Source organism: Streptomyces sp. NPDC000348 (genome assembly GCF_042898795.1).
Lineage (GTDB): Bacteria > Actinomycetota > Actinomycetes > Streptomycetales > Streptomycetaceae > Streptomyces.
The window spans coordinates 56,735-171,296 of record NZ_JBIAZD010000006.1; the positions used below are offsets into that span (position 1 = coordinate 56,735).

Genomic DNA, 114,562 nt, shown 5'->3' on the forward strand with positions numbered 1-114,562 from the left:
GAGCAGGGTGTCGACGAGGTTGCAGGTCGCCGTCCAGTACAGGGGCAGTCCGCGGCCGACGCGTTCGGCCAGGCGCAGGGACTCGCGCAGTGACGCCTCCGCCGCCTCCAGCCGGCCCCGCCTGCGGTGGCCGAGTCCCACGTAGGCGTGGGCCAGGGCCAGGTGGCCGCCGCTCCAGCCCGCCGTGTCGTAGGCGTGCAGGGCCTCGTTGTAGAGGCTTTCGGCGCGGTCGAGGCGGTCGGTGTAGGCGTAGGCGTCGGCCAGCATCAGCAGCAGCTCGACGCCCCACTCGGAGTCGGTCCAGCCGAGACCGGGGGCGAGGCGGCCGTTGACGAGGGCGCGGTCGCAGATCTCGACGATCTCCTCGGCGTTCTCGCCGCGCATCATGGCGTCGAAGCCGCGCACGATGAGCAGCGCGCGTTCGGAGTTGTCCCGGCCGGTGCAGGTGGCGGCGAGTTCGGCCAGCCGTTCGGAGCGGTCGGGGGAGGCGGCCTCGCCGGCGTGGATGCCCTCCCACATGAACTGCACGGTCCGCAGCCGCATCTGCGCGGGGCCGGGTTCCAGCCGGGCGGCCTCCGCCTCGACGGTGCGGACGGCCTCCTCCATCTGGTTGTTGTGCAGCAGTGCCTGGGAGAGGCGGACCACCGCGTCCACCCGCCGGTCGCCGTCGAGGCCGGGCATGCCGAGGGCGGCCCGCAGCTGGCCGATGGTGCGGGCGGGCGCGGTGAGGAAGGTGGCGCAACCCAGTTCGTAGAGGACCTGCGCGTGCACCTCGGGGCGGGGCGGTTCCTCCAGGGCGCGTTCCAGACAGCGGCGGGCGGCGTCCGGGGCGCCGACGGCGAGGTGTTCGCGGGCGGCCTCGCGCAGCTGCCAGACGAGTTCCTGGTCGTCGTCCGGGTGCACCTCGAGGAGGTGGCGGGCCGCCGCGGCGGCGCCGCGTCCGGAGTCGGTGACGATCCGGGCGGCTATGCCGTGCATGGCGCGGCGCAGCGCGTCGGGGATGGAGTTGTAGACGGCGGTGGCGATCAGGGGGTGGACGAACTCGAAGTCGGCGGGGGCGGTGCGGCCCGTGGTGGACGGGTCGGGGGCGGTGAGGATGCGGGCGCTGCGCAGGAGTTCGGCGCAGCGGGCGGCGTCGTCGGCGTCCAGGGTGGCGAGCCGGGCCACCAGGTCGACGGTGATGTCGTTGCCGAGGATGGCGGCGGCCCAGGCGAACCGGGTGGCGTCTATGCCGAGTTGTTCCAGGCGGGCGACGAGTCCGCCGCCGCGGGCGGAGCGGTTCAGGTCGCGCAGTTCGCCGGCGTGGGCCTCGACGGGGTCGATCTCGCTGTCCTGGACCTTGGCGAGGAGTTCGACGGTCTCGTAGGGGTTGCCGCCGGTCACGGCCCAGACCTCGCGGCAGAACGCGGCGTCGGCGTTCTCGCCCAGGGTGGCGCGGGTGAGTCCGGCCGTGGCCTCCGGGGTGAGGGCGCTGAGGGTGGTGACGGGCCGGCCGGCGGCGACGGCGTCCAGGTGCCGGGCGCTCACTCCGGAGATCTCGCCGGGCCGGCGGGCGACCACGACGAGGACGGACAGGTCCGCCAGGCGTTCGGCGAAGGAGGCGAGCCAGTGCAGGGTCTCCTGGTCGGCCCAGTGCGCGTCGTCGATCAGCAGGACCAGCGGCCAGTCCCGGCGCGCCAGCCGGCGCACGGCGGCGACCAGCCCCTCGCACACGCCCTGCGGGTCGGCGTGCCGCTCACCGGGGTCGGCTATGCCGAGGGCGGGGCCGGCGATGTCGTACCAGTCGCCGAGGTACTCGCGTGCCTCCTCCGGCAGCATCGACACCAGCGCGGGCTGGAGGAGCTGGCGCACGACGTTGAAGGGGACGGAGCCCAAGGTCTCGCCGCCGCGGGCCGACCACACCGTGCAGCCGCGCTGTTCGGCGATGCGGCGGGTCTCGGCCAGCAGTGCGGTCTTGCCGAGTCCGGCCTCGCCCCGGAGCACCAGCAGGCTGCCCGGTGAGGAGCGGTCCGCGCACAAGGTGTCCACGGCCCGTGCGATCGCGGCGACTTCCTCGTCGCGCTCCCACAGAGCGGCCGAGGGGACGGCCGGGGGCCGTACCTCCGTCATCCCGCTACCTCCCCGAGTCGCCCGAATGACGTACAGACCTCGAGCGTAGTCCTCCTGCCCTCCGAGCGGTGCCCGCTCGCGCCACGTGTTGCCGTGACGGGTGACACGGTCGCGGGGAGTCGACCCGCGCCACCCCTCACCAGGGGTCCTGATGGTCAACTGCTGTCAAGGGGAGGGGAGATGGAAATCGCCGGGCGGTCCGCGCGGGAGTGTGACGGGGCTCTCTCATCCGGCTTTCACCGAGGCCTCATACGGTGGGGGCATGACGCAGGTGACTCCTCCCGGGTGGTACCCCGACCCCGGGCAGACGAATGAGGGGCCGGCCACCGAGCGCTGGTGGGACGGCAAGGCCTGGACGGAGCAGGTCCGTCCGGTGGCGCCGGCCGCCGCCTGGGGTCCCCCGGCGCCGAGCGGCGCGGGCGGGCCGGCGTATCCGGCCTACCCGGCGTATCCCGCTCCGGCGCCGCCCGGGCGGGGACGGCGGGTGCGCAACGGGATAGCCGTGGCGGTGGCCGCCGCCGTCCTGGCGAGCATCGGTGTGGGTGTGTACGCGCTGGCGGACGACGGCGGGGACGGCGGCGCCGCGGCCTCGCAGGGGCCGGGCGGACGGGACGGCGGGCCGTTCGGCGACCCGGACGGACGGGACGGGGGCTCCGGCGGGTCGGGCGGGGACTCCGGTGGTTCCGGCGGCGAGGAGCCCGCGCCGGACGGGTCCGAGGCGCCGCGGGTGGAGAGCGGGTCGGTGACCGACGGACTGAGCGGGATCAGCCTGCCCATCCCGGACGGCTGGTACGGCCAGGAGCTCCAGGTGGGCGCCTCGGTGACGTCGGAGGACTCGTACGACTGCCCCGGCGACACCTCCAAGACCTGCACCAAGGGCGGTGCGTACTCGGCGCCGGCCCTGGCGTTCGGCATCAAGGGCTCCACCGCCGAGGAGGTCGCCAAGGCGGACATCTCCGCCAACGCCGAGGAGAGCTACGGCGGTGAGGCCTACGGGAAGATCACCTCGCACGACGTCCTCGCGTCCAGGGCCGTGACCGTGGCCGGGCAGAAGGGCTATCTGGTGCGCTGGAAGGCGGTGACCAGCAAGGGCTCCGACGGGTACGTCCAGTCGCTGGCCTTCCCGTCCCCCGCGCAGCCGCAGCAGATCGTCGTGGTCCGCTTCGGGGTGGACACCGATCAGAAGCAGGCCGTGCTCGACGAGATCACCGAGGGCATCGAGGTGTCGTCGGGCGGCGGCAACGGCCAGGACGTCTGACACCCGCACCGTGACGGCCGGGTGGGGCACCCCTCCGCTCAAGAGGTGTCCCACCCGGCCGGGGTGGGCGCCGCCCCCGTCCCCACGGTGCGGCGCGGTCAGGCCGCCGTACGGTCATCCCGTCGACGGCGGCCTGCGTCTCATGCGAGGCCGAGGGCCGGCAGTACGGCGGCCTCCACGAACCGGAGCAGATAGTCCGGGTCCGCGTTGCGGCCCTCCAGGATGGGCCGGACCCGCAGCACGCCGAAGATCTGCGCCGGGACGTACTCCAGGGCCGGGTTCCCGGCGGCGACCTCCCCGCGCTCGACGCCGCGCCGCAGGATCTCCTCCAGCGCACTGATCTCCGGGTCGACCAGTGCCTCGCGCAGCGCCTGCGCCAGTTCCCGGTCCTGGATGACCGCGTGTCCGAGCGCCTGGAGCAGCGTGGTGTCCTTCGACGACCACTCCCCCGCGCACCGTGCCGCCTCGCGCAGGTCCCCGGCGAGGGTGCCGGTGTCGATGCGGGCGAACCGCGCCTGCCGGCTGGAGCGCAGGGCGGCGGCGACGAACTGTGGCTTGGTCCGCCACTGCCGGTACAGCGTGGACTTGCTGCACCGCGTGCTGGCGGCGACGCCCTCCATGGTGACGGCGTCGTAGCCGCACTCGCGGATCTGGTCCAGCACGGCGTCGAAGAACTCCCGCTCACGCTCCGGCGTGATCTTGGAGCGGCGCGAGGCTCCGACCGGCCCGGGGCGGTCCGCGTCCTGCGACGTCATCGGCTCGGCTCCTTGTCCCTCGAGTGAGGCGTGCGTCATCGGGACACCAGTGTACCGGTACACGACCGTATCGGTACACTGGCGTATCGGTACGAACCCGTATCGATGAGAGTCGGTACCCGCGCGCACCGTCTGCACCACGACAGAAAGGGCCGGGGGATGAATGGCCGCAGGGAGCCTGGACCGGCGGGGTCCGACGCGTCGGCACGCCCGCCGCTCGTCCGTGAACTCCTGCTGGTGGCGGGGCTCTTCCTCGTCTACAAGCTCGGCCGGCGGATGGCGACCGGCCACACCGGCGAGGCGTTCCGCAACGGCCGCGAGGTGTGGGACCTGGAGCGCGCGCTCCACCTGCCCGGCGAGGGCGCGGTGCAGTCCCCGCTGCTGCACGGCGACGGGCTCGCGCACCTCGCGAACACCTATTACGCGGTCGTCCACTTCCCGGCCACCGCCGCCTTCCTGGTCTGGCTGTACCTGCGCCGCCCGGCCCACTACGTCTGGGCGCGCCGGATCCTGGCGGCGGTCACCGCCGCCGCGCTGGTGCTGCACCTGGCGTTCCCGCTCGCCCCGCCGCGGATGCTCGCCGCCACGGGCCTGGTGGACACCGCGCGGGTGTACGGACCGTCGGTGTACGGCCCGCCGGGGACCGACCGGCTGTCGAACCAGTTCGCGGCGATGCCCTCGCTGCACTTCGGGTGGGCGCTGATGGTGGCGGTCGGCCTGGTCGTCGCCACGCGCGCGTGGTGGCGGTGGCTGTGGCTGCTGCACCCGCTGGTGACGCTGCTGGTCGTCGTGGGGACGGCGAACCACTTCTGGCTGGACGCGCTGGTGGCGGCGGCGCTGCTGGGTCTCGCGCTCGTGGTGCTGCGCCTGCCGCGGCACACGGGGGCGGGGGCGGGACGGATCCGGGCCCGTCACCTGCCGGCGCGGGACCGGGCGCTCGCGGGGGCGGGCCGATGAGCGCCGTCGTCGTGGCCGTGCTGCTGTCCCTCGTCTCCGCCGTCGCCTACGCCGCCGCGGCGGTGGCCCAGGAACGGCTGGCCTCCCGCTCCTTCGGCGCCGGTACGCTGCGGCTGCTGGCCGACGGCGCCTGGTGGGGGGCGGTCGCGCTGAACGCCTCGGCCGCACTGCTCCACGTGGTGGCGCTCACGTACGGCCCGCTCACCGTGGTCCAGCCGCTCGGCGCCCTCACCCTGGTCGCGGCGGTGCCCCTGGGGGCGCGGCTCGCGGGGCGGCCGGTGAGCGCGGCCGAGTGGCGGGGCACGGCGCTCACCCTCGCCGGTCTGGCGGCCGTGCTGGTGACGGCGTCCGGACCGGCGCCCGACGACGTGCTGAGCGTGCCCGAGGCGCTGGCCGTCGCGGTCGGTACGGCGTCCCTGATCGGCCTGCTGTCGTGGCCGGGGTCCCGGCCCGGTCTGCGGCACGCGACCGCGTCGGGCGCCGCCTCCGGGGTGGCCTCGGCGCTCACCCAGACCGTGACGGTCGCGGCGACGGACCGGTCCGGCCCGCTGCCCGGCGTCCAGGTGGCCGTGGTGGCGCTGCTGGTGGCCGCCTTCGCGGCCGGCGGGCTGCTGCTGTCCCAGACCGCCTACCGGGGCGGTCTGGGCGCCCCGCTCGCGGTGGTCACCCTGACGAACCCGCTGGCGGCCGCGGTGATCGGCCTTTCCCTGCTCGGCGAACGCCTCCGCGGCGGCCCGGCGGGCATCCTGCTCGCCCTGACCGGCGCGGGGCTCGCCTCCTGGGGTGTGCTCCTGCTCAGCCGGGCGGCGCCCCGCCCGGCGGGGGCACCCGTGGCCCCGCCGGCACCGGTCGCCCCCGTGCCCCCGACCCGCGTGAGCCCTCCCGCCGTGCCGCAGCGGAGCCCTGTGGAGGACCGCCCGGCCGCCGCCTGAGGGGCGCGGTGACGTGGTCGCATCCTCCGGACGGCGTGTCAGTCCGTGACGATCGCCGGGTCGCTGACGCCCGGCCGGCCGTTCTCGACGTGTCCCGCGAAGCGGCGCAGGTACGCCGGCTCGGCCGGGGAGGTGACCGTCAGGTCGTACCAGCGGTGGCTCGTGCGCAGGCCGACGGTGCGGTGCACGGTGGCGCCGGGGCGGACGGTGACGGTCGTGGGGCGGCCTCCGTATCCGTTCGCCAGCCGCAGCCGGGCCGTGCCGGGCCCCTCGTTGACGAACGTCAGCCGGACGTCGTCGCCGGTGTGGCGGGCGGTGACCTCGCAGCCCGCGGTCCCGTTCGGTCCCCGGAAGACACGGAGGAACCCGTTCGGGCCGTGCACGGTCAGGTCGTACGAGCCCTCGGAGTACGCGGAGTTCCAGGTGTCCGAGATCTCCTTGCCGGCCTCGGTCGTGTAGGTCCAGGGGCCGTCGGCGCGGTTGCCGGACGTGACGAGGAAGGCTGCGCCCGCCCGGGCGCCGGAGGCGAAGGTGAGCGTGAACTTCCCGGTCGCCGGGTCGGCGGAACCGTCCACCGCCGGGGCGTACTTCAGTGGGCGGGCCGGGCGCAGCCCGCGCTCCTGGCGGGGCATGCCGGCGTCGGCCGGGGGCGTGGGCCGGTAGTCGGGGTGACGGTCGCGGTCCTGCGGCTCGTAGGCGTCGGTGTCCGGCAGGCGGGCCGGCCGGCTGTCCTTGCGGGAGAAGTCGAAGGCGGAGGTCAGATCGCCGCAGATCGCCCGCCGCCACGGCGAGATGCCCGGCTCGCGCACTCCGAAGCGGCGCTCCATGAACCGGATGACCGAGGTGTGGTCGAACGTCTCCGAGCAGACGTAACCGCCCTTGCTCCACGGTGAGACGACCAGCATCGGCACGCGCGGGCCGAGCCCGTAGAAGCCCTCGCGGTGGGTCGCGCTGCCCTCGAAGACGTCCAGGGAGACGTCGACGGTGGACCGGCCCTGCGCGGCCGACTTCGGCGGCAGCGGCGGCACCACGTGGTCGAAGAAGCCGTCGTTCTCGTCGTACGTGATGAACAGGGCGGTCCTCGCCCAGACGGCCGGGTCGGAGGTGAGCGCGTCCAGGACCTGGGAGATGTACCAGGCGCCGTAGTTGGACGGCCAGTTGGAGTGCTCGGAGAAGGCCTCGGGGGCGGCGATCCAGGAGATCTGCGGCAGCCGGCCGGCCTTGACGTCGGCGCGGAGCCGGTCGAAGTAACCGTCGCCGTTCTTGACGTCGGTGCCGGTGCGGGCCTTGTCGTACCAGGGGTCGCCGGGCTGGGCGTCGCGGTACGTGTTGAAGTACAGCAGGGAGTTGTCGCCGTAGTTGCCGCGGTAGGCGTCGGAGATCCAGCCCCAGTGGCCGGCCGCGTCCAGGCCGTCGCCGATGTCCTGGTAGATCTTCCAGGAGATCCCGGCCTCCTCCAGACGCTCGGGGTACGTCGTCCAGTCGTAGCCGAGTTCGTCGTTGCCGAGGACCGGGCCGCCGCCCTCGCCGTCGTTGCCGGTGTGGCCCGACCACAGGTAGTAGCGGTTGGGGTCGGTGGAGCCGATGAAGGAGCAGTGGTAGGCGTCGCAGACGGTGAAGGTGTCGGCGAGCGCGTAGTGGAAGGGGATGTCCTCGCGGGTCAGGTACGCCATGGTGGTGGTGCCCTTGGCGGGCAGCCAGCGGTCGTACTTGCCGTTGTGGTACGCGTCCTGGCCGTCGGACCAGCCGTGCGGCAGCCCTTCCAGGAACCGCATGCCGAGGTCGTCGGCCTCCGGGCGGAAGGGCAGGATCTCCGTGCCGTCGCTCTTGGTCTGGTGCCACACCGACTTGCCGCTGTCGAGCCGGACCGGGTGCGGGTCGCCGAAGCCGCGGACGCCGCGCAGCCTGCCGAAGTAGTGGTCGAAGGAGCGGTTCTCCTGCATGAGGACGACGATGTGCTCGACGTCCTCGATCGACCCCGAGCGGTGGTGGGCCGGGAGCGCGGCGGCCCGCTCGATGCTCGCGGACAGCGCGCTGAACGCCGTGGTGGCGCCCGCGAGTTGGAGGAATCGACGCCGGTTGACTTCGGGCATGGACGGGGGCCTCTCGTGCGGTGCCGGATGCTGAGGGGGTGCGCGCGAGAGGAGTGTTCCAGGAGCATCGAACGTCGGGGAAGGGCGTGGTGGCGCCGGCGTGAAGGTCGTCGGTACGCGGGGGGCGGCGGCGTGTCGTGGAGCGTCCCGGGTCACCATGCGGACCCGGCCGGTTCCGGGGACCGGCCGTGCCAGTGGTCCCGGCGCAGCGCCGCCTCGGTGCCGGCGAGGTACACGGCCGTGGCGAGCCACTGGGCCGCGTACCGGTCGGGATCGCCCGCGTCGAGGCGGCCGAAGGCGTCGCGGGTGCGGTCGGCGGCCACCGCGCCGAGCGCGGCGGCCAGGGCCGCGCCGGTGACGAATCCGGCGCGGCGCAGCGCGGCGGCGTGGTCGCGCAGGTCGTCGCCGCGCGCGGGTTCGGCGGCGGCCCGGCGTCCCCCGGCGACGGCCAGTTCGACCAGCCGGCGGACGTGCCGCAGCGGTGGGTCGGCCACGGGACCGGCGGGGACCGGTCCGGGCGGAGGGGGCGGGGCCGCCGGGAAGTGGTCGTCCCGGAGGCGGTCGTAGCCGAGGTCGGCGCGGCCCTGCCAGTCGTCCGGCAGGCGCAGGGTCGCCTCCGTGCCGGGCAGCGGGGCGACAGCGAGCGGGCGGAGGGCCGTGACCCGGTCGGGGTCGGGGCGTCCGACGACCCGGAACCGCAGCCCGGGGTGCTCGCCCAGGCGCCGCAGGTTCGCGGTGTGGGCGAGGGCGGGATGGCGGTGCGCGGGGGCCAGCCGGACCGGTCCGTCTCCCCGTCCCGGCAGTACGCGGACCAGCAGGTCCTCGCCGTCGGTGGCCGCGACCTCCACGTCGCGGACGGTCAGTGCTCCGGTGCGCCCGGATCCGCCGGGATCCGGCGGGGCCCAGGGCCGTCCGGCGGCGAAGGTGGCGCGGACGCCCGGTTCCGGCAGCAGGCGGCCGTCCGGGTCGACGACCGCCCCGGTGAGGATCAGGCCGCCGCGGGAGACCCGGAAGTGGTCGCTCAGGAAGGACCGGACGGCGACGTGGGCGGTACCGGCCCGGCGGGCGCGGACGGGGCCGCCGGGCTTGACATCGGGAAGCGTGTACCCGTGGCCGTCGTCGTCGACGAGGTGGGTGACCACCCCGCCGAGGCCGTCCGGCCCGATCACCGGTTCGCGGCAGACGCCGTACAGCCGCAGCGGACCGTCGGGGCGGTGGTGGCGGCGGGCGGCGCCGATGAGCTCCGGGTCGGGGTCCGCGGACCTCAGGCGGTGGGTGACGAGGAGGAGTTCGCGCAGGGCGTCGGCCAGGGCGGCGAGGGCGCGGGGACCGTGCGGGTCACGCTCGGCGCGCAGGTGGCGCACGACGTCCAGGGCGGCGGCCTCCGCACGGTGGAGACCCGTGAGGCGAGCGGTGTGGGCGGCGCGCAGCAGCTCCGCCTGGAGGACCGCTCCGGCCCCGGCGGTGCCGGCGGACAGCACGGCTGCCGCCGCCGTCCAGAGCCCGGAGGCCGCCCGTGCCCGCTCGGCGGAGGGGGCACGGACGGACCGGCGCCCCGGGCCGGCGGGCGGCTCCGTCCCGGCGCCGGGACGACCGGGGGCGGCCCGGCGACCGTTGTCAGCGGGACGGCCGGGGGCGGCCCGGCGATCCGGGTCGGTACGACGGCCGGCATCGGCGCCCCGGTCCTGACCCGGGCCCGCGTCCCGGGCCCGCCCAGTGGACCGGACCGGAACCGCCGGACGGGCCACGTCAGCCGCAGGCGTCGTATCGGCGGCCGGGCCCGGACCCGGCGTCCGACCCGCACCCGCGGGCCGGGCCCGGTCCGCCGGGCCGTCCGCGTCGGGCGCGGGCGTCGCGTCGGGCGCGGGCGTCGTGTCGGGCGCGGGTGTCGTGTCGGGCGCGGGTGTCGTATCGGGCGCGGGTGTCGTATCGGCGGCCGGGCAGGCGCCCAGGACCGCCGCCAGGTGCAGGCAGCGCGGGGCCAGGAGGCAGGTGCAGTGGACCTGACCGGGGTCGGTGACGGTGCCGGACGGGCCGGGGGCCAGGGTCACTTGGGCGTCCTCGCCGCAGCGGACGCGGACGGTGCCGTCCTCGGTGGTGACCGGTGTGCCGGCCAGGGCCCCGACGGCCGCGTCCAGTCTGCCGCGGAGCCGTGTGGTGAGGCTCTCCACCGCGGAGGCGAACACCTCCGGTGCGACGGGTGGGAGTGAACGGCTCATCGGGTCGCTCCGCGGAGGCGCTCGCCCACCCAGCGGGCGAGCGCGAGGGGACTGAGGGCGGCCACCGGCATTCCGGCCGCGACGAGTTGCCGCGCGACCGGTACCGAGTAGCGGGGGGTTCCGTCGTCGTTCAGGGCGGCGCAGCCCAGCAGGTGGACACCGGAGGAGACCAGGGACCCGACCTCGGTCAGCAGGCCGTCGACCGCGCCGCCCTCCTCGAAGTCGCTGACGACCACCATCAGGGTGCGGTGCGGCACCGTCACCAGGGTGCGGGCGTGCGCGAGACCGGCCGCGATGCGGGTGCCGCCGCCGACCTCCACCTCGAGCAGCAGGGAGAGCGGGTCGTCGATCAGGTCGGTGAGGTCGACGACCCGTGTGCTGAAGGTGAGGAAGTGGGCGGAGAGCATGGGTGCGCCGCCGAGCACGGCGGCGGTCAGCGCCGACCAGACGACCGAGGACTCCATGGACGCGGACACGTCGACGACGAGGATCAGCCGCCAGTCGCTCTGCTTGGCGGCGCGGGTCCTGAAGACCGGCCGCTCGGGGACGATCCGGACGGTGCCGTCCTCCAGGCGGCGGCTGTGGACGAGGTTGGCCCGCAGGGTACGGGGCAGGTCGAGCCGGCCGCCGGGGCGCCGGGAGGGGCGCGGGGTGGTGAGGCCGGTCAGCGCGGGGCGCAGCCGGGCGGCGAGTTCCCGGGCGAGTTCCTCGATCAGCCGTTTGACCAGCGGCCGGAGGCGGGCGATCCGCTGTTCGGGCATTCCCCCGGCGAGCGACAGTACGGCGGACAGCAGCTCCACGGAAGGGCGTACCGAGTCCGGGTCGAGGTGGTCGATCACATCCGTACGGCCCCTGGCCGCGGCGCGTCCCAGGACCTCCTCCCGGATGTCCGCGCCGAAGAGCGCTTCGAGGTCCTCGGCCCAGTGCCGGGCAGTGGGGTAGCCGGGGCCCTGGCCGGCGGTGAGGTCGTCCGGACCGCCGTCGGCCGGATCCGCGTCCTCCGCCCCGTCCGCGTCGCCGCCCGCGTCGCCGTCCCCCGTCGGCCCGTCCCGCCCGAACAGTTCGTCGAGGGCCCGGGCGTAGGGCAGCAGCTCCGGGGGGAGTTTCGCCGTGTCGCGGCCGAGCAGCAGCCGCCAGCGGTCGGCGGGGCCGAGGCGCGGGGTCCCGGGCTCCGTGCCACGGGCGGGCCGTGGACCGTTCACCGCGGACGTCCCCTTGCCCGGGACGGGACCGCCCGCGACGGGATCACCCAGCACGGGCCCGTCCGGGGCCGGACCGGCCGGGGCCGGGCCCTCGAGAGCCGAACCGGCCACGACCGGACCGCCCCCGACAGGACCGTCCGGCGCGAGCCCGTCCAGAGCCGGACCGGCCGGGGCAGGGCCGACCGGGGGTGAAGGGACCGCCAGGTCCGCCAGGCCCAGGTCCCTGAGCAGGGCCAGTCCTTCCTGGTCGGCCCCGGCCCAGCGGCCGGCCGTCTCGGCGGGCGTGGTGAGCCGGAGGTCGGGCCGGGCGCCGAGACGGTCGGTCACGGCCGTCAGCAGTCGCCCGCGTCCGTCCGGGGTGAGCGCCCGGAAACCGCCGCGCAGCGCGGGAAGCCGGTCGAGGAAGCCCCGGTCGTCCAGGGTCTCGACGCGCTCCAGCAGCGGGTCGAGGGAGGCGGGCAGGGACGCGATCAGCGGTCCGGCGGCGACGAGCAGGCCGGTGAGCCGGCGCTCCAGCCGGTGCCGGGTCTCCGGTGCCGTCGCCGAGTCGATCCAGCCGGCGAGTCTCCTGCCCAGCAGTTCCGAGCCGTCGAGGTCGAGCAGTACCCGGGCGGCCAGGGCCGCTCCCTGGACGAGCGGGGAGCCGGTGCGCGCGAGCGCGTACAACTCGCCGTCCAGGCGCAGGCCGAGCCGTTCCTCGCCGCTGCGGACGGCCAGGGTCACGAGGGCGACGGCGTCCTCCGTCCCGTCGCTGCCGGCCAGCCCGGGCAGGGCGCGGACGGCGGCTTCCAGCAGGATGCCGCGGAGCGCCGCCGCCCGGAGGCGCGTCCGCTCGGTCGTACCGGGCAGGTGCTCCCTGCGTATCGACTCCAGCAGATCCATGCACCGCAGCAGTTCGGGAAGCGTGGCCGCCGCGGGCAGGACCCGTGCGGCCTGCGTGAGGCAGTCGCCGACCAGGTCCGGCAGGGCGCACCGGGCCGCGGCCCCCAGCAGGTCGACGACCCGGGCCGGGGTGACTCCGCCGGACTCCGTCGCCCGGCGGTGGTTCGCGCGCAGGGTGCCCTCGGCCGCCTGGGCGGCGGTGACCCCTCTGACGCCCACCAGGTCGAGCCGGGCCGCGACCGACGGGGTCCAGGCCGCCCGCCAGCGTGTGGTGAGGGCGCTCCCCTCCCCCGCGGCGGACACCTCGACCGGCTCCGCGTAGCCCACCCCGCATTCCTTGAGGCGCTGGAGCAGGATCTCGCGCCGGGCGTCGAGGGCGGAGCGCAGCGGCGAGAGCCGGACCTCCCGGTGGCCGGCGCTGCCCGGCCCCGGCAGCCGGAGCGAGGCGAGTTCCGCCTCCACCCAGGGACCGAGACCGGACCGGGGTGTGCCGGGGGCGAGCCGGCCGCGGCCCGTGCCGACCAGCACCGTCTCCAGGACCCGGCCGGGTGGTGGTCCGCCCTGGCCCAGTACGGACGTCACCGCCTCCAGCAGTTCGCCCCGGCCGGGTGCCGGCAGGCCGCGCAGGGCGGCGAGGTCGCAGGCCAGCCGCAGGGTCTCGATCGCCTCGCCGGTGCCCGCGGTGTGGCCGGCCGCGCGGATCTCCCGGCACAGTTCGGTGAGGAGGCGGGCGGCGGCGTCGCGTATCCGGCCGGGATCGCCGCCGGCGTCGAGCACCGCCTGCTGCCAGCGCGGGTCGCGGACGCCGGCCGGGTATCCGGAGCGGGGATCCAGCAGGGCGAAGGCGTACGGCACGAGGGAGGTGACGACCGGGGAGTCCGCGCCGGCCGCCCGCCCGGCGGCCGTGGCCTCGCCCCCGTCGGTCAGTCCGGGCGCGTGGAGGGCGCCGATCACCGCCGCGACCCGGCGTTTGCCGGCTCCGGCCGCGGCGACGGTCCGGCGCATGTGTGCCTCCCGGGCGAGGTCGACGGCCGCGATGCCGCCGTGGGCCGCCCGGTCCCGGCGCACGGCCAGGCCGAAGCCGAGGGCGGCGCGGCGCACGGCGTCGGGAGCGCTGCCGGGTGCGAGCACTTCCACGGTGCGGTCCCACAGGTCGTCCGCGTCCGCCCCGGCCAGCGGGGCGGACGTCTCCGGGTCGGCCGCCGGGGCGGTCGTCCACTCCGGTGCCGTGAGGGGCAGGTCGCAGCAGACCACCTCCGCGCCCCGGTCCCGCGCCCAGCGGATCGCCGCCAGCTCCGGGGAGAAGTCGGCGAGGGGGTACAGGCGCAGCCGTCCGTCCTCGTACGCGCCGGCCAGGGCCACCGGCGCCGTGGTGCGCGGATCGGAGAGATACGGCAGCCAGGGCTGGAAGTCGGCCGGCAGTTCGACGCAGACGGCTTCGGCGCCCGCGGCGTCCAGCAGCCGGGGCACGGCGACGGCCAGTGCGGGACTGTGGTGCCGTACGCCGATCAGGTACGGCCGCGTGCGGGCCGCCAGTACGGCCACCTCTGCTCTTGCGGTCATGGGTCCAGGGGAGCGGTCCGGCGGGGACGGCCGTACGGGACGGCCGTCCCCCTTCGTGGCGGAACTCAGCGACGGCGCTTCCGCGGTCGCGGCACCTCCAGTTCCTCCAGCCGGGGTCCGTCCCCGTCCCGGACCCGCCGCCAGGCCTCGCGGTAGAGCGCGGCGACGGGCCGGAGGGGCACCACGACGCCCAGGACGGGCCCCTCACCGTCCATCAGGTCGTACATCGGCAGCTTCCACCGCTCCAGCGGCAGGTGCGGGGTGGTGGGCTGGGTCCAGCCGCCGGGCAGGAACAGGGAGCGTCCGGCCTTGGCGCGGTTGCCCTCGATGACGAGGCCGGTGGCGGCGAGTTCGGCGCGGGCGGCCCGCAGCCTGGCCGTTCCGCCGCGCCGCCTGCCCCAGCCGGTCCAGCGGGCGGTGTTGCGGTCGGTGGGGTCCGGCAGGGCGAGCAGCATCAGGTGGAGGACGGCGGCGTCCTCGCCGATGCCGTACCGCTCGGCGACCTCCGTGACGAGGTCGGGTACGGACCGGGCGGGGTCCTGCGGCCACCACGTCCCGTCCGCGTCGCGTCCGCCCGCCACCGGGTTGCCGGGATCGGCGAGCAGTTCGGCGAACCGCCGGTCGTGGACCAGACGCAGCGCCGTTTCCTGGGCGTTGGGCCGCTCGCCGGTGAACAGGGCCGTCAGATGCGGGTCGTTGCCGGTCGCGTCCAGCAGCGCGGGACGGATGGCGGGGACGGTTTCGGACCCCCCGGTGCCCAGCACGACCGCGCCGTGGCGTACGAAGTCGTCGCCGGTCTCGGTGGGTTCTCCGGCGGCCCTCCGGAACGCCTCCCAGTCGATCCGCCGGTCGACCTCGATCAGCAGGCCGGGGTGGGCCAGCCGGTCGCGCAGCGCGGTGAGCACGCCGGGCAGGGTGGCGCGGATCGGGTCGCCGGCCGGGAGACGGTGGGCGAGCCATGCGGCCAGGGCCACCGAGCCCTTCAGGACCGCCCCGTCGAAACCGGGCGTCCGCTCGGTGCTCTCCGGGCGGTAGGGGCCGATCCTCCAGGTGAGGTCCCGGGACAGCCGGGGCTCGGCGGTCACGTCGAGGAAGCCGCGCAGCGCCGCGGCCGGCGCCCAGCCCGGGGAGACCACGTCGCGGACCGCGTCGTGGAGCAGTTCCTCGGGGAGGGGCGTGCGCCGGCCGAGCCGCTCGTTCCACACCTCGGCCGCGCGGACGGCGTCGGGTCCTTCCGTCCACAGCCGGGACGGGTCGACGGGCAGCAGCGCCGCGACGACGGCCTGCCGGGCGTCCGCGTCGAGGGACCTCAGCTCGTCCTTGGCCACGCGCGCGTCGGCCGACTTCACGCCGATCGTCCTCAGCGTCGCCGAGGGCACCGCCACGCGCTCGTCGTCGATCATGGGCAGGCCGGCGACCACCAGCCGGGCCGTGGTCGGGGTGACGCCGGTGAGCCGCGCGAACTCCTCGGCGGCCGCCGGGAACCAGGGCGCCGGTCCGCGCCCGGCGAGCTCGGCGCGGAACGCCGCGGCCCAGCCGGGCGGCCGTGCCGGCTCCGCCACCAGCGGTCCCGCTGCGATCAGGGTGTACGGCGCGGGTGTCTCGAACCGGCCGGACGGGTCGTGGAAGAGCGCTCCGTAGTGCCGGCCGGTGGAGCCGCCGCCGGGGTCCCACCCCTGGAGGAAGCGGAACGTGTGCTCGGGGAAGACCAGGAACGCGCCGTCGCCGAGGTCGAGCACGGTCGCGTCCCGGTACCCCTGAATGGCGTCGGGTCCCTCGAACAGGCTCTGGTCCAGTCGCAGCCGGACCCCCCGCCAGTGCCCGGGATCCAGGTCCGTGAGCCCCTGCGCGTCGAACTCCTCGAGGTACGCGTCCAGCGCCTTCCGGTGCTCCTCCACGACGGCCTCCGAGCCGGCCCTCAGGGCCAGGATCGCCGGCAGCACGGGCAGCGCCGGGATGTGCAGGCACTCCAGGGACTCCTGCCTGGCCATGTCGAGGTGGGTCCGGCCCGTGGGAGCCGGTCCGGCCAGGCCCCGCAGGGAGCGGCCCAGCAGGGCCGGCAGGTCGTAGAGGTGGTGGTGGAAGTCGTAGAACCGGCGGCGCCGGCCGATGGTCAGGCCGACGCCGTTCAGCGCCGCCCCGAGCACGCCGTCGCCCACCTTGGGCCGTGGCTCCCGCGGGACCTCCCCGGCGATCGCGGAGTCGAGCCGGGTGAGCGCCGCGTCCAGGACGCGCTGCTGCTCGGCGGCGTACCGCACGATGCCGGTGATGCCCGCCCGCAGCGCCTCGTGGCCGACCTCCGGCAGCAGCTTCCGGACCAGTCCGGGCACCAGGTCCTGGTCGTCCCCGACCGGCTCGTCCGGGTTCCCGGCGTTCCGCGGCCGCTCCACCACGGCCCCGGTCAGCAGTGCCCTCGCGGTGTCCTCGCCGAGCCGGCGGAGCGCCGCGGAGCCCTGCGGGTCGCGGGGCCGGAGCAGGTGCCAGTGGCTCAGGGGCGGCAGCAGCGCGGTGCCCGCGCTGAAGTGCCCGTGCGTCCGGTTCTCCGGGACCTCGGCGAGCACCGTGCCGTCCGGGTCGAGCAGCCGGACGCCGTTCCAGTGCCGGATCACGGCCGACGTCCGTTCGGTGCCGGGGAACCGCAGCGCGTGCCGGGGGAACGTGTCCTTGCCGTCGTCCGGTACGACGACCGAGCGTCCGGCGAGGTCCTCGCCCCGCAGCCGGCCGTCCGGCAGCCTCGTCAGGCGCCAGCCGAGGAGCCCGTCCACGGGGGCGCACACCGGGCCCGGTACGGCGGTGGGGGCCGGCCGCAGCCAGGAGTTCTGCAGGAGGTGGTCCTCGGAGCCGGTGCCCGGTCCCCCGCCGAACCACTCCGGCGTCCCGGGCTCGCCCGCGGTGTCGCCGGCCGGGTCGTACGCGCGCCAGGTGTGCCGCCCGTCCTCGGCCCCCTCGGCGGTCCACACCCAGTACGAGGTCCCGTCGCCGATCACCTGCCGCCTCGCCGGGACGAGCGTGTCCCCCGGGCGCAGCACGCCGTGGCCGGTGGTCCGCCCGCCCCCGGGCAGCGGGAGGGAGACGAGGAGCCGGTCCGCGTCGCGTCCGCCCGCCTCGCTGTCGCTGTCGAGGTGGCCCCCGACGGGCACCGGTGACGGGTCCGGTGCGTGGCTCCAGTAGCCCTCGGTGCCGGTGGAGTACGAGTTCCACCAGACGAGCAGTTCGCCGTCCACGTAGTGACAGCTGACGCGCCACAGCCGGTCCGTCATGTCCGGCGGGAGCCGCAACTCGTGGGTGAGCACCGTGCCTTCCGCGCCGATCACCCGGACCCGGGTGCCGGTCAGGACGACGAGGTACGGCCAGGCGTCGGCGACCCGGACCTCCGGAACGCGCTTGTGCGGTTCACAGGGCGGGAGCGCCTCGTCCCAGGCGGGCCAGCCCAGTTCGTCGAGGACGCCGGTGCGCAGCGTGCGGGCGAGCGCGGGGGCGGTCCCGGTGCTCAGCGCGTCCCGTACCGCCTCCTCGGCGACCGCCAGCACCTCTCCCGGCAGCCAGCCCAGCGTGCGCAGCGCTCCGGAGTAGCCGGAGAAGGCGGGCAGTTCGGCGGTGAGGTACCTCCGGCTGACCTCGCCCACCCATTCGGCGAGCATGGGCCGCCCGCCGGGGGACTTCGCCAGGGCGAGGACGGTCTCCTTGTGGTTCGCCCGGTCGTCCTCGGGGCAGCCGAGGCGGAACGCCGGGCGGAAGCGGTGGTCGGCCTCCAGCGCGACGAGGTCGCGCCGGGTGTCGCAGGCGGCCCAGTCGGTCAGGCCGAGCTGCTGCCCGTCCTGTGGTTCCGCCACCGGTACGCGCAGCGACAGGAGCTGGTCGAGGAGGTTCACGTCGCTGACCGGGGGCGGCAACGTGCCTCCGGCGGGGTGCAGTTCGGCACGCAGCGCGTCGGCCATGCGGTCGACGAGCGGAGCGAGTTCCGGCGGGGCGAGACGTCGCTGGTCGACCCGGCACAGAGAGAAGAACCTGCGTGTCCACCCGGCCGTGCCGTCGGGGGACCGTACCTCGGCGGGCAGCGCGGGGTCGCACAGCCCGGCGGTGGCGCCGGACCTCTCCAGCAGGTCCAGCCACCGGGACAGGTCCTCGCCCTCCCACTCCTCGGGCATGAGGCCCAGCAGGGCGCCGCGGACGGCGGGCTCCCGCCGGGTCAGTTCCAGCAGGGCCTGCCGGTGCGCCTTCCACCAGCCGGGCGGTGCCTTGAGGGTGCCGGGCAGTGTCAGCATCTCGCGCAGGTGGGCGATCTCCTCCGCCCGGGCGTCCTTGCCCGCGACCGCCTTCGCCAGTTTGCGCAGTTCGGTCGCGCCCGGGCTCGACGGAGGCAGTCCGTGCGCCGCGAGCCGGACGAACAGTCCGCGCAGGTGGCGGAACGCCGTCGCGGCCGGGACCCGGGCCGGCAGTCCCTTGGCGTAGCTGCTGAGGACCTTCGTCGGCATGGCGTCGGCGAGGGCGAACTCCAGGAACACGGCGTCCATGCGCGCCTCGTCGAACGGCAGCGCGTGGGCCGTCTCGGCCTTGCGCGCGTTGACGAACATCTGGGACGCGTACGCCTTCTCGTCGGCGGCCAGGAACACCCGGCCGGCCTGCTCGTAGAAGGTCGGCAGGAAGTGCGGTACGGACCCCGCGAGCCGCTCGCCGATCGACTCGTAGGCGGCCCGGGCCCGCTTCGGGCTCGATCTGGCCTTCTGCGCCACCTTGTTCATCTCCTCGACCAGGGACATGGCGAGGTGGCCGTCCGAGGGACGGTGGACCAGCACCCAGTCGGGGAAGCCCAGGGCCCGGGGGCGGCCGAGACCGACCTCCACCGGCTCGCCCTCGGGTTCGAGGCCGAGGAAACCGGTGCGCGGGCCCCCGGTCCGCTCCTCGGTGGTGAGGCGTACGACGATCCGGCCGTCCAGGCCCGGATGGCGGTAGGCCTGGGTGTACATGGGCACGGCCCGGTCGCCCGCCCCGCCGGTGCCCGGCGGCAGCACCGCACCGGCGCGCAGCAGTTGCTCCGGGTCGGCCGGCGCGCCGTTCCGTGTCGTCGGGTGGTTCATGGGCGCGCGCCTTTCGTGAGGGGTGCGTTCCGTCGTGTCGCTCACGCGGCGCCGTCCTCGGTCACGGTGCGGCCGGCGTGCAGGGCCGCGGCCATCCGCATGCCCTCGGACCAGGCCACGGGGCCGACCCGGGTGAGCGGCAGGCTGCGGTAGCCGTCCTCGTCGCGCCAGCTCAGGCTGCCGGTCCAGGCCTTCTCCTCGGCGTAGGGGTTGCTCATGCCGACCGAGGCGGTGACGACGCGCCCGCCGTCCAGGATCCGGTCGACGGCGCTGCTGCCGGAGACCTTGTAGCCGAGGGAGGTGACACGGGAGGAGAGGTGGAACCACGAGCGGTACTCGGCGCCGGCGAACTCGCGGACCGAGTCGGCGGCCTCGTCGAGGCCGGCGGGCTTGTGCCAGGTGGCGCGGTGGATCTGCTCGACGCCCTGCGTCACCCCCAACTCGACCGCAAAGGCCCGCAGTTCCTCCAGGTCCGGAAGGAGGACGGGATGGGGCATGGTCACCGTGCGGGGGGTCAGGCGGACGGTCTCGCCGTCCAGGTCGACCACCCGCAGTTCACCCGGGACGTCCGCGTCGCGCAGGAAGCCGGTCTCGCCGGGGCCGTCACCGACGACGACGATGTCGCGCAGCGCGGACCGCCACGCCTCGTCGGGCCAGAGCCGGGCCAGCAGACCGGTCGGCACCGGCAGCGAGGACACCATCCAGGCGTCGACCTGTGCCGCGCACTCGGCCGCGTGCCGCTCCAGCCACTCGGCGAACCGCTGCAGTTCCCGCACTTCGGGGCGGTCCCGTATCTCCTCCGGCAGGGTCCTCGTCCGCCCCGCCGGTAACGCACCGGCCGGGGACTCCGCCGCGGCGGACCGGGGTCGGGCCACCACCCCGCCCTCCACCAGGGCGACTTCGTACGCGTCGCCCGCTGCCAGCCAACCCATGGGTTACTCGCCTCTCCCACCACTCGGAATCCGGCACAGCACGTCCGGCAGCGGCCCGATCGGCGTGCCTCGCTGTGACGCCGGTCGAAAGACTAGAGGCACCCACCGACAGTCCACCGTCCCCCGCTCCGGGCCGGGTCGGCGGGAAAGCCTGTTCGGACGGGCGGTGGGATTCACGCCAGATTGGGCAATGGCTGTTTCCGGCCGCGCTCCGGACGGGGCGGACCCGCCGCCCCGGCGCCTCCCGCCCGGCGCGGCACGGCCCCTCCGGCCGGCGGTGTGCCGCCGTCACCAGGGCGGCGGGGCCGCCGGGGTGGGCGGGACGGCCGGCCGTCGCGTTCCGCGCGGGCGGGCGCCGCCCGCCGGAGGGGGCGCGTCCCCGCCGTTTTCGGCCGGGCGGGCGCAACCGTCCCGCTCCCCGAAGGGCGCTGGGCACGGCGGATCGCGTCCGGTGTGGTTCGCACGAGCGTACGTGTCGTGTTCTTCCGGGACGGATCGGGGCACACGGCCCGTGGCGCGGGACGAGTGTGGTCGGCTGTGCCCGGGCGCAGCCGCTGACCAGGGGGTGGGGGAGATGGTCCGTACTGTCGTGGTGCACCACGAGGAACTGCTGCGATCGGCGTTGGTGGAACTGCTCAGATCCGACGTCGCACTGGAGGTCTCGTCCATGTGCCCCGGCGCCGACCTGCCGGACCACGAGGTGTTGCCGGCAGACGTGTGGGTCGTGGACGGCGACTGTCTGCAGGGCCCGGGGCAGGAGCGTGACGCGCCCTTCCGGGCGCGTCACGGAGACCGGCTCGTCGTCCTGACCAGCGCCAAGCGGCCGGGGATCCTCCGCCGGGCGTTCGACGGCGGTGCTCTCGGACTGGTCGACAAGAACGCCCCGGCGCGCCGGCTGATCACGGCGGTGCACACGGTCGCCAAGGGAGAACGTTTCCTCGACCAGACGCTCACGGTCGCCCTGCTGGAGGGCGCGGAGATGCCGCTGACCACCCGCGAGCTGAGCGTGCTGTCCCTCGCCTCCCAGGGGGCGCCGATGGCCGAGATAGCGGCCCGTCTGCACCTGTCCCGGGGGACCGTCCGCAACTACATGGCCACGGCGATCCGGAAGGTGGGCGCCCGCAACCGGGTCGACGCGATACGCATCGTCCAGAACGCCGGATGGACGTGACGGGCCGTGCGGTGACCCCGCTCGAGGCGGCCGGCGGCGGTCAGGGCTCCCGGTCCGGGCCGCCGTTCCAGTGGCCCGTCAGGTCACGGTAGAGCGGCGAGCGCTCCAGCAGCTCCTCGTGCGTGCCGCACACCGCCGCCGTCCCGTCCAGCACCAGCACCCGGTCGGCGCGTACGGCCGACGACAGGCGGTGCGCCACCACCAGCAGCGTTCCCGGGCGCCGCGCGAGGGCCTCCTCCGCGCGTGCCTCGGACGCCGGGTCGAGGTGGCAGGTGGCCTCGTCGAGCAGCAGCAGGGGCGCGGGGGACAGACAGGCCCGCGCGAGCGCGACGAGCTGCCGTTCCCCCGGGGACAGTTCGGCGGGCCGCACCGGTGCGTCGAGCCCGCCCAGGCGCTCGACCAGCGGCCGCAGACCGAGGGCCCCGACGGCGGCGTCGAGGTCCGCGCGGTCCACGTCCGGACGCAGGTACGCGAGGTTGTCCCCCACGGTCCCGGAGAAGACGTAGGCCTCCTGGGGCACCAGTACGCGCAGCGCGGCGAGTTCGGCGGGTGCGCGCCCGGTCACCTCCCGGCCGGCCACCCGCACCTCGCCGCCGCTCGGCGCGAGCGTCCCCGCGACCAGGCGGGTGAGCGTCGACTTGCCGATGCCGCTCGGCCCGACGACCGCGAGGCGCTCGCCCGGGGCGACGCACAGGTCGAGCGAGTCGAGGACCGGTTCCGCGCGGGCTCCGTAGGACAGGGTCACGGACCGCAGCTCCACCGCCGCGGCCGGACGTCCCCCGTGAACCGGTGACCGGGCGCCGGCGTCGGTGGCGCCGGCGGCCGGAGGGCACGCGGCCGGGTACGCGGGCTTCGGCCGCGCGTGGCGCCCGGCCACCGGTGCCGGCGCCCCCGGCCTTCCCGCACCCGGCGTCCCCGCCGCCTCCGGCTCCGGCTCCGGCTCCGGCTCCGGCTCCGGGCCGATGATCCGGTCGAGGACGACCAGCAGCCGGGCCCCCGCCGCGCCGAGCGCGGTCATCAGCGTGTGCAGGGCGGGCAGCAGCGACTGGACGAGATAGGTGAAGGCCCCCAGCAGCGCGCCCGCCGTCACCCCCCGCCCGCGCAGCCACGGCACCGCCAGCAGCAGCGCAAGAACGGGCAGATGACCCGCGACGCCGAGCGCCGCCGTGCGCACCGCCGCCCAGCCTGCCAGGACCCGGGCCGCCGCCGCGGCCCCGTCGACCAGCTCCGCCGCGCGCCGCGCCGCGCCGGGCCCGGTGCCGCAGGCCGTCAGGTCCCGCAACGCCGCCCGTGACCGGGCCGCGTGGTCGCCCAGCGCCTCGTCGGCCGCCAGGGCGCGTCGCTGGGCCGCCGCCATGGGCCGCAGCGTCACCAGGAACAGCACCAGGCCGCCCGACAGCGGTGGCAGCACCACCACGAGGAGGGCGGGGTGCAGCGACAGCAGCCCCAGCAGCGCTCCGGCGGCGGTGAAGACGAAGGACCGCAGGGTCAGGACGAGACCGGCGAAGCTGTCCCGGGCGATCTCGACCTGATTCGTCAGCCGGGAGACGGCCGCCCGGTCCGTTCCGCCGGCCCCGCCCAGGACGGCCCGGGCCAGGGACCGGTCGACCGCACGCCGCACCAGGCCGTCGCGCAGCGGCTCCGTCAGCCCGGCCAGCTGGGTGAACACGCCCCGGATCACCGGGGCGCCGAACAGTACGGCGACCAGCGCGACCGCGAGCCACAGCAGCCCACGGCGCACGTCACCCGCGAGGAACCCCCGGTCGACGGCTCGGGCGACGCCGTGTCCCACGAGGAACGCCTGCCCGGTCTCGGCCAGCGACCAGAGCGCGAGCCGCGCCAGCACCCCCCTGCGGCGGGCGAGGAAACGACGGGCGGGCGGCGTGACGCGGCGCAGCGCCCCGGACCCGTCGCCCGTGCCCCGCGCGCCCGCGTCCACGACGCGCGTCACGGCCGCGCCTCCTCGGGCTCGGGCCGGCGCGTGGCACCGGCGCCCGGTGCCCCGGCCCCGGTGCCCCCGGCGTCGAAGACCGCCCGGTAGCCGGCCGTGTCCCACAGTTCGCGATGGGGCGCGACGGCCCGCACTCCCCCGTCCTCCAGCCAGATCACCAGATCCGCCCGGGCCGCCACCGACGGGCGGTGCGCGACGACCAGTCTGGTCCCGGGCCGCACCGAGTGGCGCAGCGCCCGGTCCACCTCGTGCTCGGTGGCGGTGTCCAGGCTGGACGTCGCGTCGTCCATGATCAGCAGCCGTCCGGCGTGCGCGAACGCCCGGGCGAGCCCCAGGCGCTGGTGCTCGCCGCCCGAGAGCGGCGCCGCGGCCAGCGGGGTGTCGTAACCGCTCGGCAGCCGGCGGACGAAGCCGTCGGCGCCCGCGGCACGGCAGGCCTCCCGGACCTGCTCGGGCGTCACCCGCCGGGGACCGGCGGCGACCGCCTCGGCGACCGTGCCCTCGGCCGGCGCCGGACGCTCGAAGGCGTAGCCGACCTCGGTGCGCAGCGCCTCCCGGGTCAGCCGGTCGAGACGGACGCCGTCCAGCAGCACGTGTCCCTCGTCGGGGTCGATCAGCCGCCCCGCCACGGCGGCCAGGACGGACTTCCCCGCTCCGCTGCGGCCGACCACCGCGGCGGTGGTGCCGCCCGGCACCCGCAGACCGTCGATCCGCAGGACCTGCCTGCCGTCGCGCACCACCCGCACGCCGCGCAGTTCGAGATCGCCCGGTCCGGCCGGGGGAAGACGGCGCGTCCCGTGGGCCAGCGCGGGCATGCGCGCCAGTGCCAGGGTCCGGCTGCGTGCCTCGCGGCCGCGTACCACCGCGCCCAGTAGTGACGCGGCGCCGCCGACGCCGGCCGTCAGCTGCGCGTACCGGCACACGGCGAGCAGTTCGCCCACGCTCAGGGCGCCCGACGCGAGACGCAGGCCGCCGACGGCCGTGGCGGCCAGGACGAGCAGGGGGACCAGGACACCGCTTCGGCCCAGGGCCCGGCCGTGCAGCGCCCACATGCGCTGGCCCAGGGCGGCGAGCCGGTCCAGCGGCTCGAGCACGCGCGCCCGTTCCCGGGCGCCGGTCCCCGCGGCGGCGATCGTCGCCGCGCCCTCCAGGGCCTCCAGCAGCCGGGAGGCGATCTGTGACTGCGCGTTCTGGTAGGCGGCCACCGAGGCACCGGTGTCGCGGGCGAAGGTCCGCAGTACCAGCGCCAGGGCGGGCAGCCCGGCCAGCACGCAGACCGCCACCCACACGTCGACGGCGGCCAGCGCCGCGAGCGCGCCCACCGGCGTGACCGTCGACGCCGCCAGCGCCGCCCGGGCCGCCGGGGCGCCGCCCGCGTCGGCGGCGTTGAGGGTCAGGCGGGTCCCGACGTCCCCCGGGGTGAAGGGGCGTGCGCGGTCCGGTACGGCGCGCAGCAGACCGTCGAAGGCGCGGGAGCGGAGGGACGCCGTCCAGACGGCGTTGCAGCGGCCGGTGAACAGGGAGGTGAGGCTGTCGAGCAGCAGTTCACCGAGGAGCAGTGCGGCGCTCAGCGCCAGCCAGCGGCCCGCGGCCCCGTCGGCTCCGCCGTTTCCGTCGCGCAGGAGCAGGTCCAGTGCGCGGCCGAGGGCGAAGGGCTGGGCCACCGTCGCCGCGGCCGCTCCGACCGAGCACAGCAGCACCAGTACTTCGGGCGTGCGCCCCGGCGCCGTGCCGTCGGCCCCCTCCCGCGCCCCGCCCGCCCGCCGCGCCCGGAACCCGGTCGTCAGCACCGGCCGACCTCCTTCCGTCCGTCCACCCCGTCCGCCGCGGTCACCGCGGCCGCACGCCCGGCGCGGGGGGGGGGGGGGGGGGCGCCCCGCCCCCGCCCCCCGCCCCCCCCCCGCCCCCGCGCCCCCCGCGGGGGGGGGGCCCCCCCCGCGGGCCCCCCCCCCCCCCCGGGCGCGCCCCCCCCCCCCCCCCCCCCGGCGCCCCGGGCCGGAACCCGGGGCGCCGGAGCCGGGCGACGCGACTCACCACGCCGCCGCGGCGGTCAGCACCGGTGTCAGTTACAGGTGGTGACGCTCAGGCTGCTGTCGCCGCAGAGCAGCAGGCTCGCGCGGCTGCCGGTCTCGACGTCGCCCATGGCCTCTTCCTTGGGGGTCTCCATCGACTGCAGGTCGAACAGGTTCATGACATCTTCCCTTCGTACGGCAACGGGTTGTCTTCTTTCCTCACGACCCCCTGGGGGGCCGAGTCGTGGGGCCGCCGCGCGTGCGGCGGCGGAAGGAACGGCAGCCCGGCGGACGGGGTGCCGTGGACGGAGGCGACGGCCAGCAGGCATCCCGCCGTGCCCGTGGAGAGGTCCATGGACAGGCGCATCATCTGCTCGCCGGGGAAGGCGAGCCGGCCACGGTAGGCCATGGCGTGCCAGGACAGCGCGTCGAGCTGACGGCGGACGGCCTCCGGACCGGTGCCGGGCACCTCGGCCGTCGTGCGGGCGAGGTACAGCACCATCCCCGACACGCCCCGGTACAGGCCCGGCTGGGCGTAGAACATGGCCTGCGCCGCGGCCACGATCTCGCCCCTCGCCCGCGCGAACTCCTCGTCCTCCCGGTGCGCCAGGTAGTCGTCGAGCACCATGCCGATGCCCACGCTGCCCGCGCCCAGGTAGGGCATGGTCCGCCAGCCCTCGTCGACCTGCAGCGCGCCGCCCGCGCCGCGGACGCAGCGGGAGAGGTCCCGGCGCAGCGCGTCCCGTGCGAGGTCGAGCAGGGCGGGGTCCCGGTCGCGTTCGTGGAGCCGCAGGAAGAGCAGGGCGCGTCCCGCCGCGCCGTACAGCAGCCCCGCGCGTTCCCGGCCGGTGCCCCCGTCCCCGGCCGGCCGGCCCCGGGCGGTCAGCTCGGCGCAGCGCCGGGCCGCCGAGCGCAGGGCGGTCTCCCCGGTGGCCGCGGCCAGCGAGTCCAGGGCCAGGCCCAGTCCGGCGGTGCCGCTGTGCAGGTCCGGGGCCAGGTGGTCGAAGGGCTGGTCGAGGAGCAGCTCGGCGAGGTCGAGGGCGCGATCGCGGTGGCCGAGGTGCTCCAGCGTCCAGGCGAGGCCGGCGAGCCCGTCGTGGAAACCGAGGGGCATGCCCGACGGCGGTTGCTTGGTCCGCTCCAGCAGCCACTGCTCGCCGTCCTCGTCCCGTCCCGCCCCGCTCTCGGCCAGGGCGTACAGCACTCCCGCCGCGCCGTGGCCGAAGGCCAGTCCGCCGCCGGCCGTGGCGAACTGCGCGATGTCGCCGGGGAAGAGGCGGTCGGTACGGGACGGTGTCGCCGAGGCACGGATGGCGGCGGCCATCGAGTCCCGGCTGCGGGGCCAGTCGCCCGGCCGGACCGGCACCACCGGCCCGTCCGTCCGTCGCGCCGCCGGGGCGCCGGTGGAGGCGGCGGCGCCGCCCGTGATCTCGTCGACTGCCGCGTCCAGGAAGGCCCGGTCCACCGGGAACTGACCGGCCACCACGTCGGCGAGGTGGGCCGCCTTGCGCCGGTCCAGTGCCAGCAGGCTGGTGAGCGGGAGGAACAGCGCGAGCCGCAGACAGGCCAGCGCGTACCGGTCCACCGCGACGCCCCTCCGGTCGGACGGCGCCACGAACCCCGGGTTGGCGACGGTCTGCCGGCCAGCTTCGCCGACCGGGTGCGCCGCCTCGAAGTCCAGCAGGACGACGCTGTCGTCCTCACGGAGCATGATGTTGAACAGGTGCAGGTCGTTGAAGACCACGCCCCGGGCGTGGACCTCCTCGACGGCGCGTTCCACCCGCGCGTGGACGTCGAGGGCCCAGGCCGTGTACTCGGCCAGCCGCTCCCGGCCGGGGTCGGCCTCGATGAGCGGGTGACGGCGGGCGAAGAACGTGTTGAGCGGCTTGCCGTCGACGTACTCCAGCACCAGGAAGTGGTGCTCCCCGACCGTCAGGTGGTCGAGCACCTCGGGTGTGCAGTCGAGGCCGGACAGACGCTCCAGCGCGCGGCGCTCGCGGTGCAGCCGGGTCACGGCGTCCGCGCCGTCGGCCGCCAGCCCGGCGTGCGGACGGGCCTCCTTGAGGACGACCCGCTCCCCGGTGCGGGAGTCGCGGGCGAGGTAGACACCGCCGCCGTTGGAGAAGTGCAGCGCCGACTCGATGGCATAGGGCAGGTCGGCCACCGTCAGCGCGTCCCGGGCCCGAAGGTGCGGGTCAAGGAAGGCGGGCACCTCCACCCAGTCCGGTACGCGGAAGACGGGGCCGCGCAGATCGGGTACCAGCACCCCGTCGGGACCGGTCACGGCCGGCCGCAGCTCCCCGTGCTCGTCGTAGCAGTTGCGCCGGGTGAAACCGCCGTACCGCACGTGCACGGGGCCGTCGCCGAGCCGCAGATCGCTCAGTATGTGCGGTCCGGGTTCGCCGGCCAGCAGCTCCGACAGCTCGCCCGCGAGCCGCTCGAACCGCTCCTCGTCCGCCGGGTACACGGTGATGAACTTGCCGCTGCCCGCCCGGTCCGCGTACTTGGCGTTGCGCTGGTGCAGCAGATAGCGGCTGGGGACGAACTTGAAGGCCGTGCCGCCGGCGACGCAGTGCCGCCAGACGCGCTCGAGCACGGACTCGGCGTTGTCGAGACAGGCGGAGACGTGGATCTTCCACCCCTGGTCGGGCAGGTCGGCGTCGACCGGACGCAGGGCGAGCCAGTCCCCGCTCTCGCCCCGCTGCCATCCCGGCGGGACGGGCCACGAGGCCGCGGCGTACCGGGAGCGCCCGGTACCGGCCGCGGAGACCGTGCGGTGCGGAGCGTCGTAGAAGTACGGGTCCGCGTCGCAGTACACGGCATAGCCCTTGTTCACGCCGGCTCCTTCCCGCCGATCGCTGACGGGCATGACGCTGTCACGCGGCGTACCGTCCCGCACAGTCACCGCTGTCATCACTCCGATGTGCGGAACGCACGGGTAACTTGAAGCCCTCCCGGGCCGCTCGACGAGGCGGGACGCACGGCGGAGGCGGTGTCGCGGGCGCGCGGAAACGCCGGAGGCCGCGCGTCCGCCCCGCCTTCCGGTCAGCCGGGCTGCCGCACCGGCTCCGGCGCCTCCCCTGGTGCGTACGCCGCCCAGTCCACGATCCGTACCGCCGCGTCGGCGGCCTCCCGGCCCCGGCAGTGGGCGTGGTGCCTGCGGGCGATGCCGTCCAGGTCGAGGTGGGGGCCGAAGGCGGGGTGCGCCGCCAGCCGCCGTGCGTACGCCCACAGACGGGGACGGCCGGTGATCCGGTGCACCGCGGCGGCGTCCAGGTGGTGCCGGTGCACGGTGTCCAGTTGCACCAGCGTCACCCACACCTGCACATCGGCGAGGGTGAGTTCGCCGCCCAGCACGTGCTCCCGGGAGGAGAGCCGCCGCTCCAGTACGTCCAGCGCGCGCAGCAGGGTGGCCAGCGCGGTGTCACGGGCCGCCGGGTCCCCACCGGACCGCCCGGCGCGCTGGGCCGTTGCGGTGATGCCCTGCTCGCAGAGTCGGCCCACGGCCTCGATCGCCCCCTCGGCACCGCGCGGGTGGAGAGCGGGGCCGTGACCGCCGAACCGCCGGGCCATGTCCCGCAGGATGTCGGGGGTGTGGGTGCTGACGATCCGCCCGGTCCAGTTGTCGCTGAGGACCGGCGCCGCGGCCGGACCGGGGTATTGGTGCGAACTGGCCTCGTACAGCGGGCGCAGGGCCCGGTGTCCGCCGCCGGGTGCGTCGGGCACGGCGGGCAGCAGCGTCACCGGGAGGGTGTCGTCGAGGCCGAGCAGGCTGTGTGTGACGGCGATCTGCAGGCAGTGCGGACAGGACAGCGACAGATGAAGCCGGTAGCGGTGCGGCGCGGCGTAGTAACCGCCGCGCGTGTCACAGCCGATCCTGCTCCGGAAGGACGGCACGGCTGTCGGGGATGGGGCGGACATGCGTCTCCCTGGGGGTGCTCGGTCACGGGGATACGGGCGTACGGAGGCGACGGCACGCGGCGGCTTCGGCGCGGCCGGGTCGGCGTTGCTCGCGCGGCAGGATCAGGCGTGACCGGGGGGCCGGCCGCCGTCGCGCGGGGGACTCGCCGCACTGCACACGCGCACGAGATCGATGTGGCGGCGGGACGTCAGCAGGGGCAGCGGCCGGACGGCGACGCGGACGGCTTCGCCACCGGGGTCCAGCGCGGCACGGCCCATGATTCCCTACTAAATCACTAGGATTCCTTCAGTGGAGTGTCAGGCCGCGTCCGGGCCGCGTCAAGAGGACCGTTCGCCCCCCATCGGCACGTCTCACCACGTGAGAGGGCCCCGCCACCGGGACCGGTCGCCCGGGACGAGCGCGCGACGCGACGGACAGGACGGGCGCGGATCCTCCCCGGACCGCTCCGGGCCGGCCCCGGCAGCCCGGACATCGGTTCGCTCCGCCCCCCTCGCGGCCGTCGGGAACGGGATGCCGCACCCCTCTCCGGTACTCCGCCCCCGTGCGACCGACCCCGACCCCACCGTCCGCCGGACGGCCGTCACCGTCCTGACGGAGACGGTGCCGCCCGGCACCGGGCCGGCTCTGGCCGCCGCGCTCGCCGACACCGACGCCGACGTCCGCAAGGCCGCCGCGGTGGCACTGACGGGGCACCGTGCCGGCGAGGGCGCACGAGCGGCCCCGGCCACGGCGACGACGGACCCGGACGCGGACGTCAGGGCCTGGGCGGCCCGGGCGCTGTGACCGAACCGCTGCGACGGCGGACGGGTTCGGTCCGCCGCCGATTCACCGCTGATCCGGTTACGGAAACCCGCCGCCGGTCCTCCGGATCCGTCCGCTTGCCCGGCACCAAGGTGCGGGCAGTGGCCTCGGCTGCCGCCTCGGCGTCGTCGGCGATCACGCGGGTCGTCGCCGACTCCCGGTGTCCGCGAAGGGGACCTGGGCGCCGGGCTGCTCGGCGGTCGCGCCGCGGAACGGATGCGTCCACAGTCCCTGCGCCTGAAGCCTCGGCAGGACGCCCTCACCGAACCAGTACGCCTCCTCCAGATGCGGATAGCCGGAGAGAACGAACTCCTCGATGCCCAGGGCGGCATACTCCTTGATCCGCTCGGCGACCTCCTCGTGGCTGCCGACCAGGGCGGTCCCCGCTCCGCCGCGCACCAGGCCGATACCGGCCCAGAGGTTGGGGTGGATCTCCAGCCCGTCGCGGTCGCCGCCGTGCAGGGCGAGCATCCGCTGCTGCCCCTCGGACTCGCTGCGGGCGAGCCCGGCCTGGACCGACCGCACGGTTTCCCGGTCGAAGCCCTCCAGGAGACGGTTCGCCTCCGCCCAGGCCTGCTCGGAGGTGTCGCGGGTGATGACGTGCAGCCGGATCCCGAAGCGCAGGGTGCGGCCCTCCTTGGCCGCCAGCGCCCGGATCCAGGCGGTCTTCTCCGCGACGGCGGCCGGCGGCTCGCCCCAGGTGAGATAGACGTCGGCGTGCCGGGCGGCGATCTCCCCGGCGATGGGCGAGGAGCCGCCGAAGTACACCTCGGGGACCGGATCGGGTACGCGGGTCAGCTTCGCGTCCTCGACCCTCAGGTGCTCACCGGCCAGGTCGACGGCCTTCCCCTCCCACAACTGCCGGACGATGTCGAGGAATTCGCCGGTACGGCGGTACCGGTCGTCCTTGTCGAGGAAGTCTCCGTAAGCGCGCTGCTCGTGGCTCTCCCCGCCCGTGACCACGTTGAGCAGCAGCCGTCCGCCGGTCTGCCGCTGGAAGGTGGACGCCATCTGCGCGGCGAGTGTCGGTGAGACGAAGCCAGGGCGGAAGGCGACCAGGAACCTCAGGCGGTCGGTGTGCTGGCTGACCATGGCGGTGGTCAGCCAGGCATCCTCGCACCAGGCGCCGGTGGGGGTGAGCGCGCCGGCGAAGCCCAGGTCCTCGGCGGCGCGGGCGATCTGGCCGAGGTAGGCGACCGTGGGCGGCCGGTCCCGGCCGGACGCCGTGGCCGGGGTGCCGTGGCCGCCTCCGACGACGTGACGGCTGTCGCCGTTGGTGGGCAGGAACCAGTGGAAGGTGAGGGACACGGGTGGGCTCCGTTCAGGTCGTTCGTCAGAGGAGGCCGTGACGGGGTGGCCTGGTGCCGTTGAGCACGTAGCGGCCGATGTGCTGGACCTTCCAGCGAGCCGGGTCGTGCAGGGTGTGGGTGCGGGCGTCGCGCCAATGGCGGTGCAGGCCGAGGGAGTCGAGCGCCGATCGGGTGCCGGAGACCTCGAAGAGGGCACTGCCGACCTCTACGGCCGTCTCCGCCGCCGTCACCTTGGCGGTGGCCACCGCGATGGACGCCTCCGCGGCGGAGTCGTCGGTCAGGCCGGCGCGGGCCGCGTCCACGGACCTCGCCGCGGTGGCGAGCAGCGCGTCGGCGACCCGGACGCGGATGGCCAGTTCACCGAACCGCTGGATCAGCAGGGGGTCCTCGGCGGCGGTCGGGTGGCCTTCGCCGGCGCTCTCGAACCAGGGGCGGCTCTTGGTGCGGACGAACTCCACGGCCTCGGCCAGTGCTCCGACGGCGATCCCGGTGTCGATGGCAGCGTGCAGCAACTGAGCTACTGCTCCGTGGAGTTGGGGACCCCGGAAGGTGAGGTGGTGCGGCACGACCCGGTCGGCCGGGACGGGCACCGACTCCAGGCGGACGGTTCCGCTGGCGGTGGTGCGCTGTCCCATGCCGTCCCAGTCGTCCACGACCGTGAGGCCGGGCGCGTCGCGGGGCACGTACGCCACGTGCAGGCCGTCGTCGTCGGCGCGGGCGAGGACGGGGATCCAGTGCGCGAACAGCGCGCCGGTGGAGTAGTGCTTGACGCCGTCGAGGACGTACGACCCGTCGGGGCGCCGCGCGAGCCGCGTACGGATGTCCTGCACATGGCTGGTGCCCGCCTCGGACTGGGCGTTGCCGAGCCGCTTGCCCGCGAGCACTTCGCCGAAGAAGAACTCCTTCTGCGCCTGCGTCCCCAGCCGGCGGAGAACATTGACGTACACGAAGTGACTCTGCGGGATCTGGGCGAGGCTGGCGTCGGCCGAGGCCAGCAACCGGAAGATCCCCGCGAGTGTCTCGGTGCGCACGTCCGCGCCGCCGAACTGCGCGGGCACCGTCACGGCGAGCAGCCCGGACCCGGACAGCCGCTCCAGTTCCGCATACGGCAGCCGCCGCCGGGCGTCCCGCTCGGCGGCGTCCTTGCGGAAGTCCGCGGCCAGTTCGGCCGCGACGGCGAGGGCCTCGGCGTCGTCGGCGAGCACGGTCGCGGCACTCATCCGGTGGCCGCCAGCAGGGTCGGGCGGCCACCGAGGGCGAGCGAGAACTGGTCGGTGACCTGGGCAAGGGCCTCGGCCGGGCCCGGAGCGACGGTCAGGGTGCCGTCTTCGGCCACGGTGATGTCCTTGTCGAGCGTGAACCAGCCGGGCGTGATGTGGGAGGGTCCCATCGAGTTCAGCACGGGGCGCAGGGCGTAGTCGATGGCCAGGACGTGGGCGGTGGTGCCGCCGGTGGCCAGCGGAAGGACGGTCTTGCCCGCCAGGGCGTACTGCGGGAGCAGGTCCAGCAGCGACTTCAGCAGCCCGGAGTAGGCGGCCTTGTAGACGGGGGTGCCGATCACGACCCCGTCCGCCCGCTCGAACAGGGCGGTGGCCTCGACGATCGCCGGATGCCGGAAGTCGGCGTACAGCAGGGCCTCGGGTGGGAGCGTACGGACGTCGAAGGGGATCACTTCGTGCCCCTGGACCCTGAGTCGGTCGTCCAGGTGGCGCAGCAGCCGGGCGGTGCGGGAGGTGGCGGAGGGGCTTCCGGAGACGGACAGGACGGTGGCCATGCAAGGACCTTTCGAAGTGGTGTCGGATGCGGATGGCGGTCAGAGCCGGGCGGCGGGGGGCGCGGACCCGGCTTCCCGGGCCTCCGGTTCACGGACCAGGGGCAGCACTCGCCTGCCGAAGTGCTCGACCTCCTCCAGGTAGTGCAGGAAGCCGAGGAGGAAGAGGTCGACGCCGAGGCGCTTGTAGGCGACGATCCGCTCGGCGATCTGTTCGGGGGTGCCGATCAGGCCGGTGCGGAAGCCGTCGTTGTACTGGACGAGGTCTTCGAAGGTGGAGTCCTGCCACATCCCCTTGCCGTCGGCGGTGGACCGGCCGGCCTGCTGGACGGCGTCGCGGAAGCCGTGCACGGCCCGGGTGTCGGCCTTGGCCACGATCTCGCGGAGCGTGTCGCGGGCTGCGGTGGAGTTGCCGCCCTGGAAGATCTCCGGGTGCGGCCGCTCGGGGGTGCTCAGCGGCTTGGGCTTGAGGGAGAAGCCGCGCAACCGGTAGAAGTCACCGGCGAGTTCGGCGTGATCCTCGGTCCAGATCCTCCGCAGGGCGCGAATGAACTCCTCCGAGCGGCGGTAGCGCTCGTCGTGCTCCAGCCAGGGTTCACCGAGGGCGGTGAACTCGCTCTTGAACCAGCCGCTGACGACATTGACAGCGAACCGGCCGTTCGACAGATGGTCGGCGGTGGCGCCGAATTCGGCCAGGACACCCGGGTGACACAGGCCGGGGTGGACGGCGGCGATGACCTTCAGGCGCTGGGTGGCGAGCAGCAGGGCGAGGCTGAAGCCGGTCGACTCGTGCTGGTACTCGGCGCCGTAACTGGCCATGTAGCGAACCTGGCCGAGGGCGTAGTCGAAGCCGTTGTTCTCGCCCAGCACGGCCAGTTCGCGGTTGTAGTCGTAGCCCCAGTCGGTGCGCTGCTCGATGGTGCTGGTGACCAGACCGCCGCTGACGTTCGGCACCCAGTAGGCGAAGCGGACGGGGGCGGACCCGGGCGGTACGGTCATGGGGAGCTCCTGGCGGGAATGCGCACGCGAAAGGGCGCGTGCGGTGACAGGGAAACGTGTTCGGAGATCGGGGTTCGGGCGTCCGGGGACGACGTTCCCGGGAAAGACGGAATCACCACGGAAAACGGCCGGCGGTGGAATTCACGAAGGAAGATCGGCCCGGTGCGAGGGTTTCCCTCGGGTGCGCTCAGACCCGACAGCGACAGCAGGAGCTGGAGACACGCGCAAGGTCGACGTGGCGTCGCCGCGTGAGGTCCTGTCGCTTCATGTCACCGATCAAAGCAGTGGGGAGTCCGGCCGGTCAAGAATGCCCGGATGTGATTCCACATGCTGAGAGTCGGTATTCACGAGGTTGTGACAGGGATTCCCTTGAACGTGGCGTGCGGGGAACGGCAGCCTCCTTGCCGTGCGTACCGAACAGCTCGAATACATCGCCGCCGTCACACGGTTGGGCTCCCTGCGACGCGCCGCCGAGGAACTGCACCTCTCCCAGCCCGCACTCAGCGAGACCGTGCGCAACCTTGAGCGCGAGCTCGGCGTGGACCTGCTGGAGCGGAAGCGGTCCGGGGCGAAAATCAGCGACGAGGGCCGCGAACTGCTGCCGCACATCATGAGTGTGCTGGACGCGGTCGACCGGCTGCGCGGTGCGGCCGGTGATCAACACCGCATCAGCCGTATGGTCCGGCTCGGCACGGTCAACACGGCCACCGTCCCGCTGGTCATCCCGACCGTGCGGGAGTTCCGGGCCTCGCACCCGGTCACCCAGGTGGAGTTGGTCGGCGCGCAGCAGGGCGGGATCCATCGCGGGCTGCTGGAGGGGGCGTTCGATCTGGGGCTGGTGAACTACCTGGGGGGCGACGACATGCCGCCCGGCTTCGAGACCACCGAGTTGCTGCGCGGCCGGCCCGTGGTGTGCCTGCGCCCGGACAGTCCGCTGGCGGCCCTGGACGTGGTGGACGCGGACAGCCTCCTGGCCGAGCCGCTGGTCGTGATGCGGTCCGGTTATGTCATGCACCGCTTCGTCCACCGTCTGCTGGGCGGCCGTACGCCCTCCTTCTCCTACTCCACCGACGGCGCCGAGATGGGCAAACTGATGGTGGCCGAAGGGCTCGGGGCGACGGTACTGCCGGACTTCAGTGTCATCGGCGATCCCCTGGAACGACGGGGCACCATCACCGTACGGCCGCTCGCGGGGGACGCCACCGACGTGCTGCTGGTCCTGCAGCGCCGCAACTCCGGTTCCGTACCCCGGGCGGTACGCGACCTGCAGGAGCTGTTCGTGCGCAACGCCTGTGCCTACCGGGCCTCTTCGTGAGCCGGAGAGGCTGCCGACGCGTTCGTTGCGCTCCACAGCCATGGCCGGGGACGACTTCGGCGAGACGGAACCCGGTTGGGTGTTCAAGGCCGAGGTCCGGGGGCACGGCTGCCTGGACATCGTGACCGGCTGGTTTATTTCGGCCGGTGCCGTCGGGTACCAGCGGTCCGCTCAGGTCACGCACCCGGCCCGATCGAGCTCACGGCGGAGAACCTCACGGCCCCGGGGCCGTGGCGCTGCGGAAGGCCGCGATCCGTAGGGGCCCCTCCGCCACGTCGGACCGGCCGCGCTCAGCGCCTCGGCCTGGGGCGCCGTGGGGACGTCGTGTCCGGTGACGCAGAAGAAACCCGCCTCTTGATCTGGTGTGCTGCGGCCCGCATGTGGTTACCTGGCCCCATGACCGTGCTCGTGACCCGCCGCCACGTCGACTACGTGCGTGTCACCACCACGGGTTGTTCCGCCGCGTGCTGACGCCTCGCTCCGGCTTCTGAACAGCCTCTTTTTCCTCTTTCCCGCCGCCTCGCGCTGACCGTCGCACCCGTCCGGGGCGCGGCTCGCGGCTCTGCGGTCCCTTCACGCCTGCCCGCCTCCCCCTCCGCACAAGGGAGCACCACCATGAGCCGGCCCATCGACTCCGTCACCGCCGGTCACACCCCCGACGACGAACCCGCCGGGCCCGACACCTCGGCCTGGTCCTTCGAGACCAAGCAGATCCACGCCGGTGCCGCGCCCGACCCGACGACCGGGGCGCGGGCGACGCCGATCTACCAGACGACATCGTTCGTGTTCCGTGACACCCGGCATGCCGCCGACCTGTTCTCACTGGCCGAGCCCGGCAACATCTACACCCGCATCCACAACCCCACCCAGGACGTCTTCGAGCAGCGGATCGCCGCGCTGGAGGGCGGGGTCGCGGCGGTGGCGCTGTCCTCCGGTCAGGCGGCGGAAACCCTGGCGATCCTGACGCTGGCGAGTTCGGGTGACCACATCGTCTCCAGCGCCTCGCTGTACGGCGGCACGTACAACCTGTTCCGGCACACGCTGCCGAGGCTGGGCATCGAGGTGTCCTTCGTGGACGACCCGGACGACGCCGGGGCCTGGCGGGCGGCGATCCGGCCGAACACCAAGGCGCTGTTCGCGGAGACACTGGGCAACCCTCGCGGCAACGTCCTCGACGTGCGGGCGGTCGCGGACGTCGCGCACGGGGCGGGCGTGCCGCTGATCGTGGACAACACCGTGCCGACTCCCTATCTGCTGCGGCCGATCGAGCACGGCGCGGACATCGTCGTGCACTCGGCGACCAAGTTCCTGGGTGGTCACGGCACGGCCATCGCGGGGGTCGTGGTCGACGGCGGCACCTTCGACTTCGGGGCGCACGCCGACCGGTTCCCCGACTTCACCGAGCCCGACCCGAGCTACCACGGCCTGCGGTACTGGCCGGCGCTCGGCCCGGGCGCGTACGCCGTCAAGCTGAGGGTGCAGCTGCTGCGCGACCTCGGTCCGGCCCTCTCCCCGCACTCCGCCTTCCTGCTCCTGCAGGGCGTGGAGACGCTCAGCCTGCGCATCGAGCGGCACTCCGCGAACGCCCTGGCGCTCGCCGAGTGGCTGGAGCAGCGCGACGAGGTCGCCGCCGTCCACTACCCGGGCCTTATGTCCAGCCGCTGGTACGAGGCCGGGCAGAAGTACCTCCCGCGCGGCGCGGGCGCGATCGTCTCCTTCGAGCTGCGGGACGGCATCGAGGCCGGCAAGCGGTTCGTGGACGCCGTCGAGCTGTTCAGCCATCTCGCCAACATCGGCGACGTACGCAGTCTCATCATCCACCCGGCCTCCACCACTCACAGCCAGCTCGACGAGGAACAGCTGGCGGCCACCGGCACCTCGCCCGGCCTGGTGCGCCTCTCGATCGGCATCGAGAACCTCGCCGACCTCAAGGCGGATCTGGAGGCCGGGTTCCGCGCGGCGAAGGGCGCGTCCTGAACACCGCACTGACGCCGTCCCGGGGTCCCCTCCCGCCGGCTTCCGGCGCCTGGCGGGAGGGGGACCCGCCCGGACGACGCCAGTGGTACGAGCGGGAGAAGCCACTCGCTCTGGAGGCGGGCGGCGAACTACCCGGTGTGCGACTTGCGTTCGAGACCTGGGGGCGGCTCGCGCCGGACCGGTCCAACGCGGTGCTGGTGCTGCACGCCCTCACCGGCGACAGCCATGTGGCCGGCCCCGCCGGACCCGGTCACCCCACCCCCGGCTGGTGGGACGGCCTCATCGGCCCCGGGCGGGCGCTCGACACGGACCTCTGGTTCATCGTGGCACCGAACGTGCTCGGTGGCTGCCAGGGCAGTACCGGGCCGTCCTCTTCGGGCCCCTACGGTCGGCGCTGGGGCGGCGACTTCCCGTTCCTGACACAGCGTGACCAGGTCGCGGCCGAGGTCGGCCTGGCCGATGCGCTGGGCATCGGCCGGTGGGCCCTGGTGGTCGGCGGTTCGATGGGCGGGATGCGAGCTCTGGAATGGGCGGTGTCGCATCCCGAACGGACGGACGCGCTCCTGCTGCTCGCCACGACGGCCGCGGCGAGCGCCGAACAGATCGCATGGGCCGGCATCCAGCTGCGCGCCATCCGCTCCGACCCGCTCTGGCACGGCGGTCACTACCACGACACCGGCCGGGGCCCGCACGCCGGACTCGGCCTGGCCCGGCGGATCGCCCATGTCACGTATCGCAGCGAGCCGGAACTCCAGGTCCGCTTCGGCCGCTCGCCCCAGGGCACGGAGGACCCCTGGAGCGGCGGCCGGTATGAGGCCGAGTCCTACCTCGACCATCACGCGGCCAAGTTGACGCACCGTTTCGACGCGGGCAGTTACGTCGTACTGTCCGACGCCATGAACAGCCACGACATCGGCCGCGGGCGCGGCGGAGTGCGGGCCGCCCTGAGCCGGGTCACCGCCCGGACGCTCGTGGCCGGGGTCGGCTCCGACCGCCTCTATCCGCCCTCCCAGCAAGCGGAGCTGGCGGCGGGCATCGCCACGGCGGATCACCTACGGCTCATCGAATCCCCCTGCGGTCACGACGGTTTCCTGATCGAGGTGGAGCAGGTCGCCGCACTCGTGGGCGAGCTCGTGCACAGGGATCCCCCGGCACCGGCACCGGCACCGGAGCCAAGACATCACCGGCCACTTCCCTGACAGGTTCTCGGCCCTCGGCAGGCACCGAGAAGAAGGCGCCCCACCCGCCGGAAAGGGCAGCGCCCATGTCGCCTCGCACCCCTGACCCAGCCGTGGCGCTTCCTGATCGGACGGCACGAGGACACGACGTGCCGGCGGGCACTCGCCACCCCCGTACCCGGCGCCGCGGGACGCGGGGGTGAAGCGCGCCCCATGGCCCCAGCACCGTGCGGAGTTACCGGCCCGGGGCGGCCTCGAGGGCACCGGGAAGCGATGCGTCCGGGAGATCTCCGGCGGCCGGCAGCAGCGCGTCGCCATCGCCCGGGCGCCCGCCGCCGAGAACCCGCTCCTCAAGGACACGCTGGTGAGCAGGCCCGCCGTGGTCCACGTTGCGCGGGGACGGGCCTTCCACTCATCTCCGGCTCCACTCCTGCGCGAGCAGCTCGTACGACCTCACCCGGTCGGCGTGGTCGTGGGTGATCGTCGTGATGAGCAACTCGTCCGCTCCGGTGGCCTCCTGGAGCTGCGCCAGGCGGTCGGCCACCTGTCCCGGCGAGCCGACGAACTGCGTGTCCACGCGGTCCCGCACCAACTCCCGGTCCTCGTCGCTCCACTCGAAGGCCCGGGCCTGCTCCGGCGTCGGGTACTCGATGGCCCCCTCGGCGGTGCGGATGCTGCGGACCCAGGCCGCGTGACCGGTGGCGAGCTCCCGGGCCGTCTCCTCGTCCTCCGCCACGACCACGTCGGCCGAGACGCTGACGTACGGCTTGTCGAGGAAGTCGGAGGGCTGGAAGAGGGCCCGGTAGCCGTCCACGGCCTCCAGCACGGTGGCGGGGCTGACGTGGTAGTTCGCGGCGAACCGCAGCCCCCGCGCGCCCGCGGCCTCGGCGCTCCGGCCGCCGCTGCTGCCCAGGATCCACACCTCGACGTCGGCGCCCTCGCCCGGCACGACGTGCGCCTCGACGCCCTCCGGGGACCGGTAGGTGCCGGCCAGCAGGGCGAGGATGTCGTCGATCTGCTCGGCGTAGTCCTGCGACTCGGCACCGGGCAGCAGGAGCAGCTTGCGCTGCAGGGCGACGCGGGGTGAGCCGAGGAGGCGTTCGAAGGAGAAACGGGGCGGGATCAGCAGGCCGTTCGGGGCCCGGCCGTCCACGACGGGGGTGACGGTCGCGGGGGCTGCGGTCGGCCGTCCCGGCGGGCGGCCGCCCGAGCGGCCCAGGCCGAGGTCGAAGCGACCGGGATGCAGGGCGTCGATCAGGCCGAACTCCTCGACCGTGCTGAGCGCGGTGCGGTGGCCGAGCTGTACGGCACCGGAGCCGAGCCGGATCGTGGAGGTGGCGGAGGCGGTGAGCGCGAGGACGACCGCGGGGGACGTGCCCGCGACGCCCGGGTTGAGGTGGTGCTCGGCGAACCAGTACCGGGCGTATCCGAAGCGCTCGGCGTGCTGTGCCAGGTCGATGGAGTTGCGCAGGGCGTCGGCGGCCGTCGAGCCGGACGGTATCGGCACCAGGTCGAGGACACCGAGGGGGATGTCAGGCATGGGCGGGCTCCTTGGTGACGGGCCGTACCGGTCCCCAGGCGAAGGGCGGGTCCGGGATGTCCCGCCGTAGTACGGGGGCGACTTCGGACTGGAACAGCTCGAGGGAGGCGCGGTGCCGGGCGTCCGTCAGCCCGCTCGCGTCCGCGTGCAGGTGGAGCACCGTGTGCCCGAAGTGCTCGTGGTAGCGGTGCACCTTCTCGACGACCTGCTGCGGGCTGCCGATCAGCGCGGAACTGCGCTCCACGAAGTCCTCCAGGCTCTCGAAGACCACCGGCAGGCCGGACTGCCTCCGGAACGCCGACGTCGACTCGAAGACCGGCCGGTAGACCTCGAGCGCTTCCTGGGAGGTGCGGGTCACGAGGATCCCGGCCGTGCCGGCGCCGACCGCGATCCTCGCCGGGTCGTGGCCGTGGAACTCCCAGCGCTCGCGGTAGTACCTGATCAACTCGGCGTACGGCTCGACGGGATGGGTGACGTTCGCCGAGAACAGCGGGTCGCCGTGGCGGGCGGCCAGGTCCACCGACTCCTTGCTGGTGGCGCTGCCGTGCCAGACCCGGACCGGCTGCTGGTAGGGCCGCGGCCACACCTCGGCGTCCGTCAGCGGAGGACGGAAGCGGGTCGCCGCGGTCACCCTGTCCTGCCGCCAGATCCGCCGGAACACCTCGTAGCTCTCGGCGTTGCGGTCCCACTGGTCCTCGGGGGTGACGTGGAACAGCTCGCGCTGGGCGGCTCCGTTGCCCTTGCCGATGATCAGCTCCAGCCGGCCCTCGGAGAGGTGGTCGAGGGTGGCGTAGTCCTCGTAGGCGCGGACCGGGTCCAGGAGGCTGAGCGTGGTCACGGCGGTGAACAGCCGGATGCGCCGGGTCAGTGCCGCGATGTGGCCGAGGACGACGGTCGGCGAGGAGGAGAGGAAGGGCCGCTCGTGCCGCTCCCCCACGCCGAAGCCGTCGAAGCCGAGTTCCTCGGCGAGCAGGGCGTTGTCGAGGACCTCGCGGAAGCGGTCATGGGTCGGTTTGTGCACCCCGGTGACCGGATCCGGGCGGTGCGCGATCAGGGTGACGGCGAGGAACCTCACGACGCCGCCCGTTCGTCGCGGACGTCGCCCGGGTGGGCCAGGCCGAGGTGATCGCGCAGGGTCGGGCCCTCGTAATCCGTACGGAACACACCCCGTTCCTGCAGGAGCGGAACGACCTTGTCGGCGAACTCGTCGAGGCCGGTCGGGGTGAGGTGCGGGACGAGGATGAAGCCGTCACTGGCGTCGGCCTGCACGAACTCGTTGATGGTACGGGCGATCGTCTCCGCCGAACCGATGAAGTTCTGCCGGTTGCCCGTCTCGACGACCAGGTCGCGGATCGACCAGTTGTTCGCGGCGGCGAGTTCGCGCCACTCGCGGGCGGTGGCCAGCGGGTCCCGGTACATGCGGACCTGGGCCCGGCCCTTGGAGATGTGGTCGTCACCGACGTAGGGGTCGATGTCGGGGAGCGGCCCGTCCGGGTCGTAGGAGGACAGGTCCCGGTTCCAGACGAACTCCAGGTGCTTGAGGGCGGTGGCGCCGCTGACCTGTTGCCGGCGCACCACCTTGGCCAGTTCCTCCGCCTCGGCGTCGGTGTCGGCGAGCGTGAAGGTGGCGGCGGGCAGGACCAGCAGGTGGCCGGGGTGGCGGCCGTACTTGGCGAGGCGGTTCTTGACGTCGGTGTAGAAGGCCTGTCCCTCCTCGAGGGTGGCGTGCCGGCTGAAGATCGCGTCGGCGCTCGACGCGGCGAACTCGCGGCCTTCGTCGGAGTCACCGGCCTGGAAGATCACCGGGCGGCCCTGCGGGGAGCGGGGGACGTTGAACCGGCCGTGGATGTCGAAGTGCTGTCCGGTGTGGACGAAGGCGCCGGCCGCGGCGTCCCGCAGGAAGACGCCGGTCTCCTGGTCGGCGATGATCTCGTCGCCGTGCCAGGAGTCGAAGAGTTCGTTCGCCGTGGCCAGGAACTCCCTGGCGCGGGAGTAGCGCTCCTTCTGCGGCAGGAAGCCGCCGCGGCGGAAGTTCTCGCCGGTGAAGGCGTCCCAGGACGTCACGACGTTCCAGGCGGAGCGCCCGCCGGAGAGGTGGTCGAGGGTGGCGAACTGGCGGGCGACCTCGTAGGGCTCGTTGAAGGTGGAGTTGATGGTGCCGGTCAGGCCGAGGTGCTCGGTGACGGCGGCGAGCGCGGCGAGGACGGTGAAGGTGTCGGGACGGCCGACGACGTCCAGGTCGTAGATCTCCCCGCCCTGTTCGCGCAGCCGCAGCCCTTCGGCGAGGAACAGGAAGTCGAACTTGGCGCGTTCGGCGGTCCGCGCGAAGTGGACGAAGGAGCTGAACTCGATGTGGCTGCCGGCCCGCGGGTCGCTCCACACGGTGGTGTTGTTGACGCCGGGGAAGTGGGCGGCCAGGTGGATCTGCTTCAGCGGTTTGCTCATGGTCGTGGTCGTCCCTCCGGCTCAGGCGGTGGCGGCTGTGGCGTAGCGGTTGGCGGGGCGGGCCAGGCCCAGCAGGCCGCGCAGGGTGCCGGCCTCGTAGGCCCGGCGGAAGACGCCCCGGCGCTGCAGTTCGGGGACCAGCCCCCGGGTGATCGCCGGGAGGTCGTGGCCGGCGACGGCGGGGCGCAGCCGGAAGCCGGTCAGTCCGGCACCGTGCAACTCCTCCAGCAGGTCGGCCAGTTTGGAGGGCGTGCCGGTGAAGATGCGGGCGTCACTCGTGTACGGCTGCCCCGCGAGCGCGTCGAGCCGTTCCCGGCGTGCCCTCGCGGCGGTGGGCTCGTCGTCGAGGAGGACCACCAGGTCGCCGAAGACATGGAGGGGTTCGGCGGCTCGCCCCGCCGCGTCCTGCTCGGCGCGGATCCGGGCGACGATCGCGCGGGCCTCGTCGGCGTCGTGCGGCGTGACGTAGCCGATGTCGGCGGCGCGGGCCACGAGCCGGTACGGGACGGTGTCGTGGGCGAGGGCGGTGACGACGGGCTGGCCCTGTGGCGGGCGGGGTGTGATGGAGGGGCCCTTGACGCTGAAGTACCTGCCCTCGAAGTCGATGTGGTGCAGTTTGCCGCGGTCGATGAAGCGGCCGGTGGCGGCGTCCCGGATCTCGGCGTCGTCCTCCCAGCTGTCCCAGAGCCGGCGCACGACGTCCACGTGGTCGGCGGCCTCGTCGAAGAGGTCGGTCACCACCTCCTGGGCGGCCGGACTGTCGTAGGCCTCGATGCGCGGGACGGTACGGCGCCCGAAGTGCGCGGCCTCGTTCGGGCGGGCGGTGATCTGCACGCGCAGGCCGGCGCGTCCGGTGCTGACGTGGTCGAGGGTGGCGATCGCCTTGGAGATGTGGAACGGCTCCGTGTGGGTGGCGACCACCGTCGGCACGAGGCCTATGTGCCGGGTCAGCGGTGCCACGCGGGAGGCGATGAGGACGGCGTCGAGGCGGCCGCGGACCTGGTCGGTGCGCTCGTCCGGGTCCAGGAAGTGGGAGGACTGCGGGCCGAGGCCGTCCTCGATGGTCACGAAGTCGAGCAGGCCGCGCTCGGCCTCGGCGACCAGGCCGGCCCAGTATCCGGCGGTGAAGAGGTCGCGCGGCCGGGCCACCGGCTCGCGCCAGGAGGCGGGATGCCAGCCGGTGCCGTCCAGGGCGACGGCGAGGTGCAGGGGGGAAGGGGGTGGTGAGGACACGTGGGTGCGCCTTCCGGAAGGTCCGTGACGAGGAAGCCGGTCCTCGTACAGGGGTGGGCACGGCGGTGGAGGGACGGGTCGGGAGCGACGGAGCGCGCCGGCCGCGCGCTGGAGGTCTCCGTGCGGCCGGGAGCGGAGGTGGACGGCGCGGCGCGGGTGCGGGTGGCGCGGACGGTGTCGTCCAGGGCGTGCGTGCCCGGGCCCGTTACTGCCCGGTCCTGGGCAGGCCGGGCGGGTTGATCTCGGACTTGGTCACGGCCTCGTCGGACAGGCCCCAGCGCTCCAGCACCTTCGCGTAGGTGCCGTTGCCGATGACGTGGTCGAGGGCGTCGGCGAGCGGCTCGGCCAGTCCGCTGTCCTTCCTGGTGGTGGCCGCGATGAGGCCCTGGAGGGTGGCACCGGCGCCGGAGTAGGTGCCGACGACCTCGGTGCTGCCGGTGGTGGCCGCGTGGTGGGCGGCGGTCGGGTTGGGGCCGAGGTAGAGGTCGATCCGGCCGGACCGGAGGGCGAGGTAGGTGTCGCTGTCGTTCTGGTAGTACTTGACGTCCACCGGCTCGCGGCCGGCCTTCTCGTTCTCCTTGCTCCACTCGACGAGCAGCTTCTCCTGGTTGGTGCCGCTCTGGACGGCGACGGTCTTTCCGGCCACGTCCTCGGGCCCGTCGACCTTCAGGCCGCTGCCCTTCTTCGCCTCGAAGCCCAGGTTGTCCTTGCGGTAGGTGGCGAAGTCGTACTTCTCCTTGCGTTCCTCGGTGACGGTGATGTTGCTGAAGCCGACGTCGTACTTGCCGCTGTCGAGGCCGACGAAGATGTTCTCCCAGGAGACGGCGTGGAACTTCGGCTCGAGGCCGAGCACGTCGGCGACGAGGTGGGCGATGTCGGGCTCGACGCCGATGAGGGTCTTGTTGTCGGTGGCGTGGAAGTTCAGCGGTGCCGCGCTCCCGGAGGACTGGACGAGCTCCAGCGTTCCTCTCTCGCGGATCTCCTCCGGCACCTCGGCGGCGATGGAGCCGACCTTGCCGGTGGTGACGCGGTCCTGGTCAGGGGTCAGGTTGATCTTCGTCTTGCCGCCCGACGTGTCCGCGACCCCGGTCGTGCCGCCGTCGGAGGGGTTGCCGCACGCGGCGAGGACGAGGGCGGCGGTCAGTCCCAGCGCGGCTGCGGTGGTGCGGCGGGTGATCGAGGGGGACATGGTCGTGCTCCTTGCTGCGGAAAGGGGTGGGGGTCGGTCAGAGGACCTTGGAGAGGAAGGCGCGGGTGCGCTGGTGCCGCGGGTCGTCCAGGACGGCCGCGGGCGGGCCCTGCTCCACGACGACACCGCCGTCCATGAACACCACGGTGTCGGCGACCTCGCGGGCGAAGCCGATCTCGTGGGTCACGACGATCATGGTGGTTCCGGTGCGGGCCAGGTCCTTGATGACGTCGAGGACCTCACCGACGAGCTCCGGGTCCAGTGCCGAGGTGGGCTCGTCGAAGAGCAGCACCTTCGGTTCGAGGGCGAGTGCGCGGGCGATGGCCACGCGCTGCTGCTGGCCGCCGGAGAGCTGCCGCGGGTAGGCGTCGGCCCTGTCGGCGAGGCCGACCCGCTCCAGGAGCCGGCGGGCGGTCTCCTCGGCCTCCCTGCGCGGGCGGCGCAGCGCGGAGACGGGCGCCTCGATCAGGTTCTCCAGCACGGTCAGATGGGGGAAGAGGTTGAAGTTCTGGAAGACGAACCCGATGTGGGTGCGCTGCTTCAGAACGTCCTTCTCCTTCAGCTCGTACAGCTTGCCCCCGGCGCGGCGGTAGCCGATGAGCTCGCCGTCGATGCCGATCCAGCCGCGGTCGACCTTCTCCAGGTGGTTGATGGTGCGCAGCAGCGTGGACTTGCCGGAGCCGGACGGGCCGAGGATCACGGTGACCTCACCGGCCCGGACCTGGAGGTCCACGCCGCGCAGCACCTCCAGGGGGCCGAAGCTCTTGTGGACTTTGTGGACGTCCACCATCACGTCACTCATCGGTGGTCTCCCAGCGGCTCGAGGGGTACGACGGGCCGGTCGCGCCGGGCCGCCGCGGCCCGGATGTCGCGCACGAAGCGGCGGGCCCGCCGGACGGGGGTGGGCGGCGGGGTGCGGTCGGCGCCGCGGGCGTAGCGGCGCTCGACGTAGTACTGGGCGACCGACAGCAGGGAGGTCAGCACCACGTACCAGGCGGTGGCGACCAGCAGCAGCGGGATCACCCGGCCGTTGCGGCCGTAGATCACCTGCACCTGGTAGAAGAGCTCGCCGATGGCCATCACGTAGACCACCGAGGTGCCCTTGAGCAGACCGATGATCTCGTTGCCGGCGGTGGGCAGGATCGCGCGCATCGCCTGCGGCAGCACGATCCGGCGGATCTGCCGCAGACGGGGGATGCCCAGTGCCGCAGCGGCCTCCAGTTGTCCGTGGTCGACGGAGATCACACCACCGCGCACGATCTCGGCGGCGTAGGCGGCCTGGTGAAGCGTGAGGCCGATGACGGCCGCGCCGATGGTGCCGATGAGGCTGTTGCTGTCGACGGACCAGAACACCGGTCCGAAGGGGATGCCGACGCCCAGCCTGTCGTACAGCGCGCTCAGGTTGAACCAGAACACCAGCTGGACGATCATCGGGATCGACCGGAAGATCCAGATGTAGGTCCAGGCGACCGTCTGCAGCACCGGGCTGCGCGACAGCCGCATGAAGGCCAGGACGGTGCCCAGGAGGAAGCCCAGCACGGTGGCGTACGCGGTGAGCTGGAGGGTCACCCACACCGCCCGCACGATCGTCTCGGACAGGACGTAGTCGCGGAAGACGCCCCACTCCCAGACGGGGTTGGTGGCCAGGCCGTGGGTGAACTGGGCGACCAGCACGATCACGGCGGCGGCCGCCGCCCAGCGGGCGTAGTGGCGGACGGGGACGACCTGGAGGGATGACGGATCGTCCGGGGCGGGCGGGGCTTCGGGGCCGGTGCGCGGGGTGGCCGCACCGGGCGGCGCGGTGCCGGTGGTGGATGCCATCGTGGTGTTCCTGCTCAGCTCTTATGCGTGCTCGGGCGGGTTGATCCGCGACGTGTCGATCGCGGAGGCGGACGTGCCCCACTTCTCGAGGATCCGGCCGTATGTGCCGTCCTTGATCAGCTCGTTGACGGCGGCCTGGAAGGCCTTGGTCAGCGGGGAGCCCTTCTTGAAGGCGAAGCCGACGTCGAGGCGGTGGAACTCGCCGAGGAAGGCGGTCCGCGAGGCGGGCTGGGCCGCCTGGTGGCGCAGGCCGTTGATGGTCGACATGATCACGTCGATCCGGCCCTGCTGGAGTGCGGTGAGGGTCGCCGCGTTCTCCGAGTAGACCTTCACGTCGTACGGTTTCCTGCCCGCCTTCGCGCACACGTCCTTCTGCGCGTCGAGGGTCGTCTCGAAGGTGGTGCCGGCGCCGGTGCCGATGGTCAGCCCGCACAGCTGGGTGAGCTCGGTGACCTTCGTCTTCAGCTCGGTGTTGCCCTTCCTCACCGCGAAGCCCTGGCCGTCGTCGATGTAGGTGACGAAGTCGATGGTCTTCAGGCGCTCGGCGGTGACCCCGAAGTTGCCGGTGCCGAAGTCGTACTTGCCGCTGCCCAGGGCGGGCAGGATGGTCTCGAAGGAGGCGTCCTGCCGCTCCAGCCCGACGCCGAGCACCTTGGCCACGGCGTCGGCGAGGTCGATGTCCTGGCCCACGGGCTCCTCGTCGGTGCCGTTCGGGTAGTACGCCCCGGGCGGGAACCCGGTCGCGCTGCCGACGCGGAGCGTGCCGGCCCTGCGCACCTCGGCGGGGAGCAGGGCGGCGGCCGAGTCGACCTTGCGCACGGCGGCGACCGGGTCGTCGGTCGGCGCGGGAGAGGCCTGGGCGCCCGCCGCCGCTGTGCCGTCGGTGCCGCCGGAGCCACAGGCGGTCGACACGAGGAGCGGCAGCAGTGCGAGGGCGGCGGCGAGACGCAGGCGGGTTCTGATCCCGGGGAGGTTCACAGGTCGGGGCCTTTCAGGTGCGCGACTGGACGTCGAGGTGCTTCTCGAAGGGCAGCGGGCCGATGGTCTCCGGGTCGGCCCCGGTGTCGAAGAGCGGTGTGTAGCCGGTGGCCAGGTACAGGCCGCGGGCCTCGGGCTGGCGTGGTCCGGTGGTCAGGTGGATGCGCCGGTAACCGCGTGCGCCCGCCTCGCGTTCCAGCTCGGCGATGACGTGCCGGGCGAGGCCGCGTCTGCGGTGGGCGGAGTGGGTCCAGATCCGCTTCAGTTCGGCCGTGGTCGCGTCGTACCGGCGGAATGCGCCGCCGGCGACGGGCTCGCCGCGCTCCAGCAACAGCAGGAGCAGGCCGCCGTACGGTTCGGTGAACTCCTCGTCGGGGTAGCGGGAGATCTCGGCGTGCGCGTCCTTGCCGTAGCGCGTCGCGTACTCGTCGCCGAGTTCGCGCAGCAGGGGTCTCACGCGCGGATCGGAGACGGGGACGTGGACCACCGTCACACCGGCTGCCGGCGCGGGCGGTCGGGCCACGGAGGTCATGCGCCCACCGCCGCCGGGGCCCGCGTCCCGTGTGCCGTCCGCTCGGCGTGGCGCTCGGCGACCTCCTCGGGTGTGTCCTCCTCGTCGAAGGCGGCGCCGGAGCGGGGCGTGGTTCTGGATCCGTCGTCGGTGGCGGCGATGCCGGGGAATTCCACGGGCATGGAAGGGCCTTTCGGAGGAGACCGCACGCGGGCACGGGGAGTCACCCGGCGTGGGGGGCACGGGTGACGGCCCACCAGGCGGGTGGGTGAGTACGGGTGTGACGACGTCGAGCGTCAGGAAACGGAGCTGCGGCAGCGCGCGCGAAGGAAGAACCCGGCCCGCGACGGGGTCACCGAGGGAGGGAAGGGCCGGTCAGAGGGCCCGCTGCCGAGTCAGGCGCAACACGCGGCGGACCACACGCGACCGAAGTCGATGTGGTGGCGCGAGACCAAGCGCTGCTGGGCAGTCATGCGGACCATTGAGCAGTACATCCCGCCGTCCGTCAAGCGTCGCCCGGATGCCGGACGCCGCCACGGCCCGCCGCTCCCCGCGTTGTTGACACGTCCGCGCTGTGGGCACATACGATCGACGACGGATCGGCTCCGCCCCGCGCGGCAGCCCTTCCGGCCGCGTTGAGGGACGCGGCGAGTGTGACGACACCGGCCCCCGGCCGACCCGTGCCCGCGCAGCGCCCGCACCGTCGCGCTTCCCCACGGGGGGCACCGGACGGTCATCCACGCCTGTGATTCCCTCCCCCGGAGAGCCTCCCGATGGTCACACCTTCCGACGTCACGTCCGCCCCTGCCCAGCAGCCCCCGGACCAGGCGGGCGCCCCCGGACCCGACCTGCCGCGGATCGTGCCGCGCCGGCACGTCGGCCGGTGGGCGACCGCCGCGGCCGCGCTGCTGGTGTTCGCGATGGTGCTCAACTCGGTCGTCCGCAACCAGGCCTTCCAGTGGGACGTGGTGGGGCGGTACTTCACCACCCCCGCCGTGCTCGACGGGCTGTTGCTCACCCTGTGGCTGACCGGTGCGGTGATGGTGCTCGGTTTCCTGCTCGGCACCGTGCTCGCGGTGATGCGGCTGTCGGGCAACCCGGTCCTGCGCACACTGAGCTGGGGTTACGTGTGGATCTTCCGGTCCACGCCGCTGCTGGTGCAGCTGCTGTTCTGGTTCAACATCGGCGCTCTGTACCCGACGCTCGGCTTCGGCGTCCCGTTCGGGCCGGAGTTCGTCACCGTGAGGACGGTGAATCTGCTCGGCCCCATCCTCACCGCCGTCATCGGCCTCACCCTGCACGAGACCGCCTACGCCGCCGAGGTGGTGCGCGGCGGCATCCTCTCCGTCGACGCCGGGCAGACCGAGGCCGCCCAGGCGCTCGGACTGAGCAGGCACCGTACCCTGCGCCGGATCGTCGTTCCCCAGGCGATGCGCTCCATCGTGCCGACCGCCGGGAACATGCTGATCGGCACCCTCAAGGGCACCAGCATCGTCAGCGTGCTGGCCGTGCACGACCTGCTGTACTCGGTGCAGCTGGTCTACAACCAGACCTACCAGGTCATCCCCCTGCTGATGGTCGCGACGCTCTGGTACGTCGCGGTCACCAGCGTGCTCAGCGCGGGTCAGTACCACGTCGAGCGGTACTACGCGCGTGGCGACTCCCGCGCGCTGCCGCCCACTCCGCTGCGGCGACTGCGCGGTCGCCTGTCCGCCGCACGCGCCCGGTGGGGCGCGGCGACGTCCGCCGATGCCCGTCCCGCGATCGGCGGCGACCGGTGAGCGGCGCCTCCTCCACGATCGACGGCCCCGTGCGGCCGGCCCCGTCCCCCGCCCAGTGGGCCGCCCCGTTCTCCGGCGGGGTCCACGTCACGCGCCATGCGCCGAGCCCGTGGATCCCGACGCGCTCGCCGAACCGCACACCCTGAGCGCCACCGGGCCGGGACGGCAACGCGTCCGGGGGCGGACGACTTCTCGGAGTGTGAGACTTTCCCTATTTTCCCTATCGAATTACTAGGAAAGAATTGACGACGCCCGGCGGGGACGCGCAGCATGATGGGCATGTCCCTTGAGCGGCAACGCGCCTGACGGCCCGACACACACCCGAGGGACAACCGTCATTCATGACCACGGCACTTCCGGCCCAGGCCACTCCGAACGATCAGCCGCGCTCCGACGCGCGCCGCCTTCGCCCGGTGGGCGGCACCGCACGGACCGGCGCCGAGGACGGGCCACGGCCCGGGGACCGACCGGTCGCCGCCGCGGACCCGTCCCCCGTCCGGCGGACGGGAGGCGACCGGCGCCGGACCGTCACCGTGCGGCGCGCGGGCCGCACGGACGTGCCCGGCCGGCAGGAGAGTCCCGACGCCGCGCTCCGCGGCCGACCTCGAGGAGACCACTTCCATGGGCCTTGCCCCCGCGCCGCCCCACCCCGCCCCGCCGTCCGACCGGACCGGACCCGGCCACGCGTACTGGCTGCGTGTGGCCCGGGAGGCGGCGGACGACCTGGCCACGGACACGGTGACCAGGGAGCAGGCGGGCAGGGCCCCGTTCGACGAGGTGTCCCGGCTGCGCGAGGCGGGACTGCTGACGCTTCTGGCGCCGGCCGGGTCCCGAGGAGGCGGCGCGGACTGGTCCACGGCCTACGCGGTCGTCCGGGAGGTCGCCGCGGCCGACGGCGCGATCGGGCAGCTGCTCGGCTGTCACTACTTCCTGTCGTGGAGCGCCCGGTTCTTCGCCGCGCCCGCCCTGGCGGCACGGACGGAGGAGCGGTCCGCGGCCGAGGAGTGGTGCTGGGGCGGCGGTTTCGCCCGTCAGGAGCCTCCCCTGGTGCTGGCCGGCACCTCCCGCGGCCTGGTGCTCGGCGGCCGGCAGAGCTACACCACCGGGGTCCTGGTCGCCGACCGCCTCGCCGTGCGCGCCGTACGGGAGGACACGGGTGAACCACTCGCCGTCGTGGTGGATCCCGCCCGTCACGGCGTCCGGATCGACGGTGACGTCGACACCTTCGGCCAACGGCTCGCGGCCGGCGGCAGTGTGGAGTTCGACGACGTACCGGTCGCCGCCGACGACGTACTCGGTTCCCTCTCCGCGGACGAGGACTTCCTGTCGCCCCGGGCCGCCCTGGCATCGCCGGTCGGGCACCTCGTCTCCGTCCAGCTCCTTCTCGGCATGGCCGAGGGAGCGCTCGCCGAAGCCCGTGAGTACAGCAGGACGGGCCAGGTGCCCTGGCACCTCGCCTGGTCGGCCGGCACCCCCCACGACCCCCAGGTACTGACCACCTACGGAGAACTCACCGTCCTCACCCGCTCCGCGTCCGCACTCGCCGACCAGGCCAGGGAAGCCGTGCAGGGCGCGCTGACGCTCGGCGAGGACCTCACCTATGACGAGTACGCGGACGTCTCCGCCCTCGTGGCCATGGCCGAAGCGGCCGCCTCCAGAGCCGCGCGGGAGTCCACCGCCCGCGTCCTCGACATCATCGGCCCCCGCTCCGCCTCCGCACGGCTGGGCCTGGACCGCTTCTGGCGCAATGCCCGGACCCACACCCTGTACGAGCCCGTCGCCCAGCGGCTCCGCGACGTCGGGGACTACTTCCTCAACGGCGCCCACCCTCCGTTCGTCCTGCCCTCCTGACCCCGGGGCGGTACGTTCGGGGCCGGTCCCGCGGCCCCCGTGCCCGAGCCGGCCGGCCCCGGCCCCTCCGGCCCCCGCGGCGTGCGGCCCGGCCGAAGCCGTACGGGATAATGGGACGCATGCGGATCTCAGCCAGGGCGGACTACGCGGTACGTGCCGCGCTGCAGCTCGCCGCGTCACGGGACGACGGGCCACTGAAGGCCGAGGCCATCGCCGACGCCCAGGACATCCCGCACAAGTTCCTCGAAAGCATCCTGAACGACATGCGCCGGGGCGGTCTCGTGCTCAGCCAGCGCGGCGGCAACGGCGGCTACCGGCTGGCCAGGCCCGCCGGGTCCATCAGCATCGCCGACGTCATCCGCGCCGTGGACGGGCCGCTGGTCTCGGTGCGGGGGGTCCGCCCGCCGGACCTGTCCTACACCGGCCCCGCCGAGTCACTGCTCCCTCTGTGGATCGCGCTGCGGTCCAACGTGCGCGAGATCCTCGAGGGCGTGTCGCTCGCCGACGTCGCGTCGGCCCGGCTGCCCGACGAGGTGGCCGCGCTGACCGACGCCCCGAGGGCCTGGGTGAATCCCTGACACGCCGGGCCGTCAACCGGCGTATCCCGAAAGGCGAGACGGGCGTGTCCGCCATGTGATCACCCCCTTGGGGTGGGCGCCACCTTCTGCCACGATCCCTATCAGCCAGGTAGGAAAACTAGGAATCTGTGAGGTGGTCATGAGAACGCCCGGCCGCGCAGACCTGTCGCTCCTCCTGCTGACCTCGCGCCGCCACATCGATCTCGGCCGCACGTCCAGCGCCCTCTGTCGGTCCGTCTGAGCCCGTCCGCAGCGCGCCCTTCAGCCGGCGGCACCGCTCATCCCCGCACACCTCCGCTCCCGGACCCGCGACGGCGTTCCCGTCGCCGAGGCCCCTCGAGCGGAGTGCCGGCGCGTCGTGCCCGTGCGCTCCCGCCCCGCGCTTTCCCCGCCTCCCTGATCAGCCCTTTCCCTGAGAGGACACCTCCGTGTCTGCCGCAAGACCGCTCACCACCCTGCGCACCCTCGCCGCCGCAGCAGCGCTTCCCCTCCTGCTCACCGCCTGCGGCTACGGATCCGAAGCCGCTGACGACAGCAAGCGGACCGAGGTCGCGGCGGACGCCGAGAAGCTCTCCGCCGACGAGGTGAAGATCGGCTACTTCCCCAACCTCACGCACGCCACCGCCCTGGTGGGCGTCCAGGAGGGGCTGCTCCAGAAGGAGCTCGGCGGCACCGAGATCAAGGCCTCGACCTTCAACGCCGGCCCCTCCGAGATCGAGGCGCTCAACGCCGGGTCCATCGACATCGGCTGGATCGGCCCCTCCCCCGCCATCAACGGCTACACCAAGTCGAACGGCAAGAACCTGCGCATCATCGGCGGTTCCGCCTCCGGCGGCGTGAAGCTCGTGGTCGACCCGGACAAGATCAAGACCCTGGACGACCTCAAGGGCAAGAAGATCGCCACGCCCCAGCTCGGCAACACCCAGGACGTGGCGTTCCTCAACTGGATCGCGGAGAAGGGCTGGAAGGTCGACGCGCAGAGCGGCAAGGGCGACGTCTCCGTCGTCCGTACGGACAACAAGATCACACCGGACGCCTACAAGTCCGGCTCCGTCGACGGCGCCTGGGTGCCCGAGCCGACCGCGTCCAAGCTGGTCGCCGAGGGCGCCGAGGTGCTCCTCGACGAGGCCGACCTGTGGCCGGACAAGAAGTTCGTGATCACGAACATCATCGTGTCGCAGAAGTTCCTGAAGGAGCACCCGGACGTCGTCGAGGCCGTGCTGCGCGGTTCGGTGAAGACCAACGAGTGGATCAACGCCAACCCGGACAAGGCCAAGGCGTCCGCCAACGCGGCGCTGGAGGAGCTGTCGGGCAAGGCACTGCCCGCCGAGGTCATCGACCCGGCCTGGAAGTCGATCACCTTCCTCGACGACCCGCTGGCCTCGACCCTCGGCACCGAGGCGGACCACGCGGTCAAGGCCGGCCTGCTGGAGGAGCCCGACCTGAAGGGCATCTACGACCTCGGGCCGCTCAACAAGGTCCTCGCGGCCGAGGGCAAGGACGAGGTCGACGACGCCGGTCTCGGCGCCGAGTGACGACCACCGCACCCGAAGCGCCCCCCAGGAGATGACGACCATGGCCACGACGACGGCCACGACCGCCGAGGACGCCGGGGCGACGGCGTACGCCGCCCGGATCGAGCACGTCTCGAAGTCCTTCCCCGCGCCGGGCACGCCCGGCGGACGGCAGCTCGTCCTCGACGACATCACGCTCGATGTCGCACCCGGCGAGTTCGTCACCCTCCTGGGGGCCTCCGGCTGCGGCAAGTCCACCTTGCTCAATCTGGCCGCCGGACTCGACCTGCCCTCCGCCGGCTCGATCGGCACGGACGGCCGACCCGCCCTGATGTTCCAGGAGCACGCACTGTTCCCGTGGCTGACCGCGGGCAAGAACATCGAACTCGCGCTGAGGCTCAGGGGGACCGCCAGGTCCGAACGGCGCCAGGAGGCCGAGCGGCTGCTCGAACTCGTACGGCTGCGGGGCGCGTACGGCAAACGGGTGCACGAACTGTCGGGCGGTATGCGGCAGCGCGTCGCGCTGGCCCGGGCGCTCGCCCAGGAGAGCCGGCTGCTGCTGATGGACGAGCCGTTCGCCGCGCTGGACGCGATCACACGGGACGTCCTGCACGAGGAGCTGTCCCGCATCTGGCAGGAGACGGGGCTGTCGGTGCTGTTCGTCACGCACAACGTGCGCGAGGCCGTCCGGCTCGCGCAGCGCGTCGTCCTGCTGTCCTCCCGCCCGGGCCGGATCGCCCGGGAGTGGACGGTCGGCATTCCGCAGCCGCGCCGCATCGAGGACACCGCCGTCGCCGAACTGTCCGCCGAGATCACCGAAGAACTGCGTGGGGAGATCCGCCGCCATGGCCGGCACTGACACCGGCGCCGACGCCGGGAAGGACGGTTTCCCGGCAGCAGGGAAGCCCCGGGACCCGGACGGTCTGGCGGGACTGGAGGCCGGGCTCGACGCCCTGGACTCGGTGCGGGCCGTCCGTGCGCCACTGCGCGAGACGCTGCTGCGCAAGGTGCTGCCACCGGTCACCGCCGTCGCGCTGGTGCTGGTCGTCTGGCAGCTGCTGGTGTGGGCCGAGGTCGCCCCCGACTACAAACTGGCCTCGCCGTCCGAGGTGTGGGGCGAGGTGCGCGACGCCTGGCTCCGGGGACTGCTCCTCGACTACATCTGGACGTCCGTCTCACGCGGCCTGTTCGGCTTCCTGCTGGCGCTCGCCATCGGTACGCCACTCGGCCTGCTGGTCGCCCGGGTCCGGTTCGTCCGGGCGGCCATCGGCCCCCTCCTGTCCGGTCTGCAGTCGCTGCCGTCGGTGGCCTGGGTGCCGCCCGCCGTGATCTGGCTGGGCCTGAACGACTCGATGATGTACGCCGTGATCCTGCTCGGCGCGGTCCCGTCCATCGCCAACGGTCTCGTCGCGGGCATCGACCAGATCCCGCCGCTGTTCCTGCGCGCGGGGCGGACCCTGGGCGCGACCGGTCTGCGTGAGGCCCGGCACATCGTGATGCCGGGGGCGCTCCCCGGCTATCTGGCCGGTCTGAAACAGGGCTGGGCGTTCTCCTGGCGGTCCCTGATGGCCGCCGAGATCATCGCCACCTCGCCCGATCTCGGCGTCGGTCTCGGCCAGTTGCTGGAGAACGGCCGCACCAACAGCAGCATGCCGCAGGTGTTCCTGGCCATCCTCCTGATCCTGCTCGTCGGGATCGCCGTCGACCTGCTGCTGTTCAGTCCGCTGGAGCGGCGTGTGCTGCGCGGCTGGGGTCTGCTGGTCACCCGCTGAACACACGGCACCGGCTCCGTGGGGCATCACCCGCCGCGGAGCCGGTGCCGCGGTGTCCGGCGGGGGCGGCCCTGCCCGCACCGGTGCCGCGGAGCGCGGCCGGCGGCCCCGGGGCAGCCCGGCGGCCCGTCGAGGACGTCGTCCGCGGCCGCCCCCGGCGCGGACCGGCGCCCGGCGCCGCTCCGCCGACCGTGCCGGTGAACACCGGCGGACAGCAGGATCGTTCCGGTCGGTGTGCTGCCCGAACCGGACGGCGGCGACCCGGTCCACCGCGGTCACGGCGAGGCCGGCCCGGGCCGCGTACAGAGCGCAGGCGGGCGCCCGTCATCCCAGCGCCCGCCACCACGACAACGCAGGTCGGCGGCTCGCTCACGCCAGTACTGGGTCACACGGCAGCACTGCGGGGAAGAGCGCGGACGCTCTCGGCGGGGGCCGTCTCAGTCGGCGGAGCGGACCACTCTCAGGTGGGAGGCGGCGCGGCGGGACCCGCGGCCCCGGGGCGGGGTGCGGCGCGCCTCGCGCAGGACCAGCGTCAGCCGGGTGCAGTCCATGTCCTGGAGGGTCGGGGTCGTCTCCGCGACGATCCGGCAGTCCGTGGCGCCCCAGCGCGGGTCGGGGTGGAGCAGCGGCCGTACGGCGCCGTCGTGTTCGGCGGCCCGCTCGCCGACGGCCCGCAGCCAGTGCGGCACTCCGTGCCGGTAGGCGGCCTCCATGATGGGGTCCTGGGCGATGTCGCGGCGGATGGCCTGCAGCCCGTGGTCGTGGCCGTACCGCTCGACGACCCCGGCGAAGTGGGCCAGCATCGGCAGGCACCAGCTCGACTCGTGGTCGCCGAGCACCGTGGCCGCGTCCGGGTGGAAGAGGACGAACCGGAGGAAGTTGTCGGAGGGCAGGGCCGTGGGGTGCGGCTCGACCTCCTGGAAGAGCGCCCGGAAGGCGGTGTTGGTGAGCAACACGTCCCAGCGGTGGTCGACCACCAGGGAGGGGAAGGGGGCCGCCTCCAGGAGGACGGCGTAGTCCTGCAGATAGGCCTGGGCCTCGGGGGTCCCGGGGACGGGCCGCGGCGCCGGCCGCTGCCCTCCTGCCTGATGTGCCATCGGGAGGTCACCCCTCTTGCCTGTGCGGCCCTGACGCGGCGCCCCGATCCTGCTGCCCGCACGTGAGGCGTGTCAACTATCGTGGCATTTCATGCCGGTTGACGGCTGAAATTGGCCACAGTTGTGGCGAGACCTGGATGCGGGTTCGCGGCAACGGCTAGTCTCCGTGAAGTTCACGGCAATCGCTTGTGAGAAGCCTGTGAGAGACGTAGGAGATCTTTCGGTGACGGGTGGCTTCGAGGGTCCGGGCGCCGTGCCGACGACCGCGTTGCCGGCCGTCGTCGCCCGCGTCACCGCGCTCGCCGACCGGCTCGGCGTGGCGCACGCCGAGGTCTTCGACGTCGGCCGGCTGTCCGCCGCCTCCGGTGTCCCGGAGTGCGTGGTCAAGGCGCTGCTGAGCGGCCGGTCCGCGGGCGAGCCCGATGTGCAGGCGCGGTTCGTGCAGCGGCTGGACCTGCTGCGCCGCACCCGGCTGAAGCCGAACGGCCGCAGGTACACGCAGCAGGAGATCGCCGACGGAGCGGGCATGTCCCGGCAGCAGGCCGGCGCGCTGATCAACGGCGACCGGCGGCCGACCATGGAGCACTGCGACGCCATCCAGCGGTTCTTCCGGGTGCACGCCGGTTTCCTCACCGCCGAGGACCCCGAGGCGCTCGCGGGCGCGCTCCAGCACACCGAGCAGGAGCTGCTGCAGAAACTCGCGGACCGGGAGCGGGCGGCGGCGGTGCCGGCCGACGACCCGCTGGAGCGGCTGCTGCAGGACCACGGGGTGCGCCAGATCGCCTGGCGGGCCGCCCAGCTGCCCACCGACCAGCACCGCGACAAGGTCGCGGAGTGGCTGGACATGCTCCTGGAGGGTGTCCAGCGGCCCAAGGCCTGACCCGGGGAGAACAGTGGGCATCGGCGGGGAGACGCCCCGCCCGTGCGGCGGGTCGCCGGCGGAGCCGAGGCTTCCCGTCCCGGCGCGGCCCGCCGATCGGTACGCGGCTCCGTTCGGGGCGATGAGCGGGCGTCGCGGCCGGCCCGTGCTGTTCCGCACGGCGGTCTTCCCGCCCGGGACGGCGAGCGGGCCCTGGCTCGGCATGGCGGACCGGGACCCCGTCGTGACCGAGGAACGCACGGTGCCGGGCCACCGGTTGGTGATCCCGGGTCACGGGCCGTGGCACATGCGGGCCGGCCGCCGCGGTCGCCCTCACGTCCCGGGCGCGGAGGTGGTGACGTGCCTGCCGGGTCACGGCCCGACGAGGACGCCCTGGGGGCGACCGTCCTGCGGGTCGCCGCGCGCACCCGGTTCGACCCGGCCGAGGAGAAGGAGGCCGGGGCCTTCGGCCCGCTGCCGACCGGCGAGTGCCGGACCCGGCTCGCCGGTTCGTCGCTGCGCGGGCCGGTCCGGCGGGACCGGCCCGCGGGGCGGATCGAGGCGTCACCGGGGTGTCCGGGGCCGCAGGGCCGCTCGGGCACGCCCCGGCGCGCGTGCCCGCCGGGCGGGGGAACCGGCCCGGGGTGACCTCCGATTGTCAGTGGGGGGCGTCAAGCTGGAGGCGAATCGTCACCGACCGCGACACGGGGAGAACCGAGCGATGCCCACCGCCGTACCGACCGACCGCGAGCGCACCGCCGTCCAGGCCTACCTGCGGCTGCTGCACACGGTGCGCGCCGTCCTCGACACCCGGCCCGGCCCGCCGGGGCCTCCCGGGCCCCCGACGGTGCCGCCCTCCGTGCTCGCCGAGGCGGAGACCGCCCTGGCCCGGGCGGGCCTGTCCGGCAACGAGGAGGTGTTCTTCCGGATGGTGCGCGACTGGCACCCCGAGCCGTAGCCGGACGTGTCCCGCCTGCGGCGGCCGCCGTCCCGCTCAGGGGTGCGGGACGGCGACCGCCGTCGCGACCAGGTCTCCCCCGGTGATCCAGCGGCCGGTGAAGTGGTCGACCACACGGGTGCCCACGCGCGGGCCGGGGACGAGGAGGGTGGCCCGGAAGCCGCCGCGGGTGTGCTCGCCGGGGTCGGCGAAGAGCTCGAGGTCGGCCTCCAGGAAGTCCAGCCACTTCCCGGTGAGCGGGAACCACGCCTTGTAGACGGACTCCTTGGCGCTGAACAGCAGCCGGTCCCAGTGCACGGCGGGCAGTTCCCCGGTCAGTCCGCCGATCCGCGCCGCCTCCTGCGGCAGCGCCACGGAGGACAGGACGCCCTCGGGCAGCGGAGCATGGGGTTCCGCGTCGATGCCGAGGGACGCCAGGTCGGCGGTGCGCACCAGGGCGGCGGCGCAGTAGCCCCGGCAGTGGGTCATGCTGCCGGCCAGCCCGTCGGGCCAGACGGGGGCGCCCCGCTCACCGGGCAGCACCGGCCGCGCGGGCACGCCCAGCTTGTCCATGGCGCGGCGGGCACAGGCGCGTGCGGCGGTGAACTCCCGGCGGCGCTTGGGGACGGCGCGCTTCAGCAGCGCCTCCTCCTCGGGATACAGCGGGGCGTCGGCGCCCTCGTCGCCGTAGGCCTCGACGGCGACCACCGTGCGCGGCAGCAGTTCCTCGATCATCGCCCCTCGTCCTCCCGCGGCACGATCCGGCGCAGCCGCCCCGGCGGCTGTTCCCGCTTGCGCCATTCGCGCGGGTAGCCCACCGACACCTCCTCGAAGCGGACGCCGTCCTGCCGGGTGCTCCGGGGGATGTGCAGATGGCCGTAGACCATGGTGTGGACGGGGAACCGCCGGTGCCAGTCGTCGGTGAGCACGGTGCCGCACCACATGGCGAACTCGGGGTACCACAGGACGTCCGTCGGATGGCGGTGCAGCGGCCAGTGGTTGACCAGGACGAGCGGCAGTCCGTCCGGCACCTCGGCCAGCCGGCGTTCGGTCCAGGCGACCCGGGCCCGGCACCAGGCCTCCCGGCTCGGGTACGGATCGGGGTGCAGCAGCCGCTCGTCGGTGCAGACGACCCCGGTGCCGTGGGCGTACTCCAGTCCCTCGTCCTTGGTGGCGCACCCGGACGGCAGGAACGAGTAGTCGTACAGCAGGAACAGCGGCGCGACGACGACCGGGCCGCCGGGGCCCTCCCAGACGGGGTACGGGTCCTCGGGTGTGATCACCCCCAGGTCGCGGCACTGTTCGACCAGGTGGTCGTAGCGGGCGACGCCGCGCAGCGTGACCGGGTCGCTCGGATGGGTCCACAGCTCGTGGTTGCCGGGCACCCAGACGACCTTGGCGAACCGGCCGGCCAGGGTCTTGAGGGCCCAGCGGACGTCCTCCACGGTCTCCGCGACGTCACCGGCCACGATCAGCCAGTCGCCGTCCGACCCGGGCCGCATCCCGTCGACCAGGGCACGGTTCTCGGCGTAGCCGATGTGCAGGTCGCTGATGGCCCACAGCTGTCCGCCGCCCTCTGTCCCCGACATCACCCGTCGCTCCTCCAGCCGTCGCGCAGGCCACCACGAGATCACATCGGTGCCGCCGGAACAAGCGTGCCCCGTCATCCGTGTGTGGTACGGGAACAGCCTGCGAAGCCGTATGATCTGCCCCAACACCACCGCCGTGAAACACCCTTCCACAGGGCGGTTTGGTGACCCTCCGCACTCCTGCCCGGGCAACGGGCCACTGAGCCCTGCCCGCGAACCCCGAAAGGCGGCCTGCATGGTCTCTCGCGTACGCGTCTGGCTCAACCGCACGTACGCGGAGAACGTGTTCTTCATGGATCAGCTGCGGAGGAATCCCGACGACCGGGCCGTCGAGATCCACGCCACCCACGGCGACCCCGACTCCCCCGTGCTGGCCGCCGCCGACACTGCCGAGCCGGAGCCCGAAGGACTGTCTCCGGCGGCGTACGTCGAGTACGCGCTCGCCCAGTGCGAGCGGCGCGGCATCGACGTGTTCGTGCCCCGGCTGCACCAGGCGGCGGTCGTCGCGCACCGCGCCGAGTTCGAGGCGGTCGGTACGGCGCTGCTGGCACCGCCGCCCGAGGCGGTGGCCGTGTTCCACGACAAGGTGATCGCCTACGAGGCGGTCCAGGCGATCGGGGTGCCCGTACCGCCCTGGTGGCGGGTCCGCAGCGCGGACGAACTCGTCGCCGCCGTGGAGGAGTTGGAGGCGCGCGGGTACCGGGCCTGCTTCAAGCCCGCCTCCGGCGCGGGCGGGGTGGGCTTCCGCGTGATCACCCGCACTCCCTTCTCGCTCGCGCAGCTGAGCGGCTTCCCGAGCCCGTACGTGCCGCTCGGCCTGGTGCTGGACGCCGTACGGGAGGCCGACGAGCCGGTGGACTGGCTGGTGATGCCCCGGCTGGAGCAGCCCGAGGTGTCGGTGGACTGCCTCACCGGGACCGACAACCGGGTCCGGCTGGCGGTGGGGCGCACCAAGAACGGCCGACGCAGGGGCTTCACGCTGCACGAGCAGTGGCTGGAGCCGGCCCGGCGGATCGCGGAGGGCTTCGGACTGCACCATCTGTCCAACATCCAGTTCCGGATGCTGGGCGAGCGGCCCGTGCTCATGGACGTCAACACCCGGCCGGCGGGCGGGCTGCACCAGCTGTCGCTGTGCGGGGTGAACGTCCCGTGGGCCGCCGTGCGGCTGGCGCTCGGCGAGGACCCGGGCGAGATCACGCCGCCGTTCCTCGGCCAGGACTACACGGTGGTGTCGGGTCCGCGTCCGCTGCTGCCGGTGACGCTGCCCCAGCAGCGTGCCGACGTGCCCGCGTCCGCGCTCGGGGCCGTACCGGCTCCGGCCCCGTCCGTGGAGCCGCGGACGGCGACCGGGGCTCCCGCGTAGGAATTCTCCGGAAAATTTCCGCCGGGGGTGTATCAGGAGCCGGACCGCGTGCTCTTGATGGTGAAGGCGGCTCGGGGGAACCGCCGGGGGGGGAAGCACAAAAGAACGGGGGAACGGGGGGCTCGGGTCGGTCGGCCGCTGTCACGGGGGGCGACCGGCCGGCCCGAAGCCGTGTCCGCCCGCTATCCGAGGTAGGCGAGGCCGGGGTGGACGGCGGTGTAGCCGTCGACGAGGCGGCGGGCCACGCTCACGGAGTCGACGAGCGGATGCAGCGCGAACGCCTTGACGGCCGTCGCGCGGGAACCCGACCGGGCGGCGGCGAGCACCTCGCGCTCCACGGCCTTGACGGCGCAGACCAGACCGGTGGCGTGGTCGGGCAGCGGGTCGACGGAGACGGGGTGCGCGCCACTGGCGTCCACCAGGCAGGGGACCTCGATGACGGCGTCCCCGTCCAGCGGTGACAGGGTGCCGCGGTTGCGGACGTTGAGGATCAGGGTGGCGCGTTCGTCGCGGGCGATCGCCCGCATCAGGGCGAGCGCCACGTCCTCGTAGCCGCCGGACAGGTCCTCGGCCTCGCGTTCGCCCGCGCCGGCCGCCTCCCGGTTCTCGGCCATGTAGGTGGCCTCGCGTTCGGCGCGGGTGCGGTTCCACAGCTCCAGGGCGGGGACGCCGGGGTCGGCCACCCCGGCGTAGAACCGTGCCTGCTGGTCGTGCAGGAACGCGCCCCGGGTCCGCTTCGCCTCCCGGTAGGCGTGTACGGCCTCACGGTTGAAGTAGTAGTAGTGCAGGTACTCGTTGGGGATCGCGCCCAGGGACTGCAGCCAGTCGGCGCCGAAGAGCCTGCCCTCCTCGAAGGAGCCGAGCAGGACGGGGTCGGCGAGCAGGCGCGGCAGTTCGTCGCGGCCGGCGACCCGCAGACCGCGCACCCAGCCGAGGTGGTTGAGGCCGACGTAGTCGATCCACGCCTCCCGCGGCCGCGCGCCGAGCACCCGGGCGATGCGGCGGCCGAGGCCGACCGGTGAGTCGCAGATGCCGATGACGCGGTCGCCGAGGTGGCGGGACATGGCCTCGGTGACCAGGCCCGCGGGGTTGGTGAAGTTGATGACCCAGGCGTCGGGGGCGAGGCGGGCCACCCGCCGGGCGATGTCGACGGCGACGGGCACGGTGCGCAGACCGTAGGCGATGCCGCCCGCGCCGACCGTCTCCTGGCCGAGCACGCCCTCGGCGAGGGCGACCCGTTCGTCGTCCGCCCTGCCTCCGAGGCCGCCCACGCGGATCGCGGAGAAGACGAACCCCGCGCCGCGCAGCGCCTCGTCGAGGTCGGTGGTGACGGTCACCTCGGGCGCGTCGGGCACACCGGCGGCCTGCTCGGCCAGCACCCGGGCGATCGCGCGCAGCCGCCCGGCGTCCACGTCGTGCAGGACGACACGGGTGACCCGGCCCTCGGCGCGGTCCCCGAGCAGCGCCCCGTACACCAGCGGCACGCGGAATCCCCCGCCGCCCAGAATCGTCAGCTTCACATCCGCACCTTCCCACCACGACGCACCGGGACGACCCTACTCGCGGCGCGACCGCGCCGGGGGCACCCGCCGCCGGCCCGACCTGCGGGAGGCCGGCCGGCCACGGACGGTCGCTCCGCGCCCGACCGTCCGTTGTCCGCGCTCTCGGCCTTCGGCCACCCGCACCCGGCACCGGCGTCGACGGCCGCCGGGCCGGCATGCGGACCTCCCGGCCGGGGCGGGGGCCGGTCGCCGTCGTCCTTCCCGGCCGGCGCGGCGAGCCGCCCCGTACCTGCCCGAAGCCGCCGCGAAATCCCTCTCACCGGTGAGGACCGGGCTCCCGGCTCCTCGTGATACTGGTACGGCCCCCGCCCCGAGGAGCCGCCCATGTCCCTCCGGTCCGCCTTCGCGCCGGTCGTCGTCCGCTGGCGTACGGCGAATCCGTACGCCCTCGACACGGCGCTCGCCGCACTCGTGCTGTTCGCCGTCTCCCTGCACTGGATCTTCCCCGGCGGGGGCGACGACCGGCTGACCTGGCAGGGCTGGCTGCTCGGCGCCGCCACGGCCGTACCGCTGGTCTGGCGGCGGCGGGCGCCCTGCACGGCCGCGTGGGCCGTGTCGTTCGCCACCCCGGCGCAGGCGCTGTACCAGGCTCCCCCGCCGGACGTGATGTACGGCGGCATGGTCGTGCTGTACACCATGGCCGCCCAGGTCGGGCCCCCGCAGCGCCGGCTCATGCTCACGGGCTGGATCGTCGGGGTCGTCGTGACCATGCAGCACCAGGCGGACAAGGAGCCCTTCGAGTACGCCTTCCATCTGATGGGCCTCGTCTGCGCCTACGCCCTCGGGGTGCTCGCCCGGGTCCAGCGCGCGTACACCACCGAACTGGAGGACCGGGCCCGTCGGCTGGAACGGGAGCGGGCCGCGGACACCGCGCGGGCCCGCGCGGAGGAACGCGCCCGTATCGCCCGGGACATGCACGACATCCTGGCGCACGCCGTGAGCCTGATGGTGGTGCAGGCGGAGGCCGGACCCGTGGTGGTGCGCAAGGATCCGGAGCGCGCGGAGGCCACGTTCGACACCATCGCGACGACCGGCCGGGACGCGATGTCCCAACTACGGCGCATCCTGGGTGTGCTGAAGGAGGAGCGGCCGGACGGGGACGTCGCGCGGCGGCTGCCGCAGCCGAGCCTGGCGGCGCTGCCCGAGCTGGTCCGCCAGGTCCAGGACTCCACGGGACTGCGCACCGAACTGCGCACCACGGGCATACCCTGCCCGCTGTCCTCGGACACCGAGGTCGCCGCCTACCGTGTGGTCCAGGAAGCTCTCACCAACACCGTGAAGCACGCCCGTGCCTCCCGCGCCGTGGTGGAGCTGGACTGGGCGGAGGACCAGGTGACCCTCACGATGACGGACGACGGGCGGGGCACACCCACGCCGGTCGGCGGACACGGGCTGATCGGCATCCGGGAGCGGGCCGCCGCCTGCGGGGGCAGCGCCGAGACCGGCAGCGGTCCGGACGGCGGATTCCGGGTCGTCGTACGCCTGCCCGTGGCCGCCGACCGGCAGGGGGCCCTCGGGTGAGCATCCGGGTGGTCGTCGCCGACGACCAGGAGCTGGTGCGGGCCGGCTTCGGCATGATCCTCGACGCCCAGGACGACATCGAGGTGGTCGCCGAGGCCGGGGACGGCGAGGAGGCCGTCGCCGCGGTGCGCCGGCACGCCCCGGACGTGCTGCTGCTGGACATCCGCATGCCGGTGATGGACGGCCTGGAGGCGGCCCGCCGGGTGTGCGCGCAGTCGGTCTGCAAGGTGGTCATGCTGACCACGTTCGACCTGGACGAGTACGTGTACGAGGCGCTGTACGCGGGTGCCAGCGGCTTCCTGCTGAAGGACGTCCGCCGGGACGACCTCGTGCACGCGGTGCGGGTGGTCGCGGCGGGCGACTCGCTGCTCGCCCCCGCGGTGACCCGGCGGCTGGTCGCGGACATCGTGCGGCGCCGCCGGGAACGGGCCGCCGCCGAGGCCGCCACCCCGCAGCGGCTGGACGCGCTCACCGCCCGCGAGGTGGAGACGCTGCGGCTGCTGGCCCGGGGACTGTCCAACGCGGAGATCGCGACGACCCTGTTCGTCAGTGAGCACACCGTCAAGACCCATGTGAGCAACGTGCTGGGCAAGCTCGGTCTCAGGGACCGGGTGCAGGCGGTGATCTGCGCGTACGAGACGGGGCTGATCGTCCCCGGCTCCTCCTGAGGAGTGAGTGAGGAGGCCCTCTCCCCCGTACGGGCGAGGGCCGCAAACCACTCCCTCCGGCGATCCGCCGCACCGCCCCCGGCGCGAGTCTGAGAGGCGTCGACGAACCGTCACTCGCCGGGAGGGACCGTGCTTTCCGCACTCGCCCGGGCGGCCACCCGCCGCCCCTTGACCGTGATGCTCCTGTGGGGGCTCTTTCTGCTGCTGGGATTCGGGCTGGGGACGGGCGTGTTCGCGCGGCTCTCCGACAACGTGCCCGAAGTACCCGGAACCGAGTCGGAGTCGGCCGCCCAGTACCTGGACCGGGTGGACCCGGCGGGCGAGTCGATCACCGGCGTGGTGGCCGGCACCGCCGTCTCGGACGCGAAGCTGCGCGCCGAGGTCGAGCGGGCCGTCGCCGACGTCCGGAAGGTGGCCGGGGTCGCCGCCGTGCCCGACCCGTACACCACGCCCGGCCTGACCGCGGAGGACGGGAAGGCGCTGATCATCCCCGTCACGCTCGTGGGCGGTCTGGAGGACGACGCCGAGGAGGACACGCTCGACGCGGCGGCCGACCGGATCAGGGAGATCGACGCCCCCGACGTCCAGGTGAGCGGGGGCCCGCTGCTGGGACAGCAGCTCAGCGAGCAGGCCCAGAAGGACGTCAAGTTCGCGGAGATGGTCTCCCTGCCGGTGGTGCTGGCGCTGCTGCTCGTGGTGTTCGGCGGTCTGCGCTCGGCGCTGCTGCCGCTGGTCGTCGCGGTCAGCGGGATCGCGGGGGCCTTCCTGGCGCTGTTCCTCTTCAGTGAGGTCACGGACATCTCCGTGTACGCGATCCAGGTGACGACGATGCTGGGGCTCGGACTCGCCGTGGACTACGCCCTGCTGATGCTGATGCGTTTCCGGGAGGAGCGCCGGCACACCGAGGACGTCGTCGAGGCGGTGCACCGCACGGTCGCGGCGGCCGGGCGGACGGTGCTGTTCTCCGGGCTCACGGTGGCCGTCAGCCTGACCGGGCTGCTGGTCTTCCCGAGCGTGTTCCTGCGCAGCATGGGCCTCGCGGTCGCCGCCGTGGTCGTCATCGACATGCTGGCCGCACTCACCCTGCTGCCCGCGATGCTGGCCCGGTTCGGCGGGCGGATCACCCCGGCGAAGGACCGTCCGGGGGTCGAGGAGGGCCGGCTCTTCGCACGGATCGCCCATTTCGCGGCCCGGCGCCGGATCGCCGTCCTGGCCGTGGCCGTCCCGGTGCTGCTGGTCCTCGCGGTGCCGGTGGCCGGGATGAAGATCGCCATCGGGGATGCGCGGCAGCTGTCCACGGCCAGCGAGGCCCGGCAGCTGCACGACACCGTGGGCGACCACTTCCCGCCCGGCGCCGGGGTCACGCCGGTCACCGTCGTCGTCCGGCCCGGCACCGACGCCGCGACCGTCGAGGGGATCAGCGCGCTGTCCCCGGCCACCGCGACCCGTGAACTGCCCGGCGGTGCCACGGTGCTGGAGATCCGGCCGCCCGGCGAGGCCGACGGCAAGGAGGCGACCGACCTGGTCGAGCGGGTGCGGGAGGTACGCGGCGACGAAGCGGTCGAGGTGACCGGGCCCGCGGCCCGGCTGGTCGACTTCCGCGAGATGCTCGCCGAACGGGCGCCCTGGGCGGCCCTGACCGTCCTGGCCGGCATCTTCGTGCTGCTGTTCGCGTTCACCGGTTCCGTGCTGCTGCCGCTGCGCACCGTCGTGACGACGCTGCTCAGCCTGGGCGCCGCGCTCGGCGCGGTGGTGTGGGTCTTCCAGGACGGTCATCTGGCCGGACTGCTGGGCACCGAGGGGCTGGGGGCGCTGAGCCTCACCGCACCGCCGCTGATCATCGCGATCGCGTTCGGACTCGCCATGGACTACGAGCTGTTCATCCTGGCCCGGATGCGGGAGGCGCGGCAGCGCACCGGCGACGACGCGGAGGCCGTGGTGGACGGGCTGCGCCGCTCGGGCAGGGTGGTCACCTGCGCGGCGCTGCTGCTGGCGGTGGTCTTCGCCGCCTTCATGACGGGCGGCTTCTCGCCGATCCTGCAGATCGGCCTGGGGCTCACCCTGGCCGTCCTCATCGACGCGACCGTCGTCCAGATGCTCCTGGTCCCGGCCACCATGTCCCTCCTCGGCCGCCACGCCTGGTGGGCCCCGGCCCCGTTGCGCCGGGTCCACGACCGCTTCGGCCTCCACGAGGAGCCGGCGGAGGCACCCCGGCCGCGCGTGCCCACGGGGGTGTGAGCACCCGCCGGATCCCTTTCACGCGGTTGCCCGCGCCCTTCGTCAGGGGTGCGGGCAACCGCGTGGGGCGCCACGGCTCGTCCGCGGCCGCCGCACCACCGGCCCGGCGTCCCCCTCCCGCCCGCGCACGGTCGAACGGAGCGACGGGCACGGCGCCCGGGAGCTCCCCGGCCCCGTGCCCCTTGGCCGTTCGCGGCGCCCCTTGCACCCATTCGCGTCCATTCGGGGTGTGAACCCCCCACCCCCACAAGGACTTTCTCGGTTACACCTCTTGACGGCGCAAGCGTCGCAGAGCACATTGGCGTCACTCTGAGAGCGCTCTCATTCACGGTTCCGGGCTCTCGAACACCCCCCCGCCACAGGCATCCGCACCCGAGAGGGCATCCCCGCATGAGTGACACCTCCGGCACCCCCCGCACGCTCCGCAGACCCCGCCCGCCGCGACGGGCGCTCCTCGCCGTCGTCAGCACGCTCGCGCTCGCGGCGGGCGCCGCCACCGCGGCCGGCACGTCCGCGAGCGCCTCCGTGCCGCCTCCGCCGTCGGGCTGGACCCAGGTGTTCGCCGACGACTTCGACGGTCCCGCGGGCAGCGGTGTCAACACCTCCAACTGGCAGTACGCGACCGGCAGGGGCTATCCGGGCGGCCCCGCCAACTGGGGCACCGGTGAGATCGAGACGATGACGTCCAACGCGGACAACGTCTCCCTCGACGGCAACGGCAACCTGCGCATCACCCCGCGCCGCGACGCCTCCGGCAACTGGACCTCCGGCCGCATCGAGACCAACCGCACCGACTTCCAGCCCCCGGCCGGCGGCAAGCTCCGCGTCGAGGGCCGCATCCAGGTGCCGAACGTCACCGGCGCCGCCGCCAAGGGCTACTGGCCGGCGTTCTGGATGCTGGGCTCCCCCTACCGGGGCAACTACTGGAACTGGCCCGCCGTCGGCGAGCTGGACGTCATGGAGAACACGCAGGGCAACAACACCGTGTTCGCCACGATGCACTGCGGCACCTCACCGGGCGGCCCGTGCAACGAGACCAGCGGCATCGGCGGTTCGACCACCTGTCAGGGCACCACGTGCCAGGCCGGCTTCCACACCTACCGGATGGAGTGGGACCGCTCGACGAGCGTGGAGGAGATCCGCTTCTCCCTCGACGGCACCACCTTCCACACCGTGCGGGAGAACCAGGTCGACGCGACGACCTGGACGAACGCGACGAACCACGGCTACTTCATCATCCTGAACGTGGCGATGGGCGGCGGCTTCCCCGACGCCTTCGGCGGCGGCCCGGACGCGGGCACCCAGCCCGGACACTCGATGCTCGTCGACTACGTGCAGGTGCTGACCTCCGGGGGCGGCGGCACCACTCCCCCGCCGACCGGCAACCGTGACGCCTACGGCACCATCCAGGCCGAGTCCTACGACGGCCAGAGCGGAACGATGACGGAGACCACCTCGGACTCCGGCGGCGGCCGGAACGTGGGCGCGCTGGCAGGCGGCGACTGGCTGCAGTACAAGGGTGTCGACTTCGGCTCGAACCCGGCCCGGCAGTTCTCCGCGCGGGTGGCGAGCGGCGCCGGCGCCGGCATCAGCGGGCTGGTCGAGGTGCGCCTGGACAGCCGGAGCAACGCGCCCATCGGCAGCTTCGCCGTGGGCAACACGGGCGGCTGGCAGTCCTGGCGGACGATCCCGGCGAACATCGGCGACGTGACGGGCACCCACGACGTCCACCTGACCTTCACCAGCGGTCAGCCGTCGGACTTCGTGAACGTCAACTGGTTCACCTTCGGCCACTGATCCCACCCCCCACACCGGCCCTCCCGGCCGGGCGAGAGGGCCCCACGCGTGCGTGGGGCCCTCTTTCTCATGTCCCTGCCAGGGACTGCATGGTCATGGCGGTTCCGCGGTACCCGGCACCGCGCGAGGAGTGGTGGGCCGTCGGCACCGGGGGACGCCCCGTCGGCCGGGGGCGGGCCCGCCATCAAAAAAGATCATACTTTTAAACTTGAACACATGACGGCATCGATACCGCTTGGACCGAGAACCTCTTGAAGGGATGCGGCGCGCCACCCGCCCCGTACGGCGTCGCCCCGGCGAGGTGGCCGTCAGGGAATCACCGGCCGCCGCGCACGGTTGTCGTGACCGCGAGAAAGAAGATGAGCACAGTGAGTGAAGCGACCGCGAGGGTCCTCCCCGGTGAGCGCCGGGCGTCCACCGAGGTGAAGGACCCGGCGGACAAGGACACCCTGGATGTGGTGGCGCCGGCCGCCCCCGGCTCCGTCCGCACGGCGTCGCCGCACGGCGAGGTGGCGCGGCGGCGTGCGGACAAGGGCGCCGCGAAGTCCGGGGACGCCCGGCAGGAGCTGCTCGACGCGGTGCCGAAGTCGCTCGACAGCGAGGGAGCTGACGCGGAATGACCGACGAGACGACCGAACCGACGACGGACGCTGCGCAGGAGCGGCCGGAGGGACGGGAGAAGACCCTCGCGGCTCTCCCCGCGCCGCCGGCCGACTGGTCCAACCCGCTGCGCGACCCCCGGGACAGGCGTCTGCCCCGGGTGGCGGGCCCCTCCGGGCTGGTCATCTTCGGGGTGACCGGCGACCTGTCCCGCAAGAAGCTGATGCCGGCCGTGTACGACCTGGCCAACCGGGGCCTGCTGCCGCCGGGCTTCTCGCTGCTCGGGTTCGCCCGCCGGGACTGGGAGGACCAGGACTTCGCCCAGGTCGTGCACGACGCCGTCAAGGAGCACGCGCGCACCCCGTTCCGCGAGGAGGTCTGGCAGCAGCTGGCCGAGGGCATGCGGTTCGTCCCGGGCGACTTCGACGACGACCACGCGTTCGACCAGCTGCGCCAGGCCGTCGACGAGCTGGACGCCTCCCGGGGCACCAGCGGCAACTACGCCTTCTACCTCTCCGTACCGCCGAGGTTCTTCCCGAAGGTCGTCCAGCAGCTGAAGAAGCACGGGCTGGCCGACGCCCCCGAGGGGTCCTGGCGGCGCGCGGTGATCGAGAAGCCGTTCGGGCACGACCTGAGGTCGGCGCAGGACCTGAACGCGATCGTCCACGAGGTGTTCGACCCGGATCAGGTCTTCCGCATCGACCACTACCTGGGCAAGGAGACGGTCCAGAACATCCTGGCGCTGCGCTTCGCCAACCAGATGTTCGAACCCATCTGGAACCGGTCCTTCGTGGACCACGTGCAGATCACCATGGCCGAGGACATCGGCATCGGCGGCCGCGCGGGGTACTACGACGGCATCGGCGCCGCCCGTGACGTCATCCAGAACCACCTGCTGCAGCTGATGGCGCTCACCGCGATGGAGGAACCGGCCTCCTTCGACGCGGACGCGCTGCTGACCGAGAAGCTGAAGGTGTTCCGGGCCGTGCGGGTCCCGGACGACCTGGGCCGGCACACGGTGCGCGGACAGTACCAGGGGGCCTGGCAGGGCGGCACGAAGGTGCGCGGCTACCTGGAGGAGGAGGGCATCGACCCCTCCTCCAGGACCGACACCTACGCCGCGATCAAGCTCGGGGTGGACAACCGGCGCTGGGCGGGCGTCCCCTTCTACCTGCGCACCGGCAAGCGGCTGGGCCGCCGGGTCACCGAGATCGCGGTGGTCTTCCAGCGGGCGCCGCACTCCCCCTTCGACTCCACCGCCACCGAGGAGCTGGGACAGAACGCGGTCGTCATCCGGGTGCAGCCGGACGAGGGCATGACGGTCCGGTTCGGCTCCAAGGTGCCGGGCACGTCGATGGAGCTGAGGGACGTGACCATGGACTTCGCCTACGGCGAGTCGTTCACCGAGTCCAGCCCGGAGGCGTACGAGCGGCTCATCCTGGACGTCCTGCTGGGGGACGCCAACCTGTTCCCCCGTCATCAGGAAGTGGAGGAGTCCTGGAAGATCCTCGACCCGATCGAGGAGTACTGGGCGTCGCACGGCCGGCCGGCGCGGTACACCTCGGGCAGCTGGGGACCCGCGGAAGCCGACGAGATGCTCGCACGAGACGGACGGAGCTGGCGCAGGCCATGAAGATCGACCTGACCGACACCACGGCAAGCAAGGTCAACAAGGCGCTGGTGCAGGGCCGCCGCGCCATCGGCACACCGGCCGTGGGCATGGTCCTGACGATGGTGATCGTCACGGACGAGGAGAACGCCTACGACTCGATCAAGGCGGCCGAGGAGGCCTCGCACGAGCACCCCTCGCGCACCCTGGTCGTGATCAAGCGGCACACCCGCAACCCGCGCGAGCGCACCCGCTCCCGGCTGGACGCCGAGGTCCGGGTCGGATCGGAGGCGGGCACCGGGGAGACGGTGGTGCTGCGGACGTACGGCGAGGTGTCCGAGCACGCCGACTCGGTGGTGCTGCCACTGCTGCTGCCGGACGCGCCGGTGGTGGTGTGGTGGCCGGCGGACGCGCCCGAGAACCCGGCGAAGGACCCGCTGGGCGCGCTGGGCCAGCGCAGGATCACCGACCTGTACACGGCCGAGAACCCCATGGAGGTGCTCGAGGCCCGCAGGCGCACCTACGCGCCCGGTGACACCGATCTCGCCTGGACCAGGCTGACGCTGTGGCGCTCCATGCTGGCGGCGGCGCTGGACCAGGCGCGGGCGACGGTGACCTCGGCGACCGTGGAGGCCGAGGCCGGCAACCCGGCCGCCGAGCTGCTGGCGCGCTGGCTCCGGGCGCGGCTGCGGGTGACCGTCGACCGGGTGGTGACGGCCGGGCCCGCCGTCACGGCGGTCCGGCTGGGCACCGCGGACGGCGAGGTCGTCATCGACCGTCCCGAGGGTCCGCTGGCCACGCTGACCCTGCCGGGGCAGCCCCCGCGCCGGCTGGCGCTGAAGGTCCGTCCCACCTCCGAACTGATCGCCGAGGAGCTCAGGCGCCTCGACGCGGACGAGATGTACGCCGTCGCCCTGGGCGGCGAGGCCACCGAGGAGATCCCCGCTCATGTCTGACGCCCCCGAGCCGACCCGGCGCCCCGAGTGGGCCGCCCTGGAGAACCACCGCGCGGACGCGCTGCCGCGGCCGGACCTGCGCGAGCTGTTCGCCGGCGACCCGTCCCGCGCGCAGCGGTACGTCGTCCGTGTGGGCGATCTGCGCATCGACTACTCCAAGCACCTGGTCAACGACGAGACGCTCGCCCTGCTGCTCGAACTGGCCCGGGCCACCGACGTGTTCGGCCTGCGCGACGCCATGTTCCGGGGCGAGCGGATCAACGTCACCGAGGACCGGGCGGTGCTGCACACCGCCCTGCGCGCCCCGCGGGACGCGGTGATCGAGGTCGACGGCGAGAACGTCGTCCCGGCCGTGCACGCCGTGCTCGACAGGATGGCCGACTTCGCCGGCCGGGTCCGCTCCGGCGAGTGGACGGGCCACACCGGCAAGCGCATCCGCACCGTCGTCAACATCGGCATCGGCGGCTCCGACCTCGGCCCGGCGATGGCGTACGAGGCGCTGCGCGCCTTCACCGACCGTTCGCTGGCCTTCCGGTTCGTGTCCAACGTGGACGGCGCCGACCTGCACGAGGCCGTCCGGGACCTGGACCCGGCGGAGACTCTGTTCATCGTCGCCTCCAAGACCTTCACCACGATCGAGACGATCACCAACGCCACCTCGGCGCGGACCTGGCTGCTCGACGGACTGGGGGGCGACGAGAAGGCGGTGGCCCGGCACTTCGTCGCCCTGTCGACCAACGCCGGGAAGGTCGCGGACTTCGGCATCGACACGGCGAACATGTTCGAGTTCTGGGACTGGGTCGGCGGACGCTACTCCTACGACTCCGCGATCGGCCTCTCCCTGATGATCGCCATCGGCCCGGACCGCTTCCGGGAGATGCTCGACGGGTTCCGGATCGTCGACGAGCACTTCGTCAACGCCCCCGCCGAGGCCAACGCCCCCCTGATCATGGGCCTGCTGGGCGTCTGGTACAACAACTTCCTCGACGCCCAGTCGCACGCCGTGCTGCCGTACTCGCACTACCTGTCGAAGTTCACCGCCTATCTCCAGCAGCTGGACATGGAGTCCAACGGCAAGTCGGTGGACCGCCGGGGCCGCCCCGTCGTCTGGCAGACGGGGCCGGTGGTGTGGGGTACGCCCGGCACCAACGGACAGCACGCCTACTACCAGTTGATCCACCAGGGGACGAAGCTCGTCCCGGCCGACCTGATCGGCTTCGCCCGCCCGGTCGCCGAGCTGAGCGGTGAACTCGAGGCCCAGCACGACCTGCTGATGGCCAACCTGTTCGCGCAGGGCCAGGCCCTCGCCTTCGGCAAGAGCGCCGAGGAGGTACGGGCGGAGGGCGTGCCCGAGGAGCAGGTGCCGCACCGCACCTTCCGGGGCAACCACCCCACCACCACGATCCTGGCCACCGAGCTGACCCCCTCGGTGCTCGGTCAGCTGATCGCGCTGTACGAGCACAAGGTCTTCGTCCAGGGAGCCGTCTGGGACATCGACTCCTTCGACCAGTGGGGCGTCGAACTCGGCAAGGTGCTCGCCAAGCGCGTCGAACCCGCCCTCACCGAGGGCGCCGACGTCCCCGGCCTCGACCCGTCCACGGCCGCGCTGGTGGCCGCCTACCGCGAACGCAGGAAGTGAACTGACATGCAGATCGGTCTTGTTGGGCTCGGCAGGATGGGCGGCAACATGCGCGAGCGCCTCCGCAACGCCGGCCACACCGTCATCGGGTACGACACCAACCCCGAACTCTCCGACGTCGACCACCTGTCGGACCTGGTCGGCCGGCTCGACAGGCCGCGCGCGGTGTGGGTGATGGTGCCCGCCGGTGCCGCCACCCAACACGTCGTCGACCAGCTGTGCAGCCTGCTCAGGCCCGGCGACACGGTCGTCGACGGCGGCAACTCCCGTTGGACGGACGACGAGAAGCACGCCAGGGAGCTGGGCGCCCGGGGCATCGGATTCGTCGACGCGGGCGTCTCCGGCGGGGTGTGGGGTCTGAAGAACGGCTACGCCCTGATGGTCGGCGGCGACGAGGAGCACGTGGAGCGGCTGAAGCCGATCTTCGACGCGCTCAAGCCGGACGGCCCGTACGGCTATGTCCACGCGGGCAGGGTGGGCGCCGGGCACTTCGCGAAGATGGTCCACAACGGCATCGAGTACGCCATGATGCAGGCCTACGCCGAGGGCTGGGAGCTGCTGGAGAAGGCCGACTCGGTGGACAACGTCCGGGAGGTGTTCCGCTCCTGGCAGGAGGGCACCGTCATCCGCTCCTGGCTGCTCGACCTCGCGGTGAACGCCCTCGACGAGGACCAGCACCTGGAGCGGCTGCGCGGGTACGCCGAGGACTCGGGCGAGGGCCGCTGGACCGTGGAGGCGGCCATCGACAACGCCGTGCCGCTGCCCGCGATCACCGCCTCGCTGTTCGCTCGGTTCACCTCGCGCCAGGAGGACTCGCCGCAGATGAAGATGATCGCGGCGCTGCGCAAGCAGTTCGGCGGTCACGCCGTCGAGGCGGCGGAGAAGGCGTAACGCCGCCGGGGGATCGGCGGCCGGCGGAGCGGCCCCTCGGGCCGGTCCGCACCGGCCGCCGGTCCGCACCCGGCGCACCCCTGGGAGCGGGATGGTGCCGAGGCGCACGGGTGGTGGGTCGTGCGGCCCCCTCTTCCTTCTTCAGCACAGGGGGCCGCACGTGGTGCGGCGTCGAGTGGCGCCTTGGAACATCCATGATGAGGGATCGCGTGCAATTGCAGAGCAGAAGTGCCGTTTTTCCCTTCAAAGGGATGAACCCGTGCGCTATGAGGGCCGCGAGGCGGGTGGCGGGGAGGAGCGGAAGGTGGCGGATCTTCTTATTGTTCCGTAATCCCATGATCACATAGCGTCGAGTGCCTGTGTACGGTCATCCTGACGGTCCCTTCCTGATGGCGCTTCAGCACCGCCTGACGGAGGTCTTGTCGGTGCCGTTCGCTCACAGAAACCGAGTGCGATGTCGAGTAAGAAGGTGGTGGCCGCTGTCGTCCTGGCGGCGGCCCTCACATGGAGCACGGTGATGACCGTGCTCGGGCACGCGGCCGCCGCAGCGGTCCTGCTGCCCTCCCTGGGCCTGCTCGTGCAGCAGGTCGTCCAGGCGCTCGCGGTGTCCGACGGGCGTTCCCGTCCCGCGGACGCCGCACCGTCCTCCGCCGACGGCCCGACCGGGCGGCGGCGGGACGGTCAGGAGGCGCCGCGGTGATGCCGTCGTCCGATGCCGCCCAGCCCCCGCCCCACAGCGTCAGACGGGGCCGCCCGCCGGCCCCCATCTCCCCGGGAGCCGGCCCGCTGCACCGCGCCTGGCTCGAACCCGTCCGCAGCGTGCTCTTCACCAGCGGCCTGACCCTGGACGATCTCGTCGACCGGTCCGGCTACTCCAAGACCCGGATCAGCGAGCTCCTGCGCGGAAACGGCTACTACCCCGCCTGGGAGATCACCTTCAGCGTGATCCGTGCCCTGGGCATGCCCACGGCACCCATGTGCCGGCTGTGGACGGCCGCCGCCCGCGAGGCCCACAAGGGCCCGGAGTGGATCCGCCAGTGCATCGAGCAGGTCGCCCACGAGGCCGAAGGCCCCCCGCTGGCCTACCGGGCGTTCACCGACACCATGTCCCACCCCTACCTGGAATACGCCCGCGCCTTTCTCCTGACCGACCGGCGGGCCCGGGGCGTCGTCGCGGAAGCCAACGACATCCTGTGGCTCTCCTGGAACGAGGCCACCGCCAGCGCGAACCTCAACCGCTACGCCTGGCTCCTGCTGCGCTCCCGGGTCATGCTCCGCGCCCCCCGCCACGAAGGCCGGCCCGATCTGCGCGCCGCCGTCTTCTCCACCCGCGAGATCCGCAGCAGCCAGGACCCCGGACACATGATCGCCCTGTCCGAACTGATCGATCTCTTCGACGCCATCGGCCGCCTGCCCGACGACCAGCTGGACGTCGCCGTCCTGCACTACCTGTGCGGCATCCCCGACCAGCGCGTCCCCCACGTCCTCGGCCTGAGCCCCGCCATCGCCCACGCCGTCGACCACCACGCCCGCGCCACCGTCGAGGCCCTCCTCGACGCCCCCGACACCCGGGAGTGACCCCGCCCGTCATGTCTGCCATCGACCAGCTCCTCGCCCGCGCCCGCCTGCACCACTCCGACGTCCCCGACGACACCGTCCCCCACGACGACGGCACCTGCCCCGGCCACCTCCCGGCCGCGGCCCCGCCCGCCGGCCCCGACCACACCGACCCGGCCGCGGCCCGGCAGCTCCACACGCTGTGCGAAACCGCCGTCACCGCGGTCACCCCCGACGTCCTGGCCTTCCTCACCGACCAGGTCCCCGACCACCACAGCGCCTGGCTCCTGGGCTGCGCCCTTCACCTCGCGGGCCTCGAGGACGGCGCCCGCTTCTGGTGGCAGTACGCCGCCGGTGACGGCCACCCCCCGGCCTGCTACACCCTCTCGCTGCACCACCGCGTCCGCGGCGAACAGCACGCCGCCGCCTTCTACGCCCGGCAGACCGGCCTCGACGTCGTCCCCGAGGCCGGGGCGCCGGAACCCCTTCCCGTCGCCGGGACATGCCCGCCCACGGACATCCACTTCGACACCGGACTCCCCACCGTGCTCCGCGTCCTCAGCGAACTCGCGGCCCCGGACCAACGCCACCGGCCCCACCGCGTCGACGCCCTGACCAACTACGTCGCCGACGCCGTCACCCCTCACTACGACCGCCACCCGAACATCGAACTGCCCGTCCCCGAGCCCCGGTTCGCCGACCGGATCGACTTCCTGCTGACTACCACCCCACCGTGGAAGGCCCGCACCCGCACCCACCGCGCCACCGCCCCCGCCCTGCCCGTCCGCACGGACCACGACCGGAACGAGGACTCCCGGGCACGGCCGTCCTGCGTCCGTCGAGGCGCCGCCAAGGGCTGAGACGCACGTCGGCGCGAAGCGATGACGACGGCGCACGGAAGGAAGCTCCGTGACCGGTCGGGCCGAGACGGCGGTCACTGCCGCCGTCGTCGTTCAGGACGGGCGGGCCCTGCTCGTGCGACGGCGCGTGGCGGAAGGCGCACTCCCGTGGCGGTTCCCGGCCGGGAAGGTCGGGCCCGGGAGAGCCCCGGGGAAGCCGCAGCGCGTGAGCCCCGGGACGGGAACGGGCTCCTGGTGACCCCGCGGCACGTGCTGGGGCGACGGGTCCGCCCCGTGACGGGCCGGGAGATCCACTGCATCGCGTGCCGGCCCGTCGGCGGCGAGGCGGTCGTCGCGAGCGGGGACGACGTGGCCGGCCCGGCCCGGGCGGCGCACGACGGGATCCCGCGGTACGTGCCGTACGGACTGTTCGAACCGGTGCGGGACCACCTCGACGCGGCCCCGCCTCAGGCCTTGTGGGCCGCGTGCTGGGCGGCCAGGCGGACCGGGGCGTTGCGGGCGCCGTAGCCGCGGTGCCCGCCGTCGCGCTGGAGGAGTTCGAAGAAGACGCGGCCGACGGTGAGGGTGTAGCAGTGGCGGAGGGTGCCGTGCTCGTCGTGGTCGTAGAGGATGCCCAGGTCGCGATAGGTCTCCAGCTCGCCGTCGGCGAACTCGTGGCGGGCGGCGAGGTCGTCGTAGTAGTTCGCCGGAATCGGCAGCAGCCGGCCGCCGGCGTCGCGGAAGCGGCGGGCCGCGGCGACCACGTCGTCGGTGGCGAACGCGATGTGCTGGGCGTGCACGGTGTCGTCGGTGGGCGCGGCACCGACACCGAGGGCGATGCGGACGCTGCCGTCGGCGTTGCCGACCGCGCGGCTGCGCTGCAGGCCGTAGGGATCGGCGAGGTCCACGCTCTCGTCGGCGAGCAGCCCGAGCACGCCGCGGTGGAAGAGGGCCGCCTCGTCGAAGTGGTGCCAGGGCTGGGTGAGGGCGAGATGGTCGATGTGCCGTACGGCCGTGGCGGCGGGGGCGTGCTCCACGTCCGCGAAGTCGGAGCGCCAGCCGTCGCCGGAGGGCGGCCGGGTGCCGCAGAAGAACAGTTCCGTGCCGTCGGGCGCCGCGACCGCCTCCAGCGGGGCGTCCTCGGGGGCGCGGCGGCGCGGCAGGACGGGCGCCAGCAGGGCCTCCGCGCGGCGGGCGGCGCCGGCGGGGTCGGGTGACTCCAGCCCGACGGCCGCGAGCCGGGTGCCGTCACGCCGTACGGCCGCCCCGGTGTTGACGAGGATCCGGGCCTCGCCCTGCTGCCACAGGTCGACCGGCTTGCTGCGGTGCCGGGCGGTGCGGGCGAAGCCCAGCGCGTCGAGCAGACCGGCGAGGGGGGCCGGGTCGGGCGTGACGAGTTCGGCGAAGGCGAATCCGGTGGGGACGACGGGCGCCGGGAGTTCGGCCGCGCCCACCTCCTCCTGGAGCATCAGCAGGGAGCGGCGGGCGTCCACGGCGGTCGGTCCGGCCTCGGCCTGCCGGACGACGTCGTTGAAGACCTCCAGGGAGAGCGGCCCGTCGTAGCCGGTGCGCAGCACGTGCCGGACCAGTCCGGCGACGTCGAAGCCGCCCTGGCCGGGGAAGCAGCGGTGGTGGCGGCTCCACTGGAGCACGTCCATCGCGGGCAGCGGGGCGTCGGCGAGCTGGAGGAAGAAGATCTTCTCGCCGGGGATGTCCTCGATGCCCGCGGGGTCGCTGCCGCGCGAGAGGATGTGGAAGCTGTCCAGACAGGTTCCGAGCGCGGGGTGACCGGCCGCCTCGACGATGCGCCAGGCGTGGTCGTAGGTACTGACGTGCCGGCCCCAGGCCAGCGCCTCGTACGCCACCCGGATGCCGAAGTCGTCGGCCAGGTCGGCCAGTTCGCTCAGCTGCCGCGCCGCGAGGGCGTCGTCGTCGACGGCGGACGGGTCGACGCTGGAGCAGACGAGGACCGTGTCGGCGCCCAGTCTGCGCATCAGTTCGAACTTGTGCCGGGCGCGGCGCAGATTGCGGGCGAAGAGGTCCGCGGGCACGGCCTCGACGTCCCGCAGCGGCTGGTAGAGGTCGACGGTCAGGCCGAGGTCGGCGCAGCGGGCGCGGATCTCCTCAGGGGTGAGCGGCGCGGTGAGCAGGTCGTTCTCGAAGATCTCCACGCCGTCGAAGCCGGCCCGGGCCGCGGCCGTGAGCTTCTCGGTGAGGGAGCCGCTGAGGGAGACGGTGGCGATGGACGTGCGCACGTCGGTACCTGTTGCTTCCGTGAGGGCTTCTCGGTCTACTTCGGCGCCCCGACGGCGCCGTCGGTCAGCTCGGTGAGGTCCGCGAGCATCCGCGCGCTGTCGGGTTCCCGGCCGGTGATCAGGCGGAACGCGTCGGCGGCCTGGAAGGCGGCCATGCCGCCGCCGTCGAGGGTGGCGCAGCCCGCCGCGCGGGCGGTGCGCAGCAGCTCGGTCTCCAGCGGGCGGTAGACGACCTCGGCGACCCACAGTCCGGGGTGCAGCAGCCCGGCCGGCAGGGGCAGGCCGGGGTGGGCGGCCATGCCGGTGGGGGTGGCGTGCATCAGGCCGCCGCGGCCGTCGGCGGCGCCGAGCAGCTCCGGCAGCCGGTCCGGGGGCGCGGCGGCGGCGCGGCCCGGCCCGAAGCTCCGGTTCAGCGCGGCGGCCAGCTCGGCCGCGCGCCCGGGCAGCGCGTCCACGACGGTGACCCGTTCGGCGCCGAGGGTGAGCGCGGCGTGCGCGACGGCCGCTCCGGCGCCGCCCGCGCCGAGCTGCACGACCCGTTCCAGCGGGACGTCGGGCAGTCCGCGGGCGAAGGCGGCGGCGAAGCCGGTGACGTCCGTGTTGTGGCCGACGGCGCGTCCGCCCTCGAAGACGACGGTGTTGACCGCGCCGAGCGCCTCGGCCCGCGGGTCGAGGGCGTCCAGGTGCTCGACGACGAGCCGCTTGCACGGGTGGGTGATGTTGAGCCCGTCGAAGCCGACCAGCCGGGCGGCGCGCAGCAGTTCGCCCACCGCCTCGGGCGGGACACCGGTCGTGTCGAGGTCGAGGAGCCGGTACAGGTAGCGCAGGCCCTGCCGGTCGGCCTCCCGCTCGTGCAGCGCGGGGCTGAGCGAGGGGCCGATGCCGGAACCGATCAGCCCGACGAGATAAGAGTCCTTGAGCACCGGGACCTCCAGAGGCGGCTCACTAATGTACGAACCAGTACGTTAGCTATATCAGCCGTCATGGGCCTGCGGGAAGACCCGTCGGGCCGGGCGGGGCACTGCTTCTAGAATCACCGGCACTGCACCCTCGGCCCGAAGGGACCCGATGACCAGCGTCGAAGAACCGGCACGGCCCGGCGAGCGCATCCGTGACGCCGCCCGCACCAGGGCCGAGATCCTCGACGTGGCGACGCGGGAGTTCGCCCGGGCCGGCTACGACGGGGCCCGCGTCGACGAGATCGCCGCCCGCACCCGCACCACCAAGCGGATGATCTACTACTACTTCGGCGGCAAGGAACAGCTGTTCACGGCCGTGCTGGAGCGGGCGTACGGCGTGATCCGCGAGGCCGAGCAGCAGCTGGACGTGGACCATCTGGACCCGGTGGCGGCCATCCGGCGGCTGGCGGAGCTGACCTTCGACCACCACGAGCGGCACCCGGACTTCATCCGCCTGGTGAGCATCGAGAACATCCACGGCGCGGAGCACATCGCGGCCTCCGAGGAACTGGGACGGATGGGCTCGCCCGCGCTGGACGTGATCCGCCGGATCCTGGCGGCCGGACAGGAGTCGGGACTGTTCACGGCCGACGTCGACGCCGTGGACCTGCACGCGATGATCAGTTCCTTCTGCTTCTTCCGGGTGTCCAACCGGCACACCTTCGGCGCGCTCTTCGGCCGCGACCTGGTGGACCCGGGCCGGCGCGAGCACTACCGGGCGATGCTGGGCGACATGGTGATCGCCTATCTGACGGCGGAACGCGCGGCGGACTGAGCCCGGCCCGCGGACCGGGTCCGCAGATCCGTACGACGCGACCCCTTGACAGTGCGGGCGGCCGGGCGCAGCATCCCTACCCAGCCGCTACTAACTACCCAGTGGGTTAATTAGCACATCGGCCACTCCCCTCCGCTCGTCCTCCGCGTACCGTCGTGGAGTCCCCCCGAAGGAGCACGCCGTGACCGTCCCCGCACCGCCCCGCGACGCCTCCCCGCCCGGGCAGCCGAGGAAGGCGGCCGCCGCCGCCTGGATCGGCAGCGCCCTGGAGTACTACGACTTCTTCATCTACGGCAGCGCGGCCGCGCTGATCTTCCCGGAGGTCTTCTTCGACGACTCCGACCCGGCCACCGCGACCCTGCTGTCGCTGGCCACGTTCGGTGTCGCGTACGCGGCCCGGCCGATCGGCGCGCTCTTCCTCGGGCACGTCGGGGACCGGCTCGGCCGCAAGAAGATCATGGTCTTCACGCTGATGCTGATGGGCCTGTCGACCTTCCTCATCGGCTGTCTGCCCACCCGCGCCCAGGTCGGCACCCTCGCCCCGGTCCTGCTGGTGCTGTGCCGGGTGCTGCAGGGCATCTCGGCGGCCGGCGAACAGGCCAGCGCCAACTCGATGACCCTGGAACACGCGCCGCCGGACCGGCGGGGCTTCTTCACCAGCTTCACCCTCAGCGGCACCCAGGGCGGCCAACTGCTGGCCACCCTGGTCTTCATCCCGATCGCCGCGCTGCCCGAGGAGCAGCTGCTGTCCTGGGGCTGGCGGGTGCCGTTCTGGCTGAGCGTCGCGGTCGCCGTCGTCGGCTGGGTCATCCGCCGCAGGCTGGACGAGACGCCGGCGTTCGAGCAGCAGACCGCCGGCGAGGGGGTCGTGAAGCTGCCGCTGGTGGTGCTGCTGCGCGAGCACCGGGCGGACGTCCTGCGGGTGGTCGCGGGCGCGCTGATCGCCTCGGTCAGCACGATCTTCACGGTGTGGGCGCTGGCGTACGCCACCGGCGACACGGTCGGCATGTCCCGTTCGTCGATGCTGTGGGTGGGCGCGCTGGCCAATGTCGTCGCGCTGGCCGCGATCCCGCTGTGGGCCGCGCTCTCCGACCGTGTGGGCCGCCGTCCCGTCTACCTGATCGGGGCCGTCGGCAGCGCGGTGACGATGTTCCTCTACCTGTGGGCGATCTCCACCGGCAGCTACCCGCTCACCCTGTTCCTCGGGATCTTCGCGTTCGGCGTGGTCTACAGCGCCGCGAACGGTGTGTGGCCGTCCTTCTACGGCGAGATGTTCCCGACCAGGGTCCGGCTCTCGGGCGTGGCGATCGGCACGCAGATCGGCTTCGCGGTGGCCGGGTTCGCGGTCACGTTCGCCGCGCGGATCGCCGGGCCCGAGGGCGACGACTGGACGGCGGTGGCCCTCTTCACGGCCGCTCTGTGCGTACCCCCGGTCATCGCGGCGGTCACGGCCCGCGAGACCCATCGCGTCCCCACCGAACGGCTCGGCGAACGTGTCGCCGGGGAGGGCGCGGAGCGGCCCGAGAAAGTGACGGTCTGACCCGGGCCGAAGGCGTTCCCGACCGGTCAGGAATCAAGAAGCGCAGGTGGCCACGGGCCGCCTAGCCTAGCCTTGCCGCGATGGGGACGCCGGCGGGGACCGCGCACGCGGTCCCCGCCCGACGGAGGGGAACAGTGAGCATGACCACGAGGACAGAGCAGCAGCCGGCCGGGCCGCACGCCGCCGACAGCCACGATCTGATCCGCGTGCACGGGGCGCGCGAGAACAACCTCAAGGACGTCAGTATCGAGATCCCCAAGCGCCGGCTGACGGTGTTCACCGGTGTCTCCGGCTCGGGCAAGAGCTCCCTGGTGTTCGACACGATCGCCGCCGAGTCGCAGCGGCTGATCAACGAGACCTACAGCGCCTTCCTGCAGGGCTTCATGCCGAACCTGGCCCGCCCCGAGGTCGACGTGCTCGACGGCCTGACCACCGCCATCACCGTCGACCAGCAGCGGATGGGCTCCGACCCCCGCTCCACCGTCGGCACCGCCACCGACGCCAACGCGATGCTGCGCATCCTCTTCAGCCGGCTCGGCACGCCGCACATCGGCCCGCCCGCCGCGTACTCCTTCAACGTCGCCTCGGTCTCGGCGACCGGTGGCTTCACCGTCGACCGCGGTTCCGACAGGACGAAGACGGAGAAGGTCAGCTTCAGCCGCACCGGCGGCATGTGCACGCACTGCGAGGGCCGGGGCACCGTCTCCGACATCGACCTCACGCAGCTGTTCGACGACTCCAAGTCGCTCTCCGAGGACCCCTTCACCATCCCCGGCTACACCGGCGACGGCTGGGTGGTGCGGGTCATCACCGAGTCGGGCTTCTTCGACAAGGACAAGCCGATCCGCGAGTACGGCAAGAAGGAGCGGCACGACTTCCTGTACCGCGAGCCGACCAAGGTGAAGATCAACGGGGTCAACCTCACCTACGAGGGGCTGATCCCGAAGATCCAGAAGTCGTTCCTGTCCAAGGACCGCGAGTCGATGCAGCCGCACATCCGGGCCTTCGTGGACCGGGCGGTCACGTTCACCGAGTGCTCCGAGTGCGACGGCACCCGGCTCAGCGCACTGGCCCGCTCCTCGAGGATCGGCGAGGTCAACATCGCCGACGCCTGCGCCATGGAGATCCGTGACCTGGCCGAATGGGTCCGCGGGCTCAAGGAGCCGTCGGTGACGCCGCTGCTGGTCAAGCTCCAGCACACCCTCGACTCGTTCGTGGAGATCGGCCTCGGCTACCTCTCGCTCGACCGCGCCTCGGGCACGCTCTCCGGCGGTGAGGCGCAGCGCACCAAGATGATCCGCCACCTCGGTTCCTCGCTCACCGACGTCACCTACGTCTTCGACGAGCCCTCGATCGGCCTGCACCCGCACGACATCCAGCGGATGAACAACCTGCTGCTGCGGCTGCGGGACAAGGGCAACACGGTGCTGGTGGTGGAGCACAAGCCGGAGACGATCGCCATCGCCGACCACGTCGTGGACCTCGGCCCCGGCGCCGGCACGGCGGGCGGCACCGTCTGCTTCGAGGGCACCGTCGACGGTCTGCGGGCGAGCGGCACCGTCACCGGCCGCCACCTCGACGACCGGGCCAAGCTGAAGGAGACGGTCCGCGAGGCCACCGGCACGCTGGAGATCCGCGGCGCGAACGCCAACAACCTCCAGGACGTCGACGTCGACATACCGCTCGGCGTGCTCTGCGTCGTCACCGGCGTCGCCGGCTCCGGCAAGAGCTCCCTCGTCCACGGCTCCGTCCCGGCCCACGAGGGCGTGGTCTCGGTGGACCAGACCCCGATCCGCGGCTCGCGCCGCAGCAACCCGGCGACGTACACGGGACTGCTCGACCCGATCCGCAAGGCGTTCGCCAAGGCCAACGGCGTCAAGCCGGCGCTGTTCAGCGCCAACTCCGAGGGCGCCTGCCCCACCTGCAACGGCGCCGGCGTCCTCTACACCGACCTGGCGATCATGCAGAGCGTGGCCACGACCTGCGAGGACTGCGGGGGCAGGCGGTTCGACGCGTCGGTCCTTGAGTACCGCTTCGGCGGCCGCGACATCAGCGAGGTGCTCGCGATGTCGGTGACCGAGGCCGAGGAGTTCTTCCGCGCGGGCGAGTCACGCATCCCGGCGGCGCACCGGATCGTGGAGCGGATGGCGGACGTCGGGCTCGGCTACCTCACCCTCGGCCAGCCGCTCACCACGCTCTCCGGCGGTGAGCGGCAGCGGCTGAAGCTGGCCGTCCACATGGCCGACAAGGGCGGCGTGTACGTCCTCGACGAGCCGACCACCGGTCTGCACCTGGCCGACGTGGAGCAGCTGCTCGGCCTGCTCGACCGGCTCGTGGACTCCGGCAAGTCGGTCGTCGTCATCGAGCACCACCAGGCGGTCATGGCGCACGCCGACTGGATCATCGACCTCGGCCCCGGGGCCGGTCACGACGGCGGTCGGATCGTCTTCGAGGGCACCCCCGCCGACCTGGTCGCCGCCCGCTCCACCCTCACGGGTGAGCACCTCGCCCAGTACGTCGGCGGCTGAGGCGCTCGCCGTACGCGCCGGGGCGTCCGCTACGCCCCGGCGCCGCGCGGGATGCCGTACGCCCGTTCCACCCGCAGCCGCAGCACCAGGCGCCGGTCGCGGACCATCGCGGCGCGGTAGTCGTCCCAGTCGGCGTGCTCGCCGTTGATGTCGCGGTACAGCCGGACGAGTTCCTCCACCGTCCCGTCGTACGGGTTCCCGGCGACGGGCGACAGGTCGGCGGTGCCCTCGGCGACCGTGTAGGCCCACCGGTCGTCGGTGGTGACGTGGTAGGAGGCGCGGGGGTCGCGCCGCAGGTTGCGGGTCTTGGCCCGGTCGTCCGTGAGCGAGACGCGGATGACCCGCTCGTCGGGGTAGTAGGCGTGCATGACGTTCGACAGCTGGGGCCGTCCGTCACGTTTCAGGGTGACGAGCACTCCCCCGTGCAGCTCGGAGAGCAGGGCGAGCAGTGCGTTCTGTTCGGCGTCCTGAGTCATGACTCGTCCAACGGCCCGCACCGGGCCGGCGTTCCCCCGAGGAGAGCGATGGCAGTGCTGCGGCAAGAGGCCGATCCCGCCGAGGCCGGGCTGGACGCGGGGGCGCTGGAGCGCCTGGACCGGCACTTCGCCCGCCTGGTCGACGAGGGGAGGCTGCCCGGGTTCCTGGTGTCCGTCGCCCGGGGCGGGCGCGTCGCGCACCTCACGGCGTACGGGGCGCGGGACGTGGCGGCGGGGCTGCCCGTGGAGAGCGACACGCTGTGGCGGATCTACTCCATGACCAAGCCGGTGACGGCCGTCGCCGCGCTGATGCTGGAGGAGGAGGGCCGCCTGTCGCTGGACGACCCGGTCGGCCGCCATCTGCCGGCGTTCGCGCGGCCGCGCGTGTACGCGAGCGGGTCGGGTGACGAGGTGCGGACCCGTCCCGCCGCCGGCCCCCTCCTCGTACGGCATCTGATGACGCACACCGCCGGCCTGACGTTCGCCTTCTACCACTCCCACCCCGTCGACGCGCTGTACCGCGCGGCCGGGCTGGAGTCGTCGGTGGCGCCGGGTGCGGACCTCGCGGGGACGACCGAGGTGTACGCGCGTCTGCCGCTGCAGTTCGATCCGGGTACGCAGTGGAACTACTCGGTCGCCTCGAACGTGCTGGGGCGGATCGTCGAGGTGGTGTCGGGCCGGCCGCTCGACGTCTTCCTCGCCGAACGGATCTTCCGGCCGCTCGGCATGACGGACGCCGGGTTCCAGGTCACGGACGAGCAGGCGGAGCGGCTCGCGGAGCTGTACGGGGAGACCGACGACGGCGGCATCGAGCCGATCGCGGGACTGCCGCTGCGCGGCCGGCCCCGGTTCCTGTCCGGCAGCGGCGGCATGGTGGCCTCCGCCCACGACTTCCACCGTTTCATGGAGCTGCTGCGCCGGCGCGGCGAACTCGACGGCGTGCGCCTGCTCTCCCCGGCGACCGTGGACCTGATGACCCGCAACCACCTCCCCGGCGGCGCCGATCTGCGCGCCTTCGGCAGCCGCCCCGCACACGACGTGCCCGGCAACGAGGGCGTCGGCTTCGGCCTCGGCGTCTCCGTCGTCGTCGACCCGTCCCGTACCCAGGCCCCGTCCGCTCCGGGCAGCTACGGCTGGAGCGGGGTGGCCACGACCACGTTCTGGGTCGACCCGGGCCGCGACCTGACCGTGCAGTTCCACACACAGGTGCGGCCCAGGGCGTCCCACACCGTCTTCCGGGACCTCAAACGGCTGGTGCACGAGGCGGTGACACGCTGACGGGCGTCAGGACAGGTGGGCCACCGCGTCCAGATGGGGCAGGTGGTGGTCGAGGCGTTCCCGTTTGGTGCGCAGATAGGTGATGTTGTTCTCGCACGGCGGTATCAGCAGCGGCACCTGCTCGGCGACCTGGATGCCGTGCCGTACCAACGCCTCCCGCTTGCGCGGGTTGTTGGACATCAGCCGCACCGAGCGCACGCCCAGGTCCTGGAGGATCCCGGCGGCGACGCCGTAGTCGCGGGCGTCCACCGGCAGGCCGAGCGCCAGGTTCGCCTCGACGGTGTCCAGGCCCTCCGCCTGCAGGGCCATCGCCCGCAGCTTGCCGAGGAGCCCGATGCCGCGGCCCTCGTGCCCCCTCAAGTAGACGACCACGCCCGCCCCTTCGGCGACGACAGCGCGCAGCGCCGACGCCAGCTGGTCGCCGCACTCGCAGTGCTGGGACCCGAAGGCGTCCCCGGTCAGGCACTCCGAGTGCAGCCGGGTGAGGACACCGTCCGTGCCGATGTCGCCGTACACCAGGGCGACCTGCTCGTCACCGCGGTCGTGGTCCAGGTAGCCGGCCGCCCGGAACGTGCCGTACACGGTGGGCAGCGGCGTGTTCACGACGTGTTCCACGCCGGTCCGCCGCGGGGACTTCTTGCCGAGTACGCCTACTTTTTCTGTCATGATTCCCGAGTTCCTAAGCAGAGACGAAAGGCCGTGACGACATGGGTGGTTCACAGAAGGGGTCGGCGGCATACGGCCCGGTGCACGGTCTGTTGCCGGCGGATACACATGAGGATGTACGCAAGCGGGGAGCCGGCGTCTCACGGCAGATCGCGGTCCTTCCGGTCGGGAGTTTCGAGCAGCACGGCCCGTTCCTGCCGTTGGCGACCGACACGCTGGTCGCCTGCGCGATCGCGCGGAAGATCGCCGACGCCCACCCGGTGCACCTCCTCCCTCCGGTGACGATCTCCTGCTCCCACGAGCACGCGGCCTGGCCGGGGACCGTCTCCCTCTCCTCCGTCACGCTCCACGCGGTGGTGCGGGACATCGCCGACTCGCTCCGCCGGTCGGGCGTGGACACCCTGGTGCTGGTCAACGGGCACGGCGGAAACTACGTCCTGGGCAACGTCGTTCAGGAGTCCTCCGCCCGCGGCGAGCGGATGGCGCTGTTCCCGGCCCCGGAGGACTGGGAGACGGCGCGTGCGCGGGCCGGCGTCGTCACGTCCCTCCTCACCGACATGCACGCGGGCGAAATCGAGACCTCCATTCTTCTCCACACCCATCCCGAATTGCTCCGCCCCGGTTATGAGACCTCCGATCACGTCGCGGACGACCGCCGTCATCTCCTCACCACCGGCATGTCCGCCTACACCGATTCCGGCGTCATCGGCCGCCCTTCCCTGGGCACGGCGGAGAAAGGCAGGGAAATCCTGGCGAGCCTGGCGGATTCGTTCGCCGCGTATTTCTCCCTGCTGACGTCGGCGGACGACGCCCCTTCGAGCCCGCCCGCGCCGTCGAGCCCGACAGGCGTCTGAGGACGGGGCCGAAGGCCGTCCCCCACCCCGCCCGCCTCTTCCGGCCCGCCCGCCTCTTCCAGCCCGCCCGCATCCTCCAGCCCGTCCGGCGTCCGAGGACGGGGCCGAAGGCCGACCGGGGGTCCGGGGACGACGCCCCCGGGGACGGGGAGGGAAGGGGCGGCGGGGGCGACAGCCCCACGGCGACCGGCCCGTACCCCCGCGTACCACCGGCCCACCAGCACCACCACACCCGGCAGGCCGGCCACGAGACTGAGCACGCCGTAGACGACCGCGACGGTCAGTCCCCGCCCCGCCCCGAGCCCCGCCGCCCCGAACGCCCAGGCGGTGACCCCCTCCCGGGGCCCCCACCCGCCCACGTTCAACGGCAGCCCCATCGCCAGCAACGCCAGCACGGCGAGCGGCAGCAGCTCCGCCACGGACGCGTCCGCTCCGGCGACCTCGGCGGCGAGGACGAACATGGCGACGTACCCGGCCAGTACGACGGCGGAGGAGACGAGCACACCGGGCGCGTTGCGCCGTGAGAACAACCCCTCACGCGCCTCCGCGAGCAACCCGGAAGCAACCCCCCGCCGCCCCGGCGCCCGGTTCATCCGCACCGCCAGCACCACCGCACAGGCCCCCAGCGCACCGAGCCCGGCCACCGGCGCGGCCTGCCGCACTTCGTCGAGCACCGGCGACGGCATGCTCACCAGCACCACCGCCCCCGCGGCGAACAGCGCGAGCTGCCCGGCGGTCCGCTCCAGCACCACCGCCCGCACCCCCCGCCCCAGGTCCCCGGCGCTCCGCCCGTGCCGCACGGCCCGGTGGACGTCACCCCACACACCTCCGGGCAGGGCCGCGTTGAGGAACAGGGCACGGTAGTAGTCGGCGACGGCCGCCCCCAGCGGCAGCCGGATCCCGATCCCCCGGGCGACCAGCGCCCAGCGCCAGGCGCTGAACACGGTGGTCACCAGCCCGATCCCGAGCCCCGCGAGCAGCGTCGGCCCGTCGATGCGGCGCAGCCCCTCCAGGAGGACCCCGGTGTCGAGGCGCCACAGCAGGACCGCGAGGATCGCGACGCCGCCGAGCGTGCCGAGACGGGCGCGCACGGCAGGGGTGTTGAGCCGGGCGGGAGTGTCGCGGAGCCGCGCACTCATGCGGCCCCGTCCACCGGCCGGCACAGCGCGAGCAGATCACTGTGGTGGACGACGACCCGCAACTCCCCCGCCGCGCAGGCCTCCAGCCGCTCGGCCAGGTAACCGCCGGCACGCGCCGCCAGTTCCGGACGCTCCTCCACCGCCGCGCCGACCCAGCCCCGCAGCCACTGCCCGGTCAGCGCGGACTGCCCGGGACCGAGCCGCCAGGGGCTCGGGGCGAGCCGTACGGTCGCGCCGTGCCCGGCGAAGACCTCGGCGGCGACGGTGACCGCGTCCGGGCCGAGCAGCCCGCCCCGGCGCTGATGGGCGTTGAAGGCCTCCATGATCTCCTGGTCCAGCGGGTGCGGCTCGGTCAGCTCCACCCGTCCGGCCACCGACAGCGTCAGCAGGGCCGGACAGCCGGCTCCCGCGCAGGCGGCGGCGAGGGCGCCGACCTCCTCGCGGGTGAGGACGTCGAGCAGCGCGGACGCCGTCACCAGACAGGCGCCGGTCAGTACGTCCGGGGTGAGCCGGGCGACGTCACCGCGCCGGGTCTCGACGGTGACACGGCTGCCGTCGGCGGCGGAGCGCGGGGCGGCGACGGCAGCGAAGTGCAGGAGGTAGGGGTCCCGGTCGTGCAGGACCCAGTGCTGGGCGCCGTCGAGGCGGGGGGCGAGCCAGCGGCCCATCGATCCGGTGCCGCAGCCGATGTCGTGGACGACGAGTCCGCCGGCCCGGCGCGGCAGCCGGGCGAGCCGGGTGCGCAACGGGTCGAGCAGGTCGTGCGAGCGGGCGTCGGCGTCGGCCGGTTCGCGCAGCTGGAGCCACTCGGGGGCGTAGCGGGCCGGTTCGTCGTCGCCGGTGTCCCGCAGCCGCAGGGTGGCCCGCTCGCCGGGGCGGGACGCGGGGCCGGCGCCGGGGACGACGGACGGTCCGGCGGGGCCGGTGGCCCGGGGTTCCACGGTGTCCCCTTGGAGCACGGCGTCCCCGGGGCCGGGCCGGGCCGGAACCGTCCCGTCGTGCCGGGTGGTGGTGGTCGCCGGTTTCGTCATGCGGCCCTCCGGGGTCCGGTGGGGAGCCGGCGCAGTACCGCCGCCAGGCTCTGCGCGGTGCTCGCCCAGCCGCCGAGCGCGGCCCGCCGGCTGCGGGCGGCGGCCTTGAGCCGACGCCGCACGTCCGCCTCGCCGAACCAGCCGCGCAGTTCGGCGGCGACGGCGGCGGGGTTCTCCGGCGGGACGAGGATGCCGGGCACTCCTCCGTCGGGTGCGCGGCCGACCGCCTCGGGCAGCCCGCCGACGTCGGTCGCCAGCACCGGGATGCCGCGCGCCAGCGCCTCGGTGACCGCCATGCCGTACGTCTCGGCGTACGAGGTGAGCACCATGAGGTCGGCGGCGGCGTAGCTGGCGTCGAGTGCGGCGCCGGTCTGCGGTCCGGTCAGCTCCAGCCGGTCCTCGAGGCCGTGTGCGCGGATGAGGTCGTGCAGGTGCGCGACGTACTCGGGGTCCTGTCCGAGCCCGCCGACGAGCGCGCAGCTCCACGGCAGGTCGGCCACCGCCGCCAGGGCCTCCACGAGCCGCTGCTGTCCCTTGCGCGGGGTCACGGCGGCCACGCACAGCAGCCGCGAGACGCCGTCGGTGCCGGGTGCGAGGGGCGCGATGTCGGCGCCGGGGGCGGCGACGTGGACGCGGTCGGGGGCCAGGCCGTGGTGGGAGACGAGACGGCGTACGGCCCAGTCGCTGGTGGCGATCACCGCGGGCACCGCCCGCAGCACCGCGCGCTCGCGGGCGTCCAGTTCGGCGGCGACGGCCGCGTCGAGCCCGGTCTCGTCGCCGAGCGGCAGATGCACGAGGACGGCCATGCGCAGCCGCCCCTCCTCCGCCCGGGGGACGAGGATCTCGGGCACCCCGCAGGCGACCAGCCCGTCGAGCAGGACGACGGCGCCGTCCGGCAGTTCGCGCAGGATGCGGGCGAGTTCGGCGCGGGCGGCGGCGTCCGGGCGGGGCCAGTCACCGGCCACGGCGTGCCGGTGCACCTGCCATCCGAAGCCGGGCAGGTCCAGGCACACGCGGCGGTCGTAGGCGTTGCCGCCGCTGGGCGCGGCCGGGTCGTCGACACCGCCCGGCATCACGAAGTGCACGGAGCGCAGGGACATGGGGATGATCCCGCCGTTCCTCGGAAAGGCCGCCTGCACCGGAACGTAGTCCAGGCGGGCGGTCCCGGCCCGTCCGGCGGCCGTGCCGGGCACGTCGACGGCGGTGCCGGGCAGGTCGATCGTCGTGTCGGTCACAGGGCACGCTCGTAACTCGCCCAGGCGATGTGCGACTCGTGCAGGGTGACGGCGATGCCCGCGATGCCCTTGGCGCCCTCGCCCAGGGCGCCCTTGTGGATGCGTTCGGCGAGCCGGTCGGCGATGACCTTGGCCAGGTACTCCGTGGAGGTGTTGACCCCCGCGAAGTCGGGCTCGTTGTCGAGGTTGCGGTAGTTCAGCCCGCCGACGACGGCGCCGAGTTCCTGCGTGGCCAGGCCGATGTCGACGACGATGTTGTCCTCGTCCAGCTGTTCGCGCCGGAAGGTGGCGTCCACGAGGAACGTGGCCCCGTGCAGGCGCTGGGCCGGTCCGAAGACCTCGCCGTGGAAGCTGTGGGCGATCATGATGTGATCGCGGACGGTGATGCTGAACAACGGACGACCCTCCAGGTGCGGCGCGTCTGCTCCCCGGCCGATCTCCGACGGGGATGCCGTGTAGTACGTCCGGCCTCCTTCCCCCGTTCAGCGTCCGCCCCGTCTTTTCTCAGGTCAGGCGTGCCGGTGCGGCTACGGGGTGTCGTAGCGCACGCGGTGGCACAGGGCCGGGATCTCCCCGGAGGCGAGGCGGGGCATGACGTCGGGCAGGTCCTCGAAGGCGGACTCGCCGGTGACGAGGGCGTCGAGGGCGGGGTCGGCGAGCAGGTCGAGGGCGAGGGCGAGCCGGTCGGCGTGGCTGCGGTTCGCGCGGGCCGGGGAGACGGTGCCGACCTGGCTGCCGCGGACGGTGAGCCGCCGGGAGTGGAAGGCCTCGCCCAGCGGGAGGCTCACCTTCCGGTCGCCGTACCAGCTCAGTTCGACGACGGTGCCCTCGGCGCGGAGCAGTTCGAGTGCCCGGCCGAGCCCCTGCTCGGTGGCGCTGGCGTGCACGACCAGGTCGCACTCGCCGAGGGCGTCCCCGGGCAGCGCGAACCCGACGCCGAGCGCCGCCGCGGTCTTCGCGCGCGCCGGGTCGGCGTCGACGAGCTGCACCCGTACGCCGGGGAACCGGGCCAGCAGCGCGGCCACCGAGCAGCCGACCATCCCGCCGCCGACGACGGCGATCCGGTCGCCGACCAGCGGCGCGGCGTCCCACAGCGCGTTGACGGCGGTCTCCACTGTGCCGGCCAGCACGGCCCGCCCGGCGGGCACGCCGTCGGGCACGGGCGTGACGGCGCCCGCCGGAACGACGTACCGCGTCTGGTGCGGGTACAGGCAGAACACGGTGCGTCCGACGAGCCCTTCCGGTCCCTCCTCCACCACGCCCACGTTGAGGTAGCCGTACTTCACGGGGGCCGGGAAGTCGCCCTCCTGGAACGGCGCCCGCATGGCGGCGTGCTGGCTCCGGGGCACCCCGCCGCGGAAGACGAGCGTCTCGGTGCCCCGGCTGATCCCGGAGCGGAGCGAGCGCACCAGCACCTCGTCCGCGCCGGGAACGGGCAGCTCGACCTCGCGGATCACGCCTCGTCCGGGCGAGTCGAGCCAGAACGCACGTGCGGTGCGGTTCATCGAAGTCCTCCTGAACGGTCGGGAAGCCGCGCGCGTACCGAGGGGTGCACAGGCCGCGCACAAGGTAGCGGCGTTGATCGACTCTGTCACACGGCCGGAGGGTGTTCGGTGGCCCTGAACAACAGTTACGACGCGAGGCCCGTACAGCAGGAGACCGCCGTGGGGGCGGGCGCGCAGATCCTGTTGCTGGCCCTGATCGGTACGGCGGTCGGCATGGGCCCGGCGGGCTGGCTGACCGGCCTCGCGTTCGCCGTCGCCACCTGGGCGGTGCTCTCCCGGGCCCTGCGCCGGTCCCGGCCGCGCTCCTTCGGCGCGGCCAACCGGGTCACGCTCGGCCGCGCCGTCCTCGTCGGCGGGGTCACCGCGCTGGTCGCCGACTCGTTCCAGGACTCACCGCCCGTCTCCCTGTTCGTGGGTCTGACCGCCGTGGCCCTGATCCTGGACGGCGTGGACGGCAAGGTGGCGCGCAGGACCGGTACGTCGACGCCGCTGGGCGCCCGCTTCGACATGGAGGTGGACGCGTTCCTCATCCTCGTGCTGAGCGTGTACGTGTCGACGGCGATGGGCCCGTGGGTGCTGCTGATCGGAGGGATGCGGTACGTCTTCGTGGCCGCCGCGCGCCTCTGGCCCTGGCTGACCGCCCCGCTCCCGCCGAGCACGGCCCGCAAGACGGTGGCCGCGCTCCAGGGCGTGCTGCTGCTGACGGCGGGCGCGGCCCTGCTGCCGCACGCGGTCAACGTCGGTGTGGTGGTGCTGGCACTGGGGCTGCTGGTGTGGTCGTTCGGCCGGGACGTGGTGTGGCTGTGGCGGACGTCCAGGCCGGCGCCGGCTCCCCCCGCGCACGAGGTGCGCGAACTGGTCGCCGGCTGACGCCCGGCCGGGGCACGGCACACCGTCGTCGGTGAGGCGGGCGGCCCGCCCGCGCGCAGGGCGGGCCGGTCCGGACCGCCCGTGACCGCGCGCCACTGGTCGTGGTGCGCCCGGGCCGGGGCGGGCGGGTGCGCCGCTCCCGTCACGGTCTCCGTGGCAGCAGCAGCACGGCCGCCCCCGTCGCGCCGGCCAGTACCAGCCACGGCACCGCCGGCGGCAGCCCCGCCTCCAGCAGCGTGCCGGTCGCCGAGCTGCCGAGCAGGACGATCAGGCCGGAGACCGAGGACAGCGCCCCGGTGTAGAGGCCGAGCCGGCCCTCCTCGGCGAGGTCGGGCACCCAGGCCCGGGCCACCGGTACGACCAGCATCTGGCCGAGGGTGAGCAGGACGACGAACCCGGCCGCGGGCACCAGACCGGCGGTCCCCGACCACCCGGCGGGACGTGCCGCCGCCACCGCGGCGAAACCGGCCGCGACGAGCAGCAGGCCGACCGCCATCGACCGGCGCGCCGCCAGCCGCTCCCCCACCCAGCGGGTGACCGGCAGCTGCGCGGTCACCACCAGCAGCGAGGACAGGGCGAACAGCCAGGCCAGCGCCGTCTGGGAGCCGGTGACGCGCTCCACCTCGGCCGGGAGGGCGAGGTAGAGCTGGTTGTAGGCGAGCAGGTAGGCGCCGAAGGCGCAGCACAGGCCGAGGAAGGGCCGGTTGCGCAGCACCGTCCGCAGTCCGCCCCTGACCGGTGTCCGGTCCCGCCCGGGTATGCGCTGCGGCAGCAGCCGGGCGTGACCGGCGAGCACCAGGACGAAGACCCCGGCGCCCGCCAGGCACGCGGTACGGAAGTCCACCGCCAGCAGCAGCGCGCCCAGCAACGGCCCGACGAACGCGCCGGCCTGCCCGGCCACGGTGAACAGCGCCAGCACGCGGGTACGGGATCCCCCGCCCGCCTCCTCCCGGACGACCGCCTGCCGGGCCACCTCCGACTCGACGGCCGGGGAGAACAGCGCGGCGGCGAACCCGATCAGCACCACCGCGCAGATCACCGCCCAGGTCCGCTCGGCGTACCCCAGCCACACGAAGCCGGCGATCCTCAGCGCGCACCCCGCGAGCACCACCGGCCGGATGCCATACCGGTCGGCCAGCGCCCCGCCGACCACGAACAGCCCCTGCTGGCTGAACGTCCGCAGTCCCAGCACCAGCCCGACCAGCCAGCCCGCCATTCCCAGGACCTGTCCCAGATGGACGGAGAGGAAGGGCAGTACGGCGTAGAAGCCGAGGTTGAAGGCGAGTTGGGTGACGATCAGCAGCCGCAGCAGCGGGGAGAGCCGGGGCCGGCCCGCCGCCTCGCGTGGACGGGTGGGCAAAGCGGTCATCGTGTCTCCACCAGTTCCCCGGTGACCGGTGACGGGCGTGCGGACGCCTTCCCGGGCGTGTGGTCCCCGGTCCGCCCGCGCCGCCGCCCGGGCCACCGCACTCCACCGGCCGCGGTCACCGCGAACGCCCCGAGCAGGGCGAGGACGGCGGCCGGGGCGAGCACGGCCCAGGGCGCGCGTTCGGCGTAGGGCTGGTTCTCGGCGAGGAGCAGTCCCCATTCCGGCGACGGCGGCTGCGCGCCGAGGCCGAGGAAACCGAGGGAGGCGAGGGCGAGGGCGATTCCGGGCAGGCGCACCAGCGCGTGGCGGGTGACGGGCGGCAGCACCGCGGGCAGCAGCTCACGCCGCAGCAGGTACCAGGGGCCCGCCCCGCATTGCCGGGCGGCCGCGAAGTGCTCGGTGGCACGCTCCTGGATCAGCAGCGCCGAGGTGTGCGCGGCGAGCGGGGTCCACGCGACGGCGGCCACGGCGATCGCCGGCGTGCCGGCCCCGCCCCCGACGACGGCGGTGACGAGCAGCGCGCCGAGCACCGGCGGCACGGCGTTCACCGTGTCGGCCAGCGGCCCGGACAACCGGGGCAGCAGCCCCAGCAGCACCCCGGCGCACAGGGCCGCGGCGCTGATCCCGAGGGCGAGCAGCAGGGTGTCGAGGGCGCCGTGCGCGATCCGGGCGAGCAGGTCCCGGCCGAGGGCGTCCGTACCGAACGGGTGCGCCGGGGAGGGGGCCCGGAGCCGCTGCCCGGTGTCCAGCGCGAGCGGGTCGCGGGGCAGCCCGAGCGCGACGACGGCGACCAGGAGGGCACCGTGGGCGAAGGGCTGGACGCGGCGGGGGGACGGGGCCGGCCGGTGCAGCGTCGTCAGGGCGCCGTCCCGCAGCGCCGGCCCGACGAGCAGCCGGGCCGCGAGCCGGCACGCCCCGGTGGTCACGGCCGCGAGCAGGACCAGGGCGAGGGTGCCCGCCTGGAGCACGGGCAGGTCCTGGGCGAGGGCGGCCCGGAGGGTGGTGCGGCCGAGCCCGGGGATGTCGAAGACCTGCTCTACGGCGACGGCCCCGCCGGTCAGCCCGACGACGAACAGCCCGAGGTTGGGCAGCAGCGCGGGCACACAGCGCCGTACCGCGCGGCGGGCGACGGTCCGTGCGGGCAGTCCCTGGGCGGCGGTGGCCAGCGCCCAGGGCTCGGCGAAGGCACCGGGCAGCAGATCGTCGAGCAGCCGCCCCAGCACGGCCCCGGCGGGGAGGCCGAGGGCGAGCGCGGGCAGCACGGTCCACCGCGGCCCGTACCAGCCGAGGGCGGGCAGCCAGCCGAGGTGCACTCCGACGACGGTGGCGAGCACGGAGGCGACCAGGAACTCGGGCAGCGCGGCGAGCACCGCCGACCCGCCGCCCCCGGCGCGCCGGCCGTCGAGCAGCCGCCGCGGCCCGAGACGGAGGGTGCGGGCGCAGACGAGCGCGGCGGTGACGAAGGCGACGAGGAGGGCCACCGACATCAGCAGCAGGGAGGCGCCCAGTGCCCGGAGCACATCGGGGGCGACCTCGCCGCCGGAGATCCACGACCGTCCGGCGTCCCCGCGCCACAACCCGCCCAGCCACTGCCCGAGCAGGGAGAACGGGCCGGAGTCCAGGCCCAGTTCCCCGCGGATGTCCGCCAGCACCCCGGGCGTGGGATCACGCTCGGGCGACCGTGCCTTGAGGACGGTCAGTGCCGGGTCGGTGCGCGAGAGCCAGGGCAGCAGGCCGATGCCGCACACGAGGGCGGCCGCGAGGGCGGTGCGCCACAGGAGCGCGGCCAGGGGCTGTCGCACGGTTCAGCGCCGCGTTCCCGTACCCACGAGGGTGCGCTCGTAGGGGTCGAGCGACGCGCCCCGCACGGAGGTGCCGACACCGGTGATGATCCGCTGGTGGACCAGCGGCACCACGGCGTCGCTGCCGAGGACGGCCGCCTCGGCGGCCATGGCCGCGTCCTGCCGCTTGCCGGGATCGGTGGTCCCCTCGGCCTCGGCGACCGCACGGTCGACGTCCTTGTCGCACAGCTGGGCGATGTTGTAGCCGCCGTCGCAGGTGTAGTCACTGGCGAGGACGGCGACCGGGTCGCCGGTGTCGAGGAGGGTGTTGCGGGCGAGCACGAACGCGTCGAACTTCCCGTCCAACGCGTCGCCTTCGAGCCGCGAGTACTCCCGTATCACGAGCTTCACCTTGAAACCGGCCTTCTCCAGCTGCTGCTTCACCACCTGGGCGGCCTCGGGGAGTTCGGGCCGGTTGTCGTAGGTCGCGAGGGTGATCGTGGTTCCCTTCGCGCTCCCGGCCCCCTCCTGTCCGGCGGGCTCGACCCGCTTGCCCTCGGCCCAGGTCACGGCGGGTCCGTAGATCCCTGCGCCCGGGTCGGCGTACCCCTCGTACACGCCCTCGGCGAGCGCGGAGGTGTCGACGGCCGCGCGGGCGGCGGCGCGCAGCCCGGGGGCCTCGAAGGGTCCGGATGCGGAGTTGAGCAGCAGGCTCGTGGTGCGGGTGGTGGCGGTGTCGCGCCGGGTCTTCGGGTCGAGGGTGGCCGCCTGCGCGACGGGCACCGCCTCGGCGATGTCGACCTCACCGGTGCGCAGGGCGTTGGCGCGGGCGGTGCCGTCGGCGATGAAACGGACGTCGATGCCGGAGGCCTGGGCACGGCCGCCCCAGTAGTCGTCGAAGCGGTCGAGTGCGGCGGACGAGGCCCCGTCGGCCTCGGTGAGCTCGAAGGGTCCGGTGGCGGTGCCCACGGGGTCGACGCGGCCTTTCGCGTCGTACGCCTTGCCGGAGAACACGGCGAGGTTGGGGCTGGACAGCCGCAGCGGGAGAACGGGGTCGGGCTCCGTGGTGCGGACGGTGACCGCGCGGCTGCCGTCGGCCTCGGCGGTCAGGCCGACGCCGGAGAGGGCGGCGGGCTCGGGCTCGGCCTCGGTGGCGTGCGTGAGCGCGTCGGCGACGGCGGACGCGGTGACGTCCGTACCGTCCTGGAACCGGGCCTCGCGCAGCGTGAACTCCCAGGTCCTCGCGTCCTTCTGGCGCCAGGACCGGGCCAGCGCGGGCGCGGCGGCACCGTTGGCGTCCATGCCGGTCAGTCCTTCGGAGACGCCGAGCCGGCTGAGGATCGTGGCGTCGGCGCCGTACGGCGAGAGCCGCTCGGCGGGCGGGAAGGCGAGCGCGACCCGCAGCCGGGAGCCGCTGTCGCCGCCGTCGCCCGATTCACCTCCCCCGGAGGCGAAGCAGCCGGCCAGCAGCGGAGTGAGCGCCAGGGCGGCGAGAAGCCGCGAACGAAGCGGGCGCACAGGTCACCGTCCCATCGGTATCTCGAAGTGGACGACGCCGTTGCCGCCGTCCGCGTCCTCACGTTCGTCGTGCACGACCTTCCCGAACGACCGCCAGAAGGCCTCCGCCCCCGGCACGGAGGGATCGGTGTGCAGATACACGGACCGGTAACCGCCGTCGGCGGCCGCGAAGTCGAGCAGTTCGCCGACCATCCGCCGCGCCAGACCACGGCGGCGGTGGTCCGGCCGCACATACACCCGCCGCAACTGTGCGGTCTCCCCGGAGGGATAGCGCTCGGCGAGCTCGCGCGGGTTCGGCGGATGGGCGGGCCCCCGGGAGTCGAGGGCCGCGGTGGCGACGACCTCGCCGCCGTCCGGGTCGAGCGCGACGAGCAGGGTGTGCCGGGGCGGGGCGAGATAGACGGCGCCCGGGTCGATGATGTCGCCGTGCCAGCGCGGCACGTACCCGCTGCCGAAATCGCGGTACACGGTGTCGAGCATCACGGCTCGCGCACGGTCGAGGTCTGCCGGGCCCGCGGCCCTGATGCTGTAGTCACGCACTTGCAAATCATATGCAAGAGATCTTTCGGGCGATCAAGGGGGTGAGGGCCGGCCGGCGCGCCCAGAACCCACCCACGTGACATCCATTTTCAAAAACAGCCGACCGGCCCCCCGCCTCACCTATTCGAGACCGGCCGCGCCGAGCAGCCGGACCAGGTCCTTGCGCCCGTACCCGAGCCGGCGGGCCCGGTCGGCCGCCATCAGCACCGAGTGCGCCACGGTCTCCGCCGCGTACCCGTTCCCGTGGTCGGCGTCGAACCACTCCTGAGGCTTGTCGACCCCCAGACCGTTCATCACCAGCCCGTGCTCACGGCGGACCTCCGCGACGGTGCCGGCGACCGCGTCCAGGAGTGTCTTCCCCGGCCGCTCGCACTCCAGGGCGAAACAGCCCCGGTCGACCGGCACACACCCCTCCGGCGGATCCGCCCGCAGCCCCGCGTACCGCTCGTCCGCGAACCCCGTGTGGCCGAACTCGTCGTGCACCAGCGCGAACCGGTGGAACCCGGGCGGCACCGGAGGCGGTGGCGGCGTGTACGCCCATCCCGCGTCCTCGTACAACTGCCGCTTCACCTCCTCCTCTTCGGCGTGCGTCACGGTGAAGCCGGTGGCCTCGTTCCGTCCGGTCGTCGTGCCGTCGGGGTTGTGGTGGAAGTGCAGGCTCATGAGGTGCTCCGGTCGTCCGTCTCGTGAGGGGAACGGGAGATGTCCCCGTCACCGGATCGAACGGACCGCCCGCCCCGCACGTGCCCGCATCGCACAGCACCACCCGATCGTGTGAAACCACCCACGGACCCCACCACCGTCCACGGCATCACCGCCCCGACGGACCGCCGTTCCACCAGGGGCGGTTGTCAGAGCCGGGCGTTATTCTCACAAGACGCTTGCGACACATGTGTCTTGCGACCACGGGGGGTGTCCATGCAGGACCGTGACCAGAACTTCCCTCAGGACTGCCCGGGCGGTCACCCGGGCATGTCGACCGAGGCGGGGATCGACGTCCAGCGACAGCTGGAGTCACTGATCCAGGACTTCAGGACCAGTGACCCCCCGATGCCGGTGATCGTGCTGCACGCCGAGGACCTCGCCGACGACGGCCGGGTCACCGAACTCGTCGACGAGCTGAGCGAGGGGCAGCAGCGTCACGGCACCCGCCTGGCCGTCGCCCCGACCGAGCCGCAGCCGGGGGACCTCGATCCCACCGCCCGGGCCGTGCGGCTCCTGGTCGACCTCGGCGACTCCAGGAAGTGGGGCGGCCGCTCCGCCTCCTACCGCCCCTACTCCTTCCCCCGCCTCAACCTGGTGCGCGCCCTCCAGGAGGCGACCGACGATCCGGAGATGCGCGGGCACTGGCCCACCGCCCCCGGCGGCACCCCGGACGGGAACGCCCAGCGGGAACGGGCCCAGACGCAGCTGCTGCGCATCCTGGCCCGGCAGCGCTGGCGCCCCCGCAGACCCTCGCGCCGGCACCGGCAGCTGCTGCTCAACGACGTGCAGCAGTTCCTGCCCATGGGCGTCCTGGGCGCCTTCACCGCGCTGCTCACCCGCCCCGAGTGGTACGTCGCCGTCCTGGCGGGCATCGGACTGATGATCCTCCTGGCCGCCCTCAACCACGTCCCCGGGCGCGCTCCCCTCTTCCTGTGGCTGCGCAGGGAGAGCCGGTGGTTCCTGACCACGACGTTCCTCCAGTCCGCCGCCCGCCGCCAGTCGACCAGCGTGCGGCTGCTGCGGCCCGTCCGCTCCTGGCGGGCCATAGCGGCCCGCGCCTACGACGTGGCCGAGGCCATGCGCGAGGGCGGCCCGTTCCCCCTCCAGCTGTACGTGCTGGCGCTCTTCGAGGACCTGCGGGACAGCCACCGGCGCCGCAGCTGGGACCTGCGCGGGTTCAAGCGGACCCGCCCGCCGGTGCTGTTCCTGCGCCGGGCGGGCCGGGAGAACGGCGGCATAGAGCTGATCAGGGCGGTCAGCGACGTGCGCAGCCGGCGCAGTGAACTCGACCCGCTGCTGATCGTGGCGGGCGTGGCGGCGGGCGACGCGGCACTGCTCGACCGGGGCGCGGACGCGAACCCTCCGCTCAACCGGCCGCAGCAGCCCCCGTCCCCGTCCTCACGTCTCCCCCAGCGGTTGCGGCACTGGTACGACGAATGGGCCGGGAACCTCCGGGCCGATCAGTCGCCGAGCAGGACGAACGCCCTGCCCTGGGTGCTCAGGATCCCGCTGCCCCACGACGAGCTGGCCGAGCTGCGGCAGGCGGACTGGCGGTGCGTCAGGGCCAGGCACCGGCCGTCCCTGGCCCGCGTGGTGTGGTCGGTCCACAGCCTGTTCCTCGTTCTCGCGCTGGTCGTCACCGCGGGCGTCGTCCACGCCCGCGAGCTGCACCGGACGTACTGCTCGGCGGGCCTGCTGACGGCCGACCGCGACACCGAGCGGCGTCCCGCGCCCGGCGGCGGCACGGAGTGCGTCGGCATAGCCACCGGAGACGTCCGGTTCGGCGCACACCTGAGCGGCGGGACCACCGGGGAGGGCAAGCGGCTGCAGGAGCTGGAGAGGCTGGTGCGCGCCGAGAACACCGAGGTGCTGCGCGACCACCCCGACGCCTACGTCACCGTGGTGTACGCGGGACCGCTGAGCTCCTCCCCGGTGGACCCGTCCCTGGTCAAGGGCGCCGAGGAGCTGACCGGCGTGTACCTCGCCCAGCGCGTGGTCAACGAGAACTACACGGTGAAACTGCGGGTGCTGCTCGCCAACGGCGGCGCGGACATGGGACACCAGCGCGTCACCGCCGACGCGATCGCCGAGTACGCCGAGCGCGACCCGACCGTCGTCGGCGTGGTCGGGTTCGGCCGCGACCTGCAGAGCAGCCCCGACGTCACGCGCCGGCTCCACGCGGTGGGGCTGCCCGTCGTCTCCGGCACCAACTCGGCGACCTACCTGCCGAAGGACTTCTCCAACTGGTTCAGCCTCGCGGCCCCCGACGAGCACCAGGCCGAGGCGCTCGGTCTCGTCGCCCGGCAGCTGCGCACCGGGGACAGGGCCCCGCACGCCCTGGTACTGGCCCGTGACACCAAGGAGTCGCAGGACCGGTACACCAGCGAACAGGCCCTGTACGGCGGGGAGATGCTGAAGCGGGAGGGCTTCCGGCTGCTGCCCGCGCAGCGCTACCGGGTGGCGAACGGCAAGCCCGAACTGCGGCTGCACGCGGAGAGCATCTGCCGGGGCGAGGACGTCCCCTCGGTGATCTACTTCGCCGGACGGGTCGAGGACATCGGACCGCTGATGACGCAACTGACCACCGAGCCGGGCTGCGCCAACCGGCAGATCTCGATCCTCACGGGGGACGACCTGAGCAAGGCCAGGTTCTCCGGCACGGGCGGCCGCGACGGCGTGGCCCCGCGGATCACCCTGTACCACGCGGCCCTGGCCGAACTGAGGGAGGCCGCGTCCAGGACCGCCTTCTACGAGGACGCCGCCACGTACCTCCCCTGGCTCAAGGACGGGAAGGCCACGTACGACGCCGTCGACTTCGCGAGCGGGCAGACGGCCCTCTCCCACGACGCCACGCGCGCCCTGTACTGGGCGGCCAGCCTCGGGGACGTACGCCAGAGCCGCGCGGCGACCTGGGTCAACCTCAGGAACGTCAGGCTCGACGGGATGGCCACCGGGACGATCGACTTCACCGACGCGCCCCTGTACGAGGAGCGCCACGGCCACAGCATCGTCCTCAACCGGGTCCGCAGGACCCCGGAGGGCGTCTCGAAGGCGGAGGTCCTGTGCAGCAGACCGGCCGGCAGCACCGAGCCGCTCACCGTGCGGGAATGCTCGATCGAGTGAGCGGGCCGGCGGTTGTTACGCTCCCCGGGTGAGGATTCCGGGACCCGAAGAGATCCGCGCGCTGCACGAGAAGCACGCGCCCACCGCCGAGGCGCTCGAACTCGTCCACACCCACTGCGAGATCGTCTGGAGCGTCGCCGAGCAGCTCATCTCGGCCTCGCGCCTCGACGTCGACGCCGAACTGGTCCGTGCGGGCTGCCTCCTCCACGACATCGGCGTCTACCGCCTCTACGGGGACGACGGCCTGCTGGACCACGGGAGCTACATCCGGCACGGACTGCTCGGCCACGAGATCCTCGGCAGGGAGGGCTTCCCGGAGCCCCTGCGCCGGTTCTGCTCCCACCACACCGGGGTGGGGGTCACGAAGGACGACGTCCTGCGCCAGGGCCTCCCGATCCCTCCCGCCGACTACCTCGCGGTGACGCGGGAGGAGCGGCTGGTGATGTACGCGGACAAGTTCCACAGCAAGTCCCGGCCGTCGGCGTTCCTCTCCCCCGACGCCTACGCCGCCCACGTCCGCCGCTTCGGCGAGGAGAAGGTCACCGCCTTCCAGGCCCTGCGCACGGAGTTCGGCGACCCGGACCTCGACCGGCCGGTGCCGGGGGGCGGTGCGTCCGTCCGCCCGTGAGCGCCGCCGGGCGCCGGCCGCACCGCCATAGCCGTCGCCGTCGCCGTCGCCCGTACGCTCACGCGGCGTACGGGCTTTCCCCTTCCGCGCGGACGGACGGAGCCGGCCGGCTCGGCGGCGCGGCCCGCACGATGTGTGGACCGCGTGACGGGACCGCGAGCCGTGTGTGAATCTTCCGCCGCTTCGGATGTCCTTCGCCACAGCACCGGAGCAAAGCACCATGGTCGGCGGGCGCGGCACGGCCCGCCGAATGGCCGGTAGGGCGGCGATTCACGTCAATCCGGCACACAGGAAAGCCGTGTTGCACGCCGACCCCGGAGACGAAGACCCTCTCCCCACCTGCCCTATGATCGTTCAATAGTTGACTTCATCGCGCCTGCAACCCCTCCCCGGCGGTTCCCGGCGACCGCGGACACGTGCGTCGGTGCGGCTCTCGCGGTGGTGACACGCAGGAAGAAAGGTGAACCGCATGGCCCTCGCACTGCTCCGGCGTCGGCGTTCCCGCAGCGCCTCCGACGCCGCGCAGGACCTCTCGCTGCCCCTGCCGGCCGGTGCCGGCGCGTACGGCTGCGAGGTCGTCGATCCCCTGGGGCAGCCCCTGGGCGGTGCCGAGGTCACGGTGACCGCCCTGGACAGTCACCGGGTCGCCGCCCGCGGCACCACCGATCCGTACGGCCTGTTCATGGCGGCGCTGCCGCCCGGCTCCTACAGCGTGATGGTCGCGGCGGAGGGCCTCACCCCGGCCCGCAGCGACGTCGCCATAGCCGCAGGCACCGCCCTCCCCCCGGCGCGCGTCGCGCTGCTGCCCGCCCGCCAACTGGAACTGCCGCCGCCCGGCACCTGGCTGTTCGACCCGCCGCACACCGCGATCCGCTTCATCGCCAAGCACGTGGGCATGGCCCACGTCCACGGACGCTTCACCCGCTTCACCGGCGGCATCCGCGTCACGCCGGACATGGGCGACTCCCAGGTCTCGGTGCGCATCGACGCCGCCAGCATCACCACGGGCAACAGGACCCGTGACAACCACCTGCGCTCCGCCGACTTCCTCGACGTCGAGCGCTACCCGTACATCGACTTCACCAGCACCCGGTTCGTCTACCGGGGCGGCTCCCGGTGGACGCTGAACGGCACGCTCACCATGCACGGCACCAGCCGCTCCGTGGGCCTGGACACGACGTACCTCGGCACGGTGAACGGCGGTTACGAACAGGAGCTGCGCTGCGCGGCACTGGCGAAGGCGGAGCTGCACCGCGAGGACTTCACCCTCAACTGGCGCTCGATGCTGGCCCGGGGCATCGCGGTCGTCGGCCCGACCGTGCAACTGGAGCTGGACGTCCAGGCGATGTACCGCACCCCCGAGACCCCCACGCCCCCGGAGTAGACCGGCGCGGACGGGGGTCCCGGGCCGCCTCGGTTCACGCGTGGGGATCGGGGATCACCTCGGTCGCCGACTCGAGGACCTTCTCCACCCGCAGGACCGCGCTGCGGACGGCTCCCGACTCCGCGACCAGCACATCGGGGAGGTGGGACTCGTGGAAGCGGAGGTACCCGACGGTGCCCACGGTCGTCGTCCGCGCGCCGAGCCACAGCACCATCCTGCGCAGGTCGTCGAACTCGTCGGGATGCGCCTCCTGCCGCACGGTCAGCGCCCACTGCGGACCGTCGGAGCACAGTTCCCCGACCAGCGCGCCCCCGATCCGCAGCGCCGGCCCCCGGTCCCCCCAGAGGGGGTACGCGTAACCGTCGTCCTGTCGGCCGCCCTCCTCCCCCAGGTGCCAGCGGAGCAGGGCGAGGTCCTGCGGCGGGAGCGAGCCCGGCAGGTCGAGCGTGAGCTGGAGTTCGTAGACGTCGGCCATGATCAGAAGGCTACGAGGCACCGTGCCGGTTTCCTCGACGGCGGTCCGGGGAGGGCCCCGAACACGGCAAAGAACCCGAACCGCCACGTCCGTTGATCTACTGTGACCGCATGACGACGAAGTCTCTTCCCAGCCTCACCCCGACCGGCACCTGCTGGTGCGGCTGCGCCAAGAAGGTCGGAGCCGGATCGTTCTTCGCTCCCGGCCACGACAAGGTGGCGGAGGCCGCGCTGCTCGCGGCCGAATACGGTTCCTCCGTGGCCCAGTTGCTGCACGGACACGGATACGGCCCCGGCCACTCGGTGAGCGCGCGTGCCGTGTCCGAGGGCGTCTGGCGGAAGTGCCCGGCCTGCGACTACGTCGGCGCGCCGGCGAGCATCGCCAACCACACGAAGAAGGCGCACGCCGCCGCCGGCGGCGAGGAGGCGCAGAGGCCAGGGCGTTGACCGAACCGGGCTCCAGCCGGCGCGCCGACCTGGAGAAGGCCGTGCGCACGTACAGCGGCGGCCAGGACACCGAACGCGGCCTGCGCGCGCTGCGCGACGCGGGGCACGACCCGCAGGGCAAGCACACTCGGCACATCCTGCGCGCTCTCACGGGCCGTTCTACCCTCGTTGCAGTTCCCCGCGATTCACCTGGGCCAGGAGAGGTGGCTCGGACTCCCCTTCGTAGCCGAGGTGGAGTTCCTGCCGTGCGCGGGTGGCCATCACGTAGTACGACATGCGCAGGGCGGCGGAGGTGGGGTCCGTACCCGCGTCCGCGTGTGTGTCGGGGATGACGACCGTGTCGAAGCCGAGCCCCTTGGCGCTGCGACGGTGCACGATCACGATGCCGGGCCGGCCCAGGTCGAGGTTGCGGTACTGACCGCCCTTGGACTCGGACGTGTACAGCTGGGGCTTCAGGCGGGGCGCGCGGTTCTGGACGCTGCCGAGCAGGGAGAACTGGGTGTGCTTGGTGGCGGCGATCACTCCGATGCTCTTCTTGGGCTGGGTCTCGGCGAGCAGGACGAGCAGGTCCGCCACGCCTCGCTCGTGGAAGCGGTGCAGGCGTGGCACCGGTCCCTGGCGGCCGGGCAGGACCGGCGTGCCGGCACCGGTGTGGAAGTGGGCCGCGAAGGACGCGATCTGCTCGGTGTTGCGGTGGTTGCCGGCGAGTTCGTGGCGGGTGCACCGGCCGAGGTTGCGGGCGATCTCGTCGAGGGTGGAGTTGGTGTCGGTGAGCCGTTGGCACTGGTCCGCGAAGACGGTCGTACGGGCCCCCAGCATGCGGCAGAGCAGGTAGAACTGCGGCGGCAGGTCCTGCCCTTCGTCGATGACCAGGGTGGGCCCGACGGCCGGCGCGGTGTCGGCGGCACGGTTGTGGAGGGCGTCCCAGTCGTACCAGCCGTCGCCGCCGCCGGGCGGTGTGGCGCCGTACCAGTCGGCGAGCCAGCGGTGTGCGGTCATGACGCGCACCGAGCGGTCCGCGGGGCCCAGTGCGTGCACCGTGCCGGCGAGCGACTGGCGTAGCAGGTTGGAGTAGGTCAGCAGGACCACCGGGGTGCCGGTGAGGGCGAGCATGGCGGCGCGCTGCGCGGCCAGCACGCTCTTGCCGCTGCCCGGCGGTCCGCCGACCAGGTGGTTGCCGTCGAAGGGGAGTCCGTCGAGGCCGGACCGCTGGTCGGGGTCGAGGTCGAGGTAGGTGATGGTCACTGCTGCTCCAGGGCGCCCGCCGCGGCGGCGCGGGCGGCGGTGACGATCGACTGCAGGTAGCCGGGAACCCGTTCGCCGCCGACGACGAGGGCCCGGTCCAGGAGGCTGTTGCCGGCCTCGCAGCTGGTCTCCGGGAGCAGGGCGCAGGCGTGGCAGGCGGCCCGGTTGAGGTTGCCGAAGCCCTGCCCGGAGTGTTCGGCGCACAGCGGGTCGGCGGAGCACCAGGCGGCGGACTCGGTCATCCGCAGCAGTGTTTCGGCCAGCCGCGGCGGTTCGCCCTGGCGGACGAGTCCACCGAGGGTGCCTTCGGCGTCACCGGCCGCGGTGTAGACGAGGATGCCGTACTGGTCCTGTTCGGGGCGGGCGTAGATACGCTCGCGCAGGCTCGCCGTGGTGTAGCCGGACTCGAAGGACAGCTGGCGGATGAGGAGGTGGGCCAGGGTGTGCAACAGGACGAAGCGCGGGGAGAGTTCGGGGCCGGTCACGTTCCGCAGTCGGTCCTTCTGGAAGGAGCGGTCGAGGTCGGCCCGCATGCCCTTGACGCGTCCGCGTACGTCCGGGTCCTCCTCCCAGTCCTTCAGCGCGGCGTGGTCGAGGGTGAGGAAGACGCCCTCGCCGAAGACCTCGACGGCGGGCAGCCACTTCAGCCGGCGCGAGGTGTCGGCGGGGACGACGGCGGCGTCCGGGGAGACCCGGGTGAAGCCGGACAGGGCGCGGACCTCGCGGAGCCGGTCGGCGAGGACGACACGGCCGAAGCGGCTCGCGAGGCCGGCCCAGGGTTCGTCGGTCTCGCCTGCCAGGCCGAGCGTGGTCTCGCGCAGGGCGAAGTCACGGGTGGCGGGCGGGGCGGGTGCCGTGAACGCGGCCCATTCCTCCCGGCTCAGGTCGGGCCGTGTGGGGCCGTCGGGTGCGGCAGCCGTGACGGCAGGGCTCGTACCGCCCGTCTCCTCGGCCAGGAGTGCGTCCAGCAGACCGTCGTCGGCCCCCGTGTCCTCCTGGATCATCTGCCGGAACAGGACGGCGCGGGATGAGGCGGGGTCGCGGCACAGCGACACCCAGAGGTGGTGTTCGCGGACCTGGTCCGCGAGCGCGTCGTCGGCGTGCGCGGGGACGTCGGTCTCGGGGATGTCGAGCGCGGAGTGCACGATCGGGTAGTAGAGGTTGCCGGCGGTCCGCTGCACGATCTGCACCGGGCGCGGGCACTCGACGGCTTCGCCGGCACGCTGCCAGGGGTTCCGTCCCGAGCAGCGCATACCGTGGGTGCCGAGGATGTCGAGCAGGTCCCGGACGGCTCCGCAGCCCTTGGCGGTGCAGGCGACGGAGAGCGCTTCGAGGCCGGAGGCCCGTTCGGAGACGAGGAAGCGCAGCTTCTCGCGCTCCCCGCACTGCCGGCGCTCGCCCCCGTCGCGCCGCGAGTGCGCCCAGAACCACCAGTCGACGTCGCCGAGGTGCCCGGCCTGGCAGATCTGCGCGAACCGCATCGGCGCCAGCGTCCGCGCGGGAGAGCAGGAGGGGCAGCGCGGCGCCTGGCCGCGCTTCTCGTCGGCGATCCGCCACCGCTTCATCCTCCGGCAGGCACCGCAGAACAGCCAGGAGGGGAAGCGGATGTACGGCGCTCCGGGTGCGTCGGCGACGTCGAAGCGGTCGCCCGCGGCGGCGGGCGCGGCGTAGAAGCCGGAGACGCCGAGGCGGTCCGCGAGCCGGGGCGAGTCGATGGGCTGCCTGCCGCGGGACGGCCAGTCGCCGATGCCGGTGGCGACGAACGACTCGCCCTGGATGTCGAAGACGGCCCCGACCCCGAAGGGCACCACGGTCTGCGACTGACGTACCCGGAGTGTGCGGCTCACAGGTCGGCTCCCTTCACTGTCACCTGGCATTCCCGGTCGACGTTGCGCATCGAGTTGGGTGTCTCCCACAGGCCGTGGACCTGCTCGAAGCTCTTGATGAGGTTGGACTGGCCCTTGCCCTGGCTGCGGTAGTACAGCTCGCGGCCGTCCTTGCGGGCCTGGCGCGCGAAGTCCTCCCAGTCGGCGAGCAGCCCGGCGAGCTCCTTGCGCACCGCGTCACCGGCCCCCGGCTCCGCGGTGTCCGCCCGCACCGCCAACTCCTCGGCCAGCTCCTCCGCTTCGGTCATCCGGTCGAGGATCAGCCCGGCCTGGTTCTCGGCCGCCAGTCCGAGCCGGTGCCGTACGAGGACGACGAGCACGGCGTGCAGGGCGCGGCGGCGGGAGGGTACGGACCAGGGGGTGACGCTGGTCGGTTCGACGTGCCGGTAGAGCGCGCGGTGGTACACGTCGAAGGTCTCGTAGTGCGAACGGTCCCTGGGGCGGGTGGCGTTGAAGAAGGTCACCACGAGTCCGGGCACGGCGTGGCGGCCCACACGGCTGGTGGCCTGGATGTACTCGGCGGTCGTCTTGGGCTGGCCCTGCATCAGCATCAGTGCGAGCCGCTTCACGTCGACGCCGACGGACAGCATGTTGGTGCAGGGCAGGAAGGACACCGACCTCGTGTCGTCCCAGCTCTTCTCCAGCCGGTCGAGGAGCACGGGCTGTTCGGAGCGCGGCAGGTTGCTGGTGAGTTCCTCGACCTGCTGGTCCGGCAGGGGGCGTACGCCGCCGCCGGTGTCGAGTCCGGCGAGCTGGGCGGGGATGTCGTCGGCGGCGGCGGTGACCGTGCGGCCCAGTTCGCGCAGGCTGTGGTGGTAGGCGACGAGCGTCCAGTAGGCGTCCCGGTGTTCCTCGGGCAGTTCCCAGGCGCCCTGGAGCAGGGCGGCGGCGGTGGCGACGGAGGCACGGCCGGCGGTGTGTCCCTGGGCCATGACGCCGACGTAGCGGCGGCCCGGCCGGGAGGTGTCGGGTTCGGCGAAGTAGGAGTGGCGGGCGTCGAGTCCGGCGGGCGGGAAGAGCTGGACGTCTCCCCCGTAGAGCGCGCGGACCTGCTCGCCGGAGCGGCGGATGGTGGCGGTGGACGCCACGACCTTGGGCCCGGTTCCGTCCGGAGCGGCGCACAGTCCGAGGACGGCGGACTCGTAGAGGCCGACGGTGGTGCCGAGCGGACCGGTGAGCAGGTGCAGTTCGTCCTGGATGACGAGGGACGGCGGCCGGTTGCCGGTGCCGGCGCCGAAGAGCCGTCCCGCACGCGGTTCCCAGGCGAGGCGGGCGAACTTGTCGACGGTGCCGAGGACGAAGGTGGGCGGACGGTCGTACAGGTGGTCGTCCACGACGGCGACGGGCAGTTCGTCGTGGAAGAGGCACGCGTCCCTGGGGCAGAAGAAGGCGAAGGAGTCGGCGGCGGCGCGCACCCCGTAGTCGCCGGTGTCGGGCGACTTGTGGGCGGGCAGGACGCGCGTGCCGCACCACGGGCAGCGGTCGAGGATGAACACGTCGTCCGGGGTGGCGGCCTCGCGCGCGTTGTCGAAGTCGCGGCGCGCCTTGTCGTAGCTGTTCGCGGTGGTGGTCTCACCGACCCACAGCCCGATGGAGAACGGCTCCTCGCCGTAGGTGGCCGGGTCGGCCCGGCGCATGGACTCCAGGGCGCACACGGTCGTCGCGGCACGCTGGAACTGCTGTGTGGTCAGCAGGCTGAGCGTGTACCGGCTGAGCACGGCGGTGCCTCCGCCGTCGGGTCCGCCCCGGCGCAGCACCATGACGAACGCGGCCAGCAGCAGGTACGCCTCGGTCTTGCCGCCACCGGTCGGGAACCAGATGAGGTCCGTGACGGCGCGGTCCGGGTGCCGGGGGTCGACGGCGCCGTCGACGGCCAGCAGGAAGAACGCGAGCTGGAAGGGGCGCCAGGTGGCGTCCGCGTACGGCTGCGGGTCCGGCGGCACGCCGTTGTCGCGGCGGGGTCGCCGGGTGCCGGCGAGGTCGGCTGCGGAGTGGCGCATCTGCAGGGCCATGGCGTGGTTGGCGGCCCGGAAGGCGTGCAGCAGTTCGGGACGCCGGGGATCGCAGAGGGTGCGTACGCCGGACTCGATGCGGGAGACCGCGGTGCCGATCCGTCCGAGGACCCGCTCGGCCGCCTCACGGCCCCATGGGGGCACCTCGGTGTTGAGCTGACCGACGTACCAGGCCCGGTAAGCGGAGGCGAACTCGAACAGTTCCTCGCGGAGTTGATCGACGGAGACGGCCGGATCGGCGAGGTGGGCGAGGCTGAGCACGGGGGTGTCGGTGAGTCCGGCGGCTCGTACGCCCGTGACCTCCGCCTCGGGCATGACGGCCGCCCGGAGTCCCGTCACCGTCCGGTCGTCGCCGTCCCGCAGTTCCTCGACGGCGCACCCGTGGCCGACGGCGTGGGTGCGCACATGCCGGTACTGCAGGCGCAGTTCCTGTTCCTCCGGGTCCCTGCTGGCCAGGCGCACGCTCGGATACTGGAGCACCTGCCCGTCGACGGGCCGGGCCCGCAGCTCCACCTGGAACAGCATCCCGTCCCAGTGGGCGCTCCGGCCGAGCGCGGAGTCGTACCGGGCGGCGTTGACGAGGGCGACGGTGACGAGCTTACCGTTGCCGAAGTCGCGGCGCATGACGCGCAGTTCGGCTCGCGCGTCCAGGACGGAGACCTGGTCCCGGCCCGGGCCGAGGAGGTGTGTCTCGGCCGGTATCGCGATCCGCTGCCACGTCCGGCCGCGCTGGTCGCTGCGCGACCGAGTGCGGTAACGGGCGGCGGAGCACTCGACCTCGAGGATCTCGGCGTCGGTGTAGAAGCTGAATCCGAGGGACGACGGCAGCCAGGAGTTCGACTCCGGCACGGGGTCGCCCGCCGGCGCGGTGTCCTCGGCCCCCCGCTCGGTGCCGGCCCCGTCGAACTCCTCCTTGGCGAGGTCCAACTGCCCCTGCAGGTCGGCTTCCTGCGGGTAGAGGGTGCCCATGAGGTACTGCCGGTCGGGCGGTGCGTCGAGCGTCTCGTCGTCGCCGTCGACCGGGCCGACGAGTTGCCGCCGCAGGTAGGAGACGAGTTCCTGTCTGGGGTCCATGGGATTCCTGGTGTCGATGAGTGGGGAGGGGGACGGGGGGGGCGGCCGGCGGGCTCAGGAGCGGCGCCAGCGGTCCCGGAGGGAGCCGCGACCGCGGTCCGCCGCCTCCTGGGCCGCGGCCAGTTGTGCCTGTACCTCGCTGAGCCGCGTCTGCGTCTCGCCGAGTTGCGTCTGCAGGTCGGTGACGCGGAGCCAGGCGTCGTGCTCGCTCTGTGCGATGCGCCGGGCCGCCTCCTGCTCGGCCTCCTCGGCGCGCCGCCGGGCGGCCTCGACGAACAGGTCCCGCTGGGCGACGGCCGCTTCGGCCTCCCGCAGGCGTGCCTCCACCTCGGCGACGCGCAGTCGGGCACCCTGGCGGTACTCCTCCCGTGCCGACGCGGCGGCGCGTTCACGCTCGACGGCCACCGACTGGGCCTCGCTCAGCCGTGCCTCGAGGTCCCCGATGCGCGCCTCGGCACCTTCGCGGTAGTCGCGCAGCCTCTGCTCCAGTTCGTCCGCCCGCTGCCCGGTGCCGGCCGTCTGCCGGGCGGCCTCTTCCGCACGCTCGGCACGGCGCAGCACTGCCTCGTAGGCCTCGCGGTACTGCTCCTTCAGACGCGCGAGGTGCTCCTCGGCCTGGCGCCGCACCTGCTTTTCGCGCCGGTCCCGGGACCGGTCCGCACGGTGCAGCAGCACCTCTTCCCACGCGTCGAGCTGTCGCTCGGCCTCGGCCCGTACGGCCGCGACACGCTCGTCGGCACGGCGCCGTTCCTGGTCCAGCCGTAGCTCGTTCTCCTGCGTCAGCAGGGCGATCCGGGCTTCGTGCCGGGCGCGGACCTCGGCGAGCGACGGCTCGGTGTCGGCCGGCCGCGACTCGACCGGTGTGGAAGGAGCGGGAGGGGTTGCCGGACGTCCGCTTGTCGTGTCGGCCACCTGCTCCGCGACCGTGCTCTCACCGGCACCGCCGTTCCCGGAGGCGGGAACCGTCCGTAGCGGGCGCGCCGCGACGAACTCCGCGAGGGCGGCACCGACGGCGAGGCGTGACTCGGCGCCCACCAGTGGTCTTGTGGCCAGGTACGCCCGGGGAGTGGCCCCGGCCAGCGCTCCGGCGGGCCGCTCGAAGAAGTGCTCGGGCCGCAGTCCCGCGTCCTTGACGGAGTCGAGAACCTTCTGCAGGACTTCCAGGGCTTCGACCACGGGCCGGTCGAGCGTCCCCCGCTGCCGCGCGGCGCGCACCACCGCGTCCGTGACGGAGGAGCCGAACAGTGCGGACAGTTGCAGATGTCCCAGGGCGAGCAGAGCGTACTCGGCGAGCCAGGTCACTCCTCCGCCCAGCGGTGGGCGGGTCAGCGTCAGGGCCTTGCCCCAGTCGGCGGTGGTCTGCGGCGTACCGGCCGGGCCGGCGGTCTCCGCCGGTCGTCCCGTCTCCGGTACCGATGCCGGTTCGGAGCCGGACACCTGCGGGACCTCGGGTTCCGGTACTTGCGGGACCTCGGGTTCCGGTACCTGCGGGACCTCGGGTTCCGGTACCTGCTCGCTCTCGGGCTCCGCCGGTTTCGCCGCCACGGCGAGGAACTCCCGCAGGGCGTCCCGTACGGCCAGCCGCGACTCGCGGTCCACCAGGGGGCTGCGTACGAGATAGGCGCGGGGCGTCGCCCCGACGAGCGCTTCGGCGGGGCGGTCGAAGAAGTCCTCCGGCCGCCGCCCGGCGGCCACCAGGGCGTCGAAGACCCGGCGCAGCACTTCCAGCGCGGTCAGCACCGGACGCGAGAGGCGTCCGCCGCTACGGGCGTCCCGCACCACCGCGTCGGCAGCCGGCTGCCCCAGCACCGCCGCCAGACCGTCGTCCCCCAGCGCCGCACGTGCGTAGTCGGCGAGCCACCAGAGGTGGTCGACGGGCTCCTCCGACATCCGGCAGGCGTGCTCCCAGTCGGCGGCGACGGCGTCCGGAGCCGTGGTGTCCA

At 73.6% G+C, this 114,562-nt stretch carries 89 protein-coding genes and 4 pseudogenes (2 of these 93 cut by a window edge); 42 read left to right on the forward strand and 51 right to left on the reverse strand.

Annotation, left to right across the window (positions count from 1 at the left end; genetic code table 11):
* Positions 1-2,109 (reverse strand): annotated as a pseudogene (locus ACFY3N_RS14085) (ATP-binding protein); it reaches 571 nt to the left of the window's first position.
* Between the two features lie 262 nt (positions 2,110-2,371).
* Between ACFY3N_RS14085 and ACFY3N_RS14090 the strand changes: the two are divergent.
* The gene (locus tag ACFY3N_RS14090) at positions 2,372-3,367 is read left to right on the forward strand and encodes a DUF2510 domain-containing protein (protein WP_390816921.1); all 996 of its coding nucleotides are present in this window, start codon (positions 2,372-2,374) and stop codon (positions 3,365-3,367) included.
* 140 nt (positions 3,368-3,507) lie between these two features.
* Here the strand turns inward: ACFY3N_RS14090 and ACFY3N_RS14095 are convergent, their stop codons facing one another.
* Positions 3,508-4,122, reverse strand: coding sequence for a TetR/AcrR family transcriptional regulator C-terminal ligand-binding domain-containing protein (locus tag ACFY3N_RS14095; protein WP_390816922.1), 615 nt, complete (start codon positions 4,120-4,122; stop codon positions 3,508-3,510).
* Between the two features lie 159 nt (positions 4,123-4,281).
* Here ACFY3N_RS14095 and ACFY3N_RS14100 point away from each other — a divergent pair, with 159 nt between their 5' ends.
* On the forward strand, positions 4,282-5,079 hold the full coding sequence (locus tag ACFY3N_RS14100; protein ID WP_390816923.1) for a phosphatase PAP2 family protein: 798 nt from the start codon (positions 4,282-4,284) through the stop codon (positions 5,077-5,079).
* Complete coding sequence (locus ACFY3N_RS14105) at positions 5,076-6,011, forward strand: hypothetical protein (RefSeq protein ID WP_390816924.1); 936 nt, start codon at positions 5,076-5,078, stop codon at positions 6,009-6,011. The genes ACFY3N_RS14100 and ACFY3N_RS14105 overlap by 4 nt, the downstream gene beginning before the upstream one ends.
* Before the next feature lie 38 nt (positions 6,012-6,049).
* Here the strand turns inward: ACFY3N_RS14105 and ACFY3N_RS14110 are convergent, their stop codons facing one another.
* From ACFY3N_RS14110 to ACFY3N_RS14130, 5 genes are all read right to left on the reverse strand, one after another.
* Complete coding sequence (locus tag ACFY3N_RS14110; protein ID WP_390816925.1) at positions 6,050-8,104, reverse strand: phosphocholine-specific phospholipase C; 2,055 nt, start codon at positions 8,102-8,104, stop codon at positions 6,050-6,052.
* A 152-nt stretch (positions 8,105-8,256) separates the two neighbouring features.
* The gene (locus ACFY3N_RS14115) at positions 8,257-10,323 is read right to left on the reverse strand and encodes a hypothetical protein (RefSeq protein ID WP_390816926.1); all 2,067 of its coding nucleotides are present in this window, start codon (positions 10,321-10,323) and stop codon (positions 8,257-8,259) included.
* The gene (locus ACFY3N_RS14120; RefSeq protein WP_390816928.1) at positions 10,320-13,970 is read right to left on the reverse strand and encodes a DUF5682 family protein; all 3,651 of its coding nucleotides are present in this window, start codon (positions 13,968-13,970) and stop codon (positions 10,320-10,322) included. Before ACFY3N_RS14120 ends, ACFY3N_RS14115 begins: the two co-directional genes overlap by 4 nt.
* 65 nt (positions 13,971-14,035) lie before the next feature.
* A complete protein-coding gene (locus tag ACFY3N_RS14125) occupies positions 14,036-19,048 on the reverse strand; it encodes a DNA-binding protein (RefSeq protein ID WP_390816929.1) in 5,013 nt (1,670 codons plus the stop codon).
* Positions 19,049-19,089: 41 nt separating this feature from the next.
* Positions 19,090-19,980, reverse strand: coding sequence for a DUF4132 domain-containing protein (locus ACFY3N_RS14130; protein ID WP_390816931.1), 891 nt, complete (start codon positions 19,978-19,980; stop codon positions 19,090-19,092).
* A gap of 574 nt (positions 19,981-20,554) precedes the next feature.
* On the opposite strand from ACFY3N_RS14130, the gene ACFY3N_RS14135 reads away from it, so the two are divergent.
* Positions 20,555-21,151 carry a LuxR C-terminal-related transcriptional regulator gene (locus tag ACFY3N_RS14135; protein WP_390816932.1) on the forward strand — a complete coding sequence of 199 codons (597 nt, stop codon included), beginning with the start codon at positions 20,555-20,557 and terminating at the stop codon, positions 21,149-21,151.
* Positions 21,152-21,191: 40 nt separating this feature from the next.
* On the opposite strand, the gene ACFY3N_RS14140 is transcribed toward ACFY3N_RS14135, so the two are convergent.
* From ACFY3N_RS14140 to ACFY3N_RS14165, 6 genes are all read right to left on the reverse strand, one after another.
* Complete coding sequence (locus ACFY3N_RS14140) at positions 21,192-23,102, reverse strand: ATP-binding cassette domain-containing protein (RefSeq protein WP_390816933.1); 1,911 nt, start codon at positions 23,100-23,102, stop codon at positions 21,192-21,194.
* Entirely contained in the window at positions 23,099-24,889 is a 1,791-nt protein-coding gene (locus ACFY3N_RS14145) for an ATP-binding cassette domain-containing protein (protein WP_390817193.1), read from the reverse strand. Before ACFY3N_RS14145 ends, ACFY3N_RS14140 begins: the two co-directional genes overlap by 4 nt.
* Positions 24,890-25,164: 275 nt before the next feature.
* Positions 25,165-25,293 (reverse strand): SapB/AmfS family lanthipeptide, encoded by a 129-nt coding sequence (locus ACFY3N_RS14150; protein WP_006130296.1) that lies wholly within the window; start codon positions 25,291-25,293, stop codon positions 25,165-25,167.
* Positions 25,290-27,950: a class III lanthionine synthetase LanKC gene (gene lanKC, locus ACFY3N_RS14155; protein ID WP_390816934.1), complete on the reverse strand. Its 2,661-nt coding sequence runs from the start codon at positions 27,948-27,950 to the stop codon at positions 25,290-25,292. Before lanKC ends, ACFY3N_RS14150 begins: the two co-directional genes overlap by 4 nt.
* Before the next feature lie 209 nt (positions 27,951-28,159).
* Positions 28,160-29,035 carry a glutathione S-transferase C-terminal domain-containing protein gene (locus ACFY3N_RS14160; protein ID WP_390816936.1) on the reverse strand — a complete coding sequence of 292 codons (876 nt, stop codon included), beginning with the start codon at positions 29,033-29,035 and terminating at the stop codon, positions 28,160-28,162.
* 102 nt (positions 29,036-29,137) lie between these two features.
* Positions 29,138-29,293 (reverse strand): hypothetical protein, encoded by a 156-nt coding sequence (locus ACFY3N_RS14165; RefSeq protein WP_390816937.1) that lies wholly within the window; start codon positions 29,291-29,293, stop codon positions 29,138-29,140.
* Positions 29,294-29,546: 253 nt separating this feature from the next.
* On the opposite strand from ACFY3N_RS14165, the gene ACFY3N_RS14170 reads away from it, so the two are divergent.
* On the forward strand, positions 29,547-29,819 hold the full coding sequence (locus ACFY3N_RS14170) for a HEAT repeat domain-containing protein (RefSeq protein WP_390816938.1): 273 nt from the start codon (positions 29,547-29,549) through the stop codon (positions 29,817-29,819).
* 153 nt (positions 29,820-29,972) lie between these two features.
* Here ACFY3N_RS14170 and ACFY3N_RS14175 read toward each other — a convergent pair whose 3' ends face one another.
* The 5 genes from ACFY3N_RS14175 to ACFY3N_RS14195 form a co-directional block, all read right to left on the reverse strand.
* A complete protein-coding gene (locus ACFY3N_RS14175; RefSeq protein ID WP_390816939.1) occupies positions 29,973-31,145 on the reverse strand; it encodes an LLM class flavin-dependent oxidoreductase in 1,173 nt (390 codons plus the stop codon).
* Between the two features lie 25 nt (positions 31,146-31,170).
* Complete coding sequence (locus ACFY3N_RS14180; RefSeq protein WP_390816940.1) at positions 31,171-32,367, reverse strand: SfnB family sulfur acquisition oxidoreductase; 1,197 nt, start codon at positions 32,365-32,367, stop codon at positions 31,171-31,173.
* Complete coding sequence (gene ssuE, locus ACFY3N_RS14185) at positions 32,364-32,921, reverse strand: NADPH-dependent FMN reductase (protein ID WP_390816941.1); 558 nt, start codon at positions 32,919-32,921, stop codon at positions 32,364-32,366. The genes ACFY3N_RS14180 and ssuE overlap by 4 nt, the downstream gene beginning before the upstream one ends.
* Positions 32,922-32,960: 39 nt before the next feature.
* A complete protein-coding gene (locus ACFY3N_RS14190) occupies positions 32,961-33,917 on the reverse strand; it encodes an LLM class flavin-dependent oxidoreductase (protein ID WP_390816942.1) in 957 nt (318 codons plus the stop codon).
* A 187-nt stretch (positions 33,918-34,104) separates the two neighbouring features.
* Entirely contained in the window at positions 34,105-34,185 is an 81-nt protein-coding gene (locus ACFY3N_RS14195) for a putative leader peptide (RefSeq protein WP_351078001.1), read from the reverse strand.
* Positions 34,186-34,323: 138 nt separating this feature from the next.
* Here ACFY3N_RS14195 and ACFY3N_RS14200 point away from each other — a divergent pair, with 138 nt between their 5' ends.
* From ACFY3N_RS14200 to ACFY3N_RS14215, 4 genes and pseudogenes are all read left to right on the forward strand, one after another.
* The gene (locus tag ACFY3N_RS14200) at positions 34,324-35,232 is read left to right on the forward strand and encodes a LysR family transcriptional regulator (RefSeq protein ID WP_390816943.1); all 909 of its coding nucleotides are present in this window, start codon (positions 34,324-34,326) and stop codon (positions 35,230-35,232) included.
* A gap of 615 nt (positions 35,233-35,847) precedes the next feature.
* Entirely contained in the window at positions 35,848-37,209 is a 1,362-nt protein-coding gene (locus tag ACFY3N_RS14205) for a bifunctional o-acetylhomoserine/o-acetylserine sulfhydrylase (protein WP_390816944.1), read from the forward strand.
* On the forward strand, positions 37,206-38,408 hold the full coding sequence (locus ACFY3N_RS14210; RefSeq protein WP_390817194.1) for a homoserine O-acetyltransferase: 1,203 nt from the start codon (positions 37,206-37,208) through the stop codon (positions 38,406-38,408). Before ACFY3N_RS14205 ends, ACFY3N_RS14210 begins: the two co-directional genes overlap by 4 nt.
* 160 nt (positions 38,409-38,568) lie before the next feature.
* Positions 38,569-38,739, forward strand: a pseudogene (locus tag ACFY3N_RS14215) (ABC transporter ATP-binding protein); the annotation flags it as partial.
* A gap of 60 nt (positions 38,740-38,799) precedes the next feature.
* On the opposite strand, the gene ACFY3N_RS14220 reads toward ACFY3N_RS14215, so the two are convergent.
* The 10 genes from ACFY3N_RS14220 to ACFY3N_RS14265 form a co-directional block, all read right to left on the reverse strand.
* A complete protein-coding gene (locus ACFY3N_RS14220) occupies positions 38,800-39,927 on the reverse strand; it encodes an LLM class flavin-dependent oxidoreductase (RefSeq protein ID WP_390816945.1) in 1,128 nt (375 codons plus the stop codon).
* Positions 39,920-41,002 carry an LLM class flavin-dependent oxidoreductase gene (locus tag ACFY3N_RS14225; protein WP_390816946.1) on the reverse strand — a complete coding sequence of 361 codons (1,083 nt, stop codon included), beginning with the start codon at positions 41,000-41,002 and terminating at the stop codon, positions 39,920-39,922. Before ACFY3N_RS14225 ends, ACFY3N_RS14220 begins: the two co-directional genes overlap by 8 nt.
* Entirely contained in the window at positions 40,999-42,372 is a 1,374-nt protein-coding gene (locus ACFY3N_RS14230) for an NtaA/DmoA family FMN-dependent monooxygenase (protein ID WP_390816947.1), read from the reverse strand. Before ACFY3N_RS14230 ends, ACFY3N_RS14225 begins: the two co-directional genes overlap by 4 nt.
* A 21-nt stretch (positions 42,373-42,393) precedes the next feature.
* Positions 42,394-43,605, reverse strand: coding sequence for an LLM class flavin-dependent oxidoreductase (locus ACFY3N_RS14235; RefSeq protein WP_390816948.1), 1,212 nt, complete (start codon positions 43,603-43,605; stop codon positions 42,394-42,396).
* Positions 43,606-43,810: 205 nt separating this feature from the next.
* Positions 43,811-44,794 (reverse strand): ABC transporter substrate-binding protein, encoded by a 984-nt coding sequence (locus ACFY3N_RS14240; RefSeq protein WP_390816949.1) that lies wholly within the window; start codon positions 44,792-44,794, stop codon positions 43,811-43,813.
* 37 nt (positions 44,795-44,831) lie between these two features.
* Positions 44,832-45,596 (reverse strand): amino acid ABC transporter ATP-binding protein, encoded by a 765-nt coding sequence (locus ACFY3N_RS14245; RefSeq protein ID WP_390816950.1) that lies wholly within the window; start codon positions 45,594-45,596, stop codon positions 44,832-44,834.
* Complete coding sequence (locus tag ACFY3N_RS14250; RefSeq protein WP_390816951.1) at positions 45,593-46,615, reverse strand: amino acid ABC transporter permease; 1,023 nt, start codon at positions 46,613-46,615, stop codon at positions 45,593-45,595. Before ACFY3N_RS14250 ends, ACFY3N_RS14245 begins: the two co-directional genes overlap by 4 nt.
* 21 nt (positions 46,616-46,636) lie before the next feature.
* Positions 46,637-47,593: an ABC transporter substrate-binding protein gene (locus tag ACFY3N_RS14255; RefSeq protein WP_390816952.1), complete on the reverse strand. Its 957-nt coding sequence runs from the start codon at positions 47,591-47,593 to the stop codon at positions 46,637-46,639.
* A gap of 13 nt (positions 47,594-47,606) precedes the next feature.
* Positions 47,607-48,125, reverse strand: a complete 519-nt coding sequence (locus ACFY3N_RS14260) for a GNAT family N-acetyltransferase (RefSeq protein WP_390816953.1) — start codon at positions 48,123-48,125, stop codon at positions 47,607-47,609.
* Positions 48,122-48,286, reverse strand: a complete 165-nt coding sequence (locus ACFY3N_RS14265) for a hypothetical protein (protein ID WP_390817207.1) — start codon at positions 48,284-48,286, stop codon at positions 48,122-48,124. The genes ACFY3N_RS14260 and ACFY3N_RS14265 overlap by 4 nt, the downstream gene beginning before the upstream one ends.
* Positions 48,287-48,877: 591 nt before the next feature.
* Here ACFY3N_RS14265 and ACFY3N_RS14270 point away from each other — a divergent pair.
* The 7 genes from ACFY3N_RS14270 to ACFY3N_RS14300 all read left to right on the forward strand — a co-directional run bounded on the left by ACFY3N_RS14270 (position 48,878) and on the right by ACFY3N_RS14300 (position 55,600).
* Positions 48,878-49,885, forward strand: a complete 1,008-nt coding sequence (locus ACFY3N_RS14270) for an amino acid ABC transporter permease (protein WP_390816954.1) — start codon at positions 48,878-48,880, stop codon at positions 49,883-49,885.
* Positions 49,886-50,506: 621 nt separating this feature from the next.
* The gene (locus ACFY3N_RS14275) at positions 50,507-51,736 is read left to right on the forward strand and encodes an acyl-CoA dehydrogenase family protein (RefSeq protein ID WP_390816955.1); all 1,230 of its coding nucleotides are present in this window, start codon (positions 50,507-50,509) and stop codon (positions 51,734-51,736) included.
* A gap of 119 nt (positions 51,737-51,855) precedes the next feature.
* A complete protein-coding gene (locus ACFY3N_RS14280; RefSeq protein ID WP_390816956.1) occupies positions 51,856-52,314 on the forward strand; it encodes an RrF2 family transcriptional regulator in 459 nt (152 codons plus the stop codon).
* A gap of 139 nt (positions 52,315-52,453) precedes the next feature.
* Positions 52,454-52,555 (forward strand): putative leader peptide, encoded by a 102-nt coding sequence (locus ACFY3N_RS14285; protein ID WP_390816957.1) that lies wholly within the window; start codon positions 52,454-52,456, stop codon positions 52,553-52,555.
* A 187-nt stretch (positions 52,556-52,742) separates the two neighbouring features.
* Positions 52,743-53,849: an aliphatic sulfonate ABC transporter substrate-binding protein gene (locus ACFY3N_RS14290; RefSeq protein WP_390816958.1), complete on the forward strand. Its 1,107-nt coding sequence runs from the start codon at positions 52,743-52,745 to the stop codon at positions 53,847-53,849.
* Between the two features lie 31 nt (positions 53,850-53,880).
* Positions 53,881-54,687 carry an ABC transporter ATP-binding protein gene (locus ACFY3N_RS14295; protein WP_390816959.1) on the forward strand — a complete coding sequence of 269 codons (807 nt, stop codon included), beginning with the start codon at positions 53,881-53,883 and terminating at the stop codon, positions 54,685-54,687.
* The gene (locus ACFY3N_RS14300) at positions 54,674-55,600 is read left to right on the forward strand and encodes an ABC transporter permease (RefSeq protein ID WP_390816960.1); all 927 of its coding nucleotides are present in this window, start codon (positions 54,674-54,676) and stop codon (positions 55,598-55,600) included. Before ACFY3N_RS14295 ends, ACFY3N_RS14300 begins: the two co-directional genes overlap by 14 nt.
* A gap of 437 nt (positions 55,601-56,037) precedes the next feature.
* On the opposite strand, the gene ACFY3N_RS14305 is transcribed toward ACFY3N_RS14300, so the two are convergent.
* The gene (locus tag ACFY3N_RS14305; protein WP_390816961.1) at positions 56,038-56,697 is read right to left on the reverse strand and encodes a hypothetical protein; all 660 of its coding nucleotides are present in this window, start codon (positions 56,695-56,697) and stop codon (positions 56,038-56,040) included.
* Between the two features lie 223 nt (positions 56,698-56,920).
* Here ACFY3N_RS14305 and ACFY3N_RS14310 point away from each other — a divergent pair, with 223 nt between their 5' ends.
* The 3 genes and pseudogenes from ACFY3N_RS14310 to ACFY3N_RS14320 all read left to right on the forward strand — a co-directional run bounded on the left by ACFY3N_RS14310 (position 56,921) and on the right by ACFY3N_RS14320 (position 58,514).
* Positions 56,921-57,577, forward strand: coding sequence for a helix-turn-helix domain-containing protein (locus tag ACFY3N_RS14310; RefSeq protein WP_390816962.1), 657 nt, complete (start codon positions 56,921-56,923; stop codon positions 57,575-57,577).
* A gap of 13 nt (positions 57,578-57,590) precedes the next feature.
* A pseudogene (locus ACFY3N_RS14315) lies at positions 57,591-58,204 on the forward strand (toxin-antitoxin system, toxin component).
* 73 nt (positions 58,205-58,277) lie between these two features.
* Positions 58,278-58,514 (forward strand): hypothetical protein, encoded by a 237-nt coding sequence (locus tag ACFY3N_RS14320; protein ID WP_390816963.1) that lies wholly within the window; start codon positions 58,278-58,280, stop codon positions 58,512-58,514.
* A 36-nt stretch (positions 58,515-58,550) separates the two neighbouring features.
* Here ACFY3N_RS14320 and ACFY3N_RS14325 read toward each other — a convergent pair whose 3' ends face one another.
* Positions 58,551-59,228, reverse strand: a complete 678-nt coding sequence (locus tag ACFY3N_RS14325; protein ID WP_390816964.1) for a 4'-phosphopantetheinyl transferase — start codon at positions 59,226-59,228, stop codon at positions 58,551-58,553.
* Positions 59,225-60,082: a metallophosphoesterase family protein gene (locus tag ACFY3N_RS14330; protein ID WP_390816965.1), complete on the reverse strand. Its 858-nt coding sequence runs from the start codon at positions 60,080-60,082 to the stop codon at positions 59,225-59,227. The genes ACFY3N_RS14325 and ACFY3N_RS14330 overlap by 4 nt, the downstream gene beginning before the upstream one ends.
* 235 nt (positions 60,083-60,317) lie before the next feature.
* Here ACFY3N_RS14330 and ACFY3N_RS14335 point away from each other — a divergent pair, with 235 nt between their 5' ends.
* Complete coding sequence (locus ACFY3N_RS14335; protein WP_390816966.1) at positions 60,318-61,445, forward strand: ATP-grasp domain-containing protein; 1,128 nt, start codon at positions 60,318-60,320, stop codon at positions 61,443-61,445.
* A 182-nt stretch (positions 61,446-61,627) separates the two neighbouring features.
* Here ACFY3N_RS14335 and ACFY3N_RS14340 read toward each other — a convergent pair whose 3' ends face one another.
* Positions 61,628-62,965 (reverse strand): 6-phospho-beta-glucosidase, encoded by a 1,338-nt coding sequence (locus ACFY3N_RS14340; RefSeq protein WP_390816967.1) that lies wholly within the window; start codon positions 62,963-62,965, stop codon positions 61,628-61,630.
* Between the two features lie 366 nt (positions 62,966-63,331).
* On the opposite strand from ACFY3N_RS14340, the gene ACFY3N_RS14345 reads away from it, so the two are divergent.
* From ACFY3N_RS14345 to ACFY3N_RS14400, 12 genes are all read left to right on the forward strand, one after another.
* A complete protein-coding gene (locus ACFY3N_RS14345) occupies positions 63,332-64,528 on the forward strand; it encodes a sensor histidine kinase (RefSeq protein ID WP_390816968.1) in 1,197 nt (398 codons plus the stop codon).
* Positions 64,525-65,196, forward strand: coding sequence for a response regulator (locus ACFY3N_RS14350; protein ID WP_390816969.1), 672 nt, complete (start codon positions 64,525-64,527; stop codon positions 65,194-65,196). Before ACFY3N_RS14345 ends, ACFY3N_RS14350 begins: the two co-directional genes overlap by 4 nt.
* Before the next feature lie 129 nt (positions 65,197-65,325).
* A complete protein-coding gene (locus ACFY3N_RS14355; RefSeq protein WP_390816970.1) occupies positions 65,326-67,434 on the forward strand; it encodes an MMPL family transporter in 2,109 nt (702 codons plus the stop codon).
* Between the two features lie 390 nt (positions 67,435-67,824).
* The gene (locus ACFY3N_RS14360) at positions 67,825-69,231 is read left to right on the forward strand and encodes a glycoside hydrolase family 16 protein (RefSeq protein WP_390816971.1); all 1,407 of its coding nucleotides are present in this window, start codon (positions 67,825-67,827) and stop codon (positions 69,229-69,231) included.
* 368 nt (positions 69,232-69,599) lie between these two features.
* Positions 69,600-69,851 carry a hypothetical protein gene (locus ACFY3N_RS14365; RefSeq protein WP_390816972.1) on the forward strand — a complete coding sequence of 84 codons (252 nt, stop codon included), beginning with the start codon at positions 69,600-69,602 and terminating at the stop codon, positions 69,849-69,851.
* Positions 69,848-71,464 (forward strand): glucose-6-phosphate dehydrogenase, encoded by a 1,617-nt coding sequence (gene zwf, locus ACFY3N_RS14370; RefSeq protein WP_390816973.1) that lies wholly within the window; start codon positions 69,848-69,850, stop codon positions 71,462-71,464. The genes ACFY3N_RS14365 and zwf overlap by 4 nt, the downstream gene beginning before the upstream one ends.
* Entirely contained in the window at positions 71,461-72,396 is a 936-nt protein-coding gene (gene opcA, locus ACFY3N_RS14375; protein WP_390816974.1) for a glucose-6-phosphate dehydrogenase assembly protein OpcA, read from the forward strand. Before zwf ends, opcA begins: the two co-directional genes overlap by 4 nt.
* Complete coding sequence (gene pgi, locus ACFY3N_RS14380) at positions 72,389-74,035, forward strand: glucose-6-phosphate isomerase (RefSeq protein WP_390816975.1); 1,647 nt, start codon at positions 72,389-72,391, stop codon at positions 74,033-74,035. The genes opcA and pgi overlap by 8 nt, the downstream gene beginning before the upstream one ends.
* Positions 74,036-74,041: 6 nt before the next feature.
* Positions 74,042-74,926, forward strand: a complete 885-nt coding sequence (gene gnd, locus ACFY3N_RS14385; RefSeq protein WP_390816976.1) for a phosphogluconate dehydrogenase (NAD(+)-dependent, decarboxylating) — start codon at positions 74,042-74,044, stop codon at positions 74,924-74,926.
* Positions 74,927-75,380: 454 nt separating this feature from the next.
* Positions 75,381-75,626 (forward strand): hypothetical protein, encoded by a 246-nt coding sequence (locus ACFY3N_RS14390; RefSeq protein ID WP_390816977.1) that lies wholly within the window; start codon positions 75,381-75,383, stop codon positions 75,624-75,626.
* A complete protein-coding gene (locus ACFY3N_RS14395) occupies positions 75,626-76,504 on the forward strand; it encodes an XRE family transcriptional regulator (protein ID WP_390816978.1) in 879 nt (292 codons plus the stop codon). The genes ACFY3N_RS14390 and ACFY3N_RS14395 overlap by 1 nt, the downstream gene beginning before the upstream one ends.
* A gap of 11 nt (positions 76,505-76,515) precedes the next feature.
* On the forward strand, positions 76,516-77,343 hold the full coding sequence (locus ACFY3N_RS14400) for a hypothetical protein (RefSeq protein WP_390816979.1): 828 nt from the start codon (positions 76,516-76,518) through the stop codon (positions 77,341-77,343).
* Between the two features lie 446 nt (positions 77,344-77,789).
* Here ACFY3N_RS14400 and ACFY3N_RS14405 read toward each other — a convergent pair whose 3' ends face one another.
* Together ACFY3N_RS14405 and ACFY3N_RS14410 are read right to left on the reverse strand one after the other, a co-directional pair.
* Positions 77,790-79,577: a bifunctional sugar phosphate isomerase/epimerase/4-hydroxyphenylpyruvate dioxygenase family protein gene (locus ACFY3N_RS14405; protein ID WP_390816980.1), complete on the reverse strand. Its 1,788-nt coding sequence runs from the start codon at positions 79,575-79,577 to the stop codon at positions 77,790-77,792.
* 35 nt (positions 79,578-79,612) lie between these two features.
* Entirely contained in the window at positions 79,613-80,500 is an 888-nt protein-coding gene (locus ACFY3N_RS14410; protein ID WP_390816981.1) for a shikimate dehydrogenase, read from the reverse strand.
* Between the two features lie 145 nt (positions 80,501-80,645).
* On the opposite strand from ACFY3N_RS14410, the gene ACFY3N_RS14415 reads away from it, so the two are divergent.
* The 3 genes from ACFY3N_RS14415 to ACFY3N_RS14425 all read left to right on the forward strand — a co-directional run bounded on the left by ACFY3N_RS14415 (position 80,646) and on the right by ACFY3N_RS14425 (position 85,379).
* A complete protein-coding gene (locus ACFY3N_RS14415; RefSeq protein ID WP_390816982.1) occupies positions 80,646-81,311 on the forward strand; it encodes a TetR/AcrR family transcriptional regulator in 666 nt (221 codons plus the stop codon).
* 181 nt (positions 81,312-81,492) lie between these two features.
* A complete protein-coding gene (locus tag ACFY3N_RS14420) occupies positions 81,493-82,851 on the forward strand; it encodes an MFS transporter (RefSeq protein ID WP_390816983.1) in 1,359 nt (452 codons plus the stop codon).
* A 140-nt stretch (positions 82,852-82,991) separates the two neighbouring features.
* The gene (locus tag ACFY3N_RS14425) at positions 82,992-85,379 is read left to right on the forward strand and encodes an ATP-binding cassette domain-containing protein (protein ID WP_390816984.1); all 2,388 of its coding nucleotides are present in this window, start codon (positions 82,992-82,994) and stop codon (positions 85,377-85,379) included.
* A 29-nt stretch (positions 85,380-85,408) separates the two neighbouring features.
* Here the strand turns inward: ACFY3N_RS14425 and ACFY3N_RS14430 are convergent, their stop codons facing one another.
* Complete coding sequence (locus ACFY3N_RS14430; RefSeq protein WP_390816985.1) at positions 85,409-85,855, reverse strand: PPOX class F420-dependent oxidoreductase; 447 nt, start codon at positions 85,853-85,855, stop codon at positions 85,409-85,411.
* A gap of 48 nt (positions 85,856-85,903) precedes the next feature.
* On the opposite strand from ACFY3N_RS14430, the gene ACFY3N_RS14435 reads away from it, so the two are divergent.
* Positions 85,904-87,133: a serine hydrolase domain-containing protein gene (locus ACFY3N_RS14435; RefSeq protein ID WP_390816986.1), complete on the forward strand. Its 1,230-nt coding sequence runs from the start codon at positions 85,904-85,906 to the stop codon at positions 87,131-87,133.
* Positions 87,134-87,139: 6 nt separating this feature from the next.
* Here the strand turns inward: ACFY3N_RS14435 and ribA are convergent, their stop codons facing one another.
* Positions 87,140-87,799, reverse strand: a complete 660-nt coding sequence (gene ribA, locus ACFY3N_RS14440; RefSeq protein ID WP_390816987.1) for a GTP cyclohydrolase II — start codon at positions 87,797-87,799, stop codon at positions 87,140-87,142.
* A 41-nt stretch (positions 87,800-87,840) separates the two neighbouring features.
* Here ribA and ACFY3N_RS14445 point away from each other — a divergent pair, with 41 nt between their 5' ends.
* Complete coding sequence (locus tag ACFY3N_RS14445) at positions 87,841-88,653, forward strand: creatininase family protein (RefSeq protein WP_390816988.1); 813 nt, start codon at positions 87,841-87,843, stop codon at positions 88,651-88,653.
* Positions 88,654-88,952: 299 nt separating this feature from the next.
* Here the strand turns inward: ACFY3N_RS14445 and ACFY3N_RS14450 are convergent.
* The 5 genes and pseudogenes from ACFY3N_RS14450 to ACFY3N_RS14470 all read right to left on the reverse strand — a co-directional run.
* Positions 88,953-89,792: pseudogene (locus tag ACFY3N_RS14450) on the reverse strand (lysylphosphatidylglycerol synthase transmembrane domain-containing protein); the annotation flags it as partial.
* Positions 89,789-90,823, reverse strand: a complete 1,035-nt coding sequence (locus tag ACFY3N_RS14455) for a trans-aconitate methyltransferase (protein WP_390816989.1) — start codon at positions 90,821-90,823, stop codon at positions 89,789-89,791. The pseudogene ACFY3N_RS14450 and the gene ACFY3N_RS14455, both read right to left, overlap by 4 nt.
* Entirely contained in the window at positions 90,820-92,058 is a 1,239-nt protein-coding gene (locus tag ACFY3N_RS14460; protein WP_390816990.1) for a glycosyltransferase family 4 protein, read from the reverse strand. Before ACFY3N_RS14460 ends, ACFY3N_RS14455 begins: the two co-directional genes overlap by 4 nt.
* A complete protein-coding gene (locus ACFY3N_RS14465) occupies positions 92,055-92,453 on the reverse strand; it encodes a 6-pyruvoyl tetrahydropterin synthase family protein (RefSeq protein WP_384716507.1) in 399 nt (132 codons plus the stop codon). The genes ACFY3N_RS14460 and ACFY3N_RS14465 overlap by 4 nt, the downstream gene beginning before the upstream one ends.
* A gap of 132 nt (positions 92,454-92,585) precedes the next feature.
* Entirely contained in the window at positions 92,586-93,563 is a 978-nt protein-coding gene (locus ACFY3N_RS14470; RefSeq protein WP_390816991.1) for a zinc-binding alcohol dehydrogenase, read from the reverse strand.
* A 108-nt stretch (positions 93,564-93,671) separates the two neighbouring features.
* Here ACFY3N_RS14470 and ACFY3N_RS14475 point away from each other — a divergent pair, with 108 nt between their 5' ends.
* Positions 93,672-94,433 carry a CDP-alcohol phosphatidyltransferase family protein gene (locus tag ACFY3N_RS14475; RefSeq protein ID WP_390816992.1) on the forward strand — a complete coding sequence of 254 codons (762 nt, stop codon included), beginning with the start codon at positions 93,672-93,674 and terminating at the stop codon, positions 94,431-94,433.
* A gap of 142 nt (positions 94,434-94,575) precedes the next feature.
* On the opposite strand, the gene ACFY3N_RS14480 is transcribed toward ACFY3N_RS14475, so the two are convergent.
* The 5 genes from ACFY3N_RS14480 to ACFY3N_RS14500 form a co-directional block, all read right to left on the reverse strand.
* Complete coding sequence (locus ACFY3N_RS14480) at positions 94,576-95,802, reverse strand: MDR family MFS transporter (RefSeq protein WP_390816993.1); 1,227 nt, start codon at positions 95,800-95,802, stop codon at positions 94,576-94,578.
* Positions 95,799-97,604 carry an ABC transporter permease subunit gene (locus ACFY3N_RS14485; protein WP_390816994.1) on the reverse strand — a complete coding sequence of 602 codons (1,806 nt, stop codon included), beginning with the start codon at positions 97,602-97,604 and terminating at the stop codon, positions 95,799-95,801. Before ACFY3N_RS14485 ends, ACFY3N_RS14480 begins: the two co-directional genes overlap by 4 nt.
* A 3-nt stretch (positions 97,605-97,607) precedes the next feature.
* Positions 97,608-99,101: an ABC transporter substrate-binding protein gene (locus tag ACFY3N_RS14490; protein WP_390816995.1), complete on the reverse strand. Its 1,494-nt coding sequence runs from the start codon at positions 99,099-99,101 to the stop codon at positions 97,608-97,610.
* Between the two features lie 3 nt (positions 99,102-99,104).
* Positions 99,105-99,641, reverse strand: coding sequence for a GNAT family N-acetyltransferase (locus ACFY3N_RS14495; protein ID WP_390816996.1), 537 nt, complete (start codon positions 99,639-99,641; stop codon positions 99,105-99,107).
* Positions 99,642-99,761: 120 nt separating this feature from the next.
* Positions 99,762-100,304, reverse strand: a complete 543-nt coding sequence (locus tag ACFY3N_RS14500; RefSeq protein WP_390816997.1) for a hypothetical protein — start codon at positions 100,302-100,304, stop codon at positions 99,762-99,764.
* 309 nt (positions 100,305-100,613) lie between these two features.
* On the opposite strand from ACFY3N_RS14500, the gene ACFY3N_RS14505 reads away from it, so the two are divergent.
* The 3 genes from ACFY3N_RS14505 to ACFY3N_RS14515 all read left to right on the forward strand — a co-directional run bounded on the left by ACFY3N_RS14505 (position 100,614) and on the right by ACFY3N_RS14515 (position 105,481).
* Positions 100,614-103,469 (forward strand): ABC transporter substrate-binding protein, encoded by a 2,856-nt coding sequence (locus ACFY3N_RS14505; RefSeq protein ID WP_390817195.1) that lies wholly within the window; start codon positions 100,614-100,616, stop codon positions 103,467-103,469.
* A gap of 28 nt (positions 103,470-103,497) precedes the next feature.
* Entirely contained in the window at positions 103,498-104,097 is a 600-nt protein-coding gene (locus ACFY3N_RS14510; RefSeq protein ID WP_390816998.1) for an HD domain-containing protein, read from the forward strand.
* Positions 104,098-104,566: 469 nt separating this feature from the next.
* Positions 104,567-105,481: a YceI family protein gene (locus ACFY3N_RS14515; protein ID WP_390816999.1), complete on the forward strand. Its 915-nt coding sequence runs from the start codon at positions 104,567-104,569 to the stop codon at positions 105,479-105,481.
* Positions 105,482-105,515: 34 nt separating this feature from the next.
* Here ACFY3N_RS14515 and ACFY3N_RS14520 read toward each other — a convergent pair whose 3' ends face one another.
* Complete coding sequence (locus ACFY3N_RS14520) at positions 105,516-105,956, reverse strand: hypothetical protein (RefSeq protein ID WP_390817000.1); 441 nt, start codon at positions 105,954-105,956, stop codon at positions 105,516-105,518.
* A gap of 110 nt (positions 105,957-106,066) precedes the next feature.
* On the opposite strand from ACFY3N_RS14520, the gene ACFY3N_RS14525 reads away from it, so the two are divergent.
* Positions 106,067-106,402 (forward strand): hypothetical protein, encoded by a 336-nt coding sequence (locus tag ACFY3N_RS14525; protein WP_390817001.1) that lies wholly within the window; start codon positions 106,067-106,069, stop codon positions 106,400-106,402.
* A gap of 159 nt (positions 106,403-106,561) precedes the next feature.
* On the opposite strand, the gene ACFY3N_RS14530 is transcribed toward ACFY3N_RS14525, so the two are convergent.
* The 4 genes in view from ACFY3N_RS14530 to ACFY3N_RS14545 are tightly spaced (at most 54 nt apart) and all read right to left on the reverse strand, a layout consistent with a single transcriptional unit that may run on beyond the window.
* Positions 106,562-107,647, reverse strand: a complete 1,086-nt coding sequence (locus ACFY3N_RS14530) for a DNA helicase (RefSeq protein WP_390817002.1) — start codon at positions 107,645-107,647, stop codon at positions 106,562-106,564.
* A complete protein-coding gene (gene drmB / locus ACFY3N_RS14535; protein ID WP_390817003.1) occupies positions 107,644-109,494 on the reverse strand; it encodes a DrmB family protein in 1,851 nt (616 codons plus the stop codon). The genes ACFY3N_RS14530 and drmB overlap by 4 nt, the downstream gene beginning before the upstream one ends.
* Complete coding sequence (locus ACFY3N_RS14540; protein ID WP_390817004.1) at positions 109,491-112,619, reverse strand: helicase-related protein; 3,129 nt, start codon at positions 112,617-112,619, stop codon at positions 109,491-109,493. Before ACFY3N_RS14540 ends, drmB begins: the two co-directional genes overlap by 4 nt.
* 54 nt (positions 112,620-112,673) lie before the next feature.
* Positions 112,674-114,562: the 3' portion of a sigma-70 family RNA polymerase sigma factor gene (locus ACFY3N_RS14545; RefSeq protein ID WP_390817005.1), read on the reverse strand. The gene runs 1,780 nt beyond the window's last position; 1,889 of the gene's 3,669 nt are visible here — the last part of the coding sequence; its start codon lies off the right edge, out of view; its stop codon occupies positions 112,674-112,676.

Excerpts from the sequence above, each read along its gene's own strand:
- ACFY3N_RS14455 (WP_390816989.1), bottom strand. The coding sequence starts at position 90,823 with ATGACGAAACCGGCGACCACCACCACCCGGCACGACGGGACGGTTCCG.
- ACFY3N_RS14220 (WP_390816945.1), bottom strand. The coding sequence starts at position 39,927 with ATGCCTGACATCCCCCTCGGTGTCCTCGACCTGGTGCCGATACCGTCC.
- ACFY3N_RS14360 (WP_390816971.1), top strand. The coding sequence starts at position 67,825 with ATGAGTGACACCTCCGGCACCCCCCGCACGCTCCGCAGACCCCGCCCG.
- ACFY3N_RS14110 (WP_390816925.1), bottom strand. The coding sequence starts at position 8,104 with ATGCCCGAAGTCAACCGGCGTCGATTCCTCCAACTCGCGGGCGCCACC.
- ACFY3N_RS14480 (WP_390816993.1), bottom strand. The coding sequence starts at position 95,802 with ATGACCGCTTTGCCCACCCGTCCACGCGAGGCGGCGGGCCGGCCCCGG.
- ACFY3N_RS14115 (WP_390816926.1), bottom strand. The coding sequence starts at position 10,323 with ATGAGCCGTTCACTCCCACCCGTCGCACCGGAGGTGTTCGCCTCCGCG.
- ACFY3N_RS14505 (WP_390817195.1), top strand. The coding sequence starts at position 100,614 with ATGTCGACCGAGGCGGGGATCGACGTCCAGCGACAGCTGGAGTCACTG.
- ACFY3N_RS14275 (WP_390816955.1), top strand. The coding sequence starts at position 50,507 with ATGGGCCTTGCCCCCGCGCCGCCCCACCCCGCCCCGCCGTCCGACCGG.
- ACFY3N_RS14280 (WP_390816956.1), top strand. The coding sequence starts at position 51,856 with ATGCGGATCTCAGCCAGGGCGGACTACGCGGTACGTGCCGCGCTGCAG.
- zwf (WP_390816973.1), top strand. The coding sequence starts at position 69,848 with ATGACCGACGAGACGACCGAACCGACGACGGACGCTGCGCAGGAGCGG.
- ACFY3N_RS14285 (WP_390816957.1), top strand. The coding sequence starts at position 52,454 with ATGAGAACGCCCGGCCGCGCAGACCTGTCGCTCCTCCTGCTGACCTCG.
- ACFY3N_RS14345 (WP_390816968.1), top strand. The coding sequence starts at position 63,332 with ATGTCCCTCCGGTCCGCCTTCGCGCCGGTCGTCGTCCGCTGGCGTACG.
- ACFY3N_RS14120 (WP_390816928.1), bottom strand. The coding sequence starts at position 13,970 with ATGACCGCAAGAGCAGAGGTGGCCGTACTGGCGGCCCGCACGCGGCCG.
- ACFY3N_RS14470 (WP_390816991.1), bottom strand. The coding sequence starts at position 93,563 with ATGAACCGCACCGCACGTGCGTTCTGGCTCGACTCGCCCGGACGAGGC.
- ACFY3N_RS14180 (WP_390816940.1), bottom strand. The coding sequence starts at position 32,367 with ATGAGTGCCGCGACCGTGCTCGCCGACGACGCCGAGGCCCTCGCCGTC.
- ACFY3N_RS14095 (WP_390816922.1), bottom strand. The coding sequence starts at position 4,122 with ATGACGTCGCAGGACGCGGACCGCCCCGGGCCGGTCGGAGCCTCGCGC.
- ACFY3N_RS14205 (WP_390816944.1), top strand. The coding sequence starts at position 35,848 with ATGAGCCGGCCCATCGACTCCGTCACCGCCGGTCACACCCCCGACGAC.
- ribA (WP_390816987.1), bottom strand. The coding sequence starts at position 87,799 with ATGACAGAAAAAGTAGGCGTACTCGGCAAGAAGTCCCCGCGGCGGACC.
- ACFY3N_RS14520 (WP_390817000.1), bottom strand. The coding sequence starts at position 105,956 with ATGGCCGACGTCTACGAACTCCAGCTCACGCTCGACCTGCCGGGCTCG.
- ACFY3N_RS14305 (WP_390816961.1), bottom strand. The coding sequence starts at position 56,697 with ATGGCACATCAGGCAGGAGGGCAGCGGCCGGCGCCGCGGCCCGTCCCC.
- ACFY3N_RS14125 (WP_390816929.1), bottom strand. The coding sequence starts at position 19,048 with ATGAACCACCCGACGACACGGAACGGCGCGCCGGCCGACCCGGAGCAA.
- ssuE (WP_390816941.1), bottom strand. The coding sequence starts at position 32,921 with ATGGCCACCGTCCTGTCCGTCTCCGGAAGCCCCTCCGCCACCTCCCGC.
- ACFY3N_RS14250 (WP_390816951.1), bottom strand. The coding sequence starts at position 46,615 with ATGGCATCCACCACCGGCACCGCGCCGCCCGGTGCGGCCACCCCGCGC.
- ACFY3N_RS14335 (WP_390816966.1), top strand. The coding sequence starts at position 60,318 with ATGGTCTCTCGCGTACGCGTCTGGCTCAACCGCACGTACGCGGAGAAC.
- ACFY3N_RS14425 (WP_390816984.1), top strand. The coding sequence starts at position 82,992 with ATGACCACGAGGACAGAGCAGCAGCCGGCCGGGCCGCACGCCGCCGAC.
- ACFY3N_RS14160 (WP_390816936.1), bottom strand. The coding sequence starts at position 29,035 with ATGTCCGCCCCATCCCCGACAGCCGTGCCGTCCTTCCGGAGCAGGATC.
- ACFY3N_RS14105 (WP_390816924.1), top strand. The coding sequence starts at position 5,076 with ATGAGCGCCGTCGTCGTGGCCGTGCTGCTGTCCCTCGTCTCCGCCGTC.
- ACFY3N_RS14240 (WP_390816949.1), bottom strand. The coding sequence starts at position 44,794 with ATGTCCCCCTCGATCACCCGCCGCACCACCGCAGCCGCGCTGGGACTG.
- ACFY3N_RS14170 (WP_390816938.1), top strand. The coding sequence starts at position 29,547 with ATGCCGCACCCCTCTCCGGTACTCCGCCCCCGTGCGACCGACCCCGAC.
- pgi (WP_390816975.1), top strand. The coding sequence starts at position 72,389 with ATGTCTGACGCCCCCGAGCCGACCCGGCGCCCCGAGTGGGCCGCCCTG.
- ACFY3N_RS14150 (WP_006130296.1), bottom strand. The coding sequence starts at position 25,293 with ATGAACCTGTTCGACCTGCAGTCGATGGAGACCCCCAAGGAAGAGGCC.
- ACFY3N_RS14540 (WP_390817004.1), bottom strand. The coding sequence starts at position 112,619 with ATGGACCCCAGACAGGAACTCGTCTCCTACCTGCGGCGGCAACTCGTC.
- ACFY3N_RS14515 (WP_390816999.1), top strand. The coding sequence starts at position 104,567 with ATGGCCCTCGCACTGCTCCGGCGTCGGCGTTCCCGCAGCGCCTCCGAC.
- ACFY3N_RS14135 (WP_390816932.1), top strand. The coding sequence starts at position 20,555 with ATGGTCCGTACTGTCGTGGTGCACCACGAGGAACTGCTGCGATCGGCG.
- ACFY3N_RS14130 (WP_390816931.1), bottom strand. The coding sequence starts at position 19,980 with ATGGGTTGGCTGGCAGCGGGCGACGCGTACGAAGTCGCCCTGGTGGAG.
- ACFY3N_RS14190 (WP_390816942.1), bottom strand. The coding sequence starts at position 33,917 with ATGACCGTACCGCCCGGGTCCGCCCCCGTCCGCTTCGCCTACTGGGTG.
- ACFY3N_RS14445 (WP_390816988.1), top strand. The coding sequence starts at position 87,841 with ATGGGTGGTTCACAGAAGGGGTCGGCGGCATACGGCCCGGTGCACGGT.
- ACFY3N_RS14500 (WP_390816997.1), bottom strand. The coding sequence starts at position 100,304 with ATGAGCCTGCACTTCCACCACAACCCCGACGGCACGACGACCGGACGG.
- ACFY3N_RS14390 (WP_390816977.1), top strand. The coding sequence starts at position 75,381 with ATGTCGAGTAAGAAGGTGGTGGCCGCTGTCGTCCTGGCGGCGGCCCTC.
- ACFY3N_RS14325 (WP_390816964.1), bottom strand. The coding sequence starts at position 59,228 with ATGATCGAGGAACTGCTGCCGCGCACGGTGGTCGCCGTCGAGGCCTAC.
- ACFY3N_RS14165 (WP_390816937.1), bottom strand. The coding sequence starts at position 29,293 with ATGGGCCGTGCCGCGCTGGACCCCGGTGGCGAAGCCGTCCGCGTCGCC.
- ACFY3N_RS14260 (WP_390816953.1), bottom strand. The coding sequence starts at position 48,125 with ATGACCTCCGTGGCCCGACCGCCCGCGCCGGCAGCCGGTGTGACGGTG.
- ACFY3N_RS14230 (WP_390816947.1), bottom strand. The coding sequence starts at position 42,372 with ATGAGCAAACCGCTGAAGCAGATCCACCTGGCCGCCCACTTCCCCGGC.
- ACFY3N_RS14100 (WP_390816923.1), top strand. The coding sequence starts at position 4,282 with ATGAATGGCCGCAGGGAGCCTGGACCGGCGGGGTCCGACGCGTCGGCA.
- ACFY3N_RS14400 (WP_390816979.1), top strand. The coding sequence starts at position 76,516 with ATGTCTGCCATCGACCAGCTCCTCGCCCGCGCCCGCCTGCACCACTCC.
- ACFY3N_RS14245 (WP_390816950.1), bottom strand. The coding sequence starts at position 45,596 with ATGAGTGACGTGATGGTGGACGTCCACAAAGTCCACAAGAGCTTCGGC.
- ACFY3N_RS14295 (WP_390816959.1), top strand. The coding sequence starts at position 53,881 with ATGACGACCATGGCCACGACGACGGCCACGACCGCCGAGGACGCCGGG.
- ACFY3N_RS14415 (WP_390816982.1), top strand. The coding sequence starts at position 80,646 with ATGACCAGCGTCGAAGAACCGGCACGGCCCGGCGAGCGCATCCGTGAC.
- ACFY3N_RS14525 (WP_390817001.1), top strand. The coding sequence starts at position 106,067 with ATGACGACGAAGTCTCTTCCCAGCCTCACCCCGACCGGCACCTGCTGG.
- opcA (WP_390816974.1), top strand. The coding sequence starts at position 71,461 with ATGAAGATCGACCTGACCGACACCACGGCAAGCAAGGTCAACAAGGCG.
- ACFY3N_RS14435 (WP_390816986.1), top strand. The coding sequence starts at position 85,904 with ATGGCAGTGCTGCGGCAAGAGGCCGATCCCGCCGAGGCCGGGCTGGAC.
- ACFY3N_RS14090 (WP_390816921.1), top strand. The coding sequence starts at position 2,372 with ATGACGCAGGTGACTCCTCCCGGGTGGTACCCCGACCCCGGGCAGACG.
- ACFY3N_RS14430 (WP_390816985.1), bottom strand. The coding sequence starts at position 85,855 with ATGACTCAGGACGCCGAACAGAACGCACTGCTCGCCCTGCTCTCCGAG.
- ACFY3N_RS14265 (WP_390817207.1), bottom strand. The coding sequence starts at position 48,286 with ATGCCCGTGGAATTCCCCGGCATCGCCGCCACCGACGACGGATCCAGA.
- ACFY3N_RS14330 (WP_390816965.1), bottom strand. The coding sequence starts at position 60,082 with ATGTCGGGGACAGAGGGCGGCGGACAGCTGTGGGCCATCAGCGACCTG.
- ACFY3N_RS14270 (WP_390816954.1), top strand. The coding sequence starts at position 48,878 with ATGGTCACACCTTCCGACGTCACGTCCGCCCCTGCCCAGCAGCCCCCG.
- ACFY3N_RS14195 (WP_351078001.1), bottom strand. The coding sequence starts at position 34,185 with ATGAAGCGACAGGACCTCACGCGGCGACGCCACGTCGACCTTGCGCGT.
- ACFY3N_RS14395 (WP_390816978.1), top strand. The coding sequence starts at position 75,626 with ATGCCGTCGTCCGATGCCGCCCAGCCCCCGCCCCACAGCGTCAGACGG.
- gnd (WP_390816976.1), top strand. The coding sequence starts at position 74,042 with ATGCAGATCGGTCTTGTTGGGCTCGGCAGGATGGGCGGCAACATGCGC.
- ACFY3N_RS14300 (WP_390816960.1), top strand. The coding sequence starts at position 54,674 with ATGGCCGGCACTGACACCGGCGCCGACGCCGGGAAGGACGGTTTCCCG.
- ACFY3N_RS14320 (WP_390816963.1), top strand. The coding sequence starts at position 58,278 with ATGCCCACCGCCGTACCGACCGACCGCGAGCGCACCGCCGTCCAGGCC.